Origin of the sequence: Rhizobium sp. M10, assembly GCF_002531955.1 — a bacterium.
Taxonomy (GTDB): Bacteria; Pseudomonadota; Alphaproteobacteria; order Rhizobiales; family Rhizobiaceae; genus Rhizobium; species Rhizobium etli_C.
Window position 1 is genome coordinate 336,280 of sequence record NZ_NWTA01000003.1, and the last position, 109,894, is coordinate 446,173.

General features: G+C 61.7%; 114 protein-coding genes and 1 pseudogene (2 of these 115 running past the window's edge). 54 read left to right on the forward strand and 61 right to left on the reverse strand.

Annotation, left to right across the window (positions count from 1 at the left end; genetic code table 11):
* The 5 genes from CO671_RS06930 to CO671_RS06950 form a co-directional block, all read left to right on the forward strand.
* Window positions 1-352, forward strand: the 3' end of a protein-coding gene (locus CO671_RS06930) for a mechanosensitive ion channel family protein (RefSeq protein ID WP_097605310.1). Its footprint begins 1,808 nt before the window's first position; the window shows 352 of its 2,160 coding nt (coding positions 1,809-2,160); its start codon lies beyond the left edge, outside the window; it ends in the stop codon at window positions 350-352.
* A 48-nt stretch (window positions 353-400) separates the two neighbouring features.
* The gene (locus CO671_RS06935) at window positions 401-802 is read left to right on the forward strand and encodes a hypothetical protein (protein WP_097605311.1); all 402 of its coding nucleotides are present in this window, start codon (window positions 401-403) and stop codon (window positions 800-802) included.
* Between the two features lie 101 nt (window positions 803-903).
* Window positions 904-1,551, forward strand: coding sequence for a MarC family protein (locus CO671_RS06940; RefSeq protein WP_097605312.1), 648 nt, complete (start codon window positions 904-906; stop codon window positions 1,549-1,551).
* A 234-nt stretch (window positions 1,552-1,785) separates the two neighbouring features.
* Entirely contained in the window at window positions 1,786-2,463 is a 678-nt protein-coding gene (locus CO671_RS06945) for an HAD family phosphatase (RefSeq protein ID WP_097605313.1), read from the forward strand.
* Window positions 2,464-2,544: 81 nt separating this feature from the next.
* Window positions 2,545-3,141 (forward strand): hypothetical protein, encoded by a 597-nt coding sequence (locus CO671_RS06950; RefSeq protein ID WP_010034159.1) that lies wholly within the window; start codon window positions 2,545-2,547, stop codon window positions 3,139-3,141.
* A gap of 123 nt (window positions 3,142-3,264) precedes the next feature.
* Here the strand turns inward: CO671_RS06950 and CO671_RS06955 are convergent, their stop codons facing one another.
* Complete coding sequence (locus CO671_RS06955) at window positions 3,265-3,945, reverse strand: peroxiredoxin-like family protein (RefSeq protein WP_097605314.1); 681 nt, start codon at window positions 3,943-3,945, stop codon at window positions 3,265-3,267.
* Between the two features lie 286 nt (window positions 3,946-4,231).
* Between CO671_RS06955 and CO671_RS06960 the strand changes: the two genes are divergently transcribed.
* The gene (locus CO671_RS06960) at window positions 4,232-4,432 is read left to right on the forward strand and encodes a hypothetical protein (RefSeq protein ID WP_010034163.1); all 201 of its coding nucleotides are present in this window, start codon (window positions 4,232-4,234) and stop codon (window positions 4,430-4,432) included.
* A gap of 294 nt (window positions 4,433-4,726) precedes the next feature.
* Window positions 4,727-5,746 (forward strand): GlxA family transcriptional regulator, encoded by a 1,020-nt coding sequence (locus tag CO671_RS06965; protein WP_003579912.1) that lies wholly within the window; start codon window positions 4,727-4,729, stop codon window positions 5,744-5,746.
* 133 nt (window positions 5,747-5,879) lie between these two features.
* Here CO671_RS06965 and CO671_RS06970 read toward each other — a convergent pair whose 3' ends face one another.
* Both CO671_RS06970 and CO671_RS06975 read right to left on the reverse strand, forming a co-directional pair.
* On the reverse strand, window positions 5,880-7,211 hold the full coding sequence (locus CO671_RS06970) for a diguanylate cyclase (RefSeq protein ID WP_097605315.1): 1,332 nt from the start codon (window positions 7,209-7,211) through the stop codon (window positions 5,880-5,882).
* A gap of 186 nt (window positions 7,212-7,397) precedes the next feature.
* Window positions 7,398-8,228 carry a response regulator gene (locus CO671_RS06975; protein ID WP_097605316.1) on the reverse strand — a complete coding sequence of 277 codons (831 nt, stop codon included), beginning with the start codon at window positions 8,226-8,228 and terminating at the stop codon, window positions 7,398-7,400.
* A gap of 179 nt (window positions 8,229-8,407) precedes the next feature.
* On the opposite strand from CO671_RS06975, the gene CO671_RS06980 reads away from it, so the two are divergent.
* Window positions 8,408-9,391: a squalene cyclase gene (locus tag CO671_RS06980; RefSeq protein ID WP_097605317.1), complete on the forward strand. Its 984-nt coding sequence runs from the start codon at window positions 8,408-8,410 to the stop codon at window positions 9,389-9,391.
* 58 nt (window positions 9,392-9,449) lie between these two features.
* On the opposite strand, the gene CO671_RS06985 is transcribed toward CO671_RS06980, so the two are convergent.
* Complete coding sequence (locus CO671_RS06985) at window positions 9,450-9,974, reverse strand: DUF6428 family protein (protein WP_097605318.1); 525 nt, start codon at window positions 9,972-9,974, stop codon at window positions 9,450-9,452.
* Window positions 9,975-10,016: 42 nt separating this feature from the next.
* Between CO671_RS06985 and CO671_RS06990 the strand changes: the two genes are divergently transcribed.
* Genes CO671_RS06990 through arsK form a run of 6 tightly spaced genes read left to right on the forward strand, consistent with a single transcriptional unit; the run spans window position 10,017 to window position 13,949 of the window.
* Window positions 10,017-10,373, forward strand: a complete 357-nt coding sequence (locus CO671_RS06990; protein ID WP_097605319.1) for a metalloregulator ArsR/SmtB family transcription factor — start codon at window positions 10,017-10,019, stop codon at window positions 10,371-10,373.
* Window positions 10,370-10,900 (forward strand): arsenate reductase ArsC, encoded by a 531-nt coding sequence (locus CO671_RS06995; RefSeq protein ID WP_010033646.1) that lies wholly within the window; start codon window positions 10,370-10,372, stop codon window positions 10,898-10,900. Before CO671_RS06990 ends, CO671_RS06995 begins: the two co-directional genes overlap by 4 nt.
* The gene (locus tag CO671_RS07000) at window positions 10,900-11,598 is read left to right on the forward strand and encodes an MIP/aquaporin family protein (protein WP_097605320.1); all 699 of its coding nucleotides are present in this window, start codon (window positions 10,900-10,902) and stop codon (window positions 11,596-11,598) included. The genes CO671_RS06995 and CO671_RS07000 overlap by 1 nt, the downstream gene beginning before the upstream one ends.
* Entirely contained in the window at window positions 11,595-12,017 is a 423-nt protein-coding gene (gene arsC, locus CO671_RS07005; RefSeq protein ID WP_097605321.1) for an arsenate reductase (glutaredoxin), read from the forward strand. The genes CO671_RS07000 and arsC overlap by 4 nt, the downstream gene beginning before the upstream one ends.
* Window positions 11,992-12,717 carry an arsenical resistance protein ArsH gene (arsH, locus tag CO671_RS07010; RefSeq protein ID WP_170964941.1) on the forward strand — a complete coding sequence of 242 codons (726 nt, stop codon included), beginning with the start codon at window positions 11,992-11,994 and terminating at the stop codon, window positions 12,715-12,717. Before arsC ends, arsH begins: the two co-directional genes overlap by 26 nt.
* A complete protein-coding gene (gene arsK / locus CO671_RS07015; RefSeq protein ID WP_097605322.1) occupies window positions 12,714-13,949 on the forward strand; it encodes an arsenite efflux MFS transporter ArsK in 1,236 nt (411 codons plus the stop codon). Before arsH ends, arsK begins: the two co-directional genes overlap by 4 nt.
* A 16-nt stretch (window positions 13,950-13,965) precedes the next feature.
* Here arsK and CO671_RS07020 read toward each other — a convergent pair whose 3' ends face one another.
* The 5 genes from CO671_RS07020 to CO671_RS07040 all read right to left on the reverse strand — a co-directional run bounded on the left by CO671_RS07020 (window position 13,966) and on the right by CO671_RS07040 (window position 20,360).
* On the reverse strand, window positions 13,966-14,232 hold the full coding sequence (locus tag CO671_RS07020; protein ID WP_010033652.1) for a hypothetical protein: 267 nt from the start codon (window positions 14,230-14,232) through the stop codon (window positions 13,966-13,968).
* A gap of 112 nt (window positions 14,233-14,344) precedes the next feature.
* Entirely contained in the window at window positions 14,345-16,870 is a 2,526-nt protein-coding gene (locus CO671_RS07025; protein WP_097605323.1) for a mechanosensitive ion channel family protein, read from the reverse strand.
* A 126-nt stretch (window positions 16,871-16,996) separates the two neighbouring features.
* The gene (locus CO671_RS07030) at window positions 16,997-17,548 is read right to left on the reverse strand and encodes a DUF924 family protein (protein WP_097605324.1); all 552 of its coding nucleotides are present in this window, start codon (window positions 17,546-17,548) and stop codon (window positions 16,997-16,999) included.
* Between the two features lie 112 nt (window positions 17,549-17,660).
* Complete coding sequence (locus tag CO671_RS07035) at window positions 17,661-18,725, reverse strand: histidine kinase dimerization/phosphoacceptor domain -containing protein (protein WP_097605325.1); 1,065 nt, start codon at window positions 18,723-18,725, stop codon at window positions 17,661-17,663.
* A 189-nt stretch (window positions 18,726-18,914) separates the two neighbouring features.
* A complete protein-coding gene (locus CO671_RS07040; RefSeq protein WP_097605326.1) occupies window positions 18,915-20,360 on the reverse strand; it encodes an MFS transporter in 1,446 nt (481 codons plus the stop codon).
* A 451-nt stretch (window positions 20,361-20,811) separates the two neighbouring features.
* Here CO671_RS07040 and CO671_RS07045 point away from each other — a divergent pair, with 451 nt between their 5' ends.
* Window positions 20,812-22,443, forward strand: a complete 1,632-nt coding sequence (locus tag CO671_RS07045; protein WP_097605327.1) for a dihydroxyacetone kinase subunit DhaK — start codon at window positions 20,812-20,814, stop codon at window positions 22,441-22,443.
* Window positions 22,444-22,455: 12 nt separating this feature from the next.
* Here the strand turns inward: CO671_RS07045 and CO671_RS07050 are convergent, their stop codons facing one another.
* On the reverse strand, window positions 22,456-23,184 hold the full coding sequence (locus CO671_RS07050; RefSeq protein ID WP_097605328.1) for an alpha/beta hydrolase-fold protein: 729 nt from the start codon (window positions 23,182-23,184) through the stop codon (window positions 22,456-22,458).
* Window positions 23,181-24,140 (reverse strand): acetylxylan esterase, encoded by a 960-nt coding sequence (locus tag CO671_RS07055; protein WP_097605329.1) that lies wholly within the window; start codon window positions 24,138-24,140, stop codon window positions 23,181-23,183. Before CO671_RS07055 ends, CO671_RS07050 begins: the two co-directional genes overlap by 4 nt.
* A 385-nt stretch (window positions 24,141-24,525) precedes the next feature.
* Between CO671_RS07055 and CO671_RS07060 the strand changes: the two genes are divergently transcribed.
* The gene (locus tag CO671_RS07060; RefSeq protein WP_010029099.1) at window positions 24,526-25,020 is read left to right on the forward strand and encodes a MarR family transcriptional regulator; all 495 of its coding nucleotides are present in this window, start codon (window positions 24,526-24,528) and stop codon (window positions 25,018-25,020) included.
* Between the two features lie 27 nt (window positions 25,021-25,047).
* Window positions 25,048-25,464 carry an NUDIX domain-containing protein gene (locus CO671_RS07065; RefSeq protein ID WP_010029100.1) on the forward strand — a complete coding sequence of 139 codons (417 nt, stop codon included), beginning with the start codon at window positions 25,048-25,050 and terminating at the stop codon, window positions 25,462-25,464.
* Window positions 25,465-25,487: 23 nt separating this feature from the next.
* Here CO671_RS07065 and CO671_RS07070 read toward each other — a convergent pair whose 3' ends face one another.
* Window positions 25,488-26,525: a DUF3095 family protein gene (locus CO671_RS07070; protein ID WP_097605330.1), complete on the reverse strand. Its 1,038-nt coding sequence runs from the start codon at window positions 26,523-26,525 to the stop codon at window positions 25,488-25,490.
* A gap of 107 nt (window positions 26,526-26,632) precedes the next feature.
* On the reverse strand, window positions 26,633-27,028 hold the full coding sequence (locus tag CO671_RS07075) for an Ohr family peroxiredoxin (RefSeq protein ID WP_097605331.1): 396 nt from the start codon (window positions 27,026-27,028) through the stop codon (window positions 26,633-26,635).
* A 245-nt stretch (window positions 27,029-27,273) separates the two neighbouring features.
* On the opposite strand from CO671_RS07075, the gene CO671_RS07080 reads away from it, so the two are divergent.
* The gene (locus CO671_RS07080) at window positions 27,274-28,071 is read left to right on the forward strand and encodes a class I SAM-dependent methyltransferase (RefSeq protein ID WP_097605332.1); all 798 of its coding nucleotides are present in this window, start codon (window positions 27,274-27,276) and stop codon (window positions 28,069-28,071) included.
* Between the two features lie 47 nt (window positions 28,072-28,118).
* On the opposite strand, the gene CO671_RS07085 is transcribed toward CO671_RS07080, so the two are convergent.
* From CO671_RS07085 to CO671_RS07095, 3 genes are all read right to left on the reverse strand, one after another.
* Window positions 28,119-28,466, reverse strand: a complete 348-nt coding sequence (locus CO671_RS07085; RefSeq protein WP_010030441.1) for a hypothetical protein — start codon at window positions 28,464-28,466, stop codon at window positions 28,119-28,121.
* 124 nt (window positions 28,467-28,590) lie between these two features.
* Complete coding sequence (locus CO671_RS07090) at window positions 28,591-29,901, reverse strand: extensin family protein (protein ID WP_097605333.1); 1,311 nt, start codon at window positions 29,899-29,901, stop codon at window positions 28,591-28,593.
* 151 nt (window positions 29,902-30,052) lie between these two features.
* Entirely contained in the window at window positions 30,053-31,873 is a 1,821-nt protein-coding gene (locus tag CO671_RS07095) for a methyl-accepting chemotaxis protein (protein ID WP_097605334.1), read from the reverse strand.
* A 310-nt stretch (window positions 31,874-32,183) separates the two neighbouring features.
* Here CO671_RS07095 and CO671_RS07100 point away from each other — a divergent pair, with 310 nt between their 5' ends.
* Together CO671_RS07100 and CO671_RS07105 are read left to right on the forward strand one after the other, a co-directional pair.
* On the forward strand, window positions 32,184-32,570 hold the full coding sequence (locus tag CO671_RS07100) for an acyl-CoA thioesterase (RefSeq protein ID WP_097605335.1): 387 nt from the start codon (window positions 32,184-32,186) through the stop codon (window positions 32,568-32,570).
* A gap of 24 nt (window positions 32,571-32,594) precedes the next feature.
* Entirely contained in the window at window positions 32,595-33,182 is a 588-nt protein-coding gene (locus CO671_RS07105) for a hypothetical protein (protein ID WP_097605336.1), read from the forward strand.
* 426 nt (window positions 33,183-33,608) lie between these two features.
* Here CO671_RS07105 and CO671_RS07110 read toward each other — a convergent pair whose 3' ends face one another.
* The 3 genes from CO671_RS07110 to CO671_RS07120 form a co-directional block, all read right to left on the reverse strand.
* Window positions 33,609-34,793 (reverse strand): DUF1501 domain-containing protein, encoded by a 1,185-nt coding sequence (locus CO671_RS07110; protein WP_097605443.1) that lies wholly within the window; start codon window positions 34,791-34,793, stop codon window positions 33,609-33,611.
* A gap of 115 nt (window positions 34,794-34,908) precedes the next feature.
* Complete coding sequence (locus CO671_RS07115; protein ID WP_097605337.1) at window positions 34,909-36,420, reverse strand: DUF1800 domain-containing protein; 1,512 nt, start codon at window positions 36,418-36,420, stop codon at window positions 34,909-34,911.
* A gap of 121 nt (window positions 36,421-36,541) precedes the next feature.
* Window positions 36,542-36,889: a DMT family protein gene (locus CO671_RS07120; RefSeq protein WP_010028099.1), complete on the reverse strand. Its 348-nt coding sequence runs from the start codon at window positions 36,887-36,889 to the stop codon at window positions 36,542-36,544.
* A gap of 212 nt (window positions 36,890-37,101) precedes the next feature.
* Between CO671_RS07120 and CO671_RS07125 the strand changes: the two genes are divergently transcribed.
* On the forward strand, window positions 37,102-38,016 hold the full coding sequence (locus tag CO671_RS07125; RefSeq protein WP_097605338.1) for an RDD family protein: 915 nt from the start codon (window positions 37,102-37,104) through the stop codon (window positions 38,014-38,016).
* A gap of 395 nt (window positions 38,017-38,411) precedes the next feature.
* On the opposite strand, the gene CO671_RS07130 is transcribed toward CO671_RS07125, so the two are convergent.
* Together CO671_RS07130 and CO671_RS07135 are read right to left on the reverse strand one after the other, a co-directional pair.
* Window positions 38,412-39,218, reverse strand: a complete 807-nt coding sequence (locus tag CO671_RS07130) for a class I SAM-dependent methyltransferase (RefSeq protein WP_097605339.1) — start codon at window positions 39,216-39,218, stop codon at window positions 38,412-38,414.
* 151 nt (window positions 39,219-39,369) lie between these two features.
* Window positions 39,370-40,251 carry an NmrA/HSCARG family protein gene (locus CO671_RS07135; protein ID WP_097605340.1) on the reverse strand — a complete coding sequence of 294 codons (882 nt, stop codon included), beginning with the start codon at window positions 40,249-40,251 and terminating at the stop codon, window positions 39,370-39,372.
* A 101-nt stretch (window positions 40,252-40,352) separates the two neighbouring features.
* Here CO671_RS07135 and CO671_RS07140 point away from each other — a divergent pair, with 101 nt between their 5' ends.
* Window positions 40,353-41,267 (forward strand): LysR family transcriptional regulator, encoded by a 915-nt coding sequence (locus tag CO671_RS07140; RefSeq protein ID WP_097605341.1) that lies wholly within the window; start codon window positions 40,353-40,355, stop codon window positions 41,265-41,267.
* A 168-nt stretch (window positions 41,268-41,435) separates the two neighbouring features.
* On the opposite strand, the gene CO671_RS07145 is transcribed toward CO671_RS07140, so the two are convergent.
* From CO671_RS07145 to CO671_RS07155, 3 genes are all read right to left on the reverse strand, one after another.
* Window positions 41,436-41,813, reverse strand: a complete 378-nt coding sequence (locus CO671_RS07145; RefSeq protein WP_097605342.1) for a response regulator — start codon at window positions 41,811-41,813, stop codon at window positions 41,436-41,438.
* A gap of 176 nt (window positions 41,814-41,989) precedes the next feature.
* Window positions 41,990-42,355: a DUF4087 domain-containing protein gene (locus tag CO671_RS07150; protein WP_097605343.1), complete on the reverse strand. Its 366-nt coding sequence runs from the start codon at window positions 42,353-42,355 to the stop codon at window positions 41,990-41,992.
* 106 nt (window positions 42,356-42,461) lie between these two features.
* Window positions 42,462-43,250: a thioredoxin family protein gene (locus CO671_RS07155; RefSeq protein WP_097605344.1), complete on the reverse strand. Its 789-nt coding sequence runs from the start codon at window positions 43,248-43,250 to the stop codon at window positions 42,462-42,464.
* A 281-nt stretch (window positions 43,251-43,531) separates the two neighbouring features.
* Here CO671_RS07155 and CO671_RS07160 point away from each other — a divergent pair, with 281 nt between their 5' ends.
* Entirely contained in the window at window positions 43,532-44,302 is a 771-nt protein-coding gene (locus tag CO671_RS07160; RefSeq protein ID WP_097605345.1) for an adenylate/guanylate cyclase domain-containing protein, read from the forward strand.
* Between the two features lie 161 nt (window positions 44,303-44,463).
* Window positions 44,464-44,919 carry a DUF805 domain-containing protein gene (locus tag CO671_RS07165; protein ID WP_097605346.1) on the forward strand — a complete coding sequence of 152 codons (456 nt, stop codon included), beginning with the start codon at window positions 44,464-44,466 and terminating at the stop codon, window positions 44,917-44,919.
* A gap of 139 nt (window positions 44,920-45,058) precedes the next feature.
* Here the strand turns inward: CO671_RS07165 and CO671_RS33660 are convergent, their stop codons facing one another.
* From CO671_RS33660 to CO671_RS34135, 5 genes are all read right to left on the reverse strand, one after another.
* Window positions 45,059-45,436: a hypothetical protein gene (locus tag CO671_RS33660; RefSeq protein WP_170964942.1), complete on the reverse strand. Its 378-nt coding sequence runs from the start codon at window positions 45,434-45,436 to the stop codon at window positions 45,059-45,061.
* 195 nt (window positions 45,437-45,631) lie between these two features.
* Window positions 45,632-46,021 carry a hypothetical protein gene (locus tag CO671_RS07175; RefSeq protein ID WP_097605347.1) on the reverse strand — a complete coding sequence of 130 codons (390 nt, stop codon included), beginning with the start codon at window positions 46,019-46,021 and terminating at the stop codon, window positions 45,632-45,634.
* A 146-nt stretch (window positions 46,022-46,167) separates the two neighbouring features.
* A complete protein-coding gene (locus CO671_RS07180; protein ID WP_245423916.1) occupies window positions 46,168-46,560 on the reverse strand; it encodes a DUF982 domain-containing protein in 393 nt (130 codons plus the stop codon).
* 465 nt (window positions 46,561-47,025) lie between these two features.
* On the reverse strand, window positions 47,026-47,187 hold the full coding sequence (locus tag CO671_RS34130; protein WP_245424956.1) for a hypothetical protein: 162 nt from the start codon (window positions 47,185-47,187) through the stop codon (window positions 47,026-47,028).
* 157 nt (window positions 47,188-47,344) lie between these two features.
* Complete coding sequence (locus CO671_RS34135; RefSeq protein WP_245424957.1) at window positions 47,345-47,701, reverse strand: hypothetical protein; 357 nt, start codon at window positions 47,699-47,701, stop codon at window positions 47,345-47,347.
* Between CO671_RS34135 and CO671_RS34140 the strand changes: the two genes are divergently transcribed.
* From CO671_RS34140 to uvrB, 3 genes are all read left to right on the forward strand, one after another.
* Window positions 47,681-48,631, forward strand: a complete 951-nt coding sequence (locus CO671_RS34140; RefSeq protein ID WP_245424955.1) for a rhomboid family intramembrane serine protease — start codon at window positions 47,681-47,683, stop codon at window positions 48,629-48,631. The two genes, CO671_RS34135 and CO671_RS34140, sit on opposite strands and share 21 nt — an antisense overlap.
* A gap of 129 nt (window positions 48,632-48,760) precedes the next feature.
* Window positions 48,761-49,267, forward strand: a complete 507-nt coding sequence (locus CO671_RS07190) for a hypothetical protein (protein WP_097605349.1) — start codon at window positions 48,761-48,763, stop codon at window positions 49,265-49,267.
* Window positions 49,268-49,447: 180 nt separating this feature from the next.
* Window positions 49,448-52,474 (forward strand): excinuclease ABC subunit UvrB, encoded by a 3,027-nt coding sequence (uvrB, locus tag CO671_RS07195; protein ID WP_097605350.1) that lies wholly within the window; start codon window positions 49,448-49,450, stop codon window positions 52,472-52,474.
* Between the two features lie 14 nt (window positions 52,475-52,488).
* On the opposite strand, the gene CO671_RS07200 is transcribed toward uvrB, so the two are convergent.
* Window positions 52,489-53,109 carry a DUF4276 family protein gene (locus tag CO671_RS07200; RefSeq protein ID WP_097605351.1) on the reverse strand — a complete coding sequence of 207 codons (621 nt, stop codon included), beginning with the start codon at window positions 53,107-53,109 and terminating at the stop codon, window positions 52,489-52,491.
* A 1-nt stretch (window position 53,110) separates the two neighbouring features.
* Window positions 53,111-54,286, reverse strand: coding sequence for an AAA family ATPase (locus CO671_RS07205; protein ID WP_097605352.1), 1,176 nt, complete (start codon window positions 54,284-54,286; stop codon window positions 53,111-53,113).
* Window positions 54,287-54,758: 472 nt separating this feature from the next.
* Here CO671_RS07205 and CO671_RS07210 point away from each other — a divergent pair, with 472 nt between their 5' ends.
* The gene (locus CO671_RS07210) at window positions 54,759-55,145 is read left to right on the forward strand and encodes a GNAT family N-acetyltransferase (RefSeq protein ID WP_097605353.1); all 387 of its coding nucleotides are present in this window, start codon (window positions 54,759-54,761) and stop codon (window positions 55,143-55,145) included.
* Window positions 55,146-55,153: 8 nt separating this feature from the next.
* Here the strand turns inward: CO671_RS07210 and CO671_RS07215 are convergent, their stop codons facing one another.
* Both CO671_RS07215 and CO671_RS07220 read right to left on the reverse strand, forming a co-directional pair.
* Window positions 55,154-55,852 carry a hypothetical protein gene (locus tag CO671_RS07215; RefSeq protein WP_097605354.1) on the reverse strand — a complete coding sequence of 233 codons (699 nt, stop codon included), beginning with the start codon at window positions 55,850-55,852 and terminating at the stop codon, window positions 55,154-55,156.
* Window positions 55,853-55,970: 118 nt separating this feature from the next.
* Window positions 55,971-56,693, reverse strand: coding sequence for an SOS response-associated peptidase (locus CO671_RS07220; protein ID WP_097605355.1), 723 nt, complete (start codon window positions 56,691-56,693; stop codon window positions 55,971-55,973).
* Window positions 56,694-57,143: 450 nt separating this feature from the next.
* On the opposite strand from CO671_RS07220, the gene CO671_RS07225 reads away from it, so the two are divergent.
* The 4 genes from CO671_RS07225 to dusA all read left to right on the forward strand — a co-directional run bounded on the left by CO671_RS07225 (window position 57,144) and on the right by dusA (window position 62,506).
* A complete protein-coding gene (locus CO671_RS07225) occupies window positions 57,144-59,918 on the forward strand; it encodes a metal-binding protein (protein WP_097605356.1) in 2,775 nt (924 codons plus the stop codon).
* Window positions 59,919-60,137: 219 nt separating this feature from the next.
* Window positions 60,138-60,605 carry a DUF3828 domain-containing protein gene (locus tag CO671_RS07230; RefSeq protein WP_097605357.1) on the forward strand — a complete coding sequence of 156 codons (468 nt, stop codon included), beginning with the start codon at window positions 60,138-60,140 and terminating at the stop codon, window positions 60,603-60,605.
* A gap of 503 nt (window positions 60,606-61,108) precedes the next feature.
* On the forward strand, window positions 61,109-61,321 hold the full coding sequence (locus CO671_RS07235; RefSeq protein WP_003540801.1) for a cold-shock protein: 213 nt from the start codon (window positions 61,109-61,111) through the stop codon (window positions 61,319-61,321).
* A gap of 183 nt (window positions 61,322-61,504) precedes the next feature.
* Window positions 61,505-62,506 carry a tRNA dihydrouridine(20/20a) synthase DusA gene (gene dusA / locus CO671_RS07240; RefSeq protein ID WP_097605358.1) on the forward strand — a complete coding sequence of 334 codons (1,002 nt, stop codon included), beginning with the start codon at window positions 61,505-61,507 and terminating at the stop codon, window positions 62,504-62,506.
* Between the two features lie 32 nt (window positions 62,507-62,538).
* On the opposite strand, the gene CO671_RS07245 is transcribed toward dusA, so the two are convergent.
* Entirely contained in the window at window positions 62,539-63,495 is a 957-nt protein-coding gene (locus CO671_RS07245; protein WP_097605359.1) for a trypsin-like peptidase domain-containing protein, read from the reverse strand.
* 573 nt (window positions 63,496-64,068) lie between these two features.
* On the opposite strand from CO671_RS07245, the gene CO671_RS07250 reads away from it, so the two are divergent.
* The 3 genes from CO671_RS07250 (at window position 64,069) to CO671_RS07255 (ending at window position 65,731) form a co-directional block, all read left to right on the forward strand.
* Window positions 64,069-64,905, forward strand: coding sequence for an alpha/beta hydrolase (locus CO671_RS07250; protein ID WP_097605360.1), 837 nt, complete (start codon window positions 64,069-64,071; stop codon window positions 64,903-64,905).
* 207 nt (window positions 64,906-65,112) lie between these two features.
* A complete protein-coding gene (locus CO671_RS33665; RefSeq protein ID WP_010031344.1) occupies window positions 65,113-65,289 on the forward strand; it encodes a hypothetical protein in 177 nt (58 codons plus the stop codon).
* Window positions 65,290-65,515: 226 nt separating this feature from the next.
* Complete coding sequence (locus CO671_RS07255; protein WP_010031346.1) at window positions 65,516-65,731, forward strand: hypothetical protein; 216 nt, start codon at window positions 65,516-65,518, stop codon at window positions 65,729-65,731.
* A gap of 26 nt (window positions 65,732-65,757) precedes the next feature.
* Here CO671_RS07255 and CO671_RS33670 read toward each other — a convergent pair whose 3' ends face one another.
* The gene (locus CO671_RS33670; RefSeq protein WP_170964943.1) at window positions 65,758-66,705 is read right to left on the reverse strand and encodes a hypothetical protein; all 948 of its coding nucleotides are present in this window, start codon (window positions 66,703-66,705) and stop codon (window positions 65,758-65,760) included.
* Between the two features lie 199 nt (window positions 66,706-66,904).
* On the opposite strand from CO671_RS33670, the gene CO671_RS07270 reads away from it, so the two are divergent.
* A complete protein-coding gene (locus CO671_RS07270) occupies window positions 66,905-67,411 on the forward strand; it encodes a BA14K family protein (RefSeq protein WP_097605362.1) in 507 nt (168 codons plus the stop codon).
* A gap of 163 nt (window positions 67,412-67,574) precedes the next feature.
* On the opposite strand, the gene CO671_RS07275 is transcribed toward CO671_RS07270, so the two are convergent.
* The 4 genes from CO671_RS07275 to CO671_RS07295 form a co-directional block, all read right to left on the reverse strand.
* The gene (locus CO671_RS07275; protein ID WP_245423918.1) at window positions 67,575-68,507 is read right to left on the reverse strand and encodes a DUF3313 domain-containing protein; all 933 of its coding nucleotides are present in this window, start codon (window positions 68,505-68,507) and stop codon (window positions 67,575-67,577) included.
* 42 nt (window positions 68,508-68,549) lie between these two features.
* Window positions 68,550-69,896, reverse strand: coding sequence for a HAMP domain-containing sensor histidine kinase (locus CO671_RS07280; RefSeq protein WP_170964945.1), 1,347 nt, complete (start codon window positions 69,894-69,896; stop codon window positions 68,550-68,552).
* Window positions 69,896-70,567: a response regulator transcription factor gene (locus CO671_RS07285; protein ID WP_097605365.1), complete on the reverse strand. Its 672-nt coding sequence runs from the start codon at window positions 70,565-70,567 to the stop codon at window positions 69,896-69,898. Before CO671_RS07285 ends, CO671_RS07280 begins: the two co-directional genes overlap by 1 nt.
* 565 nt (window positions 70,568-71,132) lie before the next feature.
* Window positions 71,133-71,654 carry a helix-turn-helix domain-containing protein gene (locus tag CO671_RS07295; RefSeq protein WP_097605367.1) on the reverse strand — a complete coding sequence of 174 codons (522 nt, stop codon included), beginning with the start codon at window positions 71,652-71,654 and terminating at the stop codon, window positions 71,133-71,135.
* An 89-nt stretch (window positions 71,655-71,743) separates the two neighbouring features.
* Here CO671_RS07295 and CO671_RS07300 point away from each other — a divergent pair, with 89 nt between their 5' ends.
* Complete coding sequence (locus CO671_RS07300; RefSeq protein WP_097605368.1) at window positions 71,744-72,385, forward strand: dihydrofolate reductase family protein; 642 nt, start codon at window positions 71,744-71,746, stop codon at window positions 72,383-72,385.
* Between the two features lie 58 nt (window positions 72,386-72,443).
* On the opposite strand, the gene CO671_RS07305 is transcribed toward CO671_RS07300, so the two are convergent.
* A complete protein-coding gene (locus CO671_RS07305; RefSeq protein WP_097605369.1) occupies window positions 72,444-73,889 on the reverse strand; it encodes an adenylate/guanylate cyclase domain-containing protein in 1,446 nt (481 codons plus the stop codon).
* Window positions 73,890-74,150: 261 nt separating this feature from the next.
* Here CO671_RS07305 and CO671_RS07310 point away from each other — a divergent pair, with 261 nt between their 5' ends.
* The 5 genes and pseudogenes from CO671_RS07310 (at window position 74,151) to CO671_RS07330 (ending at window position 77,656) form a co-directional block, all read left to right on the forward strand.
* The gene (locus CO671_RS07310; protein ID WP_010035595.1) at window positions 74,151-74,360 is read left to right on the forward strand and encodes a hypothetical protein; all 210 of its coding nucleotides are present in this window, start codon (window positions 74,151-74,153) and stop codon (window positions 74,358-74,360) included.
* Between the two features lie 155 nt (window positions 74,361-74,515).
* Window positions 74,516-74,689, forward strand: a pseudogene (locus CO671_RS07315) (O-methyltransferase); the annotation flags it as partial.
* Window positions 74,690-75,086: 397 nt separating this feature from the next.
* Window positions 75,087-75,899 (forward strand): hypothetical protein, encoded by an 813-nt coding sequence (locus CO671_RS07320; RefSeq protein WP_097605371.1) that lies wholly within the window; start codon window positions 75,087-75,089, stop codon window positions 75,897-75,899.
* A gap of 150 nt (window positions 75,900-76,049) precedes the next feature.
* Window positions 76,050-76,496, forward strand: coding sequence for a hypothetical protein (locus CO671_RS07325; protein ID WP_141514453.1), 447 nt, complete (start codon window positions 76,050-76,052; stop codon window positions 76,494-76,496).
* A 161-nt stretch (window positions 76,497-76,657) separates the two neighbouring features.
* The gene (locus CO671_RS07330; RefSeq protein ID WP_097605372.1) at window positions 76,658-77,656 is read left to right on the forward strand and encodes a DUF808 domain-containing protein; all 999 of its coding nucleotides are present in this window, start codon (window positions 76,658-76,660) and stop codon (window positions 77,654-77,656) included.
* 72 nt (window positions 77,657-77,728) lie between these two features.
* On the opposite strand, the gene CO671_RS07335 is transcribed toward CO671_RS07330, so the two are convergent.
* Window positions 77,729-78,106 (reverse strand): helix-turn-helix domain-containing protein, encoded by a 378-nt coding sequence (locus tag CO671_RS07335; protein ID WP_097605373.1) that lies wholly within the window; start codon window positions 78,104-78,106, stop codon window positions 77,729-77,731.
* A 131-nt stretch (window positions 78,107-78,237) separates the two neighbouring features.
* Between CO671_RS07335 and CO671_RS07340 the strand changes: the two genes are divergently transcribed.
* Window positions 78,238-79,077: an SDR family oxidoreductase gene (locus CO671_RS07340; protein ID WP_097605374.1), complete on the forward strand. Its 840-nt coding sequence runs from the start codon at window positions 78,238-78,240 to the stop codon at window positions 79,075-79,077.
* A 123-nt stretch (window positions 79,078-79,200) separates the two neighbouring features.
* Here CO671_RS07340 and CO671_RS07345 read toward each other — a convergent pair whose 3' ends face one another.
* Window positions 79,201-79,437, reverse strand: coding sequence for a hypothetical protein (locus tag CO671_RS07345; RefSeq protein ID WP_010035582.1), 237 nt, complete (start codon window positions 79,435-79,437; stop codon window positions 79,201-79,203).
* 170 nt (window positions 79,438-79,607) lie between these two features.
* Complete coding sequence (locus tag CO671_RS07350) at window positions 79,608-80,075, reverse strand: Lrp/AsnC family transcriptional regulator (protein WP_097605375.1); 468 nt, start codon at window positions 80,073-80,075, stop codon at window positions 79,608-79,610.
* A gap of 130 nt (window positions 80,076-80,205) precedes the next feature.
* Here CO671_RS07350 and CO671_RS07355 point away from each other — a divergent pair, with 130 nt between their 5' ends.
* From CO671_RS07355 to CO671_RS07360, 3 genes are all read left to right on the forward strand, one after another.
* Window positions 80,206-81,429 carry an argininosuccinate synthase gene (locus CO671_RS07355; protein WP_097605376.1) on the forward strand — a complete coding sequence of 408 codons (1,224 nt, stop codon included), beginning with the start codon at window positions 80,206-80,208 and terminating at the stop codon, window positions 81,427-81,429.
* A 205-nt stretch (window positions 81,430-81,634) separates the two neighbouring features.
* Window positions 81,635-81,808 carry a hypothetical protein gene (locus CO671_RS33675; protein WP_010031841.1) on the forward strand — a complete coding sequence of 58 codons (174 nt, stop codon included), beginning with the start codon at window positions 81,635-81,637 and terminating at the stop codon, window positions 81,806-81,808.
* Between the two features lie 296 nt (window positions 81,809-82,104).
* Window positions 82,105-82,875 (forward strand): phosphodiester glycosidase family protein, encoded by a 771-nt coding sequence (locus tag CO671_RS07360; RefSeq protein ID WP_097605377.1) that lies wholly within the window; start codon window positions 82,105-82,107, stop codon window positions 82,873-82,875.
* Window positions 82,876-82,928: 53 nt separating this feature from the next.
* On the opposite strand, the gene CO671_RS07365 is transcribed toward CO671_RS07360, so the two are convergent.
* Window positions 82,929-84,809 (reverse strand): ABC transporter ATP-binding protein, encoded by a 1,881-nt coding sequence (locus CO671_RS07365; protein ID WP_097605378.1) that lies wholly within the window; start codon window positions 84,807-84,809, stop codon window positions 82,929-82,931.
* Between the two features lie 222 nt (window positions 84,810-85,031).
* Here CO671_RS07365 and CO671_RS07370 point away from each other — a divergent pair, with 222 nt between their 5' ends.
* On the forward strand, window positions 85,032-85,433 hold the full coding sequence (locus CO671_RS07370) for a GFA family protein (RefSeq protein WP_097605379.1): 402 nt from the start codon (window positions 85,032-85,034) through the stop codon (window positions 85,431-85,433).
* A 51-nt stretch (window positions 85,434-85,484) separates the two neighbouring features.
* On the opposite strand, the gene CO671_RS07375 is transcribed toward CO671_RS07370, so the two are convergent.
* Both CO671_RS07375 and CO671_RS07380 read right to left on the reverse strand, forming a co-directional pair.
* Complete coding sequence (locus tag CO671_RS07375; protein WP_097605380.1) at window positions 85,485-85,958, reverse strand: VOC family protein; 474 nt, start codon at window positions 85,956-85,958, stop codon at window positions 85,485-85,487.
* 158 nt (window positions 85,959-86,116) lie between these two features.
* Window positions 86,117-86,563 (reverse strand): VOC family protein, encoded by a 447-nt coding sequence (locus tag CO671_RS07380; RefSeq protein WP_097605381.1) that lies wholly within the window; start codon window positions 86,561-86,563, stop codon window positions 86,117-86,119.
* Between the two features lie 195 nt (window positions 86,564-86,758).
* Here CO671_RS07380 and CO671_RS07385 point away from each other — a divergent pair, with 195 nt between their 5' ends.
* Entirely contained in the window at window positions 86,759-86,974 is a 216-nt protein-coding gene (locus tag CO671_RS07385; RefSeq protein WP_097605382.1) for a hypothetical protein, read from the forward strand.
* A 137-nt stretch (window positions 86,975-87,111) separates the two neighbouring features.
* Window positions 87,112-87,882: a 4-hydroxy-tetrahydrodipicolinate reductase gene (dapB, locus tag CO671_RS07390; protein WP_010029540.1), complete on the forward strand. Its 771-nt coding sequence runs from the start codon at window positions 87,112-87,114 to the stop codon at window positions 87,880-87,882.
* Window positions 87,883-87,954: 72 nt separating this feature from the next.
* Here the strand turns inward: dapB and CO671_RS07395 are convergent, their stop codons facing one another.
* The 3 genes from CO671_RS07395 to CO671_RS07410 all read right to left on the reverse strand — a co-directional run bounded on the left by CO671_RS07395 (window position 87,955) and on the right by CO671_RS07410 (window position 91,105).
* Complete coding sequence (locus CO671_RS07395) at window positions 87,955-88,902, reverse strand: ornithine cyclodeaminase family protein (RefSeq protein WP_097605383.1); 948 nt, start codon at window positions 88,900-88,902, stop codon at window positions 87,955-87,957.
* A gap of 97 nt (window positions 88,903-88,999) precedes the next feature.
* Window positions 89,000-89,506: a GNAT family N-acetyltransferase gene (locus CO671_RS07400; RefSeq protein WP_010031958.1), complete on the reverse strand. Its 507-nt coding sequence runs from the start codon at window positions 89,504-89,506 to the stop codon at window positions 89,000-89,002.
* Between the two features lie 783 nt (window positions 89,507-90,289).
* The gene (locus tag CO671_RS07410; RefSeq protein ID WP_097605384.1) at window positions 90,290-91,105 is read right to left on the reverse strand and encodes an AraC family transcriptional regulator; all 816 of its coding nucleotides are present in this window, start codon (window positions 91,103-91,105) and stop codon (window positions 90,290-90,292) included.
* A gap of 96 nt (window positions 91,106-91,201) precedes the next feature.
* Here CO671_RS07410 and CO671_RS07415 point away from each other — a divergent pair, with 96 nt between their 5' ends.
* The gene (locus CO671_RS07415; protein WP_097605385.1) at window positions 91,202-92,122 is read left to right on the forward strand and encodes a phytanoyl-CoA dioxygenase family protein; all 921 of its coding nucleotides are present in this window, start codon (window positions 91,202-91,204) and stop codon (window positions 92,120-92,122) included.
* Between the two features lie 36 nt (window positions 92,123-92,158).
* Here the strand turns inward: CO671_RS07415 and CO671_RS07420 are convergent, their stop codons facing one another.
* Window positions 92,159-92,584, reverse strand: coding sequence for a nuclear transport factor 2 family protein (locus CO671_RS07420; protein WP_097605386.1), 426 nt, complete (start codon window positions 92,582-92,584; stop codon window positions 92,159-92,161).
* Window positions 92,585-92,821: 237 nt separating this feature from the next.
* Here CO671_RS07420 and CO671_RS07425 point away from each other — a divergent pair, with 237 nt between their 5' ends.
* Window positions 92,822-94,243: a pyridoxal-dependent decarboxylase gene (locus CO671_RS07425; RefSeq protein ID WP_097605387.1), complete on the forward strand. Its 1,422-nt coding sequence runs from the start codon at window positions 92,822-92,824 to the stop codon at window positions 94,241-94,243.
* 101 nt (window positions 94,244-94,344) lie between these two features.
* Here CO671_RS07425 and CO671_RS07430 read toward each other — a convergent pair whose 3' ends face one another.
* The gene (locus CO671_RS07430; protein WP_097605388.1) at window positions 94,345-94,767 is read right to left on the reverse strand and encodes a TIGR02594 family protein; all 423 of its coding nucleotides are present in this window, start codon (window positions 94,765-94,767) and stop codon (window positions 94,345-94,347) included.
* 723 nt (window positions 94,768-95,490) lie between these two features.
* On the opposite strand from CO671_RS07430, the gene CO671_RS07440 reads away from it, so the two are divergent.
* From CO671_RS07440 to CO671_RS07450, 3 genes are all read left to right on the forward strand, one after another.
* The gene (locus CO671_RS07440) at window positions 95,491-97,392 is read left to right on the forward strand and encodes a potassium transporter Kup (RefSeq protein ID WP_097605446.1); all 1,902 of its coding nucleotides are present in this window, start codon (window positions 95,491-95,493) and stop codon (window positions 97,390-97,392) included.
* Between the two features lie 99 nt (window positions 97,393-97,491).
* Entirely contained in the window at window positions 97,492-98,268 is a 777-nt protein-coding gene (locus tag CO671_RS07445) for a protocatechuate 3,4-dioxygenase (RefSeq protein WP_097605390.1), read from the forward strand.
* Between the two features lie 104 nt (window positions 98,269-98,372).
* Window positions 98,373-98,654: a hypothetical protein gene (locus CO671_RS07450; RefSeq protein WP_010033622.1), complete on the forward strand. Its 282-nt coding sequence runs from the start codon at window positions 98,373-98,375 to the stop codon at window positions 98,652-98,654.
* Window positions 98,655-98,817: 163 nt separating this feature from the next.
* Here the strand turns inward: CO671_RS07450 and CO671_RS07455 are convergent, their stop codons facing one another.
* The 10 genes from CO671_RS07455 to CO671_RS07500 all read right to left on the reverse strand — a co-directional run.
* Window positions 98,818-100,290: a right-handed parallel beta-helix repeat-containing protein gene (locus CO671_RS07455; protein ID WP_097605391.1), complete on the reverse strand. Its 1,473-nt coding sequence runs from the start codon at window positions 100,288-100,290 to the stop codon at window positions 98,818-98,820.
* 428 nt (window positions 100,291-100,718) lie between these two features.
* A complete protein-coding gene (locus CO671_RS07460) occupies window positions 100,719-102,209 on the reverse strand; it encodes a right-handed parallel beta-helix repeat-containing protein (RefSeq protein WP_097605392.1) in 1,491 nt (496 codons plus the stop codon).
* A 308-nt stretch (window positions 102,210-102,517) separates the two neighbouring features.
* Window positions 102,518-103,765 carry an ABC transporter permease gene (locus CO671_RS07465; RefSeq protein ID WP_097605393.1) on the reverse strand — a complete coding sequence of 416 codons (1,248 nt, stop codon included), beginning with the start codon at window positions 103,763-103,765 and terminating at the stop codon, window positions 102,518-102,520.
* 4 nt (window positions 103,766-103,769) lie between these two features.
* Window positions 103,770-104,909 carry an FtsX-like permease family protein gene (locus CO671_RS07470; protein ID WP_097605394.1) on the reverse strand — a complete coding sequence of 380 codons (1,140 nt, stop codon included), beginning with the start codon at window positions 104,907-104,909 and terminating at the stop codon, window positions 103,770-103,772.
* Window positions 104,906-105,610 (reverse strand): ABC transporter ATP-binding protein, encoded by a 705-nt coding sequence (locus tag CO671_RS07475; RefSeq protein WP_097605395.1) that lies wholly within the window; start codon window positions 105,608-105,610, stop codon window positions 104,906-104,908. The genes CO671_RS07470 and CO671_RS07475 overlap by 4 nt, the downstream gene beginning before the upstream one ends.
* Before the next feature lie 84 nt (window positions 105,611-105,694).
* Window positions 105,695-106,900 (reverse strand): efflux RND transporter periplasmic adaptor subunit, encoded by a 1,206-nt coding sequence (locus CO671_RS07480; RefSeq protein ID WP_141514365.1) that lies wholly within the window; start codon window positions 106,898-106,900, stop codon window positions 105,695-105,697.
* 332 nt (window positions 106,901-107,232) lie between these two features.
* A complete protein-coding gene (locus tag CO671_RS07485; RefSeq protein ID WP_097605396.1) occupies window positions 107,233-108,246 on the reverse strand; it encodes an AraC family transcriptional regulator in 1,014 nt (337 codons plus the stop codon).
* A 148-nt stretch (window positions 108,247-108,394) separates the two neighbouring features.
* On the reverse strand, window positions 108,395-108,976 hold the full coding sequence (locus CO671_RS07490) for a dienelactone hydrolase family protein (protein WP_097605397.1): 582 nt from the start codon (window positions 108,974-108,976) through the stop codon (window positions 108,395-108,397).
* Window positions 108,977-109,084: 108 nt separating this feature from the next.
* Entirely contained in the window at window positions 109,085-109,450 is a 366-nt protein-coding gene (locus CO671_RS07495; RefSeq protein ID WP_097605398.1) for a cytochrome C oxidase subunit IV family protein, read from the reverse strand.
* 7 nt (window positions 109,451-109,457) lie between these two features.
* Window positions 109,458-109,894, reverse strand: partial view of a heme-copper oxidase subunit III family protein gene (locus CO671_RS07500; RefSeq protein WP_039620573.1) — the 3' portion only. The gene runs 283 nt beyond the window's last position; 437 of the gene's 720 nt are visible here — the last part of the coding sequence; its start codon lies off the right edge, out of view — the gene reads right to left on this strand; it ends in the stop codon at window positions 109,458-109,460.

The window sequence follows — 109,894 nt, forward strand, 5'->3', positions numbered from 1 at the left end:
CTACGATTCCGATATCGAGAAGGCTCGCAAGATCATCAAGAAAATCGGCCTGGAACTGTTCGAGGATCCGGAGTTCAAGTCCACGACGATCGAGCCGCTGAAGATGCAGGGAATTGAAAGCATGGGCGATTCAGGCCTGCTCCTGCGGCTGAAAGTCATGACGCTTCCGGGCCAGCAGTTCACGCTTAAACGGCGAGCCCTGCGGATGATCCATGAGGCGTTCAACGAAAACGGCATCAAGATCGCCGTGCCGACCGTTCAGGTCGCGGGCGGAAACGACGACGCCGTCGCCGCCGCCGCCCAGCAGACGATCGCGGCGCATAACGCGGCGATCGCAGCAGGTCCGGCCTGAGGGATAGTTTTGAGGAAACGAAACATGAGAGCAATGGGAGGAAATGACATGAAGATCCTGGCCATCCTGTCGCACCTGCTTGCGACACTTGCCATCCTCATGACGGTTTGTGCGCCCGTCCTCGTTCCCGCGACGGCCGAAGCCGCCCGTCGCGGCGTGGCGGCGTGCGGCCCGAGAGGCTGCGGCGCAGCGGCCTGTGGGCCACGCGGCTGCGCAGCGGTCGGACGCACCCGTCCTGTTGTTCGACCGCCCGTCCGGCGCGGCGTCGTCGTCGTCACCCCTCGCCGTTATTGGCGCCCGGGTACCGCCATCGCCGCAGGCGCCGCCATCGGTTTCGTCGCCGGCGCTGCGGCCGTCTCGTTGGCAGGTACGCCGCCTCAACCCGGCCAGTGCTGGTACTACACCTCGCCCGCCAAGACGACGGGCTTCTGGGACGTGTGCCCGCGCTGAGCGGTTCGCGGAATGACCGGCGAGTGCGTCTGTTTCTTTTCGTCCCGCCAGACTGGAGAGGGCGCCGATTTTCGTGTCGTAAATTATAGAGGGTAGGTTCCATGGATTTCACAGTCATCGATGCCGCACTCGTCGGAAAACTTCTTTTGCTGCTTCTGATCGGCATGGGGCCGAAGATCGCCCTGGTGCCGTTTCTGGAAAAGACACATGCCTTCGATACCGAAACCAAGCTGCGCATCGGCCGCCAGATGGTTTTGATCGCCGTCGTCACGGCGCTGATCCTTTTCGCCACCGGCGCTCTGCTGATGCGGCTTCTCCACATCACGGGCGGCGCCGTCGCCGTCGCCGGCGGCATCATCCTCGCGCTCATCGCAATCAAGATGGCATCGGGACCAACCGAAAAGCCGCACGACGAGCTTGCGACTCCGGTCGACCCGGAGAAACTGGCCGTGTTTCCGCTTGCCGTCCCTTACCTGCTCAATCCTGTCGGCATCACAGTCATCATCATCGCCTCCGGCGAAGTCGTCTCGATCGCCAGTGCGATACTCGTCACCGGTCTGATCTTGCTGATCGGCGCATTCGACTATCTGGTGTTCACCAATATCGACAAGCTCGCCAAGCGCATGAAGCCAGCCAGCATGATCGTCTCGGAGGTCGTCTTCGGTATTCTGCTGACCGCGGTCGCGGTCCAGCTGATGGTCACAGGGCTTGGCGGTCTTGGCATCATCACGCCGGCCGCCGCGCATTGAGAGGTCGGCAGATATCTGACGAGCCGAGGACGGCCCTCACGGGTTTCCGCGATCTGCCTGAGATGGTTATCTGCGGATTGCGAACCTGTAGGCGGAGGAGCTTCCGTCTCTGACAAACTCCGATCAACAAGACCGACCAACAGTTTGCGATCAAGGCCGGAAGCAGGGCTTTCCATCGCGCTATCGAGATGCCAAGCTGGATACCCGCTTTGATAGACTGCCAAGGTGCGCCTGATGAAACTGACTATTTTCGACTGCGATGGCGTCCTTGTGAATAGCGAGGAGATTTATCTCGCTGCCGAACTCGAATTTCTGGAATCCATCGGCGCTGGTTTTGAACGGAAAGCCTACATGCAGTCATTCATGGGGCTCTCTCCCGGTATGTGGGAAGCGAAGCTTCAGACTTGCGTGGAGGCGAAAACCGGAGCTCCTCTTCCACGCGATTTTTATGCTCAAATCGACCGCATATCGACAGTGAGATTGGAAGCCGATTTGGCGGAAATACCGTTCGCGCGGCAAGGGATAAACAAAATCGCCACCCTGCGGTGCGTAGCCTCCAGCACCCCTTCCACAAGGCTGCGTTGGAAATTGCAGCATGTTGGATTGATCGATCTGTTCGATCCGCATATTTTCTCAGCTGATCTGGTCGCAAATGGAAAGCCTGCCCCGGACCTCTTTCTCCATGCAGCCACGGCGATGAACGCGCTCCCGCACGAGTGCGTCGTTGTCGAAGACAGCGTCAACGGCGTCATTGCAGGCAAAGCGGCTGGCATGCGTGTCATCGGCTTTACCGCTGGCAACCATTGCTCGGCAGATCATGGTGAAAGCCTGTTGCGATCCGGCGCGGATATTATTGTCGAAAACTACGACGACCTGGCAGCGGCGATTGAACGGTTCGCACGACCACATTGAGCGTCGCTTGCCGATCGGGGTATTTTCTCGCCAGCACCCGAAAGGCTGCGGCCGAGCGGTAAAGCGAGTGGAGAAAAGGGCATGTCGGACCTGTTGGAAGCCCAACGACAGCTGCAAGCCGAAGCCGACGAAATCGTCCGGCAGCTACACCTTGACGAACTCCTCGAGGCTATCGGGAACCCTATCCGTGTGGGCAGTTCGGCCATGGGGCTTATGGTTCGACGAGACGTCGACATAACGGTGTCTTGTCCCAGGCTGGATGCTGGCGCTCTCGAAGCATTCGCGGGTATCGGCGCTCGTCTTATGCAGATGACCGACAGCGTCGTCGCGGTTCGTTTTCGAAATGACACTGGCGCATGGAACACCGAGCCGGACAAATATCCCGATGGGCTTTATCTCTGGCTATCGGTTCGCGCGCAGAACCAGTCGATGTGGACCATCGATATCTGGCTGGTAGACCAGCCGGACAGGCAACCCGATCTCACGCACCTGAAGACGCTGATGCCGCGCATGAACGATCAGGATCGCGAAACGATCCTGCGGATCAAAAAAGCCCTGGCTGAGCGTCCCCAGACGAAGGATAAGATTTCGAGCGCACTCGTGTATGAAGCCGTTATGGATCATGGGGTTCGAACTGTCTATGAGTTCGAGAGTTGGCATCAAGGATATGCAGGCTAAGCAGGTGCACCCCCGCGCGCCGAAGCTGTTGTCTTTTGGACGGACAGCAATATGCAGGCGGCCCATATGGGTTATCGCCCTCATTCGACATCGTGCAGCAGCTGGCGGACGGTTCGCTGCAGGTCAGCGTCCAAGGCTGCCGGCGGCAGTGATGATCTCCGCCGCGGTCGGGAAGATGCAGAGGCTGTTCGGTCCGTCGAGCGCTTCGATTTGTGCCCAGCCGATGGTGCCGTTCGCATCGACCAGGAAGTGCCCGACAAGCTGAGTAGCGTGCTTCTCGAATATTGCGTTATCGGCTTCATCAAGCTCGAAGCGGTCCTTGGCATTGAGGATCGTGTTGGCTTCCATCGGCTGTACCGGTTCTGGCAGCTCGCCGGTCGGGTTGATGCGTGCCGCTTGGAATTGCGCCATCGTTGCGCCATATGGCCATTCGAGCTGTTCACTGCTCCCCTCGGGCAAGAACTCTGCATGCGGCACGCCGTAGGCGCGATGGGTGCGGCAGTCGGGGTCGCACAGAAGCGTTACCGGCGTCGGCCGGTGGCGGAAATACAGACGGGCGCGCTCCACCGGCGTGTTGATAACGGCCACCGTCTCCAACCCGGCGGCGCGCAGGGACGGCTGCACGCTGGCGAGCTGTTCTACCTGACGCCGGCAGAACGGGCAGTGCAGCCCGCGAAAGAAGCCGATCAAGAACGGGCGACCGCTCAAGTCGGCGAGCGAGACCGTTCCGTCGAAGTTGGCCGTGGCCAGCGTGAACGCGGGCGCGGAATCTCCAGGCTGCAGCGGGCGCTTCTGGTCTGCCATGGAATAATTCCCTTTTCGTATTGTCCAGGTGAACGACCGAAATTCAACTGTATCACTTGTCGCAAGAAGGCCAAGCGCTCGATGTTGAGTGCGGTTCGGCATGCCATTCGCCGCTCCGACCGATCTCAACGCTACCCCCGGGAGCGCGCGGATCATTCAAAATCATTGATGTTATCCATAAACTCTATTCGTTTGAATGATGGGTTCGCGAGGCCCATATTAGCTGCATGGACAAGGACGAACCTCCCATCGCGACCATGTCCCGGCTCAAGAAAGGAACCGAAAAATGACCACGCTCACCTATCGGGGTGGTGGCAAGACCCTCACCTCCAGCGAAGGCCGCTTCGATCTGGGCCATTATGCCCACAAGCTCGTGCTTGCCTGGACCCGCTGGCAGACTGCCCGCGAAATCGAAGCCATGCCGTTCGACGTCCGCAAGGATATCGGCTGGCCGAGCACCGACGACAGCAAACACCGGACCATGTAATGAATGCGACATTCCTCCTGAGATGAGGGCGGCGTCTGCGTCTTGCAACGCCGCCTTTTTCGTGTCCGCCATCTCGTTTCCCATTGCACTTCAGCCCCTGACTTTCGGTTGGCTGTGCGCTCTCTTCCACCCCGCCGGCGCCCTCGCCCGGGACTTGACCGGTCAAATCGCGGTCAATGTCGCATATTTGCTCTTCCCGGCCGCATTTTTCCATGCCAGTGTCGCTTTCAGGACATCGGCGCGACGCATTCCGCGCAACGAATATGTCATCGTCCCTCGAGCATGGATTTCGCTATGAACAGGATGCAGATCAAGAAGCGTTCACTGGTCTTCTTTATGGTACCGCAATTCACCATGCTGCCCTTCTCGGCGGCCGTGGACACCTTGCGCATCGCCAATCGCATGCTCGGCTATCAGGCCTATACCTGGCGGCTCGCCTCCCTCGACGGGGAAAAAGTCTATTCCTCCTGCGGCATCGGCGTCGAGGCGAATTCCTCGCTCGCCGAGGAGCGCCGCCATCTCGGCGGCGAAAACCGGCCGGGCATGGTGCTCGTCTGTTCCGGCATCGATGTCGAGCAGTTCAACAACAAATCGGTCAATGCCTGGCTGCGCGAATGTTACAATCGCGGCGTTGCCGTCGGCAGCCTCTGTACGGGCGCACATGTGCTGGCCCAGGCCGGGCTCTTGAACGGCAAGCGCTGCGCCATCCACTGGGAAAACCTGCCGGGCTTCTCCGAAGCCTTCCCGCAGGCGGAGGTCTATGCCGATCTCTACGAGATTGACGGCAATCTCTATACCTGCGCCGGCGGCACCGCCTCGCTCGACATGATGCTGAACCTCGTCGGCGAGGATTTCGGCGAAAGCCTCGTCAACCGCATCTGCGAACAGCACCTGACCGACCGCGTGCGCAATCCGCACGACCGTCAGCGCCTGCCGCTGCGCGCCCGCCTCGGCGTGCAGAATGCCAAGGTGCTGTCGATCATCGAGCTGATGGAAGGCAATCTGGCCGAGCCGCTGTCGCTGATCGAGATCGCCGACGGCGCCGGCCTCTCGCGGCGCCAGATCGAACGGCTGTTCCGCCAGGAGATGGGCCGCTCGCCGGCCCGCTACTATCTGGAAATCCGCCTCGACCGCGCCCGCCACCTGCTGGTGCAATCCTCGATGCCCGTCGTCGAAGTCGCCGTCGCCTGCGGCTTCGTCTCGGCCTCGCATTTCTCCAAGTGTTATCGCGAACTCTACCATCGCTCGCCGCAGCAGGAGCGCGCCGAGCGCAAGATGACCATGGCGACGGCAAGGCAGGCGGTCGCCGCCTGAGGTGGCAGCAACACAAGAAGCTGACCATTCCTTCGCCATGCTCGGCCTTGTGCCGAGCATCTCACCATGGGTTGATAGGGCGGCAGATCCTCAGCACAAGGCCGAGGATAATGACCAGTGGCGACAGCCCAGCCTACTGCGCCGCCTCCTCCGTCATCTTGGCGTCGGAATAGACCTGGTTGCGGCCCCGGTGTTTGGCCATGTAGAGGAACTGGTCGGCGGCGTTCAAATAATTCTCGAAGGTCTCGTAGCCGCCGATCTCGGCAATGCCGATCGAGATCGTGACGCCGAGGTCCTCGTCGTCGGCGGTGACCTTCAACCGCGATATATCCGAGCGGATCTCATCGCAAAGCTTGGTCGCAGCAGCTGAATCCATCTGCGGGAAGAGGATGGCGAATTCTTCGCCGCCAAGCCGCGAGAGAAGATTGTCGCTGCCATCAAAGATCGTAAACAGCCGGTTCGCGACCGCCTTCAGCACCTTGTCGCCGATCTCGTGACCGTAGGTATCGTTCAGACGCTTGAAATGGTCGATATCGAGGATGGCGACTGAACTCGGCACTTTCAGCCGCAGGCATTCGTTCACCAGCTTCGGGCCGTTGTCATAGAAATAACGGCGATTGTAGAGGCCGGTCAGGTAGTCGCATGCCGCCGCCGCCCTCAGCTGCCGCATCTGTGCCAGCGTCTCGGCATTGTTGGCAATGCGGCATTGCAGCTCCTCGGCGACGAAGGGCCGGTAGAGGAAGTCGCTGGCGCCAGCCTTCAGGAAACTGGCTGACAGCATGCGGTCGTTGGACGAAGACACGCCGATGACACGCAGCCGGTCCGAACCGAAGCGATGGCGGATGCGCCGCGTCAGCTCGTAACCGCTCATATCGGGCATATGGTGATCGGTGACGACGAGTTCGATGTCGCTGTAGGCTTCGAGAGCGGCCAGCGCCTCGAGTCCCGAGCTTGCCTCGACGACGAGATATTGCTGCGCCTTCAAGAGGTCGACGAGCACCTGGCGTGCCGAGACGACATCGTCGACGACGAGCACCCGCGTCTTGCGGTTGGAGATCGCCCGGCGGACGGTAGCGACCAGATTGTCGAGCGCGAACTCATTGTCCTTCAACACGTAATCGATGACATTGCGCTCCATGATCCTGTTGCGCGTGTTGAGATCGAACGTGGCGGTAAAGACGATCGCCGGGATATCGTGCTCGATGGTGCAGTCGAGCGCCTCGCCATAGGGCGAATCCGGCAGGTTGAGGTCGACGACGGCCATGGTGTAGCCGTGACCGTCGTCGGCAAGCTCCCGGCGAAGCGCTTTCAGCGACGAGCAGGATTTGACGGCAAGCCCAAGTTCCGTCTGGAATCGGTGGCAGAGCACGGCGGAAAACATCCGGGAATCTTCAACCAGAAGTATTTTGAGGCCGCCGGAGCGCAGCCCGATTCCATCCCGCTGAAAATCCGCTTGAAAAGCCACAGCCGCTATTCCCCCCTGCGCCCGACGGGCTCGACTCGGCCCCCTCCCCGGCGGGGCGGACGATAACCGAGAGGCCTATGCGCGTGAAGGGGACAAATGTGAGTGTTACTTGTAATTGCAGAAATTCGTTGACGGTTGCCCGCCGTCATCTCCCGCGCCGTCGCGGCGCCGATGCTGGAAGGGCCGTCAGGCAACCGCCCGCTCCTTGCGCATCGATTGAATTTGCAGGAGCGTATCGAGATTCTGGTTGACGCGGCAGTAGAACTCCTCGTCGATGAAGGGGCGCAGCATGAAATCATTGCCGCCGGCTTTCAGGAACCGCGCCGAAAGCAGCCGGTTCGATGAGGAGGAAACGCCGATGATGCGCAGCTCGTGCGAGCCGATATTGGCGCGGATGCGCCGCGTCAGTTCGAAGCCGTCAATATCGGGCATGTTGTAGTCGGTGATCATCAGGCCGATATCGCGATTGGCCTTCAGGATCTCCAATGCCTTGCCGCCGCTCTCGGCAACGCTGACGCGGAAATTATAGCGTTTCAGCCGGCTCGACAACAACGCGCGCGCCGTCGCGCTGTCGTCGACGATCAGCACATGGTGGCGATGATTGGTCAGGAACCGGCAGATCGATTCCGCCAGCAGATCGACCGCGAAGATATTGTCCTTGAGGATATAATCGACGATGTCCTTGGCCATCAGCTTGTCGCGCATGCCGTCGTGGAAGGTGCCGGTGAAGACGATGGTGGGAATGGAAAGATCGACCAGATATTCGAGCGCTTCGCCGTTTTCGGCGCCGGGCAGATTGATGTTCGAGATCGCCAGCGTGATCGGATCGGAAGATTTGTCGTAGGAATATTGCAGATCCTCGAAGTTGCGGCAGATCTCGACGTCAATGTCGAACAACTCCTTGAGGCGTTTGCTGATCATCGAAGTGAACACGTTTGAATCTTCGGCGACAATAATTCGCGCGCCGGCAAACATCTCTCCGGAATATTGCATCCCCGAAATACCTAAAAACGCCATCGTAAACCTTTAATGTAAAATCCGTCCCCAATTCCAACGGATACATCAATTGATTTGACTAATTATTAATCAGCACTGTGGATACGAAAACGAAGAGACGACCCGATGGCGCCGCTGCCGATTTTCTTGCAGATATGATTAAGAAATCAGGCGCGAAACGCCGCGCCGAGAGGTTTCCCATGACCCAATCCGACCCGGTGATCGAATGGCTTCTCGACTCCGACCCGTCGATCCGATGGCAGGTCATGCGTGACCTGCTTGACGCCCCGCAGCGGGAATGGATGGCCGAGCGGGCGAAAGTGGAGACCGAAGGTTGGGGCGCAAGGCTGCTTGCCTGCCAGGACGAGGACGGGCAATGGGCAGGCGGCGCCTTCCTGCCCGCCGGTTTCGACCCTTGTGAGTGGCGCGACTGCGGCCAGCCTTGGACGGCCACGACCTTTTCCCTTTCGCAATTGCGGGAATTCGGTCTCGATCCCGCCTGTGAGCGGGTGAGGCGCACCGTCGAATTGATCGGCGCCAATGCCCATTGGGAAGAGGGCGGCCAGTCCTATTGGAAGGGCGAAGTCGAGGAGTGCATCAATGGCCGCACCGTCGCCGACGGCGCCTATTTCGGTGTCGACGTCTCCTCCATTGTCGAGAGGCTGACCGGCCAGCGCCTCGAGGATGGCGGCTGGAATTGCGAACGGTGCAACGGCTCCATTCGATCGTCCTTTGCCAGCACCATCAACGTGCTGGAGGGCCTGCTGGAGTTCGAGCGAGCGACCGGCGGTACGCCGCAATCCCGGGAGGCACGCAGAACGGGCGAGGAATTCCTGCTGAAGCGCAACCTCTTCCGCCGTCTCGGCACCGGCGAGCCGGCCGACGAACGCTTCCTGCACTTCCTGCATCCGAACCGCTGGCGCTACGACATCCCTCGCGCCCTCGACTATCTCAGGTCAAGCGCCCTCCTCACCGGCTCCGCCCCCGATCCGCGCCTCGGCGAGGCGATCGACCATCTTCGCTGCCGCCGCCTTCAGAACGGCAGATGGCCGCTCGACTGGACCCTGCCGGGGCGTGTCTGGTTCGAGATCGACGAGGGAGAGGGTCAGCCCTCGCGCTGGATCACGCTCCGGGCGATGCGGGTGCTCAGATGGTGGGATGCCCACGCCTCAGTCAATGCCTGATGGCAAGCGAGCGCAGGACACGCGGACCGCTCGGCTGTTGCCCGATCCCCGCAGGTCTCTACGCACAGCAGCCGCTCCCCGTCGCCGACGGACCGCAGCAGGCCGCAGCCTTTCTGATCTCCGCGGCGAGCCAGCGGTCGCGCGGCTTGCAGCTTGCCGGCCGCGGCGAAAGGTCGACATGCACGGCCCCGCCGCGCAAGATCGGTATTGCCGCGCAATAAAGCTGCATCGGCCGCACGCCGTCGCTGACTTCGAACGTGAGCTTGGCGGTACCGTCGAGCTGCACATGCTCCGCCACCTTTAGGATGATCGCATGGAATTTGCCGGCCGGCATATGCGTGCGCTCACCCTCGTCGATGTCCCAGAGCTGGATGAATATCTCCGTCCATGCTTCCGGATTGGCGCCGCAATCAAGCGCTGAGAATTGGCCTGCCTTGACCTCGGTGATATGATAGCCCGGCTTCACCGGCCGGCCGTCGTAGTAAAAAACCAGCGGCGCGTCCTTGTTGCCGGAGAGCGCATCAAGCAGCAGGCCGAGGTTTATCTCCTCCGCCTGAATTTTATTGTTGTCGATGGCATTCATCTGCGCTAATCCTCGTTTCAACGATTCAAGGATTATTGAAATATGGATCAACGTCAAGCCCTCGCCGCGTTCGGCGCGCTTTCGCAGGAAACGCGCCTCCAGATCATTCGCATGCTTGTCGTCTCGGGTCCTGACGGAATGGCGGCGGGCTCTATCGCCGAAAAGGCCGAGGTTTCGCCGTCCAACGTCTCCTTCCACCTGAAGGAGCTGGAACGATCCGGGCTAATCACCCAGCAGCGTGAATCGCGCTCGATCATCTACACCGCCAATTACGAGGCGCTTGGCGGCCTGATCCGTTTTCTGATGGAGGATTGCTGCGGAGGGAACGCCGAAATCTGCGCGCCCGCCGCCGCCGTCGCCGCATGCTGTGCACCTACAACCAAGGAGGAACTGCAATGACCACAGACCGCGTTTACAATGTGCTCTTTCTCTGCACTGCCAATTCTTCGCGCTCGATCCTGGCGGAGTCGATCCTGGAGACCGAGGGCAAGGGCCGGTTCAAGGCCTATTCCGCCGGCAGCCAGCCGAGGGGCGAAGTCAATCCATTGGCGCTGAAGGAACTGCAGGCGCTGGGTTATCCCGCAACCGGCTTCCGCTCGAAGAGCTGGGATGAGTTCGCCAAGCCCGACGCACCGGAGATGGATTTCATCTTCACCGTCTGTGACACCGCCCACGGCGAAGCCTGCCCTGTCTGGATCGGCCATCCGATGACCGCTCACTGGGGCGTCGAGGATCCGGCCACCGTCGAGGGCAGCGAGGTCGAGAAGGGCCGTGCCTTCGCACAGGCCGCCCGTTTCCTGAAAAACAGGATCATTGCCTTCCTCAGCCTGCCTTTGGCCTCGATCGACAAGCTGGCGCTGGAATCGCATCTGCGTCAGATCGGCGCGATGGAAGGCACGACCGCAAAACCGGCAGGGGCCGGCTGATGGCTTCTTACGATCTATCGCGCCGACTGGTCTCGGAGGCGCTCGGCACCGCCATGCTGGTCGCAACCGTGGTCGGCTCGGGCATCATGGCGACATCGCTGACGGCGGATGTCGGGCTCGCCCTGCTCGGCAATACGCTGGCGACCGGCGCGATCCTGGTCGTGCTGATCACCGTGCTGGGGCCGATTTCCGGCGCCCATTTCAACCCGGCCGTCTCGTTGATCTTCGCCATGTCGGGCTCGCTGCCGAAACGCGACCTTGGCGGCTACGTGCTGGCGCAGTTTGCCGGCGGCGTAGCCGGCACGATCTGCGCCCATCTGATGTTCAACCTGCCGCTTCTGGAATTGTCGAGCAAGGTCCGCACCGGCGGCGCGCAATGGTTTTCCGAGGGGATTGCGACCTTCGGCCTCGTCGCAGTCATTCTCGCCGGCATCCGCTTCGAGCAGAAGGCCGTGCCATGGCTGGTCGGGCTCTACATCACCGCCGCCTACTGGTTCACCGCCTCGACCTCGTTTGCCAATCCGGCGGTGGCCTTCGCCCGCTCCCTGACTGACACTTTCTCCGGGATCCGGCCGATCGACCTTCCGGGGTTCTGGCTTACCGAAATCGTTGGTGCGGTCGCAGCCCTCCTCCTGTTCACCTGGCTGTTGCAGCCAGCCGAGACATCGTCAACCCTATCCTCCGAGGCGAAGCTATGAACGTCACCATCTACCACAATCCCGCCTGCGGCACGTCGCGCAACACGCTGGCGATGATCCGCAATGCCGGTATCGAGCCCGACATCATCGAATACGTCAACACGCCGCCGTCACGCGCGGAGCTGGTCAAGATGATCGCCGATGCCGGCCTGACCGTGCGCCAGGCCCTGCGCGAGAAGGATACGCCCTACGCCGAACTCGGCCTCAGCAATCCCGATCTGAGCGACGACCAGTTGCTCGACGCCATGCTCGCCCAGCCGATCCTGATCAACCGGCCCTTCGTCATCACCCCGCTCGGCACACGGCTGTCGCGGCCTTCCGAGGTGGTTCTGGAAATCCTGCCGGAGACGCATAAGGGCGCCTTCGCCAAGGAGGATGGCGAGAAGGTGCTCGATGCCGAAGGCAAGCGCATTGTCTGACCTGCCGGCAACTTCGCCGGCCCATCTTCGTCAGCCGGATCCGGCGGCCTTGCGGCCGCCCTTCTCGACGCATAAACCGCGCATCCTCATCCTCTACGGCTCGCTGAGGGCCGTATCCTACAGCCGTCTCCTCGCGCATGAGGCATCGCGGCTGCTCGATCACTTCGGCTGCGAAGTGCGGATCTTCGACCCCGAGGGCCTACCCCTTCCCGACGGAGCGCCGGTCGCCCATCCCAAAGTGCAGGAATTGCGCGAACTGTCGGCCTGGTCGGAAGGCCAGGTCTGGGTCAGCCCCGAGCGACACGGCGCAATGAGCGGGATCATGAAGGCGCAGATCGACTGGATACCGCTGTCGGTGGGTTCGGTCCGGCCGACGCAGGGCAAGACGCTCGCCGTCATGCAGGTATCCGGCGGATCGCAGTCGTTCAATGCCGTGAACCAGATGCGCATCCTCGGCCGGTGGATGCGGATGATCACCATTCCCAACCAGTCGTCAGTGGCAAAGGCTTTCCAGGAGTTCGACAGCGATGGGCGCATGAAGCCCTCATCCTTTTACGACCGCGTCGTGGACGTCTGCGAGGAACTGGTGAAATTCACATGGCTGACGCGCGACGCCTCTGCCTATCTCACCGACCGCTACAGCGAGCGCCAAGAAGAAGCCGACAAGCTTGAACGGCGCGTGGGTCTCAAATCCATATGACGCCCGCCGCTTCCGAACGGCCGCCCATTGCAGCCATTCTCGCGCTCGGCCTGACGCAGGTCATCGGCTACGGCACCCTCTATTACAGCTTCAGCATCCTCGCGCCCGACATGGCGCGCGGGCTCGATTGGTCGGCGGAATGGATCTTCGGGGCGCTGTCGGCGGCGCTGCTGATCGGCGGACTGGCAGCACCCGCGATGGGCAGGTGGATTGACCGCTTCGGCGCCGGCCGGGTCATGACCTTTGGCTCGGTGATCGCGGCAATTGCGCTTGCCGGCTGCGCTTTTGCTCCCGGCAAGGCCGCCTTCGTCATCGCCCTGATCGCCGTCGAGACGGCGTCGAACCTCGTGCAATATGGCGCGGCCTTCGCCCTGCTCGTTCAGATACGGCCGCGCGTCGCCCAGCGCAGCATTACCTATCTCACGCTGATCGGCGGTTTCGCCTCGACCATCTTCTGGCCGATCACCACTGCGCTGCATGCCCACTTCTCGTGGCAGAGCGTCTATCTCATCTTCGCCGCGATCAATCTGCTCGTCTGCCTTCCCATTCATGCCTGGCTGGCGCGCAGTGCAGGCCATAACAGCACGGGCGAGAAGAGCGGTGCGACCAGGCATATCGAACCCAGCCTTCCCGCCGCTGCGCGCACGCCGGCCTTCATCCTGATGGTGACCGGCTTTGCGCTGGAAAGCTTCGTCAACGCTGCGCTTCTGGTCCATATGGTGCCGGTCATGTCGGCGCTTGGACTCGGCGCCATGGCCGTGATGGTCGGCACGCTCTTCGGCCCGTCACAGGTGCTGAGCCGCTTCATCAACATGGTCTTCGGCGGCAGCCTGCCGCAGCTGATGCTCGCCGTCATCTCCGCCGTGCTCCTGCCGGCGGCTCTCGTCATTCTCCTCCTCACGGCGCCGTCGGTTCCCGGCGCAGTGGTCTTCGCCGTGATCTTCGGCCTCGGCTCCGGCCTCAGCAGCATTGTGCAGGGAACGCTGCCCTTGGCACTCTTCGGAAGCGAGGGCTATGGCCAGCGACAGGGAAAAGTGATGTCGGCCCGCCTCGCCGTCTCCTCGACGGCGCCGTTCGCGCTGGCCTTCCTGATGGGCAATATCGGCGTATCCTGGTCGCTGTCGATTACCGCCGCGCTCGGCGCCGCGGCCGTGGCGGCATTCCTCGCCATCCGGCCGCTGATGCGGATGCCCGTGCCGGCGCAAACGGCGCTGGTGCGCGGAGAGCCTTAGCCGCGTGGCCGCAGCCTTACTTGACGACGGCCGAGCCCTTGATGATGTCGATCGTCTCGCCGCCGTCGAGGCCGATGCGGTCGCCGTCGGGCGTCGTCATGAAGCAGCCGGAAGGGCAGAGATTTTCGGAAGCCCCTGCATCGACAACGACCTCGACGCGCTGACCGCCCTCGGTGATGACGAGCACCACGGCGGCAGGATCGGTATTGGTGACGGATGCCGCATGGACCGCCGGCGCGGCAAGCAGCGGGATAAGCAGAACGGCGGCAAATCTTGCCATCATGTGCGGCGGCGCGAGTGCGCCCTCCCCTCGAACGATCGGTGCTGCCCTCGGCAGCGATCCCGATGCAAGGGATCATGCACATAGACCTGTGAATGATGGCTGAATGAGCCGTTCAGCTCTTCAGGCTGACCTCGGCGGTGCGGCCGCGCAGCTGTCGCACCCGATGCTCCTCATCGCCGGCAGCGCCGTCCGCGGAGCTGGGCCTGACGTCCCTGCCCTCGTTGGCGATGGCGACGGGCGCCTCGCGGTGGATAGTCAGATCGCTCTGCGGCAACGGAATCTCGATGCCCTCCGCCTTGAAGCGCTTGAGGATCTCGATCCTCAGATCGTTACGCACCGTCATGCCGTCGCCCATATCGGCGAGGAAGAAGCGCAGTTCGAAATCCAGCGAATAGGGGCCGAAGCGCAGGAATTCGACATGCGGCTCGGGATTGCGCATGACGAGCGGGATCTTCGCCGTCAGCTCCAGCAGGATATCCATCACCTTCTGCGGATCGGCGTCGTAGCTGACCGAAACCGGAATTTCCGAGCGGCCGATCTTGTTGCGGTGCGTCCAGTTGCCGACCAGCCCGTTGATCAGCTCCGAATTCGGCACGATGATCGACTGCTTGCGGAAGGTCTCGATCTCGGTGGCGCGCACCGAGATGCGCTTGACGATGCCCTCGGCCGTTCCCGAAACGACATGGTCGCCGACCTTGAACGGCCGCTCGACCAGCAGGATCAGGCCGGAGACGAAGTTGGAAACGATGTTCTGCAGGCCGAAACCGATACCGACCGAAAGCGCCGAGGCGACGAGCGCGAAGCTCGACAGATCGATGCCGGCGGCCGAGACGCCGATGATCGCCGCAATGCCGACGCCGAGATAACCGATCCCCGTCTTCACGGAGTTGCGCACGCCGAGATCGACATGGCTTCGCGCCATCACATTGCCGTCGAGCCAGCGCTGCAGCCAGCGCGTCAGCAGATAAACGCCGGCAAAGAGCAGGATGCCGGTGCAGATGCCGAGCAGCGAGATGCTGATGCCGCCGAGCTTGACCTCGGTGAACAGCCGGTAGGCGATCAGCTGCAGATCCTGCACATGGAAGCCCCAGAGCAGCAGGATAAGCGGAATGCCGACCAGCAGCGCCACGGCATAGATGGCAAGGCCGACGAGCAAGCCGAACTGATCGATCGCCACCGGCCCCAGGTTGAACCGCCGCGTCAGGAAGCGCGCGAAGAAGGTGTCGCCGAAGCTCTCCTGCCGCGAGATCGCCTTGCCCGACAGCAGGCCGACATACATGGTGGCGACGACCGCACCGGTAATGATGAACTGCGTGGCGACGAAGCGCGCCAGTCCTACATAGCCCGCGAGCGCCGTGACGATGAGGCCGGCGCCGGCAACGCGCAGGATGATGGCCATGCCGCGCGGCCAATGCCTGCCAGGCGCGTCGGGATCGCCGTTCCGTGCCAGCATCGGCTTGCCAAAGGAGGCAGCGATCAGGATCACGCCGATGATCAGCGCGGCGATCAGGCTTCTGACCACCGTCAGCACCAGCGGCGAACCCATCGCCTCGCTGACCGTGCCGAACAGATAGTCGAGCCCGTTGACGACAGCCATCGCCAGCAGGCAGTAGCCGATCGAGCGGGCGCCGAGATTGGAAAGCTTCACCAGCCGCCAATGCGGTTCACGCGGCGCGAAGATGGCGTTGACGAAGCGGCCGACGAAGTAGACGAGTCCGATCGTGCCGAACAGCGCGCCGATGACGGGTGCGATATCGGGCCGCAGCACATTGAAACTGTTGAGGAAGAAGAAGGAGGTGACGAGCAGCACCGCAAGCGCCAGCGTGCGGATCAGCGTCGACCAGAAGGCGATCGACAGCCGACCGATATAGGACGGGTTCTCGACCGCCTCATCGCGACGCAGATACGCGCCGAACAGCCGGTAGCTGCCCGAGAGCAGAATGAGCGCCGAGGCGAGCGACAGGAAGATCGCCGCAAACAGCGGGAAGCGCTTGAACTTCCAGACGAAGGCGGCCCAACTCGACAGGGCCTGCGAGAATTCGCTGACCTCGTGCACGAAGGCGCCGGCGGCATCGTCGAGCACCGAGACGGAGATTTCGGTACGTCTGAGAAGCGTATCGGCGAAAAGCCGCCGTCGCATCTCGATAATCTCGTTGACAAGCTGCGTCACCGCGATCGACAGATTTTCGGCGTCGCCTGTCACCGCGTTGATCTGCGCACGCTCGGCGGCAAGCGCATTGCGCTCCTGGGTGACGATCTCAGCCTCGGGCGGCTGTCCATCCTTCGGCGGATCGCCGATCTCGCCAAGGCGGTTTTTGATCTGATCGAAACGCGGCCTGAGATTGACCGAGATCGTGATGACGGCGCGGCTGAGTTCGTCGGCCTTGGCAGCAATCCCGACCAGCGCATCGTCATTATCGGCGTTCTGCTTGACGCTGTCCTGAAGCGAACCAAGCTGGACCTTCGCCTTTTCGATTTCCTTCGCCGCCTGAGCGGATGGCGTATCGACAAGCGGCGTCTCTGCCGTCGCCTGCGCCTGCGGCTCCTGCGCCAAGGCTACGGCACTCTCGAAATGGGCGCCGGCCAGCGCCAGCGTCATCAGAAGAATGGTGCGAAGCAGGATCGTTCTCAGCCGCAAAAGCGCCTCCGGGAGGGTTGTCGTCAGGATAGAAAGTCAGCTTTTCATTGCAAACAAAGGCGACAGAAAGGCGGGAAATGCCTAAAGCGCCTCGCAGCGAACTTGAAAGACCTGCATGAGAAGCACTCAGAAGCCGGCGCCGGGCCGGGATAGATAGTCACGCTCCGCAGCCGTCGACTCCCGTCCGATGATGGCATTGCGGTGCGGAAATCGGCCATAGGCGGCGATCACATCGCGATGCCGGATGGCATAATCCAGGTATTCCGCGTCGCCAAGCGCGGTGAACAAGGCCACCGAACGTTCCTGCTCGTCGAGGTGTTCGGCATGTTCGAACGGCAGGTAGAAGAAGGTGCGACAGGCGACCTCGACTGCCTGGTCGCCACCGGCCGCAAGCGCGAGCTTGGCTTCCCGCAGCGCCAGTCCGTCGGTTGCGAAGGCGAGCGGCGTGCCGCGATAGATGTTGCGGGGGAACTGGTCGAGCACGATGACCGCCGCCAGCCGGCATATCGGATCGGCCCGCCAGTCGTCACTGATGCCTGCGGCCAGCGCCAGATGCGTATCGCGGAAAACATCGCGGATCTCCACGTCGAGCTCCGGCGGCGGCTGGAACCACAGCTCCCGGCCGCACCGGACGAACCAGAAATCATAGACTTCACGCGGCGTGCGGATCGTCGTCATGTCTGTTCTCCCCTAGCGTTAGGTTTGATGATGCGATGTCGGTAAGCTATTGCGGAAAAAGGATACGCTGTGCCGTGAGCCCCCCTCATCCGCCCGCCCTGCACCACACGTCCTACTTCCCCTCCTGCAACGAAAACACCAGCGTCGCCCGCGTCCCATCATGATCGGGATCATAGGCGAAATCCGATTTCAGGCTCGCGGCCATCCCGGTCAAAATACGCGTACCGAGCCCCGTCCCTCTGGCCGGGCTCTCCGGATCAAACCCCGCGCCGTCATCCTCGACGATGACCTTCAGCACCTCTTCCGTCTGGTCGACGCTGACACGGATCTCCCCCGTCACGCTGTCCGGATAGGCATATTTGAAGGCATTGGTGACAAGCTCGCTGACGATCAGTCCGAGCGTGATAACCTTGTCGGTCGCCAGATTGACCGGCGCCGCAGTCAGCATGATGCGATGCGGCCGCTTGTCGTCACGCATCGACGCTTCGAGTTCGGTCAGCAGGCTGTTCAGATATTCATCGAGCTGCACCGATCCGACCTGCCGGTTTGTATAGAGCCGACGGTGCACGCTGGCGATGGCGTTGATGCGCATCTGCGTTTCGTGCAGCGCATCGATCGCCACCTGGTCCTTGGTCATCGAGGATTGCATGCGGATCAACGCGCCGACCAGCCCGAGACTGTTGGCAATGCGGTGATTGACTTCGGCAAGCAGCATCTCGGCAAGATCGCGCTGCTGGCGGATCACTTCCTGCGCCTGCGCTGTCTCGCGGCGAAAACGCGCCCGCTCCAACGCCTGTTCGAGAGCAGCCGCGAGCAGATCGAAATAATCGGCCGAAATCCCCTTCAGCACGTAGTCGTCGGCACCCGCCTTCAGCGCCGCGACCGCGATGCTGGTATCGTCCGAACCCGTCGCATAGATGACGGGCGGATGATCCGGCATCGCCGTGATGCAGGGCAGAATGTCGAGGCCGGTTTCGTCGGCCAGCATATGATCGAGTACGACGGCATCGATTCCGCCTTCGCCGAGTCTCGCCAGACCGGCAGCGCCGTTCTTAGCCCACTCGACCGAAAAGCCGCGCCGAAGCAGGTTTTTCTGCATCAGCAATGCCAGCCCCTCGTCGTCGTCGATATAGAGGATGTGGATCAGCACATCCGCATCGCCGCTAGAATTGCTCATTCCCTCTCCCGGCGTTCTCCCGCAGCGACGATGAACAGCAAGCGTCCGACTCGTCCGCATGGCAATGTCGTATTGCATTGACCGCCCGAGGTAAACAGCCGCCATCCCTCGCTCTTGTCGCAGGCGGCGCGAAAGGACGACAACGGAAAACCGGTCCCGCAGAGCGGCTTGATTGGTTTCGTCGGCAGGTTAGTTTTTCTGAAATTTCCGATGACCCGAAACTTCCGCGCCCGCCTCCGCCGGCAATTGCAGGAAGCGCAGCGACGAGATGACCCCGATCGCTCCGACCAAGACGAAAGCCCAGCGGAAGTCGGCAAGAACGGGGGTCTCGGCGCCTCTGAGAGCCGCGGCAATGTTGAGCACGGCGGCCGCCACGGCCACGCCGAGCAGCATCGACACCTGCTGCAGCATGCTCGACAGTGTCGAGGCCGAGCTGCGCTGCGCCGGGCCGATATCGGCGAAAGCCAGCGTGTTCAGCGCGGTGAATTCCATCGACCGCGACAGGCCGGCGAGAAAAAGCAGCGCATGGATGAAAAACTGCGGCGTATCAGGCGTCAGAAAACCGCAGGCGACGATCGAAAACGCCGCGATCAGTCCATTCAGCACAAGCACCGTGCGGAAACCGAAGAAGCGCAGGAGCGGCGTCGTCACCGTCTTCATGCCGAGATTGCCGAGGAAATAGACGAGCAGATAAGTGCCGGCGGCAATTGAACTCAGCCCGAATCCGAGCTGGAACAACAGCGGCAGCAGGAACGGCGTCGCATTGATGGCGACCCTGCAGGCCGTGCCCGCCGACAGCGTCGACATCGCGAAGGTCTGAACGCCGAAGGCCGAAAGGTCGAGAAGCGGATTGTCGACAGCGAGGAAATGTCGCGTCGCCATGACGGAGAGCACGATTCCGGCTGCGAGCATGGATATGACCGGCAGGAGCCCGCCTTCCCATTTGACCGAGAGCTCCAGGGCGGCCAGCAGGAAGGTGAGCCCTGCCGCACTGAGCACGAACCCGACGAGATCGAGACGGCCGGCGTCGGCCTCGCGCTGCTCCGGCACGAAGCGCAACACCAGTCCCATGCCGAGAACGCCGATCGGGATGTTGATGAGAAAGTTCCAGTGCCAGCTGGCATAGGTGGTGATGAAACTGCCGAGCACCGGGCCGATCACCGGCGCGGTCAGCGCCGGCCAGGTGATCAGCGCGATCGCCTGGACGAGTTCCGACTTGCGGGCGTTCTTCAGCACGATGATGCGTCCGACCGGCGTCATCAACGCGCTGCCCGCCCCCTGGACGGCACGCCACAGCACGAATTCCATAAGGCTGCCGGACAGCCCGCAGAACAGCGAGGCGCCGGTGAAGACGCCGATCGACATCAGGAAGACACGGCGCGCGCCGAAGCGGTCGCCGAGCCAGCCCGACAGCGGAATGAAGGCCGCCATCGTCAGCATATAGACTGTTATGCCGATGCTCATCGACACCGGCCGCACGCCGAAGCTTGCCGCCATCTGCGGCAACGAGGTGGCAACGATCGTGCCGTCGAGAATCTGCATGAAGAAGGAGACGGCAACGACCAGCGCCACGATCTTCGCCTGGCGGCCGCTTGCCGCCTCTTGCCGGTTCTCGCTCGTCTCTGCCGTGGTCATCGATCTGCCAATGAAAATTCCGGGTGACGCGGCAGAAACGGGAAGGAAGATCGATCGAAGATCTGCCGCGCGGGGACTCGCGGCCATCGAAAGCCGCGTATTGGCTGAATACGCCCGTTGCCGCCGGCCGGAAAGGCTAAATCTCGCACCGGCGGGGAATATTCCCGCGGCGGCCGCGCTGCCTCCATATGTCAAGAAAAAGGCCCCGCCGAAGCGAGGCCAAGTTTGAACCGCTCCCGGGAAAACAGGAGCGGCGCAAACTCCATAGCCTGAGGTACGTCCTGCAGCGAGGCCAGATGTCGCCGTATCGGTACGCTCGCTAATGAAATTTTGCGATTTGTCAAAAGCGTCAGCCGCTCACTGTCGACAGCGTAACTGGGTGGACAGCGCCGCTTGCGACCGGCAAAAAGGCATGGCGACGGCACGAAAACCAACGAACGGGTCTCAATCGATGAAACACTTCTTCAACCGCAGGGAAACGATCGTCACCGAAGCCTTGGATGGTCTTCTTCAGACGAGCGGCAAGGGCCGCCTCGCTCGCCTCGACAGCTTTCCCGACATCAAGGTGATCCTCAGAGCCGACTGGGACAAGTCGAAGGTGGCGATCATCTCGGGCGGCGGCGCCGGCCACGAGCCCTCGCATGCCGGTTTCGTCGGCAAAGGCATGCTGACCGCGGCCGTCTCGGGCGAGATCTTCGCCTCGCCGAGCGTCGATGCGGTGCTCACCGCGATCCGGGCGGTGACCGGGCCGCGCGGTGCCCTGCTGATCGTCAAGAATTACACTGGGGACCGCCTGAATTTCGGTCTTGCCGCCGAAAAGGCCCGCGCCGAAGGCCTCGATGTCGAGATGGTCATCGTCGCCGACGATATCGCCCTGCCCGGCATCAACCAGCCGCGCGGCGTCGCCGGCACGCTGTTCGTCCATAAGATCGCGGGCTACCACGCCGAACGAGGTGAGGATCTAAAGACGGTCACAGCCCAGGCCAGAAGTGCGGCCGGCGATATCGTCTCGCTCGGCATGTCGCTTTCCACCTGCAGCGCGCCCGGCCAGACGCATGAGGACCGCCTCGGCGCCGACGAGGGTGAGCTCGGCCTCGGCATCCACGGCGAGCCGGGCGTCGAGCGCATCACGCTGCAGCCCGTCGCCGATATCGTCGCCACCATGTCCGCACGCCTCTCCGCCACGCTGGGAAATGCCGGCAATCACGCGCTGCTCATCAACAATCTCGGCGCCGTGCCGCCGCTCGAAATGGCCGTCATCGCCAATGCGGTGCTGGCCGCCTCGCTCGGCCGCCGCGTCCGCCTCATCATCGGCCCGGCGCCAATGATGACTGCGCTCAACATGAACGGCTTCTCGCTGTCGCTGATCCCACTCGATGCCGAGCGTGAGGCAGCCCTGACAGCCGCTGTCGAGCCGCATGCCTGGATGCCCGCCGTCGAGCGCCACGAAATCGAGATCATTGCCGCCCCGAGAACGGCCGCCGGAAAAGCCACAGCAGGCGAGAACCCGGGCAGCCGGCGCCTGATCACGGCGCTCTGCGAGCATCTGATCTCGTTGGAAGACGAGCTCAACCGGCTGGACGGCCGCGTCGGCGACGGCGATACCGGCTCGACCGTGGCAACGGGCGCCCGCAGCCTGCTCGCCCGCCTCGATACGCTGCCGCTCGACCGGCCGGCGGCCACCCTTGCCGCGATCGGCGATATCCTCGGTACCAACATGGGTGGATCGAGCGGCGTGCTGCTGTCGATCTTCTTCACCGCGGCGGCCAAGGCGATGGCCGACAAGGCCGATATATCGGCAGCCCTTCTCGCCGGGCTGGACAGGATGACCTTCTACGGCGGAGCCGAAGTCGGCGACCGGACAATGGTCGATGCGCTCTCACCGGCGCTGCATGCGCTCGCCTCCGGCGGCGTCGCGGCAGCCGCAAAGGCGGCGGCATCAGGCGCGGAATCGACGAAGGCAATGACCAGGGCGAGAGCCGGACGTTCCTCCTATGTCGGCGCAAGGGATCTGGCCGATGTGGCCGATCCCGGCGCGGTCGCCATAGCCGCAGCCTTCGCGGCGGCGGCAGAGCTTCCATAGGTTCTCAGATATTCAGATATAAAGCGGCGCCATCCTCCGCCAGGCGCCGGCGCGATGGGCGCGGCCGTCCCAGACATGCAGCTGATGGCGAATATTCTTCTCGCCCAGCAACCGGCTGAGATAGCGGTTGTTGTCGAGGAAGGGATCGGCATCGCCGATGGTCAGCACGATGTCGATCTCGCGCAGCCTGTCGAGCCGCCAGTCGGCGCCGAGGCCGGGCAGGAAATGTGTCGGCGTGTGGAAATAAACGCTGTCGTCGTAATAGCCGTCGAACAGGTCGCCGAAGGATTCCACCTTCATCGTCAGGTCGTAGCGCCCGGAAAAGGCGACGAGCTTGCGGAAGAGATGCGGGTGACGGAAGACGAGGCTCGCCGCCTGGAAGGCGCCGAGGCTGCATCCATGCACAATGGTGCAGTCATGCGAATTCTTCGCCGCCATCAGCGGCAGCACCTCGTTGAGGATATAATCCTCCAGCGCCGCATGCCGGCGGATGCGCTCGGCCGGATGCCGATGGAAGCCGTAGAGGCTGTCTGCCGCCAGGCCCTCGATGCAATAGAGCTGGAGATGGCCGGCCTGCAGCTTATCTGCAAGGCTTGCGACCAGCCCGAGCTGCTCATATTCGAAAAAGCGCCCTTCCCGCGTCGGGAAAACCAGCACCTTGGCGCCGGCATGGCCGAACACCAGCATCTCCATGTCTCGATGCAGACGCTGACTGTACCAGCGCAGATATTCGCGGTTCATGACACCCTGAAGAACTGTCCGATCTTGTCGCGGAGAACCGCCTCTTGCTCAGCACTTCCAGGGTAGTCGAAATGCCCGGCGTCCAGGATGAAGATTTCATTAAATTTCGGTATCGAATTGGCGACAGCGAACTGGCAGGGCGGCGCGACCGAAGGATCGAAAAGCGCTACCGCCGTCAGCATCGGCACCCTGATCCGCCTCGCGGCCGTCGCCGCATCGAAGAAGCGCAGCGTCTCCAGCACGTTTGCATGTTCCGCCTGATATTCCTGCACCGATTGGGCGCTGCCGACGCTCGGCAGCTTAAGGCGCAGCGGCTGGTGCCCGAAGCTCGGAAGCGCGAGATGCCCGCGGTCGATGCGGTCGTCATAGGCGATCGCCATCGCCCCGACACCGCCGCCGAAGCTGATGCCGCTATAGCCGATATGCCCTGATAGCCAGGGATAGAGCGCAGCGAGCGTCGAGACGGCAAGCCAGATATCCTCGACGCAGCCGCCGATGATATAGGAGTCCTTCTTGTCGATATCGTGCAGCACATGCCAGGAAGGGTTCTCGGAAATCGGCGGATGGGCGCTGAGCGACAGCCCGCGGCAGCAGGGAAAGATGAGCGCGGTTTCGGTGACCGGCAGGTCGAAATCCGGACGCTCGCGTCCGCCGTAACCATGCCCGACAACCAGGCCGCGCCGCACCTCCCCCTCGCGCGGCAGCAGCAGCCAGCCGCCGATCCGGAACGCATCGGTGGAGAGATAGACGAGGTCGAGCACGTGCCAGTCGGGATGGGTGATCTCGCTGCGGGAAAGCGCCGGCTGCGGATCGACCGTCAGCGCCTTTTGATACCGCGCCTCCCAGAAAGCGTCGAAACCATCCGGCTCCTCCGGCGGCTCGACCGCAAGCAGCTCGTCGAGCTGCATGCCGTAAGTGGGATCGAAGGCGAAAGGATGTATCGCGGGAATGCTCATCCGGACTTTGTCGCGTGAAAGCACCGGCCATGCAAGGCTATGTGGCGGCTACTTGCCCATCTGCTCTCGCCGCAAGGCTACGCGGGCCGAAGGCCGATGGAGCAGACTGGCCTCCAACCCTCCGTCATTCCTGTGCTTGTCACAGGAATCCAGCCACGGCGCGTCTGCGCTGTGGATTGACTCCAGACGAACCTAAAGTGGGTCTCCCGCGCCCAAGGACTTGGACGTGCTGAAAAATTCGGCTGATATGTCCGACGCCGAATCTGGCCGGCAGCTCTGCTGTAGGCGACGGCCGGGGCGGTCACCTGAAATCACCCCGTCACCATTGCGATTTAATCGGATGCGATATATATAATTGCAGTAGCAACCGAGACAGGATAGACCCATGCCCACGTCCAAAGCCGCAAAACAGTCTGCATCCGCCTCTCCGCGGAGTGGCGGTGAGGTCCGCAAGCTTTCGACCTTCCTGTGCTTCGCGGTCTATTCGGCCAATCTCGCCTTCGGCCGCGCCTACAAGCCGATCCTGGACGCGCTCGGCCTGACCTACACCCAATATATCGCCATGGTGGCCCTCTCCGAGGAGGACGACCAGACGGTCAGCATGCTGGGTGAAAAACTGTTCCTTGAATCCAACACGCTGACGCCCATCCTCAAGAAACTGGAGTCGGCCGGCTTTATCACCCGCCATCGCGATTCTGCCGACGAACGGCAGGTGCGTGTCAGCCTGACGCCAGCGGGGCGCGATCTTCTCGAAACCGATCCCGGCTCCGCCCTGATCGACGCCGTCGGCCTCGGCGACGATTTCCCCGTCGTGCAGAAATCGGTGACGCGGCTGCGCGACAACCTGCTGCGGGCGCAGGCGGAACCGCAAAAATCATGATCGCGGCACATGTCGGCACCTGGTGACATGCCCGAGATCGCAATCGGCGCATTGATTGGGAATGGGAGCGTTCTTCTCGCCAGGCGGAGTTCGGAGCGCAGGACGCACCCGGATCGGTGGAGCCTGCCGGGCGGTCACGTCGAAGATGGCGAAGACGCCGAGACAGCACTGCCCCGGGAATTGCTGGAAGAAATCGGCGTGACGCCGCAGCACTGGCTGTTGGCCGGAAAGTTCGTTTCGGAAAGCCCGCCCGGGGCATCCGCCACCTTCCATGTCTATCACGTCGACCGATGGCAGGACTCTCCGCGACTTATCGGCGATGAACACACGGCGCTCAGATGGTTTACCGCCGCGGAGATTGAATGCGAAACCGAACTGGCGCCGCCTCAGCTTGGTGAAATGCTCTTAAACCTGCTCAGACCGAAGACGAACAACCAGGCATGATGACGCGAGAAGCAGCGCCACGCCTACAGCGCACGCTGCCGAACCTCGCCAAGCGCGCCCTCCTCCATCATCTCGGCCGCTTTCGCGTAACCGCCGCCCATTCCATCGAGGAAATGCAGATGCGAATCCGGCCGCCCCGATGGTACGAGGCAGGTCATCAGCGCGTGAGACTGGCGGTGCAGCCCGAAGTCGATCTCACCGCGCGCCCGCGCTGCAATGAGCATGGCTTCGACGCTGTCGATCTGGTCCGGCGCGCAGTCCAGCGTCAGGCGCAGGCCGTCGTCGAACTTGCGGAAATCCGAATTGGAGGCGACCTCCGACCAGCGTTTCGCGCTGACCTGCTTCTCTCTTGCCATACCCGTCCGTCCGGAAAGCGGATGAGACCGGCGCGGCGCGGCATCGAAAACCGCGAGCACGCGTCTTGCCAGCGCCGCAAAGACCTCCGGGCGCGTGTGGTCGCGTGGCTCGACCAACAATGACAGGATCTCGCCGCGCTGGCTCGGGAACGGCGCCCAGTCGCAGCTCAAGCCCGTCAGGTCAGGCCTCATCGCATAACGGCCGGGTTTGACCAGAAAGCGGCCATTCTTGATCTGCTGCTCCGCCCATTTGAGCCCGCCTCCGGCAAACATCGCATAGGTCGCGTTCTCGGAAGCGGCGTAGCGCGCGATCCTGACGTCGCGCCCGTTGGCACGGATTGCGCCGACGGTGACGAGCCCGACACGCAAGTCGAGATGAAGCTCGGCTTTGGCGAAGCCCGCGACGTCACGCAAGGCCGATGTCGCCGCCATGATGCCAGTCGCCGGCAAGGCGAAGGCTGCTCCGTCTCCGCGAAACACGAAGGGAAAATCGAACGAACCCCAGGCATTGCCGAGGGCGGCGATGATCGATGCGCCGGCATAATTGACGTCTTCATAGCGTCCCGATCGGATTGCCGCGGTCGAGCTGACGACATCGGTGATGCCGATCAGCCAATCGTCAGGCAACGGCTCGTAGACATCGGGATCGAGCACCAGCGAAAACTCGTCATAGGCCCGGCGCGGCTCCGCGTGGCTGTTGATCATGGCATGTTCTCCGGATCGGCAGGTTTGGCTGCTGGCTCAGAAGCGGGTCTGCCGCCGATCGGCAGCCCCCCGCTTGAAGGTGACGGCGCGAGGCCGGCCCTTCCTGGTCAGATAAGCTTGGTTTCGACGTCGATATTGCCGTGGACCGCCTTGGAGTAAGGGCAGATGCCGTGGGCCGCCTCGATCAGTTCCTGCGCGATCTCGCGGTCGATGTCTGCAAGGCTGACATTGAGCCGTGCACGCAGGAAGTAGGAGCCGTTATCGCCGTTGAGCGTAATCTCGGCATCGACCTCGGGCCCGGCTGGCAAGGTGATCTTCCGCTGCGCGGCGGCGAGCTCGATGGCGCCGATATAGCAGGCCGACCAGGCGGCGCCGAACAGGTTTTCGGCCGCCGGGTGCGGCTGCGGCAGCTTGATGTCGAGCGTGCCGTCGCTGCTGCGTGCATAGCCGTTGTGACCGCCGGCGATGTGGGTCTTGCCGGCGAAAAGAACCTTCTCAGTCATTGTTGTATCCTTTCGGTTGATGGTTACTAACGTATCCGATTAAATCGGATGCGCGTTAATATGCCGAACCAAATTCGATGTCAACACTATTCCGATTTAATCGGATACGATTTATTTTTTGAAAGACTTTAGCCAGCCGCCCAGGCAGGCTCGACCGGTTGCGCATTCACGTCTTGCCCGGAAAGGAGGCCCCCTATAGGCTTGCCTCGAGGCTCGGGGCTTCACGAGGAAGACGGAGAGTTGAGATGTCCTCCATAACCGAAGGCAATGCGGGACAATATGGCGACAGCCGCAAGCTCGCCGCCCGCGCCAGGCTCCATACCGAATATACCATCGCCGAAACGGGCTGGTTTCCATGGGTTGCCGCGCAGCTGCCTTTGAAACCGGCAGATCGCGTCCTCGACGTCGGCTGCGGGCCGGCATGGTTCTGGGCGGCAACGGCAGGTCTGCTGCCGGAGAATCTGCAGCTGACGCTCGCCGACCTTTCGCCAGGCATGGTCGACGAGGCAGTGGCGCGCTGCGGCGCACTGCCCTTCGGTTCCGTTCGAGGCTGCCGGGCCGATACCGCCGCACTTCCCTTCGAAGACGGCGCCTTCGATCTCGTGATCGCCATGCATATGCTCTATCACCTGCCCGACCCCGCCGCCGGCATCGCGGAGATGGCGAGGGTGCTGAAACCGGGCGGCTTTCTCGCGGTCACCACCAACGGCATCGGCAATATGCGCGAGATCTATCGCCTGACGACCGTCTTCGGCAGCGCGCCGACCGATCCAGCCGCCGTAGCCTTTGGATATGACGCCGCCGAGCAAATGATGCGGACGCAATTCGGAAACGTCGCCATGTCGCAGTATCCGGCAAGCATGCGGATCACCGAACCCGAAGATGTCTTCCTGGCCCTGACCTCTTATCCGCCCGGCGAAGGCGCCGGCGAGCCTCAGCTCAGCGGTTTCCGCCGGGCGATCGCCGATGCCTTCAGGCAAGGCAGCGGCGCGCTCGATGTCAGCAAGGAGACCGGGCTGTTTCTCAGCAGGAAGACGGCCTGATCGGATCGCCGCCTTTCAGGAACGCGTCCGGCCGGGACAGAGCGGCCTCAGACCTTCTCTTTCTTCCTGACCTTTTCTTTCGGCTCGGCCGGCGCATCGGGCGTCGGCGCCAGAAGCTTGCGCAACGATGCGATCTTGTCCTTCACCAGCGGCCGGAAGCGCGTCGCGCGATAGGGCATGTCGGCCGCACCGTAGCCCTCCGGCCCGTCGTCATTGCCGCGATGGATTTCCGCGAGCTTCACGCCGATGAAGGTGCCGTCGACATAATGGGTATATTCGCCGACCCAGCGGATCGTATAGATCTCGCCCTTGCGGATCAGCTGGTCGATGCTGACATGCTTGAAGGTGTCGTTGATGCAGACCACCTTCTGGCCGACATGAAATTCATAGCTCATGGGTCAAACTCTCAAACGGCAATCCGCCTCGCCGATCTATAGCGCGCCCGGCGACGGGGATGAACCCTTTTCTGCCGGCGGACTTCATGCCGCGTGAGCGCCTCTGCCCCTCAATGCGACAGGTTCAGTCGCAATAGACCTTGCCGCTCTTGCGTGAGCGCAGATCGAAGTGGAAGTGGTTCCAGTGTTCCGGGTTGCTGCCCGGCCCGAGCACCGTGTTGAAGTAGCGGCAGCTATCGGTGCGCACCGCCTTCAGCAGCCGGCCCTCGCGCAGCGAGAACAGCCCCTTCTTGCGCACGTCGATCTCATGGCCGTTCTTCAGCACGAACTTGCCGACGTCGATGGCGTTGCCGCGGGCGTGTTCCGACATCGGATTGTATCGCTGACGGCTGTTGTTCATCCGCCGGCAGGAATAGCCGCCGAGCGGCTGGATCGTTCTGATGCCGCTCCAGTAGCGGTAGCGGGCCGACGGCGCCAGCTCGTTCTTCACCCATTTGGCGAAGGCGAGCGTCACCTGGCAGTTCAGCGTCACGGCCGGCCTCACGCCGATATTGCCGGAAAGTCCCTTCAGCGATACCGGATAAGGCACCTGGCAGGCCGGTCCGTTCGAGATCGGCGGCTTTTCGTCGAAGAGCACGCCCATGCGCTTCAGTTCGCGCCGGCAGGCAAGCTCGGAAGCCGGCATGACGCTCGGGTCGACCGGTGCGGCGGGCTCGCTCATCATCGGATTGTTCGGCCGCAGCATCGCCACTTCCTCGGCCTCGTCCTCCTCAGGAACGCGGGATGGCGCCGTGACCGGGCTGCCGTCGCTCCAGGTGGGCGCCCGGCTCATTTCAGCCTGCGCCGCCGGCTGCGGCACTGCCTGCGGCGCAGGTTGGCGCATCGGTTGGTTGAGCTGCATCGGATTGTCGGTGCCGATGCCGTCAACGACCGGCTCGCTGGCGTTGCCCTCGGCGATCTGCTGCTGTTGCTCCTGCGCCAGTCCGACGACGGGCTCTGCTCCGAGCTCATCATCCATGTTGACGCCGCCGGACGGGACGGCGAGGTTCTGCGTGCCGCCCCAGTTGCCGCTCGGCTGGCCGGCCGCCATCGCCTCGTCACTGTCGATCATCGGCAGTTTTCGCCCCTGCGTCTCCGGCGCGCGAGCTGCATGGCCGGTACCGGCGAGGTTCGGCGTATCGAGATAATCGACCGAACCTTGCGTGTTGCCGACCGGGGCGCCGGAAACCGGATAGGACGCCTGGCTTTCCACCGGCGCCATGCGCACGGCCGGCGCCATGCGCGCGGCACCCCGTGACGGCGAAATCGAACTGACCCTGGTACCGTTGTCGACATTGGCGGGCGGCACCAGTCCGTCGCTGATCGAACAGGTCGTTAGCGCCGCTGACAGCAGCACGGGCAGGAAGGCTCGCCGAGGAAAGGAAACAAACGCCATACTCTTATCGCTTCCGTGGGCCGGCCGCAGAGTGACCGAAAAAACTCGGTCCAATTTTAATTAAAAACGGTGAATGAAAACTTACCGGCACAATCTGGACGCGACGGGATTGAAAAAGGCGGCTTTCGCCGCCTTCCAACTGCTGCCGAACTCACGCTGCCCGTGTGTAGCGGGCATCCCGCTGCTGCTCCGCTCCGCGCAGGCGGAAATTCGCAAGCAGCGTCTTCAACTGGGTGCTTTCGTCGGCGAGCGTGCGGCTTGCCGCCGTCGTCTCCTCGACCATCGCCGCGTTCTGCTGCGTCATCTGGTCCATGTGGTTGACGGAGCTGTTGATCTCGTTGAGTCCGGTCGACTGCTCGCGCGCCGCCGTCGCGATCGAGGCGACGTGATCGTTGACCTGATTGACCAAGGCCTCGATTTCCAACAGCGCATCGCCCGTCGAGCGCACCAGCGCCACCCCGCCCTCGACTTCGGTCGCCGACCGGCTGATCAATTCCTTGATCTCCTTGGCGGCGTTGGCCGAGCGCTGCGCAAGCTCGCGCACTTCCTGGGCAACGACGGCAAAGCCGCGGCCCGCCTCGCCGGCCCGCGCCGCTTCCACGCCGGCATTGAGCGCCAGAAGGTTGGTCTGGAAGGCGATCTCGTCGATGACCGAGATGATCTGGTTGATGCGGCTTGAGGATTCCTCGATCCGGCCCATCGCCGTCACCGCATTACGGACGATCTCGCCGGAGCGTCCGGCGCTCGCCTTGGTCTCGGCCACCATCTCGCGCGCCTCGTTCGCCCGCTCCGATGCCGTCTTGACCGTCGCGGTGATCTCGTCGAGGGCTGCGGCCGTCTCTTCGAGAGCCGCCGCCTGCTGCTCCGTCCGTTTCGACAGGTTGCCGGTCGCCTCACTGATGTCGGAGGCGCTGTCATTGACCACGCGGCTCGATTCGGCAATCGCGTGGATGACGCCGTTCAGCGCATCGACGGCCGCGTTGAAATCATTCCTGAGCTTGGCGTAATCCTCGCCGATATCGCCGATCGCAACCGTCAGATCGCCGCCCGCGAGCTTTTCGAGGCCGACGCCGAGCGCCTGCATCGCATGGGTCTGGCGGTCGGAAGCAGAACGCAGGCTCGCCTCGTTGCCGCGGCGCTCTTCTTCGATCTGCCGCTGCCTCTCGTCTTCCCGGCCGCGCAACGCGCTACGCTCATCGACGGAATCGCGAAGCACCAGTAGCACCTTGGCCATCTGGCCCACTTCGTCGCGGCACTCGCTGCCGGCAATCTCCACCGATGCTTCTTCTGCGGCGATCGCATTCATCGCCGTCTTCAGCCGCGCGATCGGCGCCGTCACGCTGCGCACGATGGCGAAGGCGATCGCGATCGTCGCCAGCGCGCCGATCAGGCAAACCACGGCGGCCCACATCGCATTCTGGCGATAGAGCGCCGCAAGGTCGTCGCCATAGACGCCGGTGCCGACGATCCAGCCCCAGGGCTCGAAACCGGCGACATAAGAATATTTCAGCACCGGCTCATCGGCGCCCGGCTTCGGCCAGTAGTAATCGACGAAGCCCTTGCCGTCCTTCTTCACCTTGTTGACGAACTCGACGAACAGGAACTTGCCGTTCGGATCCTTCATCTGGGAGATATCGGTGCCGTTTAGCGCCGGCTTGATCGGGTGCATCACCATCTTGGGATGCATGTCGTTGATCCAGAAATAGCCGTCTGCGCCGTAGCGCATCGCGCCGATCACGTCCTTGGCCGCCGTCTGGGCCTGCTCGCGGGTCATCGTACCCGCCTGCTCCATCTTGTAATATTTGTCGAAGATGCCAAGCGCTGTCGCATCGAGCTGCGCCAGGCCTGCCTTCCGCTCCTCTTCCAGCTCGGAATAGGAATAGTTGAGAAAGAAGACCATCGTCGCCGCGAGCACGGCAAGCGTGAAGCCGACGAGGCAATAAAGACGGGTGGAAATCTTGACGTTGCGCATGAGGTTCCCGGCGATTCTTATGAGAGATCTGTCTCATTCTGCACCACCGGAATTACTGGAGCGTAAAGCTTATTTAGCATCGACTTAAGTAACGTAAGGAGAGGTGTTGGTTGTAAAATTCAACCTGTTGAAATGGAATGGAAATTAGATCGGCATTGCCCATTATTTTCCGCAAGCGATGTCCTCTAGAATGTGACTGCGAACTTTTCTGTCGACTCTGGGAAAACCGCTGACAGGGCTCGCGATCATGCACTAGGGTGATCTCGATGAATCGCCGGCCCCATGCCCAACATCAGATGGAGAACCCTTGATGACCGATGCCGCCAAACCAAGAGGCGAACTGACGCTGCGCACGCTCGCCATGCCCGGCGATGCCAATCCGGCCGGCGATATCTTCGGCGGCTGGGTCATGGCGCAGATGGACCTTGCATCCGGCATCCGCGCCGCCGAGCGCGCCAGGGGCCGCGTCGTCACCGCCGCCGTCAAGGAGATGGCCTTCGAGCTTCCGGTCAAGATCGGCGATACGCTGTCCGTCTTCACCGATATCGAGCGCGTCGGCCGCACCTCGATCACGCTCATCGTCGAAGCCTGGGCGCATCGCGCCCGCTACGCAAAGATGGAAAAGGTCACCGCCGGCACCTTCATCATGGTGGCGCTCGACGAAGAGGGCAAACCGAAGGCCGTCCCCGCCGAGTGACGCGCTGAAACCCGAGGGATAGGGATGGAAACGGTCAGCTCGCCCGAGGTCTTCCTTCACATCAAGGTGGTGATGGGCATGGTCATCAGCCTTTCCCTTGCGCGGCTTCTGACCGGCGTTGCCGGCATCGTCCAGCATCCCGCCAAGGCAAAAGTCTATCCGGTCCATCTCGGCTGGGCGCTGTCCCTGTTCCTGTTCATCATTCACATCTGGTGGTGGGAATATCGCCTGCAGGCGGTCCCCGCCATCGGCTTCGGCATCTATCTCTTCCTCGTCTGCTTCTGCGGCCTGTTCTTCCTGCTCTGCGCCCTGCTCTTTCCGGCATCACTCGACGAATATGGCGGCTACGAGGAATATTTCATTTCCCGTCGCAAATGGTTCTTCGGCATCCTCGGCCTGATCTATGCCGTCGACATCCTCGATACGGCGATCAAGGGACCGGAACGCATCCTCTCCCTCGGCTGGGAATATCCCGCCCGCAACATCGCCTACATCCTCCTCTGCGCCATCGCCGCCTGGACCCCCAGCCGCCGCTTCCACACCGTCTTCATCATCGCCAACCTGCTCTACCAGGTGAGCTTCATCTTCCGGCTTTATGATGTATTGGAGTGAGGCCCGGTCCCGCGAAGCGGGAGCGATCGATCCAGTGAATCGATCGCAGGGCCGAACGCCCTGAGCCATAGCGAAGGGCCAGAGCGGTCGGGCGCAGCCCGAGCAATCGATCCGGTGAATCGATTGCAGCGACGAACGCCGTGAGCCCCAGCGAAGGGCTGGCAGCGCCTTGCTCCACAGACCTGCGTCTCAAGCCCGCGACCTCTCTCCAGCCTCATCCTGAGGCGCCCCGCAGGGGCCTCGAAGGACGGGGCTGGCCACCCGCTTCGCCAAATGCCAAGGCTGGCATGGCGCCAAGCCACCCGCCCCCGTGGTTCGAGACGGCCCTTCGGGCCTCCTCACCATGAGGGCTGGTCGGTGTGCCGTGCCGCCCCGCCTCTCCTCACAGTGCCTGTCACTCAGAAGAGGAGGAAAATCGCCGCCCACTCACACCTTCAAAAACTGCGATCCCTTATCGAACCCCAGCCCCGGAAAGATCTTCCCGGTCAGATCGTCCACACCGACATCGAACTGCCGGTAGAGCATCGCCGCCGCCACCTCCCGCACGTCAGCCGTTGGCATCAGATCGCGGTCGTCGAGCAGCTGGCCGTCACCGAGCCCGGGCCACTTGCCGAGGATGCGGCCGCCATTGATGGCGCCGCCGGCAAGCAGGGCGCAGCCGCCGGTGCCGTGGTCGGTGCCGGCCGAGCCGTTCTGGCGGACGGTGCGGCCGAATTCGGTCATCGCCAGCACCACCGTCTTTGCCCAGATCTCCGGCCCGAGCGTCGCCTTCAGCGTATTGATCGCCTGCGCCAGATCCTGCGCCGGCCGCTTGAACTGGCCGGCCTGGCCGATATGCGTGTCCCAGCCTGATATCGAGAAGCTGGCGATGCGGTAATCACCCTTCAGCATGTTGGCGGTGAGTGCCGCCACATCGGCCACCTTTGCGCCGCGCTGACCGTCCTGTTCGGCCATCATCGAGGCGGTATCGGCCCGCGTCGCCTCGGCGAGTGCCGCGGCAAACGGCGGATCGCCGGCATAAAGCCGCGCCAGGAACTGCATCTCGTCACGCGCCGGCGCCAGGTTGGAATCCGACGCCCAGACGTCGACCTCGTTCGGCCCGGAGAGGATCAGTTCCGTCGAGGTATTGACGTCGATCGCCTTGCGCGCATCCGAGCGCGGAATGACGGCAAGGGCGCGGTTCAGCCAACCGGTCCTTTCCTCGGCGACATGCTCGCCGCCTGACTCCAGCATGTCCTGCCCGTCGAAATGGCTGCGCTGGTCACGATAGGGTGTCGAGACGGCGTGCACGAAGGCAAGCTCCTTACTCTTCCACAGCGGCAGCAGATCCGCGGCGGCCGGGTTAAGCCCGAAATGCCCGCCAAGATCGAGAAGCCCGGTCTCGGGCGTCAGCGCCAGCGTCGGCCGGAGCGCCGCAAAGCCGGCATCGCCGTAGGGCTGCACCAGATCCAGCCCGTCCATCGCGCCGCGCAGCACGATGGTGACGAAGCGGTTATCACCGGGCATCGCCGCAAAGGTGACGGGTGTGAAGACGGGCGCGGCGGCAAGACAGCAGGCAGACGTCAGAAAGCCGCGGCGGGAAAGCGAAATCCTGTTCATCGACAGCGTCACGGGCGGGGCCTCCTGAGCAGGTTCCGGAAAAGTGTCCAGCGGTTTTCCGGTCAGAACCTGCGACAAAACAAATGAGCTAAGCAGAGGAAGCGTTGGCTTGCCAACGAAAGTCTGCTTAGCGGCGATTGAATTCGGGCGATGCCAGCACCAGGGTCAGCCCGCTGATCTTATTCGGCGCCTGCGACACCACGCGGATCGTCTCGTCGCGCGCCGCATCGGCAAGCGTCGATTTCAGGAATTCGCGCGGGTCTTCGTCGCGGCCGAACTGCGCCGCGGCTCGCCTTGCCCAGGCCAGCCGCTCGGCGAGCTGGCTGCCGGTGATCCAGGCGGAAAAGCCTTCCTCGAAGCCGGCCGGACTCGGCGGCAGCCAGGTCGGCTGGCCCATGCGCTTCAGCGCCCCCTGCCCCAGCGCCCGCGCCGTCCGGAAGGCCTTGAGACGCTTGTCCCTGGCCTCGCCTGCGGGATCCGTCGGCACCGGCGATCCGGCCATGCCGGGCGTATTCGCCGCCATGTCACCGTCATCGGTGCCCTGCTGATTGGCGGCCAGGAAGCTGCCGACGACGCCGTTGACCGGGCCGGCATTCAGCGCCCTGAGGCCGGCAACGACATAATCGAAGGGCTGGCGCGCCTTGGCGCCTTCGTTCTGCCAGGCAGCGGGATGGTCGAGCATGGCGGTGTAGACGGCGGTGAGATCGCCATCCGTCTTCTTCCAGGCCGCCGCCATGTCGGAGACCATGCCCTCGTCGGGCTGATCGGAAACGAAGTGAACCGCGAGCTTGCGGCTGATATGCGCAGCCGTCTTCGGATGAACGGCGAGGTCGTCGAGCATGTCGAGATAATCGTCGCGCGAGCGTTTGCGCCCGCCATAGCTGACGCCGAGCACCTCATGCGCGCCGGGCTCGGAAATATTCGGTCGGAAGGCGATGTCCATCTCCTTGCGGTCGATGGTGAGCCCCGTCAGCACCTTGGCCGCAGCGGTGACGTCCGCTTGGGTATAGCCGCTGCCGGCGCCGAGCGTGTGCAGTTCCAGAAGTTCGCGGCCGAGATTTTCGTTCAGTCCCTTGTTGCGCTTCATGCCGCCGGGCGAATCCGGCCCGAGCGAATCCGCCTGGTCGAGATAGATCAGCATGGCGGGATGGGCCGTGGCGCTGCGCAGCAGATCGCCGAACCTGCCGGATATGAACGGCCGGATCGCCTCGGCCTCATAGAGCGGCACGATAAGGCGCATCGGCAGGCTTTTGTTGGCGCTGGTGGAGAAATGATCGGTCCAGAAGGTCGAAAGCCGCTCGTAGAAGCCGTAGGGCGACAGCACCGCCTGCATCAGCCGCAGGTTCGCGTCGTGCTGGAATTGCTGCTGCGCCTGGCGCTGCACGCCCTTGCGCATCTCGCGCCGCGCCGGATCGTCTTCCGTCGTCTTCGCCTGCTGGCGGATCTGCTTCAGCTGCTCCTGCAGGCTGAGGATTGCGCGGTGACGCATGTCGGGGCCGCCAAGCGGAAAATCCGGCGTTGCCGCGGCCCCTATGGAAAGCTGGCCGATCAGCTCATCCTTGCTTTGCGGCAGCGCCTCGCCCGGCCGGAATCCATAGCCGAACCGGATCGCCGCCATCGTCGGAAAAGAGAGGCTCATGGCCGGTCACCTCCTGATCAATGAATAGTGATAGGCTGCCAGCCGATTGCGACGGCAATCTGTAGGAAATGCGGCGATATCGAGACATGGACAATTTGTAATCTATTGAAAAAACTACAAATTAGGCCCGAAAGATGAAGGATGCTCCGATTGCGATGAGCGCAAAGCCGATGGCGTGGTTCCAGGTCAGGTTCTCGCCGAGCCAGAAGATCGAAAAGCCGGAAAACACGATCAGCGTGATCACCTCCTGCATCGTCTTCAGCTGCGCCGTCGTATAGACCGCCGAGCCGATGCGGTTGGCCGGCACCGCCAGGCAATATTCGAAGAAGGCGATGCCCCAGCTGACGATGATGGCAAGGAAGATGGCGCTGCTCTTGTGCTTGAGATGCCCGTACCAGGCAAAGGTCATGAAGATGTTGGAGGCAAACAGCATGACGACGGGCCAGACGGCTGCGGGAGAAAATAGCATGGAGAAACTCGGGAGCTGTGAAGGGAAAACCGATCCGGCGGGGAGACGCCGGCGGCCCCTAACTACCACGCCGCCGCTTGGCGGCAAGCCCCGCAGCCCATGACCGATCGTCTCACGCAGCCTGCGACGCGGATCGCCGCAAGTCGCAGGACGGCTCGCCACCCGGCCACGCGCGCTGGATTAGATTGCATAGACAACGTAAGGACCGCGACATGGACACGACACAGCAAATGCCGCGAATCGACAATTTGCCTTCCCGTCATTTCTGGCGGCGCTTCGCCGCCTTTGCCGTCGACATTATCTTCTTTCAGCTGATCATCCTCATAACAGTCCATTACATGTCGAAGGTCTACCCTCTGGACTTCCGTTTGCCCGGCTGGACCTCCGCGGAATGTAGCGGCTTGTTGCCCGATCAGCTTACGAAGCAAATTGAAGCAGGCTGGCCGGAAGCCACCAGCGACATCTGCGAGGTCCGGCAATTCGGCGGGGCAAAGCAGAGGTACCTGCGAACCGGCACACTCACCGAAGCCGACCTGTGGCTTTCGGGGAAGGAGCTGTCCATTCCCTTGGACACAGACAACAATCCCGTGACCAAGCCGATTCCAGCATATTCCAACCTGATGGGAGGCGTAGCCAACACGGTCCTGATCGCTCTGGCGTTCGCTGGCTTTTCCGCCAATGGCCGCCGCACCTTCGGGAAGGCGCTCGTATTTTTAAGGGTTCAGACTGCCGAGGAAGAAAATCTCAATTTCGGCATGGCGTTCAAGCGCGAAATTCTGAAATTCAGCCCCAACCTTCTCTTCAGCGCTGGGCTTTTCGCACTCTCGCTGCTTCCGGCCTACCCGACCGAAGATTTCAACACGCTGCTTGGAATGCTCCGCGGCGAATACGTGCCTTCTGACGATAGCATCGGCAAATCTTACCTTGTCTGGGCACTGGCGGTGACGGCATGGTGGATTTGGCCGTTCATCGTCTGGGAAGGACAGACCTTTTACGATCGAGTCTGCGCCTGCAAAGTCGTGACGACCCTAAAGGCCGGCCGTCCCGATGAGGCACGGATCAAGCAAAACAGGCCGCGGATTTACCGCAGGCTAGCGCCTATTCGCCGTAGCAGGCGCCGGAATTGACGGTCGCCAGTGTTCATGATTTGGGGCGCGGCACAGACTCCCTCATACTGTGAGGGCAGCCCGGCAAGGCGAAACCTCGAAGCGCGTGCCGCAACATCGCGTCTCGCATCCCTTCGCCGCCATTACACTCGCCCTGACGGTCCTTCGAGGCCCCTGCGGGACACCTCAGGATGAGGCTCTCTGAAGCCTTGGCGCGGCATCCTCCAACGCCCCTCATGCTGAGGCGCGCAGGCCACAGGCCGAAGCCTCGAAGCACGCCGCAACGCTGCTTCTTGCATCCATCTGACGCCGGCGCACCCGCCTCGTCCTTCGAGGCCCCTGTGGGGCACCTCAGGATGAGGCTCTCTGAGGCGCTGGCGCATGCTTGCTATCTCGCGGTCGTTGAACCGCTACCTCTAGCCAGTCGCCACCGTGCCCCGGCATGCCCACGCCACCGACGCAAACGACCGCGGCCCATCCGGCTCGCCGGCTTCATATGCGGCTCTCATGGCAACGCCGAGCGCCTTTCGCTTCGCTGACTCGAGCCCCCAGACATACTTGCCGAGCGGCCCCTCGCCTGCGGCGATCGGCCCCCAATAGTCCTCGAAGGAGCCGTATTCCATCCGGATCAGCAGCGACGTCTCCTCGACGTCGACAAGGCCTTGACTGACAAAACTCTGCTTCATCTCCCCCGGCCGCATCATCGGCTGGAAGCAGTATTTGCGACGCATCGGCAGCGCGTCCTCGTCGAGCATGACAGCCGTGTCCCACATCATCCGCATGACCGGCATGCCGCCGTAATGGTCCCAGACGGCGGCGGCGACCACACCGCCCGGGCGCACGACACGGGCCATTTCCGAAACAGCCTTGCCCGCCTCCGGCACGAAATGCAGCACCAGCAGCGACATCGCCCTGTCGAAGCGATTATCCTCGAACGGCAGCGCGCAGGCATCGGCTTGCCGAATGGCAATACGCGGATCGGTATTGCGCCGCATTGCCGCCTCGACGAAAACCGGCGAATAATCAATGGCGGCGATTTCTTGCAGGCTTGGCTTTTCGGCCAGCGTAAATGTCAGGCTGCCGGTGCCGCAGCCGACGTCGAGCACACGATCCCCATCCGCCAACCCGGCGAAATCGATCAGCATCGGCGCCAGCCTCTTGCTCCAGCGCCCCATCAACCGCTCATAACCATCCGCACTTTCGACATTGAAACTCGATGGCATCGAAACCTCCCTCTTCAAGGACGATGATCCATCATTATGAACCAGCATTCCGGCGTCGCAAGCGGAGCCTGAGTGAGTGTTCAGCACGGCGGAAGCCGGCCACGACCAGCCCGCTTCCGCAAGAACGTCACTACTCAGCGATACCGCAAACTCACCCAGCCGTCTTATCGAGAACGCTCCAGTCGAAGCCGCGCGCCCAATCGGCATAGCTGTGCCAGCCGACATCGGGAAAATCCCGGCGCAGGGCGGCGATATCGGCGTCGTAGCCGGTGCGATCGAACCATTCGAACATCAGCGCCGCGTCCTCGCTCTGCTGCCGCATCGCGGCGATCGGCAGTTCCTGGTAGCGTATCGGCCGATCGAGCGCCTCGGACAGGACCTTCGCCTGCTGCTCGCCAGACAATTCGTCGCCGGCAATATCGAAACGCTTGGCGAACACCTGTTCGCGTCGCTCGGCCAAGGCCGCGACGAACGCCCCGATATCCTTGATGGTGATCTGTTGCAGCACGCGTGCGGGCTGCAGCGCTGCCGCATAGACGCCCTGTCGGAGCCCGTCGATCGCCCAAGGTGCCACCGTGTTTTCCATGAAGGCGACGGGCGCGCTGACCGTATAGGGGATGCCGAGGCCGGCGACATGCTTCTCGACGACATACTTGCTGTCGAAATGCGGAATGCCGGTCTTCTTGTCGGCATCGCCGACGGAGGAATAGATCAGGTGACCGACGCCGGCGGCCTTTGCCGCATTGGCGACGGTGATGCCCTGGCGCGTTTCCGCTTCCGTCCCGGCCTCGTAGCTGTTGCCCATCAGAAACATCGTGTCGACGCCGCTTGCAGCCTTCGCCACAGATGCGCCGTCATCCAGGTCGCCGGCAACGACCTCGACCCCTGCCGCGGCCAACCGCTTTGCGCCGTCGCCGTCCGGCCTGCGTGAGATCGCCTTGACTCGGTGTCCCCGTGCGAGAAGCGCGTGCACGACCGCGCCGCCCTGCTGGCCGGTGGCGCCGGTGACCAAAACGCTTCTAATGTTGCTCATCTGTCTGCTCCTTGTTTGTGACTGATGGAGCAAAGTTAGGGCCTATCACATTGAGCCATAATGGCCTATAATTGGAAAACATCGTACCATTTCAGGCTACAATGCTCGACCTCAACGATATCATGATCTTCGCCCGCGTCATTGAAGCCGGCAGCTTCACCGCCGCGGCGCGCCTGCTCGGCATGCCGAAGACAACAGTCAGCCGACGCATTGCCGCTCTCGAGCGCGAACTCGGCGTGCGCCTGCTGCAGCGCACGACCCGCAGCCTCAGCCCGACGGATGCCGGCCGCCTCTATTACGAGGAAAGCAGCCAGGCGCTCCGCACGATCGAAGGCGCCAACCTGCGTCTTGCGGAAGCAAGGACGGAGCCCGCCGGCACGATCCGCATATCGGCGCCGGTCGGCTTCGGCGGTCACTTCCTGCAGGATGCGATCTTCGATCTTCTGGCGACCTACCCCAAGTCGAGGGTCGAGTTGCGGCTGACCGACGACCGGCTGAACCTCGTCGAAAACGGCATAGACCTCGCCTTCCGCACCGGCATCCTGGAGGATTCCACGCTGATCGCCCGCAAGCTCGGCTCTACCCATCGCTTGCTCTGCGCCAGTCCCGACTATCTCGCCCGCTGCGGCGCGCCCGATCACCCGGCAGATCTCGTCCGCCACGACTGCGTTGTCGCCGGCCAATCCACCCATGCGCAATGGCTGCTCGAAGGCCCGGAAGGACAGGAGACGGTCTCGGTCTCGGGGCGCTTCGCCGCCAATGAAATGCAGGCGGTCATGGCCACAGCGATCGCCGGCTATGGCATCGCCCAACTGCCCCATGGGGTCGCCAATGCCTTCATCAGAGATGGGCGGCTGTGCCGCGTTCTCGACGGTTACACGACCCCGGCCGGCGGCCTCTACGTCGTCTATCCCAGCAGCCGGCACCTGCCGCCTCTGGTCAAGACCTTTATCGAACTTGCCGCCAGACGGTTGACCGCGGGAGCCGGCAGCAGCGACGACTTCGCCATCATATAGCGGTAGCCCGGTCACACTTCCTTCAGCACCTCCTTGCCGTCGAGGCTTCCGATCAAGGTGGCGCTGGCTTCATTGATGCCCGCGACTTCCCCGGCAATCAGTGCATGCTTCATCCGGCGAGCTCCTGCTTGCATCGGCGGCCGGACGCCGCGCTCGACGCTTGCGCGGTCACATGATGGCATTGCTGCCATCGAAGTCCCTGCGCAAAGCCTGCGCCCGCGAGAGCGCGCCGGCAATCCTGTCGTCGGTGAAGGGCTTGGGAATGACGTCGAGCGCGCCTTCGATACCGTTTCCGACATTCTCCGGGCTGCCGGTCACGAAGATGACGTCGACGCCATAGCGGTCGATCAGCCGGCGGGCGAGCTGGGCGCCGCTCAGGCCGTCGGCGAGGCTGAGATCGACAAGCGCGATGTCGCTTTTCGGGGCATAGGCAAGAGCCTGCTCCACCGTCGAGACCGGCCCGACCGTCTGGTGCCCGGCATCCTGTGCGATGCGTTCAAGCTCCAGGGCGATAAAACCCTCATCTTCCACGATCATGACTTTCATGAAACATCCTCCTCCCGTTCTCGCCGGCAGGCGCACCGTCGGCCACCGAGATAACGCGGACTCACGCTCGAAGGTTTCCGCTTCCGAAGAGATGCGTCGGGAAAATGGTAACCAATTTCACAAGACCGCACGCAGCGAGGGAGACCGGGAGATGTCGGCGGGCCTTCGCTGCGTCGTCACTCATCCTTATTGAGGAACCAGCCGAGGGCGGGATCGCTCCGGCATCGGGAAAGCGGCAATTGCCGCACGGAACGAATGCGGCTGATGCCCCCCTCGCCATCCGTGTCGACCTCCATGCAGGCACAGGCATAACCATGGACGGCATGGGTGTAGACATATTCGCCGGTCGTCAGATCAGGAATATGATCCATTCCCTCGGCCTTGTAGCCGCTGCCGTTCTCCATGATGATCCAGCCGCCGGCGGCGTCATTGAGAGACCAGGTCGCCGTCGCCGGATTGTCCAGCCAGCCGCAGCGTTTTTCCGCCTGTGCTGCGGCGGGCACGAGAAGCATCATCAAAACAAGCGCATGCAATCTGGTCATCGGCTTCTCCGCGTCGCCGCCACTATGCACGGCCTGCGGCCGGCAAGGCAACCGTCTTGCCGGCCGTTCTTGGGTGGAGATCCGCAGTGGTCGCAGCGGATCTCGCTCAAGGCTTCTCGTTGGCGCTCTCTGCCCGGAACGCCGCCTCGCCGGCGTCGGAGACTTCGACCCATTTCTTGTCCGGCGCCGCATCCGGAACGTAGCTGTCGTGCCAGTTCCACCATTTGTAGGTGGGCGTTTGCGGATAGCCGTCAGGCGAATCCTCCCAGACCTCCTGCCGGCCAAGCGGCGTGATGTCGAGATAGTTCCAAGTGCCGCCCATCTGTTCGTCACCGCGGTTATTGACGAAATAAGTGCGGAAGATGCGTTCGCCGTCGCGGTAGAACACATTGGTGCCGTGCCATTCGTCGACGCCGAAATCCTTGTCGAAACTGTCGGTGATGGTCACCCATGGCATGCTCCACCCCATCCGCGCCTTCAGCCGCGCGATCTCGGCTTGCGGCGCGCGCGAGGCGAAGACCAGGCTCGTGTCGCGGGCGTTGAGATGGGCGACATGCGCGACCTGGTCGGCCACCATCGAGCAGCCGCGGCAGGCATGATCGGGCCAGCCGAAAACGCCGGGCTCGTAAAAGGCGCGGTAGACGATCAACTGATGCCTGCCCTCGAACAGGTCGAGCAGGCTGACCTTGCCCTCAGGCCCTTCAAAAACATAATTCTTCTCGACGGCCATCCACGGCATGCGCCGACGTTCGGCGGCGAGCGCATCACGGGCACGGGTCTGAGCCTTTTCTTTCACCAGCAGCTGCTTACGGGCCGCCTCCCATGCATCCGGCGATACCACCGCGGGTTTCTGCATGGACTGTCCGCCCGTTCTATTCTCGGCTGTTGCAGTCATCGCTTCGATCTCCTCATTGGGGCGAATTTCCGCGCCTCCTCATCGAACCGCGGTTCTTCGCGCATTGGTCGGACATAGTTTCGCAGCGGAATTCGAACAGTGGGAGTAACAAGTGTGACCGTATTTCCACGGCCGTCCGTTGCAGCAACGGCCCCGCGTCGGGAGTTCGGGCAATCATCGCGCGGGGATGGCAAAGGTGAGCCCGAGCCAAATGGAAGAGTTGCCAAAATCCTCGGTCTGACGGAAGCTTGGTATCGGCCAGTGTGGACGGATTGTACGATATGACGACAGAATCCACTTACGGGGAGCCGGCCAGGCACGGCAGCGCCAGGATCTGCCGCGGCTGCTGGGACCAGATGCATATGCCGATCCCCATCGGCGGCCCGCTCGCCTTGCCCTTCCGCGCCTTCGGCATCACCCGCAGCAAGATGAACCCTGATATCTGCACGATCTGCGAACGATCCTTCCAATATGTCAAAAAGCAGCGCCAGATCACCGTCGACGCCACCATCCTGTTTGCCGATATCAGGGGCTTCACGGATCTCTCCGAGCGGATCGAGGCGGTGCGCTTAAGTGAAATCGTCAGCCTCTTCCAGGATCGCTGCGCCCAGGCGATCTGGGCGCATGACGGCATCGTCAACAAGCAGATGGGCGACGGCCTGATGGCGATCTTCAATTTCCCGATTATCAGCAAGGATCACGCCGCGGCGGCGATCCTGGCGGCGCAGGCGATCCAACGAAACTGTGCCGCGGCGCTGAATAGCCTGGCGCCCGACGCTCTGCCCGGCCGCCCCCTGGGTGTCGGCGTCGGCATTCATTCCGGCGAGGTGCAGATCGGCGAATTCTCCAGCTTCCGCAGCGATTTCACCGCCATCGGCGGTGTCGTCAATCAGGCCGCCAGGCTGGAATCCCAGGCCGCTGCGGGCGAGATCCTAGTCTCGGCGGATACGGCGGCGAAGGCTCCCGACTTGGCGGCAGGCGCCGAAACCCGCATGCTGGCCCTGAAGGGCATCGAGCAGCCGGTGCAGGCACGTGTGCTGGTCAAGCACTGAGCGACGGCGATTGCGGCCTGCTGAAAGCATCATCCCGCCGCCACCATGGCGGCCGCAGTTTCTCACGCTGTGATTGCGAAACATATTCGATTACCAGCCGGTTAATCCTCCGGAAACAAACATCGCTTATCTCTAAGCCGTTTTAACAGCTGGGGTTTCTCATGGGCAGTTTTTCTCTGTTTCACTGGTTGATCGTCTTGATCCTGTTCGGCGTGCCATTATTCTTCGTCTTCAGAAAACCGCTGGTTGGGCCGAACCGCTTCGGCGACCGGCCGCAGGCCATGGGTTTCGGCCAGGCGATTGGAAGCTATTTCAAGAACTATGTGAACTTCAGCGGCAGAGCGAGCCGATCGGAATTCTGGTATTCGGCACTCTTCGTCTCTCTCGTCGCCATCGCTTTGCTTGTCGCGGATCGGAGCCAAACCTTGAACCGGATCTGGTCGCTCGCCACGTTTCTTCCGTGGATCGCCGTGGCCGCCCGACGCCTTCACGACATCAACCGAAGCGGATGGTGGCAGCTTCTCACACTGCTATTTCCCATTGGATCGGTTGTCGTCCTCGTATGGTACTGCAGGGCGTCGACAGTGGATGATTCCAGGGAAGCCGTGTTCGCGTGAGCAAGGTGTGAGAATGGTCCTCGCGGGTTGAGCGGGTCCGAGGCACGGTCACCGTCGTTACGCGGACTGCGGGGTGCGCGGTCCGCTTCTGGCGGCATCCGGAAGGGACCGGCGAGGTTGGTAAAAGCCCGCCTCCGCCTCAGTACTTCATGTTTCGCAATTCAGGAAAATCATAGTAACGCAGCCGCTTGTCATGGCAGCGATGGTCATCCTTTTTCAAGTACAGTATCATGTTGTGTTGCAAGCCAAGGCCGATATAGGACCAGTCTGGGTAAGCACGTTCCGTGGTGCGCGTGCAATACGCATAGATCTGCTTTTCCGGATCAAGCAGAACCACGCTAGAAATCTCGGCCTTCACGAAGTTCCCCGGTTTGATGGTTCCCTGCAGAGCATCGACGTATTCGCGTCGAACCGCATTGGAGGGCGGACGCTGGGAATCCGCAACGGATTGCGGCGCCGGAGTTTGGCAGCTGGCCAGTGCCAGCGCGGCAGCGCAAGCAAAGAATTTGATCTTCATTCAGTTGAATCTCCCGTATCGAGGTCGATAGATCGGCCTTTTCCAAAAGGCTGTGGCTGCAAACAGCAACTCACAGCCCGTACTTCGAGGCTCCGCCCTGCGGGCCACCCACCGCCGCATGAGGAAGGTTGAGAGGCCGCGCCGCCGCTCGCCAAAGCCTAGAGCGGCGACGCGGCCCGAGCCTTCGCGCCTGCGTCAGGTCTTCATGCCGTTCATCTCAGGAAACGGGTAGTAGCGCAGCCGCTTGTCTTTGCAGCGATTATCATTCGCTGTCGCGCCTAGGATTTGGCTATCCGTGAAGGAGACGCCGAGATAGGCCCAGTCTCCCCAGCTGTGCTTGGGCACCACGCGTACACAGTAAGCATAGATCTTCTTCTCAGGATCAAGCAGCACAACGCTCGAAATGCGAGCCCAGACGACCTCACCTGCTTCGTGTCGATAACTTCTCTTGAATACGATGTTGATGAAGTTCTGCCGGACGTCATTCGAGGGAGGCCGCTGCGAGTCGGCAACGGATTGCGACACAGGGGCGTTGCAGCCAGCCAGCATCAGCAGGGCAGCGCAAGCAAGGACTTTTATTCTCATTCAGTTGGATCTCCAAGAATCGGAGCGTAATAAACGCTGCGCATTCCTACAAACACAGCGGGAACAATATTTGCAATACACGAAAATAAACTTCTCGAGCCTACGCATGTGACTGCGTGAACGTGGATATGGCTGCGTCGCTCGACTTATACCGGAGGGTTCGAAACGGAGCCTCCGCTCCCATTCTCATCATCGGTGATCGCCACGCCGGCTTCCAGCGCCGCGAGGATAAAGGCCTGCCGCACGGTCTCAGCCGGCATGCGGCCCGCAAGCCAGGCGCGGCAGAACTCGATCGCCCTCTGCTGATGGACACCGCCATTGACCGGCCAGTCGGAGACCAGTGCATAAAGCGCATCCTGCGGTGAGCGGAGAACCAGCCGTTCGCCGGTATCAAGATCGATCGAAATCGGTTTCTTCCAAAAGGCGGAATGGTCGTTAATGGCAGTAGCACCTGGGACTTGGTCGACAGGAGAATAACTGCGAAAGGGCGTCTCCAGTTCCGGTAGACACGGGACTGTGTACGACGAGCGGGCAAGCATTCTTTGGCAAGAGACGGCTTACGGAAGCTTGCCGGCAAGCTGGCATAGGATTGGTGCCAGAAGCAGCGCTGCGACGCGTCTTGGAGGCTCCACCCTCACGGGCAAAGCAGCTCAGCCTGAGGAGAGTTGGAGGACGCCAGGCCAGCGGACCAACGGGCTGTCATCTGCCTCGCCTGCGCATTCTCTCTTGAGAAGTCTCAAGCTCATCTTGCAAACTTCTATTGCAAGCAGATAATCCTTATTGGGGGAATTTAATAAATAGAGGCTCTAATTGCTCGCGGTCTTCAGCAAGCCCGGATGCTATCGATGCTTTTTCAGTGAGAATTTTTGAATGAAGCCGGAAGAATTTCGCAGATCCGAATATGCCTACAACAAAGGCAAATTGTTACTCGTTATACTGATCATGTTTGCCTTTGCGGTGGGAGCTGTCGTCCTAGGGTTCCTCCTGCCGAAAGACAAGGATCCTCATCTGGTCTGGTTCTTCCCGTTGCTGGCTGCAGGGTTCTTCGGTCTGCTTCCATTGCTGGTCATCCCCAAGCTCTTCACCAAGGGACCCGGATTGGTGATATCGACGGCCGGCGTCCGGCTGCCGAATTTTCCCGACCAGATCGTGCGGTGGTCAGCCATCCGGAGCTTCGGGAGATTCCAGAGCAAAACTTCGGATTCCATCATCCTTCACCTTGATCCCGCCGCCGCCAAGACCTTGATCAGACAAGGGCTTGCAGCCCGACTGCCGGAATGGTTCGTCGGCTCGCGCCTCAGGGTCGGCATTCTTCTGCATTTTCTACAGGGCCGTCCGGACTCGATATTCAACGAGTTCGCGGAAGTGGCAACCGAAGCGTTTGAAGCCGAATGGCGGGCCTTGCAGGAAGCCGGTTCGATTGCCGAAGAGGACGAAGACGAGGTGCCGGGACCGGCTTTCGATGGCGCCCGTTATCCCGTCTTTACCTATGCTCTTCTTGCCATTCTCGTTGTCGCCTATGCTGGCGAACTCGCCTTCGGCGTCGAAGCGTCTCGCGCCGGCACTCCCAGCATTCGTACACTGCTGGTGTTCGGCGGAACGTTTCGCCCAATCATCGTCGACGACGGCGAGTGGTGGCGGCTGTTTACTGCGCCGTTCATGCACGGAGGCATCCTCCATCTCATGTCCAATTGCTGCTGCTTGTGGATTGCGGGAATGCTGTTCGAGCGGTTGATCGGCTGGCGCTGGTTTGCCGCGATCTTCTTCGCCAGCGCCCTCGGCGGCTCTCTCGCCTCAGTCTGGATCAATGACGTCCACACCGTCGGTGTCGGCGCCTCCGGTGGCATCGTCGGGCTTTTCGCGGCCGTGATCGCCGGCAGCATCCGTTTCCAGTCAACGCCGATCGCATCCTCTCTGCAAGTGGGCGCCATTCAAATTCTGGTTCCCTCGCTGCTACCGTTCCTCTCGGCAGCGAAAGAGGGGCAGACCATCGACTATGCCGGCCATTTCGGCGGCGCGATGACAGGCGCGGCTCTCTCGCTCCTGCTATTGGCTCTTTGGCCGCGGGAGTGCCCGACGCCTCGTTATGACAGAATTGCGATAGCCTTCAGCGCTGCATTCGTGATCATTGCGGCGGGAGCACTCTGGCCGATCACAAACGCGCGCCAATCCTATCTCAGCGACCCGATGACGAACTATTTCGGCGGAAGGTATCAGCAGGCCGCGACGGGATTTTCCCTCATCGCAAGCCAGGATCCACGCACCGCCCCCTATTATCGCCTCTGGCGTTTCATCGCTCAAACCCGAGGCGGTGATCCGAATGCGCTCGCTGATCTCAGGACCGCAGCTGGCGCGATCGATCAAGCCGCCTGGCCCCATCCCATCTACCGTCTTTTCCTCCGCGAAGTGACGCCGGGGGAGCTGACGGCGAAGGCGGCCGACAGCAACCAGATCTGCGAGTCGATCTTCTATATTGGCGAATGGTATCTTCTTGCTGGAGCCAAGGATGAGGCGCGCAGCAGGTTCCAGGCCGCTTTGGTGTCCTGCCCGAAAACATTTATCGAATATGATGGAGCAGGTGGTGAATTGGCCAAGCTCGACGCGAAATAACTATCAAGGGGCCTCGGAGCGCGAGGGCGGACATATCTGAAGCCAACAATCTTGCATTGAGCACTCGGCATCCGGTGTCAGGTGTTCATGGCAGTAGAGAATTCAAGCTTTTTACAGTGGAAGGCTTTCATGCCCAAGGGACTGCTTTTAATTTGCGGCTTTGCTTTTGCCCTGACGGCGCTGTCAAGCGGCGCAACTCGCGCAAAAACGCTGGACGGTTTGGAGGATTTCAAATTGGGTAGCTCGTTTGCAGATGCCCAGCGAAATGCGAGCGAAAAAGGTTGGAGATTGAGAGAGCTTTCTCCCAACCTTCCCGGCCAATGGGTCGTGGAAGGGTCGAACCTCGGTCTTTTCATATGCGACGACAAAATCGCCTCCATCCAACAGCACCGCGACGGCGAACTGCATGACTTCGCATTGCTCGTGCAAGACTTTCGAATAAAATATGGCGAGCCGGAAACGACCATTGTGACCTTCCCCGTTGGGGGGACGTGGATATCGAATATCGACGCCAGATTCGCCTCCCCCTCGGGGGAAGGCGTCGCCGTGCAGCTCAGCAGTACCGCCGGAAAACTCCGCATTCATCTCAATTTCTTCAATGCGAACATCAATTGCACAACGGAAACCAAACCTTGAGGGTGCACGACCGCAATTGGCGCATCCACGATGCCATGAGATAGCCTCTCTCACCTTCCTGTTTTGGTGCCCGACGCGCCCAGCACCGTCCACTATTCACCCGATCCGAACGATTCATTCGTTTCCCTTTTGTACTCTTTCCCTCTTCCCTTTCGCGCTGACTCTCTCCATATTCCCGCCATGGCCAAATCTCCGAAGAAATCCCCTGCCCCGAATGGCTTCGAGGAAGCCCCGCAATCGTCCTTTGAAGGCGCCCCGCTTTCAGGCTCGGTTGCCGATTGGGTGAAGCAGCTTGAGGCGGATGCGGAAGCATCGGGCGTCGAGAGCCAGCGTGACATCGCCTCCAAGGCCGGCAAGCATCGCAAGGCGGTGGAAAACGCGGCGCGCAAGCATTCCGAAGCCGTCAGCGTCAACAAGAAGGCGACGGTGGGCAAGACCGCGCGCGGCGTTTCCATCGGCGGCTCCAGCGATCCGAAGACGCGTGCTGCCGCCGGGCTCAACCCGGTCGCCGGCCTCGATATCTCGCTGGAGGATGCCGGCAACATCTCGCCTGGCGGCGTCACCGCCACCGTCGAGGCGCTGTCGAAGCTGATCGAGAGCGGCAATCCGCTGCACAAGAACGGCAAGATCTGGACGCCGCACCGCCCTGCCCGCCCCGACAAATCCGAAGGTGGCATCCGCATCCTGATGAAATCGGATTATGAGCCGGCCGGCGACCAGCCGACGGCGATCCGCGATCTCGTCGAGGGACTGGAGAATGGCGACCGAAGCCAGGTGCTGCTCGGCGTCACCGGCTCCGGCAAGACCTTCACCATGGCCAAGGTGATCGAGGCGACGCAGCGCCCGGCCGTCATCCTGGCGCCGAACAAGACGCTGGCCGCCCAGCTCTATTCCGAATTCAAGAATTTCTTCCCCGACAATGCGGTGGAATATTTCGTTTCCTACTACGATTATTACCAGCCGGAAGCCTATGTGCCGCGCTCCGACACCTATATCGAGAAGGAAAGCTCGATCAACGAGCAGATCGACCGCATGCGCCACTCGGCGACGCGCTCGCTGCTCGAACGCGACGACTGCATCATCGTCGCCTCGGTCTCCTGCATCTACGGTATCGGCTCGGTCGAGACCTATACGGCGATGACCTTCCAGATGTCGGTCGGCGACCGGCTGGACCAGCGCCAGCTGCTGGCCGACCTCGTCGCCCAGCAATACAAACGTCGCGACATGGATTTCACCCGCGGTTCCTTCCGCGTGCGCGGCGATACGATCGAACTCTTCCCCGCCCACCTTGAGGATGCCGCCTGGCGCATCTCGATGTTCGGCGACGAGATCGACGCCATCACCGAGTTTGACCCGCTGACCGGCCAGAAGGTCGGCGATCTGAAATCGGTGAAGATCTACGCCAATTCGCACTATGTCACCCCGCGCCCGACGCTGAACGGCGCCATCAAATCGATCAAGGAGGAGCTCCGGCTTCGCCTCGCCGAGCTCGAAAAGGCCGGCCGCCTGCTGGAAGCGCAGCGCCTGGAGCAGCGCACTCGCTACGATATCGAAATGCTCGAAGCCACCGGCTCTTGCCAGGGCATCGAGAACTATTCGCGTTATCTCACCGGCCGTGACCCTGGCGATCCGCCACCGACCCTGTTCGAATATATCCCCGACAACGCCCTGGTCTTCATCGACGAAAGCCATGTCACCGTGCCGCAGATTGGCGGCATGTACCGGGGCGACTTCAGGCGCAAGGCGACACTCGCCGAATACGGCTTCCGCCTGCCCTCCTGCATGGACAACCGGCCGCTGCGCTTCGAGGAATGGGACGCCATGCGCCCCGACACCATCGCCGTCTCGGCCACCCCCGGCGGCTGGGAGATGGAACAATCCGGCGGCGTCTTCGCCGAACAGGTGATCCGCCCGACCGGCCTGATCGACCCGCCGGTCGAGGTCCGCTCCGCCCGCACCCAGGTCGACGACGTGCTCGGCGAGATCCGCGAAACCGCCGCCAAAGGCTACCGCACCCTCTGCACCGTGCTGACCAAGCGCATGGCCGAGGATCTGACCGAATATCTGCATGAACAGGGCGTGCGCGTGCGCTACATGCACTCCGACATTGATACGCTGGAACGCATCGAGATCATCCGCGATCTCCGCCTCGGCGCCTTCGACGTGCTCGTCGGCATCAACCTGCTGCGCGAGGGCCTCGACATTCCCGAATGCGGCTTCGTCGCCATTCTCGACGCCGACAAGGAAGGTTTCCTGCGCTCGGAAACCTCGCTGATCCAGACGATTGGTCGTGCAGCCCGTAACGTCGACGGCAAGGTCATCCTCTATGCCGACCAGGTGACCGGCTCGATGCAGCGCGCCATGGACGAAACCGGCCGCCGCCGCGAAAAACAGATGGCCTATAACCTCGAAAACGGCATCACGCCGGAATCCGTCAAGGCCAAGATCTCCGACATCCTCGATAGCGTCTACGAACGCGACCACGTCCGCGCCGATATCTCAGGCGTCTCGGGCAAAGGCTTCGCCGACGGCGGCAACCTGGTCGGCAACAACCTGCAGGCCCATCTCAACGCGCTCGAAAAGTCCATGCGCGACGCCGCCGCCGACCTCGACTTCGAAAAAGCCGCCCGCCTGCGCGACGAAATCAAACGCCTCAAAGCCGCCGAGCTGGCCGTCATGGACGACCCGATGGCGCGCGAAGAGTCGAAGGCGATGGAAGGCAAAGACGGCCGCGCCAATGGTAAGAATAGAGCCGCGAGCTCCAGTGGTAGCCCTCATGGTGAGGAGGCCCAGAGGGCCGTCTCGAACCACGAGGGCGGGCGCGGAACCTCCTACTTCGCCAAACCCTCCCTCGACGACATGGGCCCAGGCACCGACACGACCACGCCCCTCTTCCGCAAGCCCCATCTCGATGAAATGGGCCGCGACCCCACCACCCCCGCCGGCAAGAGCCTCTTCCGCAAGAACGACCTCGACGAGATGACCGTCGGCCGCACGGAGAAGCCTGTGACCGGCCGCGTGCCGGAAAAGCCGGATGCCTCAAAGAGCACGAAGCGCTTTTCGCCGCTGCTGGAGGGACAGCCGGAACACGATGACGGCGTGCGGCCGGTGGTGCGTGGACGCGTCGGCGCCGGGAGCTACGAGGAGCCGGGCGAGCAGAAGCGCAAGGGGCGGACGAAGGGGAAGACCGGGCGTCCGGGGCGGTGATGATTCTAGCTTTTCTATTGTGCCGGCGCGATTAATCTGTCGAATATATCAATAAACCGTTTTAGAGAACGACAGCCGTTTTCGGGCTGTAACGCGAAACTTACCAAAGCACTAAACTTAGGCTGATCGACAGTTTCCGAATAAAATCGACCTTGCTTGAGAATGTGGCGCTCAAAGTATCCCTTTGCATCCCTTATCTGCAAAAGGTCTCCGATTGGCGGAATTGGTTGAACGCAGTCAGCATGATTTGCAAAAGAATCCACAGCAGCGAGGAACCAAGTTTCATATTCTGGCTGTGGAGCAACAAAGGCATGCTTCACAAAGCCATCTTCGCCTCTCATGTGTCCTTCAATTAGATTTTTCAGTTCGACTGGACATTCTTCATCCGCATCACAAACTACCAAAATCAAAGCCTTGTCGTCGTCACTCTGACAAGATTCCTGTAGGCGTTCGCGTGCTAGCGCCAAAATTCCAGGCCACTCTTCCGCACGCTTCATTTTTCCTTTTGGAAGTCTGTAGGCCCTTGCTACATCAACTTCATAAAAGCCAAATCTCTCATTCAAGAGCTTTCGAATGAGTACAGGAAGAGCTCGTTCATCACCATGTCCCTCAACGATCGGATACACGTACAGCATATCAGCTCCAGAGACTAAATTGCATTGGTTTGGCCTTCTCAGGCTCTAGCTGATTCTTTCTTAAAAGATCTCCGGGAGTGAGCAAGTTCCGCTGAACTACTTCTTTGCTCGCTTTGTCGGCAGGTCGAATAGAGGTATCTCCTTCGTCTGATCGAACAATCCTGATATTCTCTATCCCTATAGAAGGGTGATCTATAAGTTCGGGGCTATGAGTTGTAATTATTACCTGCTTTTTCCTTGCGGCCTCTACGATAGCATCTGTTATAACAGAGCTTGCAGCGGGATGAATTGTTGCTTCAGGCTCCTCAATACCGAGAAGGATACTTTCAGCACTTGGCGATCGCTGAAACAACGCGACCAATATCCCTAAGGATCGCAAGGTACCGTCTGACATCTGCGACGCAAAAAAGCGCCAAGCATTTTTTTGGCCAGCAACACGCTGAAAGAATTCAATAGTCTCCGACGGACCGAGATTTTTATGGGCGATATTTTCAAGCTGCTCTACGATTTGCTTGAGATATTCCCGAATCCTTTCATATTCATCCGGATATTGGTTCTCCATGATCCTCAGAACTGAAGCTATATTCTTACCGGTGCGAAGGAGGTATTCCCCGCTATCATGAGGTTGAGGCAGTCGGAAATCTTCTGGGTAAATATTATAAAATCGCATAGACGATAGAACATCAAATACTTCTCTAACCGATAAAATACTTGAGAGAAGCTGCATAGCCAATCTGTCATCTGATATTACATCAGGGGATATTACTTCGGTGCTGGAAATTTTCCTTCCATTCTCGTACCTAAATTCAGTTATACTTATGCCATCCCCAGAAATACTAAGATACTCCTTCTGCACCTTATGGGAGCCATCGGCCGCTGCGCCAACCTGGAAGGAATACAATGCATTCTTCCCCGATGGCAGCGCGATGCGTAGCTTTATTGCAAAGTTTGTCGGATGCCCCCCCGACCTTTTTCGAACTGCCGAAAGACCGGATCGCTGCCTAATCGCGAAATCTAACGTGGAGTTCAGTGCATCCGAAACAAAATTCAAAGAATCAATAAAATTGCTTTTTCCACTTCCGTTAGGGCCAACTAAAACCGTTAAATCAGATAAATCAACCTCGCAAAAGCCGATACTCTTATAATATCTTAAGGTAACCTGTGTTATTAATCTCATAGCTTATACGGTGCCTCTTACTGCAATTGGTGGATCCTGCAGCTTTAGACCCATAAGCACATAGACAGACGAAAGTTCGTGATGCCACTGCGCTTGATGATGGCGTCCAGCATGATTGCTTTCCTTCACTTCCGCAAGTAGGTCGCTTTCATTAACCCCTTAAAGAAGTTGAGATTTTGAAGACAGGACCGTTGCGACTGAAATACCGTTTTGTGTTGATTGCGAGCCACGGCGCAGCTGCCCACCGCGAAACGCTAGTCATAAGTCCATCACAAACAGCACTTCATCCAGGCCCATGGCTCCTGCTACACATCCACTAAAATCCGTGTGCACACAGGAGTGACGGAGAAGAAGTGCTCGACCTTATGTAGGGCCGATAGGAGTCGCCGCCAGCAACTGATCCCATTGCGAAGCAACCGCAATTGACAGAGAAAACCCAACAAACGCCTCGACAACAAACGGGTCCCCTTTCGTGCCTGAACTCCGCATCGATCCCTTCCCCTCGCCCGCAGAGTTCAACACCCTCTGGTCCGCCGCCTGGAACACCCCCACCGCACCTGACTTCACCCGAATCCTGCCCCGCAGCCTCGCCCATGTCGGCGCCTATCACGACGGCAGGCTCGTCGGCTTCGTCAACGTCGCCTGGGACGGCGGCATCCATGCCTTCCTTCTTGACACCTGCGTTCACCCCGACATGCGCCGGCAGGGCATCGCCACGCAACTGGTCAGGGAAGCCACGCGGATTGCCCGCGAGCGCGGTGCCGAATGGCTGCATGTCGATTTCGAGCCGGATCTGACTTCCTTCTATCGCGCCTGCGGCTTCCGGCCGACCGAAGCCGGCCTCATCAAGCTGACATAGCCTCCTCCTCACCCAAACCCCATCCTCTCCTCGCCCTTTGCCAGCGCAAAATAAATCCGCTCCACGCGACAGGCTGCACTCCTCGCGCTCGCCTCATACCCCGCCGCCGGCCAGCCGCGCCGGGGGCTTCCATCGGCGGCGATCAGCCAATACCAGCGCTCACTTGAATCCATCAGGTCGATCTTGAAGATCCGTCCCATGCAGGCATCGCCGTCAAAGCCGATGAAATCGTCGCCGGGCTTTTCCTTCCAGGCGTGGCGCCATTTGCCCTTCGGCTTCTCGCCACTGGTGATCAACTCCCAGCTTTTCCAGCCATTAAAGTCCGATTGCGCGGTCAGGGAGCCGTCATAGGGCCTGTGATCGATCTGCAGGCAGCCTTCCAGAAACTCCGCCACAGAATGACAGAGGGTTGTCCACGCCTCGTCACTGTGCCGGGTCAGCTTGAAGGCAAGCTCGTCGGAGACATTCCTCAAGGCTGCGGCGATGGCGGAGGCGACGCCTTCCTTGCTCGCCGGTTCACCGCGCAGGCTGATGCAGAGATAAGTGCAGAGAAATTCCGCCGTATCCCGCGCGATCGGTTCAATGACATGCAGGTTGCGACGCTTGCCGATCTGATAGCCGCCGAAATCCCGAATGCGGCGCTGAGACTGTTTGCGAAGGGCATTGTTGAGGAACGACCGCAGGAGCGTTCCGATATCGTCTTGCATGCGTGGTCCTCTCCTCGTGAGGATGTGTTTGCCGCATGGTTTCGTGAATGGCTCCCGCCCGAGCCGGTGACATCAGAGCAATTCCGGACGCAAGACCGCCGCGGCTTGCCGGAAGTACCTAGATCAGCGTCGGCTCGGAATCGTCCTCGACCTCTTCGATGAGGTCGGGCCTGTCGTTTTTCGGCGAACCGACATCCCGGCCGATCTTCCACATCACCATCAGGTCCGCCGGGAAAGGCTTCATGAGATCGTAAGGATCCGGCTCGGGAGACAGCCACCGCTCGTAATCCGCGCGATGCAGGATAACAGGCATGCGATCGTGAATCTCCGCCATCATCGCGTTCGGCGCGCAGGTGACGATAGCGAAGTTGCGGATGGATACGCCTTTCTCGTCCTTCCACGTCTCCCAGATGCCGGCGAGCGCGAAGGCCGAGCCGTCCTTCATGGCGATGGCATAGGGCTGCTTGTTCCTGCCGGTGCCGTGAATGTCCTTCCATTCGAAGAAGCCGTTGATCGGCACCAGGCAGCGGCGCGAGCGGTATGCAGCACGGGACATGCCGTTGGAGCTGATCCCTTCGCAGCGGATATTGACTGGCGGCGGCCGGCCGCCGGGCTTGGCCCAGGCGGGCATCAGGCCCCAGCGCGCCACCACGAACATAGCGCCTGACGTATTCGGTTCGCGCACGATATCCCGGATGATAATAGGATAATCCTGCGACGGTGCGCCGTTCCAACGAGGGAAGCGATTTCCAAGCCCGTCGATATCCCCGCCCTTCACGGCAAAGGGAAAATTGCTGATCAGTTCTTCAAGCGATGTCTTGACGAAAATGCGTCCGCACATGGGCCCTCGCTGCCGACAGACTATTAGATGTTCTGATTATGTTCCGGAACCAGGTCCGGTCAACAAAGCGTCAGTTGTGCGCTTGCCGGAATGCCCCTCCCGCCTGGTACCGGGGCGGCAGGCCGATTGCCGGTTATGGAACGGCGATACTGAGCGCGCCGGGAAGAATAGTTTCGCACCTATAGCGAGAATTATATACGTCACGAATGAGTATAAATTAAAAGACTAAAATACGACTTTTGGTTTGCAAATTCAAAGTTATTTTCCAGTATTTCAGCCTTAGTTTTTCGTTAAAAAACCAAGAAAAAATCACAATTTTTCATTGAAAACATCACTAATGATTGGCATAGATCCCCGTGGGGTTGTCTTCCGCCGAACCAATAAACCAGTTCTTCCGCGGATTTCTGATTTTTCGAAGTACACCGCATCTATTGGGGGTAATTTTTAAATATGGCCTTGAATATACTGGACACCAACGGCGCCACAGTCACCAAGACCGGCGCCGAGTTCGAAGCCTACGACGTCATCCGCGACTCCGCTGCAAACCCTTCCGTACCTGTGATTCTTGTTGTTTCCGATGCCGGCGTGGTGGATCTGGCTGATGAGCTGGGCTCTGTCTCTGCACACGTGATTGGCTCTTACTACGGCAATGCGATTACGACGGACACGGGCAACGACACCATTTCAGGCAGCGACGGCAACGACACGCTGAACGGCGGCGCTGGCGACGATATCATCGGCGGTGGTAACGGCAACGACATATTGATCGGCGGCGCCGGCAACGACCTAATTATTGGCGGTGGCGTCCCCTGGCCGGGATCGGTAGATCAGCCGCAACTCACTGCCATTGACGCCGGTGATGGCGACGATTCCATAATCGTGGAGAGATACAATCCATTGATATCCGGAACAGTCGATGGCGGCGCCGGAATCGATACGCTGCAGTCCTCCTCGCTCGACGGTCTGACGATTAAGAACGTCGAAGTCCTTCAGACCTCGCCATATACTGTTACCGGTTCGAGCGCGCAGTTCGAAAGTTTTGATAAGATCATCGGATCGACAGATCCCTTATCCGAATTCTTTGCCTCTTTGGCGGTGACGGACAGCGCCCACCTCGATCTTTCCGACGAGTTGGCGGACCGTCGAGCCCATATCTCGGGCTGGAACAATCCCTCCGGCGTTGACGTCAAAACCGGCGATGGCGACGACGTATTTTCGGGCAGTGGCGTCAACGACATTTTCGACGGCGGCGGCGGCAATGACTTTCTCGCCGGCGAGGACGGCAATGACAAATTGACCGGCGGCGCCGGCGACGACCAGCTCAATGGCGGCGACGGCACCGACACGGCAGTTTTCGCCGGCAATTTTGCCGACTATTCCCTTTCCGTGGAAAATTTTGAAAAGGTCGTGACGAGCGGACTGGAAGGCACGGATACGCTGCAAGACGTCGAATTCGCGCAATTTGCCGATGGCGTCTACGATTTTGATAAGAACACTTTCACGGTCAACAGCACTCCTCCGGATATTCCTTTGAATATCCTGGAGACGAACGGCGCCACGATCACCAAGACCGGCGCCGAATTCGAAGCTTTCGACGTCATTCGCCACTCCGAGTTCAATCCTCTCGTCGCGGCCACCCTGGTTATCTCGGATTCCGGGACGGTAGACCTTTCCGACGAACTGGCCTCAAGCTCCGCAAATGTGACGGGTTCGAGCGGCGACGATACGATTACCACAGGCCCAGGCAACGACACGATCTCGGGCGGTGACGGCGCAGATACGCTGAACGGTGGCGCCGGAAACGATCACCTTCATGGCGGAATTGGCAATGACACGCTGAATGGCGGCGACGGCAATGACCAGATCTTCGGCGACGGCGGAAACGACGTCATCAGAAGCGGCGCCGGCAATGATACCATCACCGACGGTGATGTTGGCAACGTCTCTCCGGACCTCGGGCTCGTGCCGGAAGTCTTGGACATCGACGCCGGCGGCGGCAGCGATTCCGTCATCGTGCAGCCATTCGCCCCACTGATTTCCGGAACAATCAATGGCGGTGACGGGCTCGATACGCTGCAAGCCCCCGATCTAAGAGGTCTGACGATCGAGAACTTCGAAGTCCTTGACACTGCAAGATTTCAGGTTGCCGGTTCGAGCGCGCAGTTCGAAAGCTTTGATAGTATCGTCGGCTCGATCAATCCGTTCGACGTTGTTTCTCGCCCCTCACTGGCAATAACGGACAGCGCCCACCTCGATCTTTCTGATGAGCTGGGAGGCCACGGAGCTTTTATCACCGGCTATGGCTCCAGCATTGACGTCAAGGCCGGCGGCGGCGACGACCAGTTTACGGGCACCGACGGCAACGACCTTTTCGAGAGCGGCGGCGGCTACGACGTCATCGATGGCGGCGCCGGCACCGACACGGCGGTGTTCTCCGGTAATTTCGCCGACTATTGGCTCGGCGTCATCTACGACAATGAAATCCACATCGTGACGAGCATGAGCGGGCAGGACGGTGAGGATCGGCTGACCGACGTCGAATTCGCCCGTTTTGACGACGGCGTCTACGAATTCGCCACGCAAACATTCACGAGCACCAATAACGCGCCGACCAACATCCAGCTCTCGAAAACCTCCCTCTCCGAGGATACGCCGATCTGGACGACGGTCGGCCTGCTCAGCGCCAAGGATGCCGATGGCGACGCACTCACCTACACGCTCATCGACGGCGCCGGCGATCACTTCCGCCTGAAGGGCAATCGCATCGTCACCTCGAAAGCGCTGGACTATGAGACGGCGAAGTCCCACACGATCAAGGTGGCGGTCTCCGACGGCAAGGTCACGGTCGAGAAGGACATCACCATCAACGTGCTCGACGTCAACGAGGCCCCTGCCAACCAGGCGCCGATCAAGCTTTCCTTCTCGCGCAGCTCGATCTCCGAGAATGTCGCGGTCGGCACCTCGGTCGGCCTGCTCTCCGCCGTCGATCCGGAAGGTGGCGTGGTCAAGTGGCGGCTGACCGATAATGCCGACGGCATCTTCAAGCTCGTCGGCAACAAGCTCCAGACCAAGGCGGCGATCGACTACGAAAGCAACCACAGCCTGACCTTCACCGCCGAAGCCTATGACGCGGCCGGCAACACCACCAGCCACGACTTCACGCTGGCCGTGAAGGACGTCTTCGAGCTGCCGTCTTCGAGCCTCGCGCATGAGGCGCTGATCTAACACGACAGTTGCCGCCGACCAGAGATGCGTCGTAGGCGGCTTTCAACAGCGGTGGGGCTAGCAGTCTTGCAAGCCCCACCGGTGAGACTCTTCCGGCGGTCGTCGCGGGCGCCACCCGGAAACGGCGAGGCCGGCGGCCATGCGGACACGCTCCGAAAATGCCGCTCCACGTCGACGCCCGTTTCGGCTATGATTCTCCACCCATCCGAGGAGAGCCGCATGCGTCTGCCCACATTCATCCTCGCCCTCGCCGTCTCGGCATTCGCAGCTCTGCCCGCCTTGGCGGAGACCTACAAGACGCCGAAAGCGCTGCTCAAGGCGCTTTACAGCTACGACACCGATAGAAGCGACGCCGAGGCGCCGTCGCCCTATTCGATCTTCTTTTCCGACCACCTGAACAAGCTTCTCCAGACCGATCTCGACAACACGCCGGAAGGCGATGTCGGCGCGGTCGATTTCGACCCTGTCATTGCAGGCCAGGACGGCGAAGCGAGCAACGTCCGGATCGGCCAGCCGATCTTGCTGGACGACAAGGCCGAAGTGGAAGTGCAGTTCAAAAACGGCGAAGAGGTGACGCTGTTCTATACTCTGGTGCGCGAGCACGGCGGCTGGAAGGTTGACGACATCGCCAATCAGAAAGGCGATGCTCCCTGGAGCCTGACCGCGCTGTTGGGGGATGCGCAGTAGGCGGCGGCAGACCCAAGCGCGCTGCCACTCTTCTGCTCGTCAGAGAAGCGTCCCCGGCATGTCGGCAACGAGAGAGCGCATGCACCGAGCGCGAGCAAAGAGCAATGCAGGGTTGCTGCGCACCGCCTCGTTCCGTTTCGGCACGCCGATCCCGCTATGGCACAGCCGTGCAAGCATCTGCCAACTTTTCGTCAAGTAACTGAATCTTCGGCATTTCCTGTCACGATAAGAGGCATGCCACAATAATGGCGCTTGCCTTTTGACCGAAATGATGGCACGAATCCACCTACTCGGGCATTTGCATGCCGGTGACTGGACTGATGTGGCAATCCCTTCCGTTACGGAAGGAGACGCGGGAATACCCGCCTGCGTAGACGTTCTTTCCCCGTACGTGACTTCTCCGACTGACCCTTCGGCCCATCGATTCGGGGCGAAAGCTAAAGCCGTCCGCTTCCCCTCGGGGGCGCGGATACTACACAGACTAAGGGAAAAGGACGATCCCAATGGCCACCAAAGGCACCGTAAAATTCTTCAACCAGGACAAGGGTTTTGGTTTCATCACGCCGGACGGCGGCGCAAAGGACGTTTTCGTCCATATCTCCGCGCTGCAGGCTTCTGGCATCCAGTCGCTGCGCGAAGGCCAGCAGGTTACCTTCGACACCGAGCCGGACCGCATGGGCAAGGGCCCGAAGGCCGTCAACATCTCGGCTTCGTAAGTCGGATTTCCGCTTTTGCGGCATGAACGGCGCTCCGCTAGGGGCGCCGTTTGCGTTTGCGCTTGCGAATTTGTCGATCGCACCGGCAAGTGTTATATGCGCCTTTGACGATAATCCGCCGGCGCGCGGCAGGAGCGGCACCCTGCCGCGGCAGCCTGCGAACACAGGAAAAATGAAACGCCGATGACGCAGAAAAGGCCGATTTTTGCGGTCGCCCCGATGATCGACTGGACGGATCGGCATTGCCGCTATTTCCACCGCCAGATCAGCCGCCAGGCGCTGCTCTATACCGAGATGGTGGTCGCCGATGCGATCATCCACGGCCCGCGCGAGCGGCTGCTCGGCCATGACGTGGAGGAACATCCGCTGGCGCTGCAGCTCGGCGGATCGGACCCGGCCAAGCTTGCCGAGGCGGTGAGGATCGCCGAACCCTATGGCTATGACGAGATCAACCTCAATGTCGGCTGCCCTTCCGACCGCGTCCAATCGGGCACCTTCGGCGCCTGCCTGATGCTGACGCCGGAGACGGTGGCCGCATGTGTCGCGGCGATGAAGGCGGTCGCGACCGCGCCGGTGACGGTGAAATGCCGCACCGGCGTCGACGAGCAGGAGCCGGAAGAGGCCCTGCCCGCGCTTATTTCTCGTGTTCTCGATGCCGGCGCCGATGCGATCTGGATCCATGCGCGCAAGGCCTGGCTGAAGGGCCTCAGCCCGAAGGAGAACCGCGAGATTCCGCCGCTCGACTACGAGATCGTCTACCGGATGAAACAGCGCTGGCCCGAGGTCTTCATCGGCATCAACGGCGGCATCCGCACGCTCGACGAGGCTGCGAGCCACCTCGCCCATGTCGACGGCGTCATGCTCGGCCGGGCGGCCTACCAGAATGCGGCGGTGCTTGCCGACGTCGACCACCGCTTCTTCGGTGCGCCGGCGGCAGAACCCGACTGGCCGGCGCTCTGCGAGCGGATGATGGCCTATGCCGAGCGCCATATCGCCGGCGGCGGCCGGCTGCAGCACGTCGCGCGCCACATGGTCGGCCTCTTCACCGGCCTGCCCGGCGCCCGGCGCTACCGCCAGATCCTCTCCACCGACGCGGCAAAAAGCGGCGCCGGACCGGAGGTGCTGGCGGCAGCCTTCGCGGCCGTGGATTTTTCCGGGACGGAGCAGGAAGCGGTCAGCGCCTGACGTGACGTTATGCCTTCGTCGCCACCCACGGCTTAAGACCGCGCCATCGGCAGCAAGATCTTCCTCTCGATCCGGCCGGCCACCGAGAACACCAGGATTTCCGTTTCTCTGCCGATCCGGCTGCCATCCATCAGCCTGACAATATCGTCGACGCCGCCGACCGGGCTGGCGTCGATGGCGAGGATGTAATCGCCCTCCTGCAGCCCGCCTTTTGCCGCCGGCCCGTCCGGCTCGACACGCCGGATGCGCACGGAGGTCGTCTGCACCGTGCCCGCCGCAAGCGCCACCCGGCGCGGCAGCACGATCGTGTCGCCGGCAATCCCGATGAAAGCACGCCGCACCTGGCCGTAGCGGAGAATTTCCGAAACGACGAAATTGGCCGTATTCGACGCCACGGCAAAGGCAATGCTCTGTGCGCCCTGGATCACGGCGGTGTTGACGCCGATGACCTCGCCGCCCGAAGACACCAGCGGCCCGCCGGAATTGCCGGGATTAAGCGCGGCGTCGGTCTGGATGACATCTTCCATCAGCCGGCCGCTTGCCGCCCGCATCGAGCGGCCGAGCGCCGAGACGATGCCGGCAGTGACGGTCCATTCGAAGCCCAGCGGGTTTCCGATCGCGATCGCGATATGACCCCTGCGCAGGCGCTGGGAGTCGCCGAGCCTCGCCCAGGCCCCGGTGCTCGCATTGGCCCGAACAAGGGCGATATCGGTATCGATATCGCGGCCGAGCACACGCCCCTCGGTGATGAATCCGTCCGGCGTCGTGATGCGAACGAGCTTGGCGTCATCGACGACATGGCTGTTGGTGACGATCAGGCCATCGGGCGAGACGGCAAAGCCCGACCCGTGCCCCTGCCGGCCTCCCACCCGCTCGATCCGGCTGACCGCCGGCCCGACCATGTCGACGGCGGCTGCGATCGATTGCGAATAGGCATCGATCAGCGCCCCGTCATCCCCGGAGGCGATGTCCTTATCCATGTAGCCCATGATCTGTTCCTCTGGCGGCAGCAACGGCCGTCCCGCCGCCGGCAAAGCAATCGCGTTTGCGATCGTTCGCCATGGCGCTGTTCCGAAAGAAATAGATGGTTGGGCGTCGATCCGCGTTCAAGTGAGCGCCAGCGCAGCCTGCAATCCCGGCACAACAGGAGGGAACGCGACCCTAGCCGAACGGATATATCGAACTACCGCGACAGATATATTGAACGAGTGGAGATAAAATGGCTCATTGCTGACATCAGCCGGCATCTCGGCCGCTTGCCGCGACGAGATGCGGGGGATCAAAGGAATGTTCACAGCGCGAAGCAGTCAGGCAAGGCGCGCCATGTCCCGTCGCCGCGACCGGAAGGATGGGCGCCGAGTACGGATAACCGCCTATCAAACATCTGTCATATCAATGGAATAGAGTTAGGTGTTCAATAAGCGCATCATCATATCTTCAGTCGATCTTGATCCCCGCAGGTGCGGTTCTCCGGCCCCTGGCGTAACGGTTGCTCGTGGCCTTGCCAATCCCGCCTGCAACGGTCTGTATTAGTCCAATCCAACCAACCAAGGAGTTATGACATGAGCACAGTCACAACCAAGGACGGCGTCGAGATTTTCTACAAGGATTGGGGGCCGAAGACCGCCCAGCCGATCATGTTCCACCACGGTTGGCCGCTGAGCGCCGACGACTGGGACGCCCAGATGCTGTTCTTCCTCGAGAAGGGCTACCGCGTCGTCGCTCATGATCGGCGCGGCCACGGCCGCTCCACCCAGGTCAGCGACGGCCACGACATGGATCATTACGCCGCCGATGCGTCAGCCGTCGTCGAGCATCTCGATCTCAGGAACACCGTCCATGTGGGCCATTCCACCGGGGGCGGCGAAGCGACCCATTATGTCGCCCGCCACGGCCAGCCGCAGGGCCGTGTTGCCAAGCTCGTCATCATCGGCGCCGTGCCGCCGCTCATGGTCAAGACGGATGCCAATCCCGGCGGTCTGCCGATCGACGTTTTCGACGGCCTGCGCCAGCAGCTCGCCGCCAATCGCTCGCAGTTCTACCACGACCTGCCGGCCGGCCCGTTTTACGGCTTCAACCGGCCGGACGCGAAAGTGTCGGAACCAATCATCAACAATTGGTGGCGCCAGGGCATGATGGGCGGCGCCAAGGCGCATTACGACGGAATCAAGGTGTTCTCGGAAACCGACTTCACCGAGGATCTGAAAATCATCACCGTGCCGACCCTCGTCATGCATGGCGACGACGACCAGATCGTGCCGATCGCCGCCTCCGCCCTGCTCTCGTCCAAGCTGCTGCAGAACGCCACGCTCAAGGTCTACGAGAAACTCCCGCACGGCATGTGCACCACCCATGCCGATATCATAAACCCCGACATCTTCGCTTTCATCAAAGGCTGATGCCCAGGCCGCCGGGCGCTAAAGCGTGTCGCGATCTTTCAGATTCGCTTGTCACGCTTTAGGTCTTTGTTTTTACGCATGTCTTTATCGCAAAACCGCAGCACACTTTTGCGAGACATGCTCTAACGAGGCGCCTGGCGGCCATGCCGTTTTCCGGTAAAACGGCTTTCGCATGAAACCGTTTTCGCCGGTTTGCGTTTAGCGGCCATGAAAAGAGAACGCGAACCCTCATCAAAGGCTTACCGGCAGGATCGTTTCGAAAATACCGAGCGAGCCGCCAAGGAGACCATCGAGGCGGAGCAGCGGGCTCGTCGGGAAAAGACCAAGCGGCTGAAAGAACTGCGCTTGTCGCAGCAGGGCGGCAAGGACCCGGCAACCAGGTAGATCTGTGCTGATACCGTCAGTCCGCCCACCTCCATGCCCTCGCCCGCGTCTGCGCGCGCCTCGATTTCAAACCCGCGTGTTTTTCGGACGCGTATGGGGCGCTGCAACATCTTGAACCGTTGCACTGGTTTTTCATTTCAGACGTTCGCCCATCTTGCGGAGCAAGGTTTGCGAAATTATCTTTTGCGCAATAGCGATTCACGGCATCGAAAAAGGGCAGACTGCGATGTCAGACAAGCTGTTCAGCACGCGTGACGAACCGCTCGCTTCGGAGGACCTCGCTGTTTGCAGGCGTGTCCACGAAGCCCTTTGCAGCGGGCTCGATATCGACAGGTCAAGCGAGGAAGCCGATCGTCTCGGCGCCCTCATCATCGAGCTTTACCGGCAGGGTGTGCATGACGAGACCCAGCTTCGCCTGCTTGCCGGCGGCAAGCGAGGCTGATCGGGCACGTTATCCCAGGCGCGCGATCAGAGGCCGGTGGTTTCCGCGCTCGTCGACGCCGAGGTTTCAGTCGGATCGATGGCTGGCGTGGTGTCGGTGGTTCCCGATACCTCTTCGGCGCTGCCGGTGTCGGCTTCCGGCGTTTCCGCGGTCACGGCAGGATCTGTCGTCTCGCTGCCCTCGACCGCATCGCTAGTCTCGGTTTCGGTTCCCTCTGCAGGGGTTTCCGCCGCCGGGGCCTGCGCCGCCATGGTCTCCCGCATCTGGTCAATCGTGCCGACCGCCGTGCCGACGCCGAGTGCGTCCTTTGCCCAGCTTAGGGCCGCAGGGCTGACCGTGCCGGTCTTGGAGGCGGAAGCGAGCGCGGCCGCCAGCGCGGCGTCGCCAAGAGCGGGATCGTCGGCCGGCGGGGCAGCCCCGTTGGCCAGTTCATACTGCGCATAGGCGGTGGCGAATGCCGCGATCCCAGCCATGCGCGGATCCGCAGTCTTCATGAGGGCATGGAAATTGCGCTTTAGGGAATTGAGACCAGCGAGCTCGGCCGCTGGCTTCTTCGCTGGCTTTGCCGCAGGGGCCGAGGCGATGGTCGTCTTCTTTGCCGAGCCCTTCGTGCTGACGGTCTGCTTAGCAGACTTCGCCCTGCCGGCCTGGCCGGTCTGGACCGCTTTGCCGGCGCCCTTGGCGCTGCGGCCGTTCTCGGTCTTGCCGCTGGAGTGGGTGCTGCTCTTTCCGCTGCCGCTGTTGCTGCTGCCGCCGCCGTGGCTTCCGCCGCTGTTGCCGCTGCCGCTCCCACCGCCATGGCCGCCGCCACCGCCGTTGCCGCCGCCGCCTCCTCCTCCGCCGCCGTTGCCGCCGCCGCCTCCGTTGCCGCCCTTGGCGAATGCAGGCGAGAGATCGGTAGATAGAATGGTGAGAGGTGAAAGCGCCACTGTCGTGGAGAGACAGAGAACGCCGAGAAGCCTGGAGAGCCGCATGATAATCCTTCCGCACTGGAGTGCCGTTGCATCAGGATTGAACCAGCAAGCCCATAAAGATCTAATTGAGCAACTGCTTTCAATTTGAACTTCCTGCCGAATATTTCGGCGAGAAATGCCTCCATCATTCCCAGAATGAAACTAAATCCCTACCCTCGCGTTATGCCCTCGATACATCCGTTTACCCAAGGTGAGTGAAATGAACAGATTCGCCATCATTGCCCTGTCGATAGCGACGGCCTTCTCCGGAACGCCGGTTTCGGCAGGCCCGGTCTTCGTGCCGAGCCCGGTGCAATCGGCGGCCCAGCCGGCGCCGGGGGATAACGATGCCCGGATCATGACCGTCGGCTGCAGCAGGTTCTCGATCGTCTGCTCCCGCTATGGTGAAAGGCGCAGACATTACAGCGATCGCCGTTACTACCGTGACCGCAGCTACTATCGCGACCGCGACTACTATCGTGACGACCGCTACGGCTGGGATCGCCGCTATCACCGGCGGTATCACCGTCGTGACAATACCGGGGCCATCATCGGTGGCCTGGCAGCCGGCGCTCTGATCGGCGGCATCATCGCCTCGCAACCGCGAGCCTATGGTTCGCGTGGCTACAGCTCGCATGCCGAATATTGCTACGCCCGCTATCGGTCGTACCGCGCTTACGACAATACCTATCAGCCAAATTACGGCCCGCGCCGTCAGTGCCGCTGATCGGGTTTAACAATCCCAACAGCCAGCCCCGCATCAAGATGCGGGGCTTTTTGCTGTCACACGCCTGAGTAAAACACCCGCAAAAGACGGACGGAGCACGGCTTTTCCGTCCCGGCTCCGTCCGTCCCGTCAGCCCAGCCTCGGGGTGGGGCTGAGCACGCGGTCAATAAGCAGCGGCCGGCTTCGGCTTCTTTTCCGTCCATTGCGGCGGCGCGCCATATTTGGCAGCGACGGCGCCGACCAGCCCGGGCTCGCGGCCGAAGGCATCGCAGGCGACGTATTTCGGCTTGCCGCCGAGCCAGGATTTCATCCGCTGGCGCGAGGGAAGCGAGAGGTCCAATCCCTTCGGCTCCTTGCCTGCGATCAGCATGCGGGAAAATTCGCTGCTGAACTTGGAAGCCAGGCCGTAGGCGTCGCCCACCTCGGAAACGCGCGGATTGTTCTGCAGTGAATTTGCCCCGCGCGCCCAGACCATCGCCGCCCGCTGCGCGCCCGATTTGTCGACACCCTCGGCTTCCACCGCCAGCCCGCCGAGCCCGACCGGCAGGCGCGGCACGCCGACCGGCAGCGCAAAGCCCGTGCCGACGGTGACGACCGTGGAAACGCCCGCCATCGTCTTGTTGGTCGGCACGATGTCGGTGACCATCGAGCGGATCGTCAGGTCCGCGCTCTCGCCTGCCGCCACCATCTGGTATCTGTCGCTCAGGGAAATGCAGAGCGCCCGGTCGAGCGCGTTCGAGACCATCGCCCGGTCGGCCGGCGATTTGATGCGGCTTGCCGCAGCGAAGCCGAAGCGGGTCGGCTCGATGGCGACCGTCTTGATCGGGGCGAGACTGAGGCCATCGACATAGACGCGCGATTTCGAAAGCTTGCCCTTCGGCGCACCGAGATTGGAATAGGTGGAGAGCGTCCCGCTCTCCTTGAGCGGTACCGAGCTGCACCCGGCCGCAGCCGCGACCAGCGCCAGCGGCAATGCGAGGGACACTGCTTTCGAAGCCCTTGAAAAAGATGAAATAAAAGGATTGCTGCGCACTCTGCATGGCCTCCGTCGCCGATAATGTGCGGGGAAATTGGCGGCGAAGAATTGCCGCAGCATTACATGGTTCCCGGCAGCATCGGTTGCCGGAAACAACCGGCGTCATCTGAGTTGGATCGCCACCTCGGTACCGGCCGCAGCGCTTGCGATGCGAACCTCGCCGCCATGGTTCAGGGCGATCTGCTTGACGAGGCTGAGGCCGAGGCCGGCCCCCGTGCTCTTCGGAGTGACGCGGTAGAAGGGCTCGAACACCAGCTCCCGGTGCTCGGCCGGAATGCCCGGCCCCTCGTCGGTGACGCTGATCCGCCCGCCGCCTATATCCGAGACTGAGGCCGTGATCATGCCTCTGTTGCCGCCATGGTCGATGGCGTTGCGCACCAGATTGCTGACGGCCCGCGGCAGCGCCGAAGGGCTGCCCTTGCGTTTCAGGCTCTCGACCTCGCTCTGAAACGAGATCTGGTAACCGGCGCCGATAGCGAGCGGCGCAAGGTCGGCCACCACGCCGCGGGCGATCTCGACGAGATCGACAGTCTCCTGGAGATCGCTCGCCTGGTCGTTGCGCTCGAAATCGAGCAGCTGTTCGGCCGTCTCGGCCAGGCGCGCGACATCGTCGAGCAACCGCCTGCGATCCTGCCCTTCCGCCGTCCCGTCGATCCGGGTCTGCATGATCGCGATCGGTGTCCTCAGCTCATGCGCCGCATCGATCAGAAAGTGCTGCCGCTTGCGGAACTCGTTTTCCAGCCGGCCGAGCGCCTCGTTGAAGGCAACCACCAGCGGCGCGACCTCCCTCGGAATGCCGTCGAGCGGCAGGCGCGCATCGTAGCGGCGCGGCTCGATCTCCGAGGCTTTGCGGGCAACCTCGCTGACGCTGGCAAGGCCCCGCCCGACGATCCTGGGAACGGCAAGAAAAACCGCGGGCAAGGCAATGGTCAGCAGCGGCACATAGATCGGATAAACGGCGCCCATCAACGTAATAACCGGCCAGCCCTTGTCGGCGACGCCGCCGAACAGAACCCTGAGCTCGCCGATGCCGGTCTCGACGCTTTCCACCGAGGCGATCTCGTCCGTGCCGACCGATCCCCTGATATCGGCCCCTTCGAACAGATAGGTCAGACGCACAAGCTCGGCGTAGACTGGAGGAACGGTCCCGTAGGAGACGAAAGACCCGTTCGTCGTCGCCGCCACATACCAAAGCCCGTCATACTGCCGCTTGAGCGCCTCGAGCTCCGGCGTATCCCTTATTTCGAGCCGTCCTTCGGCATCGAGCGCAGCGGCCGGAGCCAGCGCCGCGGTCACATGATCCTCCAATGCGACATTCGGAGAGAGGATCGTCGCGCCATAGAAGCAGAGCCCGATGGTGACGGCCGTCACCACGCCGACGAAGACCAGGCTGAGCTGCCAGCTGAGCCGCCACCAGAGCGACGGATTGGTGTTTTCTGCCCCGCCCATCATTCTTCCTTCAGGAGATAGCCGACGCCGCGGATATTGTGGATCGAAACCTGCGCACCGGCATCGGCAAGCCGCTTGCGCAGCCGCGATATATGGGCGTCGAGCGCGTTCGACTGGATTTCTTCTTCATAGTTGTAGACGGCCGCCTCCAGCGTCGAGCGCAGCACGGTCTTTTCCTTGCGCCTGGCAAGCGCGGCAAGCACCAGCAGCTCGCGCCGGGGCAGATCGAGCGGCGTATCGCCGACGGTGACGCTCAAATGCAGGGGATCGATCACCATCCGCCCGGCCGTGATCTTCAGCTCGGAAAGGCTCGGCGGCCGCCGCAGCACGGCCCTCAGCCGCGCCATCAGTTCCTCGACGAGAAACGGCTTGCCGAGATAGTCGTCGGCGCCGAGGTCGAGCCCTTCCACCCGCTCCTTCGGCGCGTTCAGCGCCGTCAGTACGATGATCGGCGTATCCTTGCCGGTGCGCCTCAGCTCCGGAATGAAGCGCAGCCCCTCGCCGTCGGGCAGACGCCGGTCGAGCAGGATCGCGTCATAGGGGTTCTGCCGCGTCAGCTCCACGGCATCACCCAGATGCACCGTGTGATCGGTCACGATCCCATGCTTGCCGAGCGCCGCAGTCAGCGCTTCGGCCAGCTCCTTCTCATCCTCAATCAGCAGAATCCGCATCGCCCAACCACCCCTTGCGTCCCTGTCTCGGCCGCAAGGGTTGCAGCAACATTGCGGAACTTGAAAGGCAGCCGGTCATGCTGCTGCAATTGTTGCTACCGAGGATCAGGCAGCACAATGCAGGACCTCAAGATGACCCGTCTCAAATCCATCCTCCGCATCTTCGAAACGTATCTCCTCTCCGCCTGCATCCTCGCCAGCCTGCTGGCAGGGCCGCTGATCATATTGTTCGTGAGGTAGAGATGCGCGAGTGACCGATGCCCTACCAGGCCAGGCGTTCGCGACGAAAACAGTGAAGAAGCGTCGTGCCGTGCAGCGCTCATCCGACCCTTCGGGCCACCTTCTCCCTGCCGGGGAGAAGGGAAAATGCCGCTTCGGCATCGATCTCATCATGTATTGCCTTGAAGGTCGCTTTCGTTCGGGCACTTCGCGAACGCCTTGCTCCCTCTTCTCCCCAGCGGGGGTCCGAAGGACGGGGTCGAGACCCGTGGCTCGACCCCCGGTCGGTGGCCCGAAGGGTCGGATGAGGGGGCTGCCCGGCACACCTTCCAATATCGCTCTTCGCTTACGCCACCCCAGCCGCCATCTTCTCCCGCACCTCCAGAAACGCCGCCGTCAGCCGCGCCAGCACCGGCGAAGTCACCGTCCCGTTCGCCCCGCCGACCGGATCGACGATATGAATCCGCCGCAGATCCTCCATGAATTCGTCCCAAAGCGGCTGCCCGCCTTCTTCGAGAAGCTGCGCGCGAATGCTCAGATCCTCCGTCACCGGCAGGTGGCGCCTGCCCCAGGCGCCGATCACGGCGAAGACGGGCACGAGTTGGATCGCCGGCTCCGTCAGGCTGTAGATTGCCTTCTGGCTGTGGCTCGGATCGTCCCGCTTGCTGATGAAGCCGAGCGAGAGCAGCCGTTTCAGCCGCGCCGCCAGAATATTGGAGGCGATGCCCTCCTCCGAATTGTTGAGGAGATCGCGGAAATGCCGGCGGTTGCCAAACATGATGTCGCGGATGATGATCAGGCTCCACCGGTCACCCAGCACTTCCATCGTTAGGTTGATCGGGCAGCCGGACCGCAATTCAATATCCACGAAGCATCTCCAGTAAAAACCAGTTGCATTATAGGATCACTCATGCAAGAAAACAACTAGTTTCATATTGCAATCATATGGAGGACAGCATGGCCAAGGTGCGCGTTGCAGGCTTTTCCGTTTCCGTGGACGGTTTCGGCGCCGGCCCGGAGCAGAGCCTGAATGATCCCCTGGGAAAGCGGGGGCCGGAAATGTTCCAATGGTTCTTCCATACCCGCACCTTCCGCGCCATGACGGGCAAGGACGACGGCTCTGAAGGCATAGACCAGGATTATGCCGCCCGCGCCATGGCCGGTTTCGGCGCCTTCATTCTCGGCCGCAACATGTTCGGCCCGATCCGCGGCGAGTGGCCGGACGATGCCTGGAAAGGCTGGTGGGGTCCGAACCCGCCATACCACGCGCCGACTTACATCCTCACCCATTATCCGCGCGAGCCGATCGTCATGGAAGGCGGCACGACCTTCCACTTCATCACCTCAGGCATCGAGGAAGCGCTCGACAAGGCGAAGGCCGCCGCGGGCGACAAGGACGTCAAGATCGGCGGCGGCGTGGCGACCGTGCGGCGATATCTGCAGGCCGGCCTGATCGATGAACTGCACTTCGCCGTCGCCCCCGTCGTGCTCGGCAAAGGCGAAGCAATGTTTTCAGGCATCGACCTGCCGGATCTCGGTTTCCGCGTCACCGAACATGTCGCCAGCGAACACGCCACCCATATCGTGCTCGCGAAATAATTGCCGGCTCAGGCCGTCCGGGCAAGGCGGTCGCAAGGGTCGCCTGCTCGCGTCAGATCTAACCCGGCATCACCCGGTATACGCATGCCGTTCCCTCGACGCCCCGCAGCGGGGCCTCGAAGGCGGCCAGCCGGTGGCCGGAAAGCAACTGGGCGACACCAGGTGCCGAAAACAGCGCTTCGGAAATGCAGATCTCGCCGGCATCGGCCAGCGACTGCACCCGGGCGGCGACATTGACGGTCTGCCCGAAATAATCGAGGTTGTCGTTCAAGGTCACGGCGATGGACGGGCCGCAATGGGCGCCGATCTTCAGGATGATGCTGGGATCGCCATGTTCGCTGTTGAAGCGCTCGATTTCCCCAAGCATATGCAACGCCGCCGAAACCGCATCGGCCGGGCGGGAGAAGGCAGCCATCACGGCATCGCCGATCGTCTTGACGATTGCGCCCGAATGCTCCTGCACTGTGGCCCCGAGCAAGGCGAAATGTTCGCGCACCAGCGCATAGGCGTTGAGATCGCCGAGCCGTTCGTACATCGCCGTCGAGCCCTTGAGATCGGTGAACAGCAGCGTCACCTGGCGGATGCCGAGCCCTTCCCTCTCGTCGACGCACTCGGAGCGGAACAGCCGCCGGAAGGTCTGGCGTGCCAGCAGCATGCCGCCCGACATGTAGGGATCGAAGTCGAGAACCGGCTTGGTGGTCTGCGCCAGGATCTCCGGCGGCCAGTTGATCAGCAGCAGCGAGCCGCGCATGGCCGCCGAGTTCTCGATTTCGACGATGACAGGACCGGGCCGCACCGCCGGCAGCGATGTGGAGAACCGCTGCCCGTCATATCGGACACGCAGGAGCGTCGGCACCGTCACGGCCTCGCCTGCCACCGGCAGTACGAAGCTCGCCTGGGTCTGCACATTTATGCCGGCGAGCGCCCCGGGGCCGAGCTCAGCCCTCACCGTCGTGACGGATGCGGGCGCCAGAAAGGTCAGGCCGCGCACCATCCCCTTGAGGACATCGAGAAAGCGGGCCTGCTGGCCGGGCAGCCGCGCATCGCTCAGAAACCGCGCCTTCCAATGAAAATCCTCGACCGAAAGCGAGCCAGGATCGTGAAACGGCAGCCGGCGCAACTGCGGCGACACCGTGAAGGTCACTTCGATGAAGTCGTCGAGGTCCGTTTCGCCGGAGACGTCGCAAAGACCGCAGACATAGTGGGTCTTCAGCGTCCGCAACGCGCCGAAACTGTCGAGCACCATGCCGGATTGGGGACAGACGACGTCCCAGCTCATCTCGAACAGACCGCTGCGCGTCGCATGGAGAAAGAGATCGATGCTTTCGGCTTCGGAGATCGCTTGGTTGCGCGCGAAAGCCAGCGGATTGATGCGGTAGAGCGAGAAATCGTCGCCGCCGCGGATCAGGCTTTCGAACTTGCAGATGACGCGCGGGCTCCAGGACCGGGCAAGCTCCATCTCGGTCATCTTGCTGTCGAGGAGTCGTTCCTGAACATCGCTCATCTCACACCTGCGCCTCGATTGGCCAGGCCATGGGATCCACGGCGGCTCCCGCAATTATAGCAAAAAACAGGCCGTGCGTCCGCCTTCGGCAGCCTTGGACCCGGCAACGGCAAGGCTCGCCCGGCGGCCGCCGGACCGCGCCAAAATAGCTGTAGCTTTGCTTCGGAATAAGCGTAGAGTCGCTACGTCGGCCCACTGGATCATCGGCGAGACCGCTTGAGAGACCATATATGCTCTCGCCGCCTCATGGGGGGAACGACTGTGCTCCTATGCCAAATCCCGCTCGACGATTGCGAGATAGCGACTGTCACCGACGCCGTCCGGCAATGGTGCGAAGAGAGGAAGCTCGACATCGACGGCATCGAAGGCCGCCGTGCCATCACGCTTGCCGTCGATCTCATCCAGACCAACCCCGGCCACCGCCACGACCAGCTTCTTGCCGAACTGTCAAAACGGATGGCCCGCCAATAGAGGCGGCCATCGACGCGAGACACGGCGCTGCGGGAAGCGACAGGTGAACTGTTCAAGCCGCACCGATAATGCGCTGATGTGGAAACATGCCGTGGCCTTTCTGGAAAACGGCCGCTTCCTTTGCTGAACGCCTGCCGTCCCCGGCTCGGCCTCTCGCCAAGGCGCTCTATCGCGATATCCTGGAACTGGTGGAAGACCGCCTGGGACCGGGCGCCCTCATCGTCGCCGACAACGCCGATGTCAGCCCGGACTATCTCGCCCGCGTCCGCACCCCCGCCGCCGGCTACCTCTCGACGCCGTTCGCCGACGATATCGAGCTGTCGATGCGGGTTAAGATCAGGAGTCTGAGCGGGCGTTCCACAGCGAAGTCTGCCCTTCGCTTCCGCTCAGGCACTCGCTCCTACCGTCGCTCGCCCCCGCATCTGCCCTGACGGGCATCTTCTCCCCGCTGGGGAGAAGCGGAATCGCGGCAGCGCCTCGCTCTCATTGATACCTCAACTGTGGGAACGACGCCGTGCGGCTTGCCCCTCTTCTCCCCAGCGGGGAGAAGATGCCGGCAGGCAGATGAGGGGGCCACACGGCATAACTTCCACCGCCTTGGCCTTGCTACACAAAGCGAACGGCAAATATCGAACAACCTACCGCTCCTCACACTTCCCCACCCATCTTGCACATCCCCACTCCCTCACCTAAGGCAATGCAACTTCCCTTCCGCAAGGCCGCCCGGTGCTCCGCTTCATCCTCCACGCCCTCGCCGCTCTCATCCTGACGCTGCTCACCCTGATCGGCGGCGTCGCCTATCTCATCGCCCTCGCCGCCGCGCGCATATGCGGCCTTAGGCGATTTCCCGCCAAGCTCGCACTCTTCCTTTTGTGCTACGCCGCCGCGACCGTCGCCACACAGTTTGCCGCACCGGCATTCGGCCGCGTTCCACTCTCCTGCCTGTCAAGCGCCGAAGACAGGCTCATCGTCCGCTCGCCGATCTACTGCGCGCTCAACCGCAACTACGTCACGCCCAAGCTTCGCGATCTCGCAGAGGCGCTCGCCACGCACATGGACAAGCAATTTCCCGGCACCGTTACTATCGCGCTGGATGCAAACTTCCCCTTCGTCAACGGTTTCCCGCTGCTGCCGCATCTCTCGCATGCTGACGGCAAGAAGCTTGATTTCGCTTATTATTACAAGGATGCCGGCGGTGCCTTCCTGAATGGCGCCACCCGCTCGCCGATCGGTTATTTCGCCTTCGAGGAGCCCGGCCCGGGCGACGAACTGCCCTGCGCGGGCCGCCATGACTGGCTCACCACCCGCTGGAATTTCGATGCGCTGCAGCCATTGTTCCCGGCCTACCGGATCGAGGAACAGCGCACCGCGGCGGCGGTCGCCTGGCTGACGACGGAAGGGGTCGCGCGCTTTGGCCTGCAGAAGATCTTCATCGAACCGCATTTGAAGAACGCGCTCGGCATCACCGACGCCCATGTCCGCTTTCAGGGCTGCCGGGCCGCCCGCCACGACGACCATCTTCATATCCAGATCGAGTGAGCGCAGTCGAACTGCCAGCTCGCCTCCCGCTTGCACGAAAGGGGAAATCCGTTAGATCTGCCTAAGCACGAAAGCTTCCGCAGGAAGCTCTGATTTTTGAGGTGAATTATGGGGCATCATATCGTCGCAGTCGTCGGATCGCCCGCCGCCGTGGCGGCAATCGTCCAGGCGGCAGATTGCCCTAAACCCACGGCACTGCCGTTCGGCCTTGAGATCGCTCCGTTGGGCGATCGGCAGATCGATCGACTGACGAAACTTCAGCCCGGCGCCCACCGCGACGGCTTCAGAAGCCTCTCGGCCGCGCTCGAGCAGGCTCTGGCGACCGCCTCTGGACAGGGCCTGCTGGCCTATATCGAGACGGAATATTTCGGCGGAACCGGTTCCCAGGCAGCCGCCGCATTCGCGGACGGAGACATGATATTCAGTGCCGCAAAACCGGATACGCGGGACCCGATCGGCCCGGACGACCCAATTAACGCAGCCTTGCGACGTCTCGGCGTCGAGGCCGCCGGCCATGCCGACGCGTTCGCTGCTCTGGGGCTCGGCCGCTTCCGCAGCCTTGAACACCTCGGCCTTGACGAAGACGAGGATGACTAGATGCCAGCAAAATCTATGCTTGGCCGCCGGATTGAACGCCGGCCCAGTGATCCGCCTGCCACGTTGATCGGGCGCCGCAACCATCCGTGGCAGCGCCTCTTTCCGGCTGCCGCCCGATTGGCTATTTTCGCCATCCATGTCCCTAAACGAGAGGTTTGCTTGTGAGTGTCGGCCTGATTGCCCTGCTTGATGATGTTGCCGCGCTTGCAAAGGCGGCCGCTGCTTCCCTGGACGACGTGGTCGCTCAGGCAGGCAGAGCCGGCGCCAAAGCCGCCGGCGTCGTGATCGACGACGCTGCCGTCACGCCGCGTTATGTGACCGGCCTGTCGGCGGCGCGCGAACTGCCGATCATCGCGAAGATCGCCGTCGGCTCCCTCAAGAACAAACTTCTGTTCCTCCTGCCGGCAGCGCTCGTCCTCAGCCTTCTGGTGCCGCAGGCGGTGACGCCGTTGCTCATGCTCGGCGGGCTCTACCTCTGCTACGAAGGCGCCGAAAAGGTCTACGAGCTCGTCGTGCCGCACGCAGCCCATTCACACGAGGCGGGGCTCGAGTCGATCAGCGTCGATCCGAAGACCTTCGAGGACGAAAAGGTCGCGAGCGCCATCAGGACCGATTTCATCCTGTCCGCCGAAATCATGGCGATCACGCTCGGCTCCCTGTCCGAGTCGGGGCTGGCGATGCAGGCGCTGGTTCTCGCCCTGGTCGGAATCATGATCACGGCTGCAGTCTACGGCGTCGTCGCTCTGATCGTGAAGGCGGACGATTTCGGCCTCTGGCTTGCCCAGCGCTCCTCCCCTTCTCAAGCCGGCGCGCCCCTGCGCATCCTCGGGCGCGGTCTGGTGAAGGGCATGCCTTATCTTCTCAAGGTGCTCGGCCTGATCGGGACAGCGGCGATGATCTGGGTCGGCGGCGGCATCATCGTGCACGGCGCCGAAACCTTCGGCCTCGCCTGGCTGAGCCATCTCCTCCACGATAGCGGGGAAGCCGTCGCCCACGCAGTGCCGGCCGGCGGCGGCGTGCTTTCCTGGCTGGTTCAGGCGGCCGGCGCGGGTCTCGTTGGCATCCTCATCGGGCTGGCGACAATCCCGGCCGTCGGCTACGTCGTTTCGCCCGCATGGCAGTGGTGCGCGACACGTTTGCGCCGGATCAGGACCGCGTGAGCGAGCGGCAGCCGCGCTGCGCCGTGCTGACCGTCGACAGAAACACCTGATGCGCCCACAACGCCTCGTCCGTCAACCGGCATCCCTTTCGTCATAGGCACGCTGCGCCGCAAGGATCTCATCCATATTCTTCTCTGCCCAATGGGTGAGCGCCGAAACGGTCTCCGTCAGGGTGCACCCGAGCGGCGTCAGCGCATATTCGACGGTCACCGGCACGGTTGGAAAGATCGTGCGCGAGATCAAGCCGTTGCGCTCGAGCTTTCTCAGCGTTTGCGAGAGAACCTTCTGCGATATGCCCTTGATCTCGCGGCGGATGTGGTTGAAACGCAACGGCCCGCCCCGCAGCCGGTCGAGGATCAAAAGCGCCCATTTGTCTGCCAGCCGGTCGAGTACAAGCCTCGTCGGGCAACGATCCTCGTAAACATTATAGGCCTGCTCTGGCATCGTCATCCGCTCCCGCCTTCCTGCTGCGGTTTCCCCGAGGAAACCAGGTGAGAAAAAAGTGCTCTCTTTTCCAATCCTATTTTCCCTGTATCTATCCCACGGAAAGATAGTTTCCAATAGAAACCATGGAGAATTACATGAGCAGCAAGATTCTGGTTATCGGCGCAACGGGCACCGTCGGCCGGCATGTGGTGGACGGGCTCTTGGCAAAGGGCGAGGCCGTCAAGGCCGCCTCCCGCGCCGGCAAGCCCATGGCAGGCGCAGAGGGCGTCGTCTTCGACTATGCCAAGCCGGAAACCTTCGGGCCTGCCTTCGATGGCGTCGATCGCGCCTATGTGCTGCTTGCCTCCGGCCATGCCGATGCCAAAGGCATGCTGCTGCCGGTCATCGAAGCGGCCGCGACCCGCGAGGTTAAGGTTGTGCTCCAGAGTGCGTTCGGAGTGGATGCCGATGACGCCATCCCCTATCGCCAGGTGGAGATCGCGCTTGAAAAATCCGGCACTCCCTATGTCATCCTGCGTCCGAACTGGTTTTCCGACAACTTCCACACCTTCTGGAAGCCCGGCATCGACCACGGCCAGATTGCCCTTCCTGCTGCCGAAGGCAAGTCGAGCTTGATCGATGCCCGCGACATCGCGGCAAGCGGCGTGGCGGCACTCACCTCCTCGTCCTTCGACGGCAAGGCCTTCAACCTGACTGGGCCGGAAGCGCTGTCCTATATGCAGGCCGCTGCCATCCTCTCCGAAGCGATCGGCAAGCCTGTCGCCTATAACGCCGTCTCCGACGAGGCCTTCATCGACATGCTGACCGGCGCCGGCGTACCGGCGGACTACGCCGGCTTCCTCGCCTCGATCTTCTATCCCGTGCGCGAGGGCTGGACAGCCGTCGTGAACGGCGATGTCGAGACTCTGACCGGCAAGGCCCCGCGTTCACTGCAGACTTATGCGGCCGATTATGCCGCAGCGTTGAAGGCGTAGTCAGAACGACGAATGCAGACGGCGGATCGCCGCCGTCTGCCCGCGACACCAGGGTTAACCGATCGGCCACGCACCGGCTTGCACGGCTTACTACCGGTCTCGAGCAGCAACGGCGCTCCTCAATCACGCCTCAGCCGATCGGGAAACCGCTTTCTTGACGCGGCGGGATCCGCAAACGCCGCAGACCCGATGTCCCAGGCGGTAAAGCGCGCGGCATGCGTAGAGGATAACTAGGACTGCGAAAACTGCGATCGCCAGCAGAAAAGTGATGTCGTAATCTGCCTCCAGGAGAACTTCGAGCGGCGTCTCAAAATAACGAAAGAATCCCCCATTGCTTGCCTTCTGCTCTTGGCCGTCCATGGCTGCTCCGTAGCCTCATTTATTGACACGTGGTGATGCGACGAAGATCTTGCAACCACCGTGCCACCGTGCCACCGTGCCACCGCCCCGCTCACCAATGCCGGGCTTCTCCTCGAAGGACACGAACACCGGCCTCGTCTGGCTGACACGTCGCCGCGCGTAAGCGGCGTCTATCGCAGCGGCAGCTCGTAACTCCGCTTCAGCGTTTCCATCGGCACGTCTGTCTTGACGCTGAGCACGCTCGGAATGCGCGTCAGGTGATCTGCCTGGAAGCGCCAATAACTGTGCAGATCGGCGGTGACGATACGAAGCACGGCGTCGCACTCTCCTGTCGTCAGGTAGCATTCCATCACCTCGGGGAAGCGTCGCACTGCCTCGGCGAAGCGCAGCGTCACCTCGGCATCCTGTGTCCGGAAGCACACGCGGGCGAAAACCGTCAGACCCGCCCCGACCTTTGCCGGGTCGAGCACGGCGACATAGCGATCGATGATGCCTGCCTCTTCCAGCAGCCTCACCCGGCGCAGACATGGCGAAGGCGAGAGCCCCACCTCCCTTGCCAGCTCGACATTCGAAATGCGCCCGTCGCGCTGGAGCACGCGCAGGATATGCCGATCGATCGCATCCAAAGTGACTGACATTTTATAGCTCCGTGAGATTTATTACTGGCATATCATGCCGAACTTTTGCAATTTCAGGGATGCTTCGCAAGCTCATTGCGTGAGCTTTGGCCTATCGTTTCACGCATCGATGTGATGTGGAGAAGAGCTGATGGCAAGAAAGATAGGAAAAATCGTGCTCGCTTATTCCGGCGGGCTGGATACGTCGATCATCCTCAAATGGCTGCAGGAGACCTATGGGTGCGAGGTCGTCACCTTCACCGCCGATCTCGGCCAGGGCGAGGAACTCGAACCGGCCCGCGCCAAAGCGAAGATGCTGGGTGTTCGGGACATTCGCATCGTCGATCTGCGTGAGGAATTCGTCGGCGATTTCGTCTTTCCCATGCTGCGGGCCAATACGCTCTATGAGGGCCAGTATCTCCTCGGCAGTTCCATCGCCCGTCCGCTGATCGCCAAACACCTCGTCGCCGTCGCCCGTGAGGTCGGTGCCGACGCCGTCGCCCACGGCTCGACCGGCAAAGGCAATGACCAGGTCCGCCTCGAACTCGCCGTCAATGCGCTCGACCCCTCAATCGAGGTCATTGCCCCCTGGCGCCAATGGGATATCCGCTCGCGCGCCCAGTTGCTGGAATATGCCACAAGGCATCAAATCCCCGTGCCGAAGGACAGACGCGGCGACGCCCCCTTCTCGATCGACGCCAACCTGCTGCACACCTCTACTGAAGGTAAGGTCCTTGAAGACCCGGCGGAGATCGCGCCCGATTACATCTATCAGCGCACGGTCGATCCCGTCGACGCTCCGGACCAGCCCGAGACTGTCGCGATCGGCTTCGAAAGCGGCGACCCGGTTTCGGTGGACGGCAGGCCGATGACGCCGGCCGCATTGCTCGCCGAACTCAACGAGCGAGGCGGGCGACACGGCGTCGGGCGGCTCGATCTGGTTGAAAACCGCTACATCGGCATGAAGTCGAGGGGCGTTTACGAGACACCGGGCGGCACGATTCTGCTTGCAGCCCATCGCGGCATCGAATCGATCACCCTCGATCGCGCCGCCGCACATCTGAAGGAAGAGCTCATGCCCCGCTACGCCGAGCTGATCTATAACGGTTTCTGGTTTTCTCCCGAACGGGACATGCTGCAAGCCCTCATCGACCGCAGCCAGGCCTTCGTCAGCGGCGAAGTCACGCTCAGGCTCTACAAGGGAAACGCCTCGGTCATATCCCGAGCCTCCCCTTCCTCGCTCTATTCCGCCGATCTCGTCACGTTCGAGGAAGGGCGGGTCGCTTATGACCACCACGACGCCGAAGGTTTCATCAGGCTCAACGGATTGCGCCTCAAAAACTGGGCCGCCCGTAACGGAAGACACCGCGCCTGAGCTCGCAGCGGCAAGCCTGATTGACCGCTTCCTGCCGCCGATCAACCCGATCGGCAATCGTCGCAGAATTTCAAACGATTTTAAAAATCAGGCGCCCAGAGTTAATCGATTTTAATTTTATTATTAAAATTTTCTTGTTGCGACGCAAAAGAAACTCAGCATTAGCTTTTTTGCCGATGCTCAGTTTGTCGTTTGGAGAACTTGCATGACTGTGACATTTCCGCTGACCGAGAAGCGCGACGCAGAAGCGTTGCTCAAGCATTTGACGCTGCACAGGCTCACCTATCCCGGAAACTGCGTCGTATCACTCAAGGCGCACGTCGCCCAGGTTTCATCCTCCCACACGACAGCCCTCGGCACGGCCCGTACCGCGTGGTAAGAACAACTGCCGCCCACTCTCACCTGCTTGCCGGCGGCCAGGTGAGGGTGACATAGCCCCGGCGCCACCCGGCATCCACCGGATAGCGCCGAGAACCGCATCAAGGCATTCGACCTGGCTTGAATCCATTGCACCGGCAGTTGCGTAGACATTCACACGCCATCCAGCAGAAATCATCGGCTGCCAGTTACAGAAAAGCGATCATTGCGGTATTTACGGAGTTCCCACTCCCCGCAGTGCCGCAGGAGCGTAACCGGATTCCAGCTCGGCGGCGGCAAATCGGATGCGTGACCCAAATGACCTATCTGAAACATGGCATGCTCGCTCTGGCATTGGTGCTGGCAGCCTTACTGCCCCTGCACCACGCGCAGGCCGAACAATGCGAAAAGGTCACCTTCGATGAGGCGCAATACGTCGTCTGCACCTTGGAAGTGGGGAAAGTCGACCTGCGTCTGTTCTGGAAGGGCGCCGACGGCGAGCCATACCGCGCTTTTTCCAGCCTTGCCGAAGCCGTTCGCGCCGAAGGGCGAAAACTGACTTTCGCCGTCAATGCCGGCATGTACCGGGCCGACTTTTCGCCGATGGGACTGTATGTCGAGAACGGCAGGGAACTGAAACCCGCCAATAGGGCCACCGGCGGCTCCGCCAGTCAGGTGCCGAATTTCTACAAGAAGCCGAATGGCGTGTTCTTTCTTGGTGAAGCAGGCGCTGGGATAGTAGCGACCGAAAAGTATTTGAAGCTCGCCACCAAGTCGCGCTTTGCCACGCAGTCCGGTCCGATGCTCGTCATCGCCGGCAACCTCAACCCGATCTTCATCGCAGGCTCGACGGACCGAACCCGCCGAAGTGGTGTCGGCGTCTGCGAAAACGGAACTGTTCGCTTCGCAATCAGCGACGAGAGCGTGAATTTCCACGATTTCGCGCGGCTTTTCCGCGATCGCCTGAAATGCCGCGACGCCTTGTTTCTCGATGGCGGACGCGGCGTCGGAGTTTACAATCCGGCAATGGGACGCAACGACTGGTCCTGGCACGGCGGCTACGGCCCGATCTTCGGGCTTGTGGAATAGCGCTCCGTGGGAGGCGCGGCGCCCGATATGACAGGCAATCTTTTCGGCTTCGTTCAAGTCTCAGGCAAAGCCGGCAAGGCTTCGTCGATGTCTTCAGGAATAAAACCGCCGGTCTGGCGTTTCCACAGGCGGGCAAACAGACCATCCCGTTCGACCAGTTCGTCCGGCCTGCCCTCTTCCACGATCCGCCCGTGATCGAGCACGACGATCCGGTCCATCCTGGCAATGGTTGAAAGCCGATGTGCGATGGCGATCACCGTCTTTCCCTCCATCACGAGGTTCAGCCTTTCCTGGATGGCGGCTTCGGATTCGCTATCGAGGGCCGAGGTCGCTTCGTCAAGCACCAGGATCGGCGCGTTCTTCAGAAGAACGCGGGCGATGGCGACACGCTGGCGCTGGCCGCCTGACAGTTTGATGCCGCGGTCGCCGACGAAGGCGTCGTAACCCTTGCGGCCCTCGCCGTCGGCAAGATCGGCGATGAAGCCATCGGCACTCGCCATCTTCGTCACCCTTTCGATCTCTTCCTGCGTCGCCTCCGGCCGGCCGTAGCGGATATTGTCGCCGACCGAACGGTGCAGCAGCGCGACGTCCTGCGCGATCACCCCGATGGCGCGGCGAAGGCTTGACTGCGTGACCGCGCGGATATCCTGTCCATCGATCAGGATCGCGCCCGCCTTGATGTCGTAGAAGCGCAGGAGCAGGTTTGCGAGCGTGGTCTTGCCAGCCCCCGAAAGGCCGACCAGCCCGACCTTCTCGCCCGGCCGCACCGTCAGCGACAGATCGTCGATGACGGGCTTGCCCGATTTATAGGCGAAACGGACATTCTCAAACCGGATCTCGCCCTGTTGCACGGCAAGTTCGCTCGCATCCGGCCGGTCGCTGATCGTCGGCGGCGTCGTCATGACGGGCATGGCGTCCTTGATCGTGCCGATCGCCTGGAAGATCTGCTGGCCCATCTGCAGGAAGACGAAGATCTGCGACGACAGGCGGTGGAGGATGTAGACCGCGCCGACGAACTCGCCGACCGTGAGGAAGCCTTTGACGAGGCCGGAAAATCCGATCGACAGCATGGCCAGCCACAGCAGGGTGTTGAGAACCACGACGGTCACTTCCGACGAGCGATAGATACGCTGCTCGCTATGCTGCGTCTGCACGGCCTTCTGAATGATGCGGCGGATTGCGCCTGCCTCACTGTCTTCGGCCGCAAACTGCTTGATCATCTGCATGTTGGTATAGAGATCGGTGATGGCGCCGGCCACCATGCTGCGCTGCTTGGCGGTGCGCCGCGAGCGTTCGACAAAAACAGGCACGATCCTGGCGGTGAATGCGACGTTGAGCGCGATCCAGACGACGACCGGCACGGCAAGCTGCCAGGCCAGAGCGCTTAGCAGGACAACGGAGCCGACCAGTTGCATCAGGAAACGCGGGATGGACTGGAAGCCGGCAAGGATCTGCTGCTGGACGGCGGAGGACACCTGCTGCAGCCGCGAGGAAACCTGGCCGGCATAGAGATCATGGAAGAAGGCAAGGTCCTGCCGCTCCACCGCCTTGTGGCCCTGCCACTGAATGGCAGCTGGCATGGCGATGCCCAATGTATGTGAGCTCAGCGTGTTAAGCGTGAAGGAAACGATCGGCATCACGGGAAAGATCAGGAAGCCGAGGACAGCAAGCAGCAGCCATTCCTTCTCCAGGAAGGCGGCAGCACCCTGTTGCGTCACACCATCGACGATGACCGAAAGCCCCCAGACGATTGTCAGGTTGATCACCTCGAACACCATGGAGCAAAGCGCAAGTGTGATCAGCACGCCTCGAAACATCGAAATGAAGTGCAGAAGGACGGCCACGGGCCCCTTGGACGGCAGTGGCCGATAGGCAATATCGAGCGGCCTGATCCAGGTTTCGAAAGGACGATAGATCGCATCTGAGATCGACATTGGCCACCCGGATCAAATGGGGAAGAGACGTGGACTCAACTACGCCAGGTCGCATGGGATCATCTTCCGGCATCAACCTCAATTAGAAATTTCAAAATGATCGAATGGGCGTTATCGCGATGGCTCGGCCCGGGAAGCAACGTCGCAATGTCCAATTGCCGTCCCTATCCGATTGAGGCAGGATGCGGCGTGTGAAGAGACGCAGAGGTTGAACGCACGCGCATGCTGACGGGCTCATGTCATTGCGGCAAGACGAGTTGGGCGCTCGAGGGCGATCCCGGCTCGATTACCGCGTGCAACTGCACCCTCTGCCGGCGCTACGGCGTTCTATGGGCCTATGACTATGAGGGAGAGCGTATCGCTCTGACCGGGCAGACCGCTTCCTATACCCGCGCCGGTAGGGAGAACTCATCTCTCGAAATCCTGTTCTGCCCCTCCTGCGCCTGCGTTTTGAGTTGGCGCGGCCTGCGGCTTCAAAAGGATGGCCGCCGCCGCATGGCCGTCAACATTCGGCTTGCGCCCCCGGATCTCGTGGCCGATTTGCCCATCGATCACTTCGATGGGCTTGAGACGTTCGAAGACCTTCCCTCCCAGGGACGCTGCGTGCGCGATCTCTGGTTCTGAAAACCCGCCATGCATCGGCCTCGGGGCGCCGATCGTCCGCACCGGACGGGCTCAGCCGCGTCGGGCGGCCTCGATCGCGGCAACGTCGATCTTCCGCATGGTCATCATCGCATCAAAGGCGCGCTTTGCCTCGTCACCACCTGCGGCCAGCGCCTCGGTCAGCACCCGCGGCGTAATCTGCCAGGACACGCCCCATCTGTCTTTACACCAGCCGCATTCGCTTTCCTGGCCGCCATTGCCGACAATGGCGTTCCAATAGCGGTCGGTTTCTTCCTGATCCTCGGTTGCGATCTGGAATGAGAAAGCTTCGCTGTGTTTGAATGTGGGACCGCCGTTCAGTCCAATGCAAGGAATACCCGCAACAGTGAATTCGACAACCAACACGTCTCCCTGCTTGCCCTCGGGATAATCTCCCGGCGCACGAATGACAGCACCGACGGCGCTGTCCGGAAAAGTCGCGGCATAAAAGCGGGCGGCGGCCTCAGCCTCTTTGTCGTACCAAAGGCAGATCGTGTTCTTCGCCATTGCGTCGGTCCTTTCGCTCTTCGTTCGAATGTCCTCCTTGGAAATAAGAGACAAACAGTCTTTCTCCAGCCCATGTCAGCTGTTTCCGCTGTGGCTGCCGAGTGCTGCTAAATCCACAAGGCTATTGAACCGCTGGCGGACCGCACCGCCGACCGAGTTCAATTCGAGGGCTTCGAAACAAGCGGAGAAAGAGATTGCGCCGAATATGACGGACCGGTTTCGGGTCGGCCATCGTGATCCACCCCCCACGGCGGATCGACGCGGTTCTTTCCGGCAAAATAAAGGACGATACGATTGCCGCCGGGGTCGAATAGCTCGGCCTCGCGCCAGAGCCAACTCTTGTCTTCAGGCCCGCTGGCAAAACGAAGACCGGCCCCGCCAAGGCGGCCGATCGTCTCGTCCAGGTTCTCGCACTCGAAATAGACTGTGGTTCCGCCACCGCCATTTTCGCCCTGATGCAGAGAGAAGGTGCTGTCCCCATCCGGGCAGACGAAACGCACATACCGCGGACGGGCGTCAACGACGGGCCTGAGACCGAGGACGCGATAGAAACTCCAGCCCGCATCAAGATCAGGCATCGTCACTGTTACCTGGTTCAAGCGCATGATCTCTCCTCCCCGGCAGGGTCCGCTCAAAATGGTGCCACGCTTGCTGGACCGCGACCTTCATAAAAACAAAGACCTGAAAGCGTCGCATGAATCAAAGTCTAAACAATACGGTTTTGGTGTCATCGGCGCAAAACTCGTGTCAGACTACGCCAGCTGCGCATCGCCTGCACACCGATCGAGAGGCTTGAAACCATGCATAAGTTCACCGTATCCTTTATCCGGGAGATCGAGGCCGATACCGCAGAAGAGGCCGCTCTGCTTCTGTATCAGGAATTATCAAAGGGGCCGGTGCCTGACGGCTACTCGGTCACCGACGAGATGAAGGTGACAACCGAGGTCAAGCTGGACCGCCATAAAGCCGACGAATTCGCCAGCATCGATCACACCGCCGACCCCGGCAACTGGTGACGCCGCGCCACTTCGGCGCGACCACATAAAATCTCTGCTTGGCGCTCGGAGCGGAAGTGCGGTAGCTGCAAGACCCTTTCCGGCGAGGACGCCGGATGCAACAGCTTCTCCATCGCAAATAACGCAGCAGGAAGAACGTGACCACACCAATCAAAGTAGCCGTCGCCGGCGCGAACGGCCGCATGGGTCGAACCATCTTACCGCTGCTGGCGGCCGATCCGGATTTTGCCTTCGTCGGCGGCATCGGCCGTGACGCCGCGGCGGGCGCCGAGTTGATCGATCGTTCGGCCGCGATCGCGGCCGCCGACGTGATCCTGGATTTCACGACGGGAGCTGCTGCCGCCGAACTTGCCGGCTTATGCGCCTCGGCGGGCGGACCAGCTCTTGTGATCGGCGCCACAGGTTTCGAGCCGGACGAGCTCGAGCGGATCGCCGAGGCGGCGCGCACCATTCCGATCCTGCGCTCCGGCAATTTCTCGATCGGCGTCAACATGCTGGTCAGCCTCGTCACCCAGGCCGCGCGCGCCCTCCCTGCCCAAGGTTGGGATATCGAAATCCTGGAAGCGCATCACAACCAGAAGATCGACGCGCCGTCCGGCACGGCGCTGATGCTCGGCGAAGCGGCAGCCGAAGGACGCGGCGTTTCCCTCGCATCGGTCGAGCGGCGCGGGCGCGACGGCATGACCGGCGAGCGACCACCCGACGAGATCGGCTTCGCCGTGCTGCGCGCCGGCGGGCTCGTCGGAGAACACAAGGTGCTGTTTGCCGCCGCCGAGGAGGTTCTCACGCTTTCGCATTCGGCTCTCGATCGCGGCATGTTCGCCCGCGGCGCGCTTGCCGCCGCCCGCTGGATCACAGGGCGCGCGCCCGGCGAATACAATATGCGGAACGTCCTGGGCCTGACGTGAGACAGGCGAACAAACACTGCACGCACCACGATCAACCCGCATCCTGAGGTGCCCCGAAGGGGCCTCGAAGGATCATCCTGAGGTGTCCCGAAGGACGAGGGCGGGTGATCGGAGTATCGCCGAGGCGACGACGACCTCCGTTCCGGCCAGGCCCACCGAACAGAACAGCGTTATGTCCTCGGACGATCGCCGTCCGGGCGCTTTCCCGGCAATGATGTCGGCAAGATCGGCGATGCGATCATCGTTGCCGGAGCCGGTGAGGAAAAACGGCGAAGCATAGGCACGTGCCTGTTCGGGAGAGTCCGTTGCGATCACGGCTGCGGCATCGGCGACATCCAACCCGAGTTCGTATCCTTGAAGCGTTTTCGGGCCGACGGTGGTGACATGCACGCCGGGCTTCAAATCGCGGGAGTGGACGACAGGCGTTTGGCTCGTGGTCGCGCAGATGACGATGTCGGCGTCATCGACGGCTTTCGAGACGCTGTCGACCGGCTCCACAGCAAGCCCCAGGGCGTGCTGCATCTCGCTTGCGAAGGCTGCGCGATTTATCTCGTCGCGGCTATAGACGCGGGCGCGGTCGAGGTTGCGAACGGCGGCCGCCGCGGCAAGCTGGGTTCGCGCCTGCGCCCCACTGCCGATGATCCCGACAATCCTGGCATCAGCTGCGCTGAGATGCCGGATGGCGAGCCCGCCGATGGCGCCGGTCCTGAGGCCGCCGAGGTGCTCGCCGAGAATGACGCCCTCGAGCCGGGCGTCATCGGCCGACCACACGGCGACGATCTGCGTATGCTCCGCCCCGTTGAATGTGTCGTAGACGCGAAAACCCGCGACCGGCTTCTCACCCATGAGGCCACCAACCGTGAAAACGAGATCGCCTCGATCGGGAAACGAAACATGATGCCGAGGCGGGGAGATCAAGCGATTGCCGGCTCTCGCGAGAAAGGCGGCCTCGAGCGCGTCGATGGCGATGGACATCAAAGCGCCGCCGACCAGATCCTCGTCTCTCAGAATTTTCGTCATGGCACAGCTCCCGCTCATGCCCGCATCCTGCGACCCCAACCGCGGTTGAGGTCAAGAGGTGAGACAAACCTCTACGCGAAGAAAATCCGCGTAATGTCTAATCGACGAAACGGCGCGCCATCATCACGTCGTCGATCTCCCTGCCCTCCTCCAGCACCCCGCCGGGAATCCTGCCGATCTCGGAGAAACCCTGACGTTGGTAGAACCGAATTGCCGCCGGGTTCTCCGCGCTGACGAACAGTTCCAGCTGCCGGACGCCGATATCACGCGCGTGATCCGAGATCGTCTCCAGCAGCGTCCCGGCAAGACCCGTTCCACGCAGCTCTGCGCGGACATAGACCATGATGATGGTGGCGCGATGGATCATCTTGCTCGGCCGCTGCCGAAGCAGGCCCATAATGCCGACCGGTTCGCCGTTCCGAAACGCGACAAAAACCGGGTCGCTCAGTCGATTGCGCCACTCCTCGATGGAAAGAGCCTCCCAGTCTTCGTAGCGGCTGGCAAAGAGGGACGGTTCGGCGCGCAGCGCCTCCAGACGGACCCGCCGGAAAGACTCCACCTCGTCTGCCTGGATAAGCCTGATCGTCACACAACTCGCATCCATCGAAACCTCCTGCAATCAACGCGATACTGTCAATACTGACAGTTCGGGATAATGCAATCGAGGTCGGTGCCGACAAGGGGGATTGTTTCCGCGCAGTGGCGCGGCGTCTTGGAAGATGCAAAGGACGCCAAAACAGTGACAAACGCGTATCGGCCCTATTTTCCGGCTGATGCGTATTGGGTCCAGCAGGCGTTGCGCCTGCGGTACTCCGCCGGTCACTGCATCGGCGTTCCCACCCGACCGCCCTTTCGTGCGACCGATGAATCGAATGGCTCCCCCGCCGGCGAATTCGTTGGCCGGAGGTCCCATTGATCAGATTGCCGGACGGGCGGTTCATAGGGCGCAGGCGCGGGAGTCGACCCTACAACTAGGTCATCTGGCCGGATCGGCGCACTGCCGACCGTCCCGGTCGCGGTGTCATCGATCATTCGGTCGGCGATGGAATGGCTTGGCCCGTCCGCGTCGAACGGTGCGATCTGATGGATGACGACGAGAAGGACTACCCCAACCGCCGAGCACACGAGCGCGTAGAGAACAAAATATTTCAGCGCATATCCCTCGCTGTTGGCAGAACGACATTGACAGAACTGCGAATGATATTTCCACATCTTTGATGGATACTTACAAAAAAGGCAATGAATTTTAAAGTTACCCGGAGTGATTAGAAATCACGGCACGAAAACGCTAACAATATTAAAAATTACCTCACGTAATGATCGATTTCATCGTGCGCGTCGCGGCTAAGATGAAAGATCCTCATATAACGGCTATCGCCCGCGCCCCTCACATTCTCCGGTACCGCGCTCGAAATTGGCTTGGGCTGCAGCTTTCACGCTCGTGAAAGAGGCGCGAGAAATAAAACGGATCGTCGATGCCGATCCTGGCGGCGATGGATTCAATCTTTTCATCGCTGGTGGCTAGCAATTGTTTGGCACGGTCCATGCGGACACGGAGCTGAAATGCCTTAGGCGGCAAACCCGTTTCAGTCACGAATCTGCGCCGCAGCGTGGCCGGCGACATCCCGTGCTCGACAGCGAAAGCAGCGAGGTCGAGCGGCTGTAGCGCCCGCCCCCGCAAGGTCTCGACGATGTCGCCGGCATCAACCTGGCGCCCGCTCGCCGCAGCGCTCGCCTCCCTTGCGGCCGAGATCACGATGTTATGCAGCGCCGATGCCGCTGAGGCCTGGCCTAGAGGGGTGTCGTTGATGAGATCGGCGTGCAGAGATGCGAAGAGCCGCGCCACCTCCTCGACATGGCGCAGCGCTACAACGGGGTGCTGCTCGGCGATCAGGCGCAGACTTACGAAATCCCGCGTGAACGAGCCGCCGAACAGCGCCCATCGCTCATCCCAGCCGCCCTCATCCGGCCCATATGAATGGAGGCGATTGGGAAAGAGCCAGAAGAGCGCTGGTCCCTCGATATGCCGGCGCACGCCGGCGGTTTCCAGAAAGCCCTGCCCACGCTCCACCAGCACGACCGCAAAACTCGGGAGCTTCCTCCTCTTCACGGCATGGCGCGCATGCTGTTTGCCGCTCCCGGTGACGGCAAGCCCGCCAGCCGCGTCGAGCGGTGACCGATAGATGGCCTCAGCCGCTCTCATGTTGAGCGAAAAGTCCAGCGATGACTTTCCTCCATGTATTCCGGCCTTGTCGTCGGCTATTTTGAGCTACAATAGACCAAGCGACGGACGGACGAAATGTCAATTGCTGCAAATGTCGAGCCGCGAAAAACCGACCTTTCCCTTGCCGCCCATGGCCGGACGATCCCGGCCGAAAGGCTTGGCCTGCTTCAGCCGACCGACCCGGCCATCGGCATCGAAGCCATCCGCCGCCGCTACGAGGAGGACGGTTATGTTTGGCTGAAGGGCCTTCTGCCGCGCCCCGAAGTGATCGATTTTCGCCGCTGGGTCTTCTCCCGCCTTGCCGAAACCGGGCTGTTGGTAACAGGCCATGATTTTGCTCTCGGCATCGCCGCCGCCGAAGGCGTCGACTGGGCCCTGGCCGACCGGCGGCTGATGTCGATCGTCCGCTCGGCCGCCTATGAAGGTTTCTGCGCCCAGCCGCCGCTCGTGCGCTTCATGGACGCCTTTCTCCAAGGCATTTCCTATCTCCATAAGCGCAAGCTGCTGCGCTATACCAAGCCAGGCACGGCGACGGCCACCCCGGCCCATTACGATCTCGTCTATCTCCGCGGCGGCACCAACCGGCTGGTGACGGCCTGGATTCCGATCGGCGACGTCCCCATCGAAATGGGCGGCCTCGTCTATCTCGAAGGCTCGCACGCCATCGGGCGGGGGATGGAGGCCGAATTCCGGCTCCGCAGCGGCGACCTCTCGCCGGAGGAGCGGATCAGCGCCTATAACAGCCATATGGCCGAAGGCGGCTGGGTCTCGAAGGATCTCCCCGGTATGGCCGAACGTTTCAACGCCCGCTGGCTCGCCGCCGATTACGAAACCGGTGACGTGGTCCTGCACTCGCCCTACATGATCCACGCTGCCACGACCAACCAGGATCGCGCCGGCCGTCTGCGTCTCTCCACCGACATCCGCTTCCAGAACGTCGATGACGAAATCGACGCCCGCTGGAACAATCACTGGAGCCTCGGAGATATGCTGTAGCGACGATGGCCGCGCAGGAAACAAAAGACCCTGCGCCTATCCGATCGCCCTCAAGATCTCGGCCGTGTCGAAATAGAAGGGCGTGCCGTCAAGCAGCAATCCCTCCCTAAAGCGCAGAACTTCGGCGAAGGGTTGCACGATGAAGGCACCCCTTGCCCGAGAAGTGAGCCTCAACCTGCATGTCATGAAGACGAGGTCTCCGGATTGGGCCGCGGCCAGATCCTCGACCGCGACATCGCTCCAGACCTCGCTCATTACCCTCAACAGAGACGCGATGCCCGTCAATCCCCTCCAGTCACCGGAATAGGGCAGCGATGCGGGTTCATGGACGACCACATCGGGATGAAACGCCCGCGCGAGCGCCTCAGCATCCGTCTTGTCGGAATTGAGAAAATCCAACTCCACCTGGAACATCCGTTCCAAAAGTTGCATGGCCGTGTTTCGATCGCTGGCACCTTTCATCGGGTATCTCCTCGCTTTGCAAACCGCCGATAACTAAAGATCCAAGGTCTTAGGCCGCCACCCGTTTCCTGATGTCCGGCTGAATGCCTCGCGAAGCCATGCCCGCGGAGCGTCGTGGCCGCCCCGTTCACAGGAGCGGCAAGACAGCGTCGGCAATATCGGCTAGACTGCCTGCGTCAACAGCTTGCTTTGAGGAGGTTCTGTCAGGGGCCGGAGCCGTTGGCGCGGGGGGATCCGATGTCGGCAATCGCAACTCTGTTTCAGGAGGCCGCCCGGCTTGCCGCCGGGTTTCGGGAAACGGCCTTTGCCCGCCATGTGCCAAGCAACGACTACGCCGCCTGCCTTGCCGTCTTCGACGAGCCGCTTTCGGCGGCCGGCTCCGATATGCTCGATGTCATCCGGCAGCTCTCCGACGGCGCCGAACCCGGGCTGCATGCAACCACCGGCCCGCGCTTTTTCGGCTGGGTCATCGGCGGCTCTCATCCGGTCGGCGTCGCAGCCGATTTTCTCACCAGCGCCTGGGGCCAGAACGCCGGAAACCATTTCGCCGCTCCGGCAGCGGCTGCCGTTGAAGCCATAGCGGCGCGATGGCTTCTCGATCTCCTGAAACTGCCGGCTGAAAGCTCGGTCGGCTTCGTGACCGGCGCCACGGTGGCAAATTTCACCTGCCTTGCCGCCGCCCGCGGCGAGGTGCTGCGAAAGGTCGGCTGGGATGCCGATGCTGACGGCCTGTTCGGCGCGCCTGAGATCACCGTGTTGATCGGCGACGATGCCCATACAACCGTCTTCTCCGCGCTTCAGTTCCTCGGTCTCGGGCATGACCGTGTGCTGCGCCTGCCCACCGACGCGATGGGCCGGATCGACTCGGCAGCACTTCCCGGCGCGCTTGACGCGGTCGCCGGCCCCTTGATCGCCGTTCTTCAGGCCGGCCAGATCAATACCGGCGCTTTCGACGATTTTGACAGGCTCATCCCACCGCTGAAGGCGAAAGGCGCATGGGTGCATGTCGACGGCGCCTTCGGCCTGTGGGCGCAGGCATCGGCGAAAGTGAGCCATCTCAGCCGCGGCATCGAAGCAGCCGACAGCTGGGCGACCGACGGCCATAAGTGGCTGCAGACGCCCTATGATTGCGGCTATGCGATCGTCCGCGACGAACTCGCCCATCGCCGCGCTATGACGATCGCCGCAAGTTACCTGCCGCTCGCCGGCGAAGGCGAGCGTGACCCCTCCCATTACGTGCCGGAGCTTTCGCGACGGGCACGCGGTTTCGCCACCTGGGCGATGCTGAAACATTTCGGCCGCAACGGCATCGAGGCCCTCATCGACCAATGCTGCACCTCGGCCCGCCTGATGGCCGACCGGCTCGCGCGCGAACCCGGCATCGCCATTCTGAACGAGGTGGCGCTCAACCAGATCGTCGTCCGTTTCGCAGCCGATCGCCCGGACGACGAAAGTAACGCGCTGACGCGAAAGGCGATCGAAAAGATCCAGGCGGACGGCATCCTTTTCGCCGGCGGCGCCAAATGGCGCGGCCGCGACGTCCTGCGCCTCTCCGTCAGCAATTACCAGACGACATCAGATCAGGCGGAACTGGCAGCGGAGAGCATCATCGCCGCCTACAAGAGTGTGAACGATCCTGCCGGTCACACCTCAGGATAGGACTGCTCGTTGGGCCATGCTGCCATGCGGCGAGCCAAGCGACGCCCTCTCTCCGACCTCATCCTGAGGCCCTCGAAGGACGAGGGCGGCCACGCTCGCCATCATCGTCGGACGGCGACGACGGAGCTTGCGCGATAACGCGACAGCTGCACCCGGTTGGATTGGTTGCCGCCGAAGAGGTAGACGTACTGACGCCGCTGGTCGAAATGGTCGAACAGGCTGACGTGGAAACGCCTGCCGCTTCGGATCACCACCACGTCGCCGCGCCTGGCCGAGCGGGCGACGACCGGCTTGCCGAACTTCATCCAGGACCGCGCCATGTTGGGATTATCAGGCGGCTGCCGCGAGGATCGTTTGGCGACAAAGGCCAGGAACGCGCCGCACCAGGATATTCTGCGCGGATTAACGCCGAGGAAGGAGATGGAGCGTTCATGCATGCGGTCATATTTGGAAGCCGTACCAAGCATGTCGGCCTCACAGGGAACGGCAAAAAGCGTGAGGGCTATGACGAGAATAATTTTCATTGTTTCTCACCATTGTTTGGATAATTTGGAACATCAGAAATGTGGCGAAGAAAAAATCGCGGCCGGGAACGTATATTCGAATCATGGCGGCAATTAGAAACAATCTGACGGGGAATTTTTCTAATTTACGCTGACAATCTCCGCAGCATTCAAGGGCAATACTGTCGCGGAAAGGTCACCTCGGAACGTTCGGCCTATCGCAGAGAAAAGCTGAATTCCGCCGCAGAATCGGCCATCGTCGACAAGCCGCATTGGATAACGTCTCGTAGCACCGTCATGGCCCGCACGAATTATAGTTCCAATGACGCAGATAATACTTTCTGCGCAGACAGCAATACGTCGTCGTCTTTGAGGCTTGTGAGATCAGGCCTTGGCGGAGATCGCACTCAGCTCCTCAAGATCGAGCCGCTCCAGCTCGTGCAACGTCTCGTCATCGATCTCGCCGGCGCGATGGAGCCGGATGAGTTCCCGGCGACCCCTGCAACCGCCTCGATCGGGTTGGTTCCATCTGCCTCGCCCCCCGGCCCGGAAACTGATTTCGAATGCCTATAACAAAATTTCCCGGATCGAAATCGGTTCATCCTGACCGTGTTCCGGGTCGTGATACCAGCCCGCATTGGGCGCCTGGCCGTCACGAAAAGTTTGCATCGACGCCAATTTACTTGCCGTTCTCCAATGCGGCATATGTTTCTGCTTGTAAGCAAGCGCCATGAGCGGGGAACCATGACTTCAACACATGCAGACAAGACTGGTGACGCCGGCAGCCGCAGCGGCTTTGTCGGGTTGGTTATCGGCGCAATCGGCGTCGTCTACGGCGATATCGGCACCAGCCCGCTCTATGCCTTCCGCGAAGCGCTGAGACCCTTTGCCGCCGATGGCATACACGAGCCGGAGGTGATCGGTCTGATTTCGCTGATGGTCTGGACCCTGACCGTCATCGTGACCTTCAAATATGTGCTGTTCCTTCTCAGGGCCGACAATGACGGCGAAGGCGGCACGCTCTCGCTTCTCGCCCTTCTGATGAAGAAGATGGGACGAAACGTGCCGGTGCTGTTCTTCGCCGGGCTGATCGGGGCGGCCCTTTTCATCGGCGATGCCATGATCACGCCTGCCCTTTCGGTCATGTCGGCGCTGGAAGGCCTGAAACTGGTCACGCCGGCCTTTGCCGACTATGTCCCGCTCGCGTCGGCGGCGATCATGATCGTCCTCTTCGCCGCCCAGTCGAGGGGGACGGCTGCTGTCTCGATGTTTTTCGGGCCGGTTACCGTCTTGTGGTTTTTAGCCATGGCAGTTGGCGGCCTCATCCATATCGGCGACGACTGGAGGATCCTGGCTGCGCTCAATCCGATTAATGCGCTCTTGTTCCTTGCCCATGCCGGCACTGTCGGCCTTATCGTACTTGGCGCCGTCTTTCTGACGGTGACAGGTGCCGAGGCGCTCTATGCCGATCTTGGGCATTTCGGGCGGCGCCCGATCCAGATGGCATGGTTCGTGCTCGTCTTTCCGGCCTTGCTCCTCAACTATCTCGGTCAAGGCGCACTCGTTCTCTCCCATCCCGAGACGGCGTCAAACCCGTTCTTCCTGATGTATCCCGACTGGATCTTGCTGCCGGTGGTCATTCTAGCGACGATGGCAACGATCATCGCCAGTCAGGCCGTCATAACAGGCGCGTTTTCGCTGGCCCGTTCGGCGGTTCATCTCGGCTTCCTGCCAAGGCTGCGCATCAAATTCACATCAGAGACCAACACCGGCCAAATCTATGTGCCGAGCGTCAACCTTCTCCTGCTGATCGGCGTGTTGATGCTGATCTTTTCCTTCGGCGATTCGGAGTCACTGGCGACCGCCTACGGCATCTCGGTGACTGGTACCATGGTCATCTCGACGATGCTGGCCTTCCAGTTCCTGCGGGCCGTCTGGGGCTACTCCCTTGTGCTCGCTGTTGTCCTGCTGCTGCCTCTTTTCATCATCGAGGTCATGTTCCTGGCCGCCAACCTGTTGAAGATTCATGATGGCGGCTGGGTTCCGGTCGCACTGGCGCTGGCGATCATGATCTTGATGTGGACATGGACCCGCGGGCAGGCCTACCTGAAGAGACTGCGGGCCAACAGTGAGATCCCGCTCGATTCCTTCATCAAATCGATCGAGCGGAAATCGGAGCATTCGCCGGTCACCGTGCCGGGAACGGCGGTCTTTCTGACCAGCGTCCCCGACCGGACGCCGAACGTTCTGCTCCACAATCTCAAGCACAATCATGTGCTCCACGAACAGAACGTCATCCTGACCGTCTGGACCGAGGACGAACCTTACGTCCCCGACAGCAGACGCATCAAGATCAGCCAGCTGTCGCCGCGTTTCGTCCGCCTAGACATCACCTTCGGCTTCATGGACGATCCGGATGTCACCAGGGCCTTGGCTCTCTGCCGGGAGGGCGGCTTCAAGTTCGAGATCATGAAGACCTCCTTCTATCTCGGCCGCCGCAATCTCGTCAGGACGCCGAATACGGGGTTGCCCGGCTGGCAGGAACGTATCTTCATGGCGCTGGAAGGTTTTGCGATCGACCCGTCCGATTATTTCAACCTGCCGTCAAATCGCGTCGTCGAGCTCGGCGAACAGGTCGCCATCTGAGGCGTGAGGATCGTCTCGCTGCCGTCGATCATTGCCGGGATTTAACTCGAAATCCCGGTCCATTCGCTTTACACGCTCTTCTGCGGCAAAGGAGGACAGATGAAGAGGCGGACGCTTATGCTTGGCGGTGCGACCATTGTCGCATCATCGGTCGCTGCGGCGGCATTCTGGCCGCAGCGACATATCGTCGTGGCCGCCGGGACATTCGACTGGGAGGGCACTGATTTCCTCAGCGGCGGCACACGGTCCGTCGCCTTGGAAAAGCTGCCCGCGCCGCTCTTCCGGATGCGCCCGAATTGCGTCGCGACTGTCGCCCAGACCCTTGGCCCCTGCCATGTCAACGATATCCCGGCACGTCAGGACGTCACCGAAGGAAAGGCTGGGCTGCCCCTGCGCCTGGCCGTCCGCATCGTCCATGCAGCCGATTGCCGACCGGTCGAAAACGCCGATATCGAAATCTGGCATACCGATCACCGTGGCATCTATTCCGGCCGGGAAGCAGCTGACATGTGCACGCTCGACGACGCCGAGGCGATCAGCGGGCTTGCCTTTCGCGGCCGCCAGTTGACGGATGCGGCCGGGCAGGCAAGCTTTCTGACGGTCTATCCCGGATGGTACAGGGGCCGCACGCCGCATGTTCACTGCCGCATCATCGTCGAAGGCAGGGAACTTCTCGTCAGTCAGATCTATTTCGACGATGCGCTGAGCGACATCGTCTATGGCGGGCATCCCGACTATCGCCAACGCCCTCCCCGCGATACGCGCAACGACGAGGACGGACTCATCCCGCAGGACGCCGTCGATCACATATTCGATTTCGAAAAGCTCGACGGCGGCGTGCTCTCCGCGACGATTACGATCGGCCTTTCGTCCTGAGCCGACAGGAGCGAGAACCTTTCCTGCATCAGGCATGAACCAGACGCAGGATTTCTGCGTACAAGCTCTCGACCGCAGAACCTCAGGCAGCGAGGGATGATGGCATGATCAGAAGGGAAGGCGTCGCCCCGATCGCCAGGCATGCCGCCGAACAGGGGCTGGCCCGGCTGATGATGAGATTGCCGGCCACGCGGGCGACGATCAGAGCCGCCGCATCGAGCCAGTCCCATCTCTACGAATTGTGCGGCGCCTATGGCGAAGCCTGCTCCGTGCTCGACCGCATGCGCAAGGATGGATCGGCCGATCCTGCGATCATCACTGAATACGAGATCATTTGCGCGGAAATCGAAGCCGACGTCCAGCGAGCCCTGCTCGGCGACCGCTGAGTGCCTGCCGCTACGGCATCTAGAGCATGATGCCGAAAAGTGTGAGCGGTTTTCGGACGACATCATGCTCTAACTCTTTAATTTAGAACAGGATTCAGATTTTAGGCCGACCGGGCCTAAAATCATCCTGTTCTAGTCGTAGCGGCGATGCGCCCGGCGACCCTCAATGCAGCATGCTGTCTTGCAGGATGGAGACGATCGGCCCGTCCGCTGGTGGATGATGCAACGGCTGAGGTGCGGTCTCATGGTGGGAAATTCCGTTGTCGTTTTCCGGGCCGGCGAGATCGGCAGCTTCGATCGTCAGGCCGTGATCGCCATTGCCAAGAGTCGACCCGTGCTTTTCCAAGGCAGCCGCGCCGAAATGACGAAGCAGCAAGGTCCCATCCGACACGCCGTTTTCACCGACAGGAGTGTCGTGATGGGCGCCAGCCTTGTCTGATGCGGTTTTGTCGAGGCTAAGTTTCAGGCCGTCATGGGATGTGAGCCCGTTGTCCGACACCAGGCTGATGCTGGCATCCGTAGCGACCAGACTGTCGGCGCTTGCAAGCGTGACGCCACCTTCTTCGATGGTCGTGTTGTCGCTGACGGGGAAGGTGCCTGCGGCAATGATCGAGGGGGAGATGCTGTAAGGCGTGACGTCGCTCGCAATGAAATTGTCGTGGAAGGATCCGGATGCCGGTCGGTCGACCTTCAGCGCTGCCTGCGTCAGGTCATCGAAAAGATTGCCGTAAATATCGATCCCCTCACGGACATAGGTCGTCGTGCCGGCTGCGCTGACCGACACGCCCCACACGCCGTCATGGATATAATTGCCGGAGATATCGTAGTTGCGGGTATCGCCTGAATCGCCAAGGCCGATGGCGTAAGACCAGCTGTAGCCGCCGTAGCCGGAAATATCATTATCATGGATGGCAATATTCGTGCCGGCCTGCGCGCTGATCCCGAAGCCGCCGCCGACAATCGTATTTCCCTCGATCACCGCATCCACGGGCCGTATCAACGTCAGCACACCCTTTGGCGTCACCGCGCCCGTCTGATCAAAATAATTGCCGCTGATGACGATGTTTTTGCTGTCGTTTAGTTGCACGGCATCCGCCGCGGTGCCGTGGGCGTTGGTGACAGTATTGTTGAGGAGAGTGACGCCGTTGATCTTCTCGATCCAGATGCCGTCGCCGTTGACGTCGTTGATCGTGCTGTTCTCGATGGTGATGTTCGAGCCGGTTCGGATGGTGATGGAACCGGCTTTGCCTGCCAAGCCGGTGTGGTCAACCTCGACATTGTTGATCGTCCAATTCGAAACATAACCGCCATAAATGGCCGCCCCACCGGTGTCCGAGATCTTGATGTTCTCGATGACGATGTTCGAGGCATAAAGGCTGTGAATGCCATCGCCGGGACTATGAATGACGGGAGCGTCGCCGACTCCGTAGCTGCCGATGGTGATCGGGGCGTTGACTGTGCCGGAATATTTCAGATCGAGCTGGTCGTTGAACACGCTACCGGCTGCGAGAAGCACGCTGTCGCCGGGCTGCAGCTTCAGGTTTTCCACCGCCCAGAAGGATGCAAAAGGGGCGTCCTCGCTCGTTCCGGTGTTGCTGTTGGAGCCTATTGCTGGGTTCACATAGTAGATTGCCATATCGCCTTGTTCTCGGATTATCGCGCGCCGTCTGGTTGGCTACGACGAGTGGATCGGATGCGCTCGGAGCGCTGTGCGCCAATCAAGATGGCGTTCGATTGCCGTTGCAGCAGCCGTAGGCCCATGGGGCCGCCTTTGCTCCCGAGAAGCGTCTAGCCGTGGCTGCGCTCTAGAGGATACAACTCATACGAAAATAATCTAGAGAACAACGACCGAAAGGTGAATAAACGGTAGCATTACGCGAGGTACTGGACGTTACGACGCGCGCTCAAGGCTAGCCAGCAAGGCGAAAGCCTCGAAGGACGGGACGAGTGGATTAGCGCCATTGTCGACCTAAATCATGAAAGAATGGCAGACCTCACCCTTCAAGGCCGTTGCAGGGCGCCTGAGGGTGAGGCCGGGAAGAATCGTGCCGAATGCCCGCGCACTCAGCTGAGCAAGCCATCCATATGGATGAAGACGGTCAACGTATCCCCGTCGTTATGCTGCGAGGTCCCATCATTGACCCCGTAACCGAAGGTTTCGCTCACATGTCCATCATGGCCGGGGAGCTTCGTTTCGTCGAGAGTATAGGCATAATTGCCTTCTCTATCCACGTGCATGACCCCGTACTCGCCTGTCAGCGTAAGGCCGTGTTCGCCGACGGCTTCGCCGCCGAAGCGGCGAAGGAGCAAGGTCCCGTTGTCGGAGCTGTCGTTTTCCAGAAGATTGCCGCGATGGGCCTCGCCCGTATCGGTAAAGATCTTCAAGTTGTCATGAACCGCGACGACCGCCGGATCCACGGCCGCGTCCGTCGCCGCCGCAACCCTGGTATCCGAGGCCGCAAGCACCGTCTCGACATTCGCGACCGTGTGGTTATTGCTAACGGTGAAGCTGTGCGCATCGACGATAGCGGGTGATATGCTGTAGGCGTCGACGCCGCTTTCGATGGTATTGTTGTAGAATGAGCCGGATGCCGGTCGGTCGACTTTCAGCGCAGACTGCGTGAAATCGTCGAAGACATTGTCATGGATTTTGATGTTTGCGCGGACATAGTCGGGGTCGCCGGCGGGGGCGGTGACGACCACGCCCCATGCACCATCATGGATGTGGTTGCCCGCGATATCGTAGTCTCGCGTATTGCCCTGATCGCCCAGACCGATGGCAAAGGACCAGTCGTAGCCGTGAAAGCCCGATATATCGTTATCGCGGATGGCGACGTTCTTGCCCGCTTGCGCACTGATGCCGAAGCCGCCGCCACTCAGCGAGTTGTCCTCGACCACCGCGTTCACCGGCCTGATGAGCACGATGACGCCCTTGGGGCTCTCGGCATGCGTCTGGTCGAGATGGTTACCTCGGATCAGAATGTCGCTGCTGTCGTTCACCTGAATGGCATCTGCCGTGGCGCCGTGGCTGTTCGTCACCGTATTATTGAGAAGCTTGACGCCCTCGACCTTTTCGATCCAGATGCCGTCGCTTTTCACGCCCGAGATCTTGCTGTCTTCGATCGTGATGTTCTTGCTGTTGCGAAACTTCACGGAACCTGAGTCGCTCGACATTCCCGCCTTGTCGATTTCGACATCCCGAACTGTCCAGTTCGCGACACTGCCACCATAGATGGCAGCACCGCCGCTATTCGATATTTTGAGATTCTCGATGACGATGTTCGATGCATAGCGGCTGTGAATGCCGTCGTCGCCGCTATGGATGACGGGTGCGGCACCCGTGCCGTAACTGCCGATCTTGATCGGCGCGCTCTCGGTGCCGGAATATTTGATATCGAATTGCTCGTTGAAGACGCTTCCCTTGGCGAGCAGCACGCTATCGCCCGGTTTCAGCGTCAAGGATTCCACTTTGGACAAAGTCGCAAAAGCCGAGTTCTGGCCCGTTCCGCTGTTGCGGTCGGAGCCAGTCGCTGAGTTCACATAGTAGATTGTCATATCGCCATGTTGCCCTGTTCATCGGATCGCTATGTCGCCGCAGAGCTCGACCGGGATCGATCGACCGCATGCGGCGGGGGCAACCGGCCACGGCAAGAAGGCGAGAAGATGTTGTCAATGCGGCAGCGGGCAAATTCGCGGACCTTATTCCACGGGCAACCGCGCAGGCTTCGCAAAGCCACAACTTAAGCCGGAAAAACAATAGATTCGAGGCGAGTAAATCGCAGCTGAGCGGATGACATACCGCTTGAGTCAATTAGGCAAGCCCAGCCGGGATGAAGGTGATTCGGTTGCTGTGTCGGCGTCTTCTACCCCCTCGCCCGCAATGCCGAACTCAGCGGCAGCCGTGTGGCGGCGATCGCCGGCAGAGCGCCGCCGAGGATGCCGATCGCAAGGCCCAGCAGGCCGGCGGTGAGGATCACCTCGCCGCTGACGTTGAGCTGGAAAGCCATCTTGGTATGGTTGGCGCCCATCGTGCTTGCCTGCCAACCGTCGAAAGCCAGCCTGGAGGCGAGGACGCCGAGGCCGGCGCCCGCCAGCGAGAGCAGTACCGCCTCCACCCAGCTCGCGGTGAAAACCGGCAGGCGGGCAAAGCCGAGGAGGCGCAGCGTAGCGATCTCGACGCTGCGGTCGGAGACCGAACTCATCATCGTGTTCAAGGCCCCCGCCGTCGCTCCGATCGCCATCAGCAGGGCGATCGGCCAGCCGAACAGGCGGATGAGGCTCTCTGTCCGCTCGGCCTGGCCGGCATAGAAATCGGTCTCCGAGACGGCGGTAAGCGGCGTGCCGGGCAAGGCCGACAGGCGATCGCGCAACGCCGCCAGTGCTGTTGCGGGATCGCCTGCGCCATCGAGCCGCACCCGTAGGCTCTGCACCTGTCCCTGCCGGTCGAAAGCCGACTGCACCGGCTCCAGATCCGCCCAAATCTCGGATTCAAAGGCGCTGCCGCCTGACGTGAAATGCCCGACGATCTTCCAGTCGAGCGCGCCGAGCCGGATCGTGTCACCGACCGCAAGGCCGGGAAAGGAGTCCGCGATGCGGGCGCCGACGACGATCTCGCGCGCACCCGGCGAAAACAGCCGTCCTTGCGAAAGCCGTGCGCGGTCGCGCAAGGCAGGGCCGGTCACGTCCATGCCCCTCAGCGACAGCGTCTGCTGGGCGCCGTCGTCTTGCCTGACATCGACGGGGACGACGGTCTCGCGCGACAAAGCCGGCGCGCCTGCGCCGTCGCGGGCAATCCCAGGGTTGCCGGCAATCCCAGGGTTGCGGGCAATCCCGCTATCGCCGCCCATGGCGGCAAGGCTGCGGATTGCTTCGGCCGGCACCTCCGACCCGGTCTCCTGGTTGGTGCCGCCGCCGAGAACGAGGGCGATATCAGGCGAGCCGGCGCCGGCAAGCGCGGCCTCGAAGCCGCGCGCCATCGCCAGAAAGCCCGACAGCACCGCCACGACGAGGGCGACCGACAGCACCATCGACAGCGAGATCGCGAGCCGCCGGGGCAAACTGCCGAGATTGACTCTGATCATGAGAAAGATCTGCTTGAGCGCTGATGACATTGGCTTATCTCGTTCTGAAGGCGTTGACGATCGGCAGGCGCATGGCGCTGACCGCAGGCAGCAGCCCGGTTAGCAGGCCGAGCCCCGCGATGATGGCGAAAGATTGGATGAGGAGGGTCGCCCCGAAGACGAGGCCGAATTCCGGCCCGATCGAAAGCGTCGCGAGCTTGGCGAGGACGAGCCCGCCTGCGCCGCCGACAACGAAGATGAACAGCGTCTCGCCGACGACAAGCGCCATGATCCGCCCACTGGAAAAGCCGAGCACCTTCATGACGCCGATCTCGAAACGACGCTCGCGCACGGCAAACAGCATGGTGTTGATCGCGATCATCAGGATGGTGACGAAGGCCGCGCCGACGACAAGGCTGACGATCAGGCCGACATCGGCGAATTGCCTGAGAAACGCCTCGAGGAATTGCTTTTCCGATTGCGTCCGCGTCTGCGCCGCCGAATTGGCGAACAGAGCGTCGATCCGCGCCGCCAGCATGCCTGGCGACACGCCCGGACGCGGACGCACGACGAAGGCGTCGACCGTATCCTTGTCGCGCGCACGCGCGGCATTGAGCGCGTCATAGCGAGCCAGCATGAAATAGGTGTCGGTGCCGGCATCGGCGCCCTCGAAGATGCCGGCGATGGTGAAGCTCCAGTTCCGGCTGCCGTCGGTCCTGGTCAGCTGGCCGGTAAAGCCGATGCGCTGGCCGATCGACCAGTCCTGCGCCTCGGCCAGCGCCCTGCCGACCAACACCCGGTCGCCGCCCTCTTCGAGCGCCGCGGTCAGCTCCGGCGTCAGCCCGAGCTCTTCGCCGTTGGCCGCCGCAATGGCCTGCGGCTCGACGGCGCTGACGACAACCACATTCTTCTCGACCTCGACGAAGCCCCGCATGCGCGCGGTATAGGCGACGGCGGCGATATCGGGTTCGGCCGCGATGCGATTGATATAGGCAAGCGGCAGGGGCAGGCCTCGTCCCGACTTGTTGAAGACGCCGAGCAGATTGTCGCTGGCTCTGGCCGCGCCCTGGCTGCCGGCAACGAAGCTCGCCGTCAGCCCGTAGATCAGAAAGGCGACGCCGACCGAAAACATCAGCAAAATGGCGCGCAACCGCTTGCGCCAGGCATTGCGCCGCATGAGCTCGAAGAAGGTCATCGGCCCGGCCTTTCCTCGGTGACGAATTCGCCTTTGTTGAGATGCAGCGTGCGCCGGGCGAAGGAAGCGGCCTCGGGATCATGCGTGACCATGATGATGGTCTTCTGAAGCTCGCGATTGAGAAAGCTCAGCATCTCAAGGATATCATTGGCCGATTTTCGATCGAGATCGCCGGTCGGCTCGTCGCAGAGAAGCAGATCGGGATCGCCGACGATGGCGCGCGCAATGCCGACACGCTGCTGCTGCCCGCCCGACATGCTGGAGGGAAACTGCCGCTGCCGGCCGGCAAGCCCGACGAGGTCCATGACGGTATCGACGCGGGCCCGCCGCTCCTTGCGCCCGAGCGGCTTCAGAAGCAGCGGCAGCTCGATATTCTCCGCCGCATTCAGCATCGGCAGCAGGTTGTAGAATTGGAAGACGATGCCCATGCTGTGCGCCCGCCAGGCCGCCCTTGCGCCTTCGCCCATCTGTTCGAGATGGCTGCGCCCGATCCGGATCTCGCCGGCATCGGGGCTGTCGATGCCGCCGAGCATATTGAGCAGCGTTGATTTCCCCGAGCCGGACGGCCCCATGACAGCAACGAAGTCGCCGCGCGGAATGGAAAGGTCGAGTCCGGAGAAAATCGGGATCGTCTCTGTCCCGATCCTGAACGCCTTTCCGACGCCGGCGAGCGCGATGAAGGGGTCTTGGCTGTCGGTCATTGCTTTGCTCCTTGGTGATGGATTGTTGCTATCGCAGAGGCCGCCCTCATCCTGAGGTGCGATCCGCAGGATCGCCTCGAAGGATCATCCTGAGGTGGGTAGGCCAACGGCCGGAGCCTCGAAGGACGGGGGCGGGTGAAGAGCGCCCGCGCTCCCCTCACCCACCACAAGCCGAATGCGCGCCGCCATTGCAGGCCGCATGCCGGAAGGCGGCGACGTGAGCGACAGGCGCAGCGTCACCGTCCCCTTCTCCCGCGAAATGACGGGCGCGATCTTCGCCACCTCGACTGCAAAGGGCTGCCCCGGAAAGCCGTCGAGCACCGCCTCGCCTGAGAGGCCCGGCCGCATCAGCGCGATATTGGCTTCGGCCACATCCGCATCGATGACCATCTTCGCCGTATCGGTAATCGCAAGCAGGCTTTCATTCTCCCGCACGCTGTCCTCGCGCGACAGCACGGTGTCGCCGACATGCGCGTCGAGCCGCGTCACGGTGCCCGAAATCGGCGCTCGCACGGTCAGCGCCTCGACCTGCTCGCGCGCCCTGTCGATGTCGAGCCTGGCCTTGGCGACATCCTGCCGCGCCCGCAGGGCGGCATTCTCGGCCGCGTCGAAAGCCGTCTTCGCCTCCTCCAGGGCTTGCGCCGACATCGCATCCCGCCCGGCCAGCCGCTCGGTACGTGTCAGCGATGACCGCGCCTGCGCGAGCTCGATATTCCTCGCATCAAGCGCCAGCTCCGCCGCCCGCTCCGATATCTCCGCACCGCGGAGCGCAAACCGGGCGCCGGCATCGTCGAGCCGCACCAGCAGCTGCCCCGCCACGACCTTGTCGCCCGCCTCGACCTCGACGGCGACAACCCGGCCCTCATATTTGGAAAAAACAATGGCGGTGTCGGGCGCCACGACGTAGCCGGAGCCGGTAACTTCACGGGACGGCGCGGCCCTACTCTTCGCCCCATCCTCTCCCTCAACAATCGCACCGCCCCTGGCCGGCGCCTCATGAGCGGATATCGCAGGGTGGTCGCCCGTCTTCCCCGCAATCGCGGCCTCGATACGCTCCAGCGTCTGAGGTCCATAGAGAGCGACCACCGCCAGCGATGCCGTCGCCGCAAGGACAAGTATTGCGCCAGGGATCATGCGCCGCCGGGCACGAGGCTCCGGCAGCTCCGTCTTGAAGGCCGCAGGCTCGATCGAAAGCGATCTCAGTTGGGCGGCAAGGGTTCGATCATGTTCTGATGTCGTGTTCATGCCGGCCAACATCGCCGACCCGGCAGAAATCGCGACCTCGAACACGATCCGGGACGTCCTCGATCGCGATTGTGTACCTGGCAGCGGCCGCCCTCGTCCTTCGAGGCCCCTGCGGGGCGCCTCAGGATGAGGGCGGAGAGACGGCGCGGCTTGTGTCACCGGAGAACGCAGGCGCCCTACCGTCGATAGCCTAGCCACCGGGCACAACAACTAGCCCTCATGGTGAGGAGGCCCGCAGGGCCGTCTCGAACCACGAGGGCGGGTGGCATGCCGATACGTCAGAGCGCCGGTGGCCGCCCCCGTCCTTCGAGGCCCCTGCGGGGCACCTCAGGATGAGGGCGGAGTGAGGTCGAGGCTCGCGAACCCCGTCGTGCCCCCTACCCCTCCGCCCTCTTCTGCCGCCAGGCCAGCGGCGTCATATCCGTCACCCGGCGGAATTCGCGGTTGAAATTGGACTTTGTCTGGAAGCCGACGTCGAGCATCACTTCGGTCACCGATTTCTCGGTGGCCGAAAGCAGGCGGCAGGCCTCGCCGATCCTGTAATCATTGACATATTGCGAGACGTTCTTGTCCATCGCCCGGTTGATCGCCGCCGAGATCTGGCGCGCGGGGATGCCGGCCTTGCGGGCGAGCCGGTCGAGATTGAGATTGGCGTCGCGATAGAGCTTCCTTGCTTCCATCAGCGCGTCCACGGTAGCGATCGTCTCCTTGTCTTCGCTCGCCTCCGGCCTCGCCGCCGCCTCGGCCGTTTCGGCAGGCGCCCGGCTTCGGCTGGCGGCGGCCGCCGCAGTGCCGAGAATGACGAGGGCGGCGAGATTGCCGACGCTGATCACGGTCAGCGCGTGCTCGCCATGCGCCCAGGTGAAGTCGAAGAAGACGAAGGTATCGACCGCAGCCGACAGGCAGAGCGCCGCCGCCGCGAAGATGATGGCCCGATAGGCCGGCACCGCTCCCTCGAAAGGCGCGAGCCGAAGCGCATCTGCGCCCGGGCGCATCAGCAGCAGGATCGCCAGGGCGTAGCCGACGAAGATCAGCACCAGCGCAACGTCGATCGCCTCCCGCCAGAAAACCACCAGCAGCAGGATGAGCACGGCGGGCACGGCATGCAGCCCGAGGCGTCCCGCAAGCGGCCGCCAGCTCGTCCTCACCAGCCTGGAAACGCCGGCATAGGCGAGCGGCGGCACCGTCGCCGCGATGACGGGAGCGATCACGCCGACCACCTGCATCCCATAGCCCCAACGCAAGCCGGAGAGGATGGATTGCAGCGCGCTCAGCAGGATGAGCACCAGAAACGGCCGGTTGGGTTGCCCCTCCTCGTCGCGTCTGAGGACGATGACGAAGAGGATGAGCAGAAGGAGGGCGACGACGAAGGGAAGCGGAATGAACAGCATGGCCTGGCGGGATCGGGGTCACGGATAGACGGCCATCATTGCCGACATCCTCGCGCGAAGCGACCTCCATCGTGTTTTAGAACGCGTTTTCAGGAGAAATTCTTTTGAATTGGCGGCCGCCGCACCGGGCTAGCCATGAACGCCGGCATCAGACGCGTTGCAGGAATGCAAGCACGCGCGCCGTCAGAAGCGCGGTCGCATCCGCGTCATAGGACGGAAGCGAGCTGTCGGCGAAATAGTGCTGGTCGCCGGGGTAGAGAAAAAGCTCCGCGTCCGCGACCTTCGCGACGATCTCGCGGGCGGCATCGATGTCGCCCTCGCCGACGAAGATCGGGTCGTTGTCCATACCGTGGATCTGCACCGCGACACCATCCGGCCAGGGTCCGAAGGCCCATTCGCCACTGATCGGCAGGCAGGAATAGAAAAGCAGAGCTCCACGGGCTCCTGGCCGCCTTTGCGCCAGCTTCTGCGCCGGCAGCACACCGAATGAGAAACCGGCATAGACAAGTTCGGCAGGCAGTTCGTCGGCAACCCGGACGCCGCGCTCCCTGATGGCGTCGAATCCGTTCTCGCCGATATGGGCGAGACCTTCCTCGATGCTTCCGAACGTGCGTCCGTCGAACATATCAGGCGTGTGCACGATGTGGCCGGCAGCCCTGATATCGTCGGCGAAGGCCCGCACACCAGGCGTCAGCCCCTGTGCGTGATGGAACAGCAAGATTTCAGCCATAGGCGCCTCCGGTCGAGAGTCGGCACATTTTGATAAAAGTTCGAAGCAGTCCGGATTGAGCGCGCGGCAGTCGTCTCCGATGTCGCAGCTCTGCCCCGATGACCGGTTCTACGGCGTCGCGCCGAAGAAGGCGAGCCGGGTGAAGATCGTATACCGCGATTCCGATACCATCAGCGCGACGAAGACCAGCACCAGCACCGGCGGCAGCAGGATGGCGTAGACGAGCGCCAGCCGTTCCCAGGCCATGTGCATGAAAACCGCAACGATCAGCCCGGCCTTCAGCATCATGAACACCAGGATCAGAAGCCACCGGAGATAGCCCTGGATCCCGAGATAATCGACCATGTAGGAAAAGGCGCTGAGCACAAAGAGCAGGCCCCAGACGAAGAGATAGAGCCGGATCGGATGCTGCTGCCCGCTATGTGCCTGTACATGCACCGTTTGGCTTTGCCCATGCGCCGTTGTCTCGCTCATGACGACCTCACCACAGATAGAAGAAAGCGAAGATGAAGACCCAGACCAGATCGACGAAGTGCCAGTAGAGACCCATGATCTCGACGGCCTCGTAGCGCCCTTTCCGGCTGGTGAAAAAGCCGCGCCGCTCGACGTCGAAATCGCCGCGCCAGACCTTGCGGGCGATGATCAGCAGGAAGATGACGCCGATCGTGACGTGGGTGCCGTGAAAGCCTGTGATCATGAAGAAGGTCGATCCGAATTGTGCCGCCCCCCATGGGTTTTCCCAGGGGCGTACGCCTTCGGTGATCAGCTTCGTCCATTCGAAAGCCTGCATGCCGACGAAACATGCCCCGAGAAGTGCTGTCAGCAGCATCAGGACAGCGGTCCTGCCGCGGTCGCGGCGATAGCCGAAATTGACCGCCATCGCCATCGTGCCGCTGCTCGAGATCAGCACGAAGGTCA

What these genes read in the sequence shown, in the direction of transcription:
- CO671_RS06935 (WP_097605311.1), top strand. Translation starts at nt 401, where the DNA reads ATGAAGATCCTGGCCATCCTGTCGCACCTGCTTGCGACACTTGCCATC.
- CO671_RS06940 (WP_097605312.1), top strand. Translation starts at nt 904, where the DNA reads ATGGATTTCACAGTCATCGATGCCGCACTCGTCGGAAAACTTCTTTTG.
- CO671_RS06945 (WP_097605313.1), top strand. Translation starts at nt 1,786, where the DNA reads ATGAAACTGACTATTTTCGACTGCGATGGCGTCCTTGTGAATAGCGAG.
- CO671_RS06950 (WP_010034159.1), top strand. Translation starts at nt 2,545, where the DNA reads ATGTCGGACCTGTTGGAAGCCCAACGACAGCTGCAAGCCGAAGCCGAC.
- CO671_RS06955 (WP_097605314.1), bottom strand. Translation starts at nt 3,945, where the DNA reads ATGGCAGACCAGAAGCGCCCGCTGCAGCCTGGAGATTCCGCGCCCGCG.
- CO671_RS06960 (WP_010034163.1), top strand. Translation starts at nt 4,232, where the DNA reads ATGACCACGCTCACCTATCGGGGTGGTGGCAAGACCCTCACCTCCAGC.
- CO671_RS06965 (WP_003579912.1), top strand. Translation starts at nt 4,727, where the DNA reads ATGAACAGGATGCAGATCAAGAAGCGTTCACTGGTCTTCTTTATGGTA.
- CO671_RS06975 (WP_097605316.1), bottom strand. Translation starts at nt 8,228, where the DNA reads ATGGCGTTTTTAGGTATTTCGGGGATGCAATATTCCGGAGAGATGTTT.
- CO671_RS06980 (WP_097605317.1), top strand. Translation starts at nt 8,408, where the DNA reads ATGACCCAATCCGACCCGGTGATCGAATGGCTTCTCGACTCCGACCCG.
- CO671_RS06985 (WP_097605318.1), bottom strand. Translation starts at nt 9,974, where the DNA reads ATGAATGCCATCGACAACAATAAAATTCAGGCGGAGGAGATAAACCTC.
- CO671_RS06990 (WP_097605319.1), top strand. Translation starts at nt 10,017, where the DNA reads ATGGATCAACGTCAAGCCCTCGCCGCGTTCGGCGCGCTTTCGCAGGAA.
- CO671_RS06995 (WP_010033646.1), top strand. Translation starts at nt 10,370, where the DNA reads ATGACCACAGACCGCGTTTACAATGTGCTCTTTCTCTGCACTGCCAAT.
- CO671_RS07000 (WP_097605320.1), top strand. Translation starts at nt 10,900, where the DNA reads ATGGCTTCTTACGATCTATCGCGCCGACTGGTCTCGGAGGCGCTCGGC.
- arsC (WP_097605321.1), top strand. Translation starts at nt 11,595, where the DNA reads ATGAACGTCACCATCTACCACAATCCCGCCTGCGGCACGTCGCGCAAC.
- arsH (WP_170964941.1), top strand. Translation starts at nt 11,992, where the DNA reads ATGCCGAAGGCAAGCGCATTGTCTGACCTGCCGGCAACTTCGCCGGCC.
- arsK (WP_097605322.1), top strand. Translation starts at nt 12,714, where the DNA reads ATGACGCCCGCCGCTTCCGAACGGCCGCCCATTGCAGCCATTCTCGCG.
- CO671_RS07020 (WP_010033652.1), bottom strand. Translation starts at nt 14,232, where the DNA reads ATGATGGCAAGATTTGCCGCCGTTCTGCTTATCCCGCTGCTTGCCGCG.
- CO671_RS07030 (WP_097605324.1), bottom strand. Translation starts at nt 17,548, where the DNA reads ATGACGACGATCCGCACGCCGCGTGAAGTCTATGATTTCTGGTTCGTC.
- CO671_RS07035 (WP_097605325.1), bottom strand. Translation starts at nt 18,725, where the DNA reads ATGAGCAATTCTAGCGGCGATGCGGATGTGCTGATCCACATCCTCTAT.
- CO671_RS07040 (WP_097605326.1), bottom strand. Translation starts at nt 20,360, where the DNA reads ATGACCACGGCAGAGACGAGCGAGAACCGGCAAGAGGCGGCAAGCGGC.
- CO671_RS07045 (WP_097605327.1), top strand. Translation starts at nt 20,812, where the DNA reads ATGAAACACTTCTTCAACCGCAGGGAAACGATCGTCACCGAAGCCTTG.
- CO671_RS07050 (WP_097605328.1), bottom strand. Translation starts at nt 23,184, where the DNA reads ATGAACCGCGAATATCTGCGCTGGTACAGTCAGCGTCTGCATCGAGAC.
- CO671_RS07055 (WP_097605329.1), bottom strand. Translation starts at nt 24,140, where the DNA reads ATGAGCATTCCCGCGATACATCCTTTCGCCTTCGATCCCACTTACGGC.
- CO671_RS07060 (WP_010029099.1), top strand. Translation starts at nt 24,526, where the DNA reads ATGCCCACGTCCAAAGCCGCAAAACAGTCTGCATCCGCCTCTCCGCGG.
- CO671_RS07065 (WP_010029100.1), top strand. Translation starts at nt 25,048, where the DNA reads ATGCCCGAGATCGCAATCGGCGCATTGATTGGGAATGGGAGCGTTCTT.
- CO671_RS07070 (WP_097605330.1), bottom strand. Translation starts at nt 26,525, where the DNA reads ATGATCAACAGCCACGCGGAGCCGCGCCGGGCCTATGACGAGTTTTCG.
- CO671_RS07075 (WP_097605331.1), bottom strand. Translation starts at nt 27,028, where the DNA reads ATGACTGAGAAGGTTCTTTTCGCCGGCAAGACCCACATCGCCGGCGGT.
- CO671_RS07080 (WP_097605332.1), top strand. Translation starts at nt 27,274, where the DNA reads ATGTCCTCCATAACCGAAGGCAATGCGGGACAATATGGCGACAGCCGC.
- CO671_RS07085 (WP_010030441.1), bottom strand. Translation starts at nt 28,466, where the DNA reads ATGAGCTATGAATTTCATGTCGGCCAGAAGGTGGTCTGCATCAACGAC.
- CO671_RS07090 (WP_097605333.1), bottom strand. Translation starts at nt 29,901, where the DNA reads ATGGCGTTTGTTTCCTTTCCTCGGCGAGCCTTCCTGCCCGTGCTGCTG.
- CO671_RS07095 (WP_097605334.1), bottom strand. Translation starts at nt 31,873, where the DNA reads ATGCGCAACGTCAAGATTTCCACCCGTCTTTATTGCCTCGTCGGCTTC.
- CO671_RS07100 (WP_097605335.1), top strand. Translation starts at nt 32,184, where the DNA reads ATGACCGATGCCGCCAAACCAAGAGGCGAACTGACGCTGCGCACGCTC.
- CO671_RS07105 (WP_097605336.1), top strand. Translation starts at nt 32,595, where the DNA reads ATGGAAACGGTCAGCTCGCCCGAGGTCTTCCTTCACATCAAGGTGGTG.
- CO671_RS07115 (WP_097605337.1), bottom strand. Translation starts at nt 36,420, where the DNA reads ATGAGCCTCTCTTTTCCGACGATGGCGGCGATCCGGTTCGGCTATGGA.
- CO671_RS07120 (WP_010028099.1), bottom strand. Translation starts at nt 36,889, where the DNA reads ATGCTATTTTCTCCCGCAGCCGTCTGGCCCGTCGTCATGCTGTTTGCC.
- CO671_RS07125 (WP_097605338.1), top strand. Translation starts at nt 37,102, where the DNA reads ATGGACACGACACAGCAAATGCCGCGAATCGACAATTTGCCTTCCCGT.
- CO671_RS07130 (WP_097605339.1), bottom strand. Translation starts at nt 39,218, where the DNA reads ATGCCATCGAGTTTCAATGTCGAAAGTGCGGATGGTTATGAGCGGTTG.
- CO671_RS07135 (WP_097605340.1), bottom strand. Translation starts at nt 40,251, where the DNA reads ATGAGCAACATTAGAAGCGTTTTGGTCACCGGCGCCACCGGCCAGCAG.
- CO671_RS07140 (WP_097605341.1), top strand. Translation starts at nt 40,353, where the DNA reads ATGCTCGACCTCAACGATATCATGATCTTCGCCCGCGTCATTGAAGCC.
- CO671_RS07145 (WP_097605342.1), bottom strand. Translation starts at nt 41,813, where the DNA reads ATGAAAGTCATGATCGTGGAAGATGAGGGTTTTATCGCCCTGGAGCTT.
- CO671_RS07150 (WP_097605343.1), bottom strand. Translation starts at nt 42,355, where the DNA reads ATGACCAGATTGCATGCGCTTGTTTTGATGATGCTTCTCGTGCCCGCC.
- CO671_RS07155 (WP_097605344.1), bottom strand. Translation starts at nt 43,250, where the DNA reads ATGACTGCAACAGCCGAGAATAGAACGGGCGGACAGTCCATGCAGAAA.
- CO671_RS07160 (WP_097605345.1), top strand. Translation starts at nt 43,532, where the DNA reads ATGACGACAGAATCCACTTACGGGGAGCCGGCCAGGCACGGCAGCGCC.
- CO671_RS07165 (WP_097605346.1), top strand. Translation starts at nt 44,464, where the DNA reads ATGGGCAGTTTTTCTCTGTTTCACTGGTTGATCGTCTTGATCCTGTTC.
- CO671_RS33660 (WP_170964942.1), bottom strand. Translation starts at nt 45,436, where the DNA reads ATGAAGATCAAATTCTTTGCTTGCGCTGCCGCGCTGGCACTGGCCAGC.
- CO671_RS07175 (WP_097605347.1), bottom strand. Translation starts at nt 46,021, where the DNA reads ATGAGAATAAAAGTCCTTGCTTGCGCTGCCCTGCTGATGCTGGCTGGC.
- CO671_RS07180 (WP_245423916.1), bottom strand. Translation starts at nt 46,560, where the DNA reads ATGCTTGCCCGCTCGTCGTACACAGTCCCGTGTCTACCGGAACTGGAG.
- CO671_RS34130 (WP_245424956.1), bottom strand. Translation starts at nt 47,187, where the DNA reads ATGGCTGACCACCGCACGATCTGGTCGGGAAAATTCGGCAGCCGGACG.
- CO671_RS34140 (WP_245424955.1), top strand. Translation starts at nt 47,681, where the DNA reads ATGCACGGAGGCATCCTCCATCTCATGTCCAATTGCTGCTGCTTGTGG.
- CO671_RS34135 (WP_245424957.1), bottom strand. Translation starts at nt 47,701, where the DNA reads ATGGAGGATGCCTCCGTGCATGAACGGCGCAGTAAACAGCCGCCACCA.
- CO671_RS07190 (WP_097605349.1), top strand. Translation starts at nt 48,761, where the DNA reads ATGCCCAAGGGACTGCTTTTAATTTGCGGCTTTGCTTTTGCCCTGACG.
- uvrB (WP_097605350.1), top strand. Translation starts at nt 49,448, where the DNA reads ATGGCCAAATCTCCGAAGAAATCCCCTGCCCCGAATGGCTTCGAGGAA.
- CO671_RS07200 (WP_097605351.1), bottom strand. Translation starts at nt 53,109, where the DNA reads ATGCTGTACGTGTATCCGATCGTTGAGGGACATGGTGATGAACGAGCT.
- CO671_RS07205 (WP_097605352.1), bottom strand. Translation starts at nt 54,286, where the DNA reads ATGAGATTAATAACACAGGTTACCTTAAGATATTATAAGAGTATCGGC.
- CO671_RS07215 (WP_097605354.1), bottom strand. Translation starts at nt 55,852, where the DNA reads ATGCAAGACGATATCGGAACGCTCCTGCGGTCGTTCCTCAACAATGCC.
- CO671_RS07220 (WP_097605355.1), bottom strand. Translation starts at nt 56,693, where the DNA reads ATGTGCGGACGCATTTTCGTCAAGACATCGCTTGAAGAACTGATCAGC.
- CO671_RS07225 (WP_097605356.1), top strand. Translation starts at nt 57,144, where the DNA reads ATGGCCTTGAATATACTGGACACCAACGGCGCCACAGTCACCAAGACC.
- CO671_RS07230 (WP_097605357.1), top strand. Translation starts at nt 60,138, where the DNA reads ATGCGTCTGCCCACATTCATCCTCGCCCTCGCCGTCTCGGCATTCGCA.
- CO671_RS07235 (WP_003540801.1), top strand. Translation starts at nt 61,109, where the DNA reads ATGGCCACCAAAGGCACCGTAAAATTCTTCAACCAGGACAAGGGTTTT.
- dusA (WP_097605358.1), top strand. Translation starts at nt 61,505, where the DNA reads ATGACGCAGAAAAGGCCGATTTTTGCGGTCGCCCCGATGATCGACTGG.
- CO671_RS07245 (WP_097605359.1), bottom strand. Translation starts at nt 63,495, where the DNA reads ATGGGCTACATGGATAAGGACATCGCCTCCGGGGATGACGGGGCGCTG.
- CO671_RS07250 (WP_097605360.1), top strand. Translation starts at nt 64,069, where the DNA reads ATGAGCACAGTCACAACCAAGGACGGCGTCGAGATTTTCTACAAGGAT.
- CO671_RS33665 (WP_010031344.1), top strand. Translation starts at nt 65,113, where the DNA reads ATGAAAAGAGAACGCGAACCCTCATCAAAGGCTTACCGGCAGGATCGT.
- CO671_RS07255 (WP_010031346.1), top strand. Translation starts at nt 65,516, where the DNA reads ATGTCAGACAAGCTGTTCAGCACGCGTGACGAACCGCTCGCTTCGGAG.
- CO671_RS33670 (WP_170964943.1), bottom strand. Translation starts at nt 66,705, where the DNA reads ATGCGGCTCTCCAGGCTTCTCGGCGTTCTCTGTCTCTCCACGACAGTG.
- CO671_RS07270 (WP_097605362.1), top strand. Translation starts at nt 66,905, where the DNA reads ATGAACAGATTCGCCATCATTGCCCTGTCGATAGCGACGGCCTTCTCC.
- CO671_RS07275 (WP_245423918.1), bottom strand. Translation starts at nt 68,507, where the DNA reads ATGCTGCGGCAATTCTTCGCCGCCAATTTCCCCGCACATTATCGGCGA.
- CO671_RS07280 (WP_170964945.1), bottom strand. Translation starts at nt 69,896, where the DNA reads ATGGGCGGGGCAGAAAACACCAATCCGTCGCTCTGGTGGCGGCTCAGC.
- CO671_RS07285 (WP_097605365.1), bottom strand. Translation starts at nt 70,567, where the DNA reads ATGCGGATTCTGCTGATTGAGGATGAGAAGGAGCTGGCCGAAGCGCTG.
- CO671_RS07300 (WP_097605368.1), top strand. Translation starts at nt 71,744, where the DNA reads ATGGCCAAGGTGCGCGTTGCAGGCTTTTCCGTTTCCGTGGACGGTTTC.
- CO671_RS07305 (WP_097605369.1), bottom strand. Translation starts at nt 73,889, where the DNA reads ATGAGCGATGTTCAGGAACGACTCCTCGACAGCAAGATGACCGAGATG.
- CO671_RS07335 (WP_097605373.1), bottom strand. Translation starts at nt 78,106, where the DNA reads ATGACGATGCCAGAGCAGGCCTATAATGTTTACGAGGATCGTTGCCCG.
- CO671_RS07340 (WP_097605374.1), top strand. Translation starts at nt 78,238, where the DNA reads ATGAGCAGCAAGATTCTGGTTATCGGCGCAACGGGCACCGTCGGCCGG.
- CO671_RS07345 (WP_010035582.1), bottom strand. Translation starts at nt 79,437, where the DNA reads ATGGACGGCCAAGAGCAGAAGGCAAGCAATGGGGGATTCTTTCGTTAT.
- CO671_RS07350 (WP_097605375.1), bottom strand. Translation starts at nt 80,075, where the DNA reads ATGTCAGTCACTTTGGATGCGATCGATCGGCATATCCTGCGCGTGCTC.
- CO671_RS07355 (WP_097605376.1), top strand. Translation starts at nt 80,206, where the DNA reads ATGGCAAGAAAGATAGGAAAAATCGTGCTCGCTTATTCCGGCGGGCTG.
- CO671_RS33675 (WP_010031841.1), top strand. Translation starts at nt 81,635, where the DNA reads ATGACTGTGACATTTCCGCTGACCGAGAAGCGCGACGCAGAAGCGTTG.
- CO671_RS07360 (WP_097605377.1), top strand. Translation starts at nt 82,105, where the DNA reads ATGACCTATCTGAAACATGGCATGCTCGCTCTGGCATTGGTGCTGGCA.
- CO671_RS07365 (WP_097605378.1), bottom strand. Translation starts at nt 84,809, where the DNA reads ATGTCGATCTCAGATGCGATCTATCGTCCTTTCGAAACCTGGATCAGG.
- CO671_RS07370 (WP_097605379.1), top strand. Translation starts at nt 85,032, where the DNA reads ATGCTGACGGGCTCATGTCATTGCGGCAAGACGAGTTGGGCGCTCGAG.
- CO671_RS07375 (WP_097605380.1), bottom strand. Translation starts at nt 85,958, where the DNA reads ATGGCGAAGAACACGATCTGCCTTTGGTACGACAAAGAGGCTGAGGCC.
- CO671_RS07380 (WP_097605381.1), bottom strand. Translation starts at nt 86,563, where the DNA reads ATGCGCTTGAACCAGGTAACAGTGACGATGCCTGATCTTGATGCGGGC.
- CO671_RS07385 (WP_097605382.1), top strand. Translation starts at nt 86,759, where the DNA reads ATGCATAAGTTCACCGTATCCTTTATCCGGGAGATCGAGGCCGATACC.
- CO671_RS07395 (WP_097605383.1), bottom strand. Translation starts at nt 88,902, where the DNA reads ATGACGAAAATTCTGAGAGACGAGGATCTGGTCGGCGGCGCTTTGATG.
- CO671_RS07400 (WP_010031958.1), bottom strand. Translation starts at nt 89,506, where the DNA reads ATGGATGCGAGTTGTGTGACGATCAGGCTTATCCAGGCAGACGAGGTG.
- CO671_RS07410 (WP_097605384.1), bottom strand. Translation starts at nt 91,105, where the DNA reads ATGAGAGCGGCTGAGGCCATCTATCGGTCACCGCTCGACGCGGCTGGC.
- CO671_RS07415 (WP_097605385.1), top strand. Translation starts at nt 91,202, where the DNA reads ATGTCAATTGCTGCAAATGTCGAGCCGCGAAAAACCGACCTTTCCCTT.
- CO671_RS07420 (WP_097605386.1), bottom strand. Translation starts at nt 92,584, where the DNA reads ATGAAAGGTGCCAGCGATCGAAACACGGCCATGCAACTTTTGGAACGG.
- CO671_RS07425 (WP_097605387.1), top strand. Translation starts at nt 92,822, where the DNA reads ATGTCGGCAATCGCAACTCTGTTTCAGGAGGCCGCCCGGCTTGCCGCC.
- CO671_RS07430 (WP_097605388.1), bottom strand. Translation starts at nt 94,767, where the DNA reads ATGAAAATTATTCTCGTCATAGCCCTCACGCTTTTTGCCGTTCCCTGT.
- CO671_RS07440 (WP_097605446.1), top strand. Translation starts at nt 95,491, where the DNA reads ATGACTTCAACACATGCAGACAAGACTGGTGACGCCGGCAGCCGCAGC.
- CO671_RS07445 (WP_097605390.1), top strand. Translation starts at nt 97,492, where the DNA reads ATGAAGAGGCGGACGCTTATGCTTGGCGGTGCGACCATTGTCGCATCA.
- CO671_RS07450 (WP_010033622.1), top strand. Translation starts at nt 98,373, where the DNA reads ATGATCAGAAGGGAAGGCGTCGCCCCGATCGCCAGGCATGCCGCCGAA.
- CO671_RS07455 (WP_097605391.1), bottom strand. Translation starts at nt 100,290, where the DNA reads ATGGCAATCTACTATGTGAACCCAGCAATAGGCTCCAACAGCAACACC.
- CO671_RS07460 (WP_097605392.1), bottom strand. Translation starts at nt 102,209, where the DNA reads ATGACAATCTACTATGTGAACTCAGCGACTGGCTCCGACCGCAACAGC.
- CO671_RS07465 (WP_097605393.1), bottom strand. Translation starts at nt 103,765, where the DNA reads ATGTCATCAGCGCTCAAGCAGATCTTTCTCATGATCAGAGTCAATCTC.
- CO671_RS07470 (WP_097605394.1), bottom strand. Translation starts at nt 104,909, where the DNA reads ATGACCTTCTTCGAGCTCATGCGGCGCAATGCCTGGCGCAAGCGGTTG.
- CO671_RS07475 (WP_097605395.1), bottom strand. Translation starts at nt 105,610, where the DNA reads ATGACCGACAGCCAAGACCCCTTCATCGCGCTCGCCGGCGTCGGAAAG.
- CO671_RS07485 (WP_097605396.1), bottom strand. Translation starts at nt 108,246, where the DNA reads ATGCTGTTCATTCCGCTTCCCTTCGTCGTCGCCCTCCTTCTGCTCATC.
- CO671_RS07490 (WP_097605397.1), bottom strand. Translation starts at nt 108,976, where the DNA reads ATGGCTGAAATCTTGCTGTTCCATCACGCACAGGGGCTGACGCCTGGT.
- CO671_RS07495 (WP_097605398.1), bottom strand. Translation starts at nt 109,450, where the DNA reads ATGAGCGAGACAACGGCGCATGGGCAAAGCCAAACGGTGCATGTACAG.